Source organism: [Enterobacter] lignolyticus SCF1, assembly GCF_000164865.1.
Lineage (GTDB): Bacteria > Pseudomonadota > Gammaproteobacteria > Enterobacterales > Enterobacteriaceae > Enterobacter_B > Enterobacter_B lignolyticus.
The window spans coordinates 4,229,963-4,343,713 of the sequence record NC_014618.1 but is presented as its reverse complement, the minus strand read 5'-3'; the positions used below and the strand labels follow the sequence as shown (position 1 = coordinate 4,343,713).

At 57.0% G+C, this 113,751-nt stretch carries 108 protein-coding genes, 3 tRNA genes and 1 pseudogene (2 of these 112 only partly in view); 68 read left to right on the top strand and 44 right to left on the bottom strand.

The features are described from left to right. The 6 genes from ENTCL_RS20165 to ENTCL_RS20140 all read right to left on the bottom strand — a co-directional run. Positions 1-436, bottom strand: the 5' portion of a protein-coding gene (locus ENTCL_RS20165) for a PTS system mannose/fructose/sorbose family transporter subunit IID (RefSeq protein ID WP_013367986.1). The gene continues 395 nt to the left of window position 1, outside the view; the window shows 436 of its 831 coding nt (coding positions 1-436); it begins with the start codon at positions 434-436; the stop codon falls past the left edge of the window. Then, entirely contained in the window at positions 423-1,232 is an 810-nt protein-coding gene (locus ENTCL_RS20160; protein ID WP_013367985.1) for a PTS mannose/fructose/sorbose/N-acetylgalactosamine transporter subunit IIC, read from the bottom strand. Before ENTCL_RS20160 ends, ENTCL_RS20165 begins: the two co-directional genes overlap by 14 nt. A 14-nt stretch (positions 1,233-1,246) precedes the next feature. Next, a complete protein-coding gene (locus tag ENTCL_RS20155) occupies positions 1,247-1,732 on the bottom strand; it encodes a PTS sugar transporter subunit IIB (RefSeq protein WP_013367984.1) in 486 nt (161 codons plus the stop codon). Between the two features lie 118 nt (positions 1,733-1,850). Then, entirely contained in the window at positions 1,851-2,297 is a 447-nt protein-coding gene (locus tag ENTCL_RS22460; protein WP_013367983.1) for a PTS sugar transporter subunit IIB, read from the bottom strand. Then, positions 2,291-2,755, bottom strand: a complete 465-nt coding sequence (locus ENTCL_RS20145; RefSeq protein ID WP_013367982.1) for a PTS sugar transporter subunit IIA — start codon at positions 2,753-2,755, stop codon at positions 2,291-2,293. Before ENTCL_RS20145 ends, ENTCL_RS22460 begins: the two co-directional genes overlap by 7 nt. Positions 2,756-2,850: 95 nt before the next feature. After that, complete coding sequence (locus tag ENTCL_RS20140; protein ID WP_013367981.1) at positions 2,851-5,415, bottom strand: sigma 54-interacting transcriptional regulator; 2,565 nt, start codon at positions 5,413-5,415, stop codon at positions 2,851-2,853. Positions 5,416-5,661: 246 nt separating this feature from the next. Between ENTCL_RS20140 and ENTCL_RS20135 the strand changes: the two genes are divergently transcribed. The 16 genes and pseudogenes from ENTCL_RS20135 (at position 5,662) to ENTCL_RS23275 (ending at position 25,237) form a co-directional block, all read left to right on the top strand. Further along, positions 5,662-6,306 carry an ECs1377 family protein gene (locus tag ENTCL_RS20135; RefSeq protein ID WP_013367980.1) on the top strand — a complete coding sequence of 215 codons (645 nt, stop codon included), beginning with the start codon at positions 5,662-5,664 and terminating at the stop codon, positions 6,304-6,306. Between the two features lie 373 nt (positions 6,307-6,679). Next, the gene (locus ENTCL_RS20130; protein ID WP_013367979.1) at positions 6,680-8,359 is read left to right on the top strand and encodes a ShlB/FhaC/HecB family hemolysin secretion/activation protein; all 1,680 of its coding nucleotides are present in this window, start codon (positions 6,680-6,682) and stop codon (positions 8,357-8,359) included. Then, positions 8,359-8,886, top strand: coding sequence for a toxin-activating lysine-acyltransferase (locus ENTCL_RS20125; RefSeq protein ID WP_013367978.1), 528 nt, complete (start codon positions 8,359-8,361; stop codon positions 8,884-8,886). The genes ENTCL_RS20130 and ENTCL_RS20125 overlap by 1 nt, the downstream gene beginning before the upstream one ends. Positions 8,887-8,937: 51 nt before the next feature. Further along, the gene (locus ENTCL_RS20120; protein WP_125451890.1) at positions 8,938-9,480 is read left to right on the top strand and encodes an Ail/Lom family outer membrane beta-barrel protein; all 543 of its coding nucleotides are present in this window, start codon (positions 8,938-8,940) and stop codon (positions 9,478-9,480) included. Between the two features lie 98 nt (positions 9,481-9,578). Continuing rightward, positions 9,579-18,233, top strand: coding sequence for a two-partner secretion domain-containing protein (locus ENTCL_RS20115; protein WP_013367976.1), 8,655 nt, complete (start codon positions 9,579-9,581; stop codon positions 18,231-18,233). Positions 18,234-18,494: 261 nt separating this feature from the next. Then, positions 18,495-19,418: a hypothetical protein gene (locus ENTCL_RS20105; protein ID WP_013367974.1), complete on the top strand. Its 924-nt coding sequence runs from the start codon at positions 18,495-18,497 to the stop codon at positions 19,416-19,418. A 298-nt stretch (positions 19,419-19,716) separates the two neighbouring features. Then, positions 19,717-20,073, top strand: coding sequence for a hypothetical protein (locus tag ENTCL_RS23900; RefSeq protein ID WP_049940956.1), 357 nt, complete (start codon positions 19,717-19,719; stop codon positions 20,071-20,073). 56 nt (positions 20,074-20,129) lie between these two features. Further along, complete coding sequence (locus ENTCL_RS23515; RefSeq protein WP_237325097.1) at positions 20,130-20,309, top strand: hypothetical protein; 180 nt, start codon at positions 20,130-20,132, stop codon at positions 20,307-20,309. Between the two features lie 2 nt (positions 20,310-20,311). Next, a complete protein-coding gene (locus ENTCL_RS20095) occupies positions 20,312-20,686 on the top strand; it encodes a hypothetical protein (RefSeq protein WP_013367973.1) in 375 nt (124 codons plus the stop codon). Between the two features lie 15 nt (positions 20,687-20,701). Further along, positions 20,702-20,932 carry a hypothetical protein gene (locus tag ENTCL_RS24000; protein ID WP_238981772.1) on the top strand — a complete coding sequence of 77 codons (231 nt, stop codon included), beginning with the start codon at positions 20,702-20,704 and terminating at the stop codon, positions 20,930-20,932. Between the two features lie 127 nt (positions 20,933-21,059). Next, entirely contained in the window at positions 21,060-21,308 is a 249-nt protein-coding gene (locus ENTCL_RS23505; RefSeq protein ID WP_157865565.1) for a hypothetical protein, read from the top strand. Then, positions 21,305-21,574, top strand: coding sequence for a hypothetical protein (locus ENTCL_RS20085; protein ID WP_044612025.1), 270 nt, complete (start codon positions 21,305-21,307; stop codon positions 21,572-21,574). The genes ENTCL_RS23505 and ENTCL_RS20085 overlap by 4 nt, the downstream gene beginning before the upstream one ends. A 244-nt stretch (positions 21,575-21,818) precedes the next feature. Next, on the top strand, positions 21,819-23,012 hold the full coding sequence (locus ENTCL_RS20080; RefSeq protein ID WP_420805076.1) for a VENN motif pre-toxin domain-containing protein: 1,194 nt from the start codon (positions 21,819-21,821) through the stop codon (positions 23,010-23,012). A 393-nt stretch (positions 23,013-23,405) separates the two neighbouring features. Further along, a complete protein-coding gene (locus ENTCL_RS23820) occupies positions 23,406-23,894 on the top strand; it encodes an adhesin (protein ID WP_157865564.1) in 489 nt (162 codons plus the stop codon). A gap of 235 nt (positions 23,895-24,129) precedes the next feature. After that, a pseudogene (locus ENTCL_RS24200) lies at positions 24,130-24,351 on the top strand (hypothetical protein); the annotation flags it as partial. Positions 24,352-24,661: 310 nt separating this feature from the next. Further along, a complete protein-coding gene (locus ENTCL_RS23275; RefSeq protein WP_013367972.1) occupies positions 24,662-25,237 on the top strand; it encodes a hypothetical protein in 576 nt (191 codons plus the stop codon). Between the two features lie 344 nt (positions 25,238-25,581). Here ENTCL_RS23275 and ENTCL_RS20060 read toward each other — a convergent pair. The 6 genes from ENTCL_RS20060 to aspA form a co-directional block, all read right to left on the bottom strand. After that, positions 25,582-25,657: transfer RNA gene (locus ENTCL_RS20060), tRNA-Phe, on the bottom strand. Between the two features lie 126 nt (positions 25,658-25,783). Further along, the gene (locus ENTCL_RS20055) at positions 25,784-26,359 is read right to left on the bottom strand and encodes a transcriptional regulator (protein WP_044612186.1); all 576 of its coding nucleotides are present in this window, start codon (positions 26,357-26,359) and stop codon (positions 25,784-25,786) included. 36 nt (positions 26,360-26,395) lie between these two features. Beyond that, positions 26,396-28,114 (bottom strand): protein-disulfide reductase DsbD, encoded by a 1,719-nt coding sequence (locus ENTCL_RS20050; protein ID WP_013367970.1) that lies wholly within the window; start codon positions 28,112-28,114, stop codon positions 26,396-26,398. After that, positions 28,090-28,437, bottom strand: coding sequence for a divalent cation tolerance protein CutA (cutA, locus tag ENTCL_RS20045; protein ID WP_013367969.1), 348 nt, complete (start codon positions 28,435-28,437; stop codon positions 28,090-28,092). Before cutA ends, ENTCL_RS20050 begins: the two co-directional genes overlap by 25 nt. A 128-nt stretch (positions 28,438-28,565) precedes the next feature. Beyond that, positions 28,566-29,867 carry an anaerobic C4-dicarboxylate transporter gene (locus ENTCL_RS20040; RefSeq protein WP_013367968.1) on the bottom strand — a complete coding sequence of 434 codons (1,302 nt, stop codon included), beginning with the start codon at positions 29,865-29,867 and terminating at the stop codon, positions 28,566-28,568. Between the two features lie 115 nt (positions 29,868-29,982). Beyond that, positions 29,983-31,419, bottom strand: coding sequence for an aspartate ammonia-lyase (gene aspA / locus ENTCL_RS20035; RefSeq protein WP_013367967.1), 1,437 nt, complete (start codon positions 31,417-31,419; stop codon positions 29,983-29,985). 333 nt (positions 31,420-31,752) lie between these two features. Between aspA and ENTCL_RS20030 the strand changes: the two genes are divergently transcribed. Further along, positions 31,753-32,229, top strand: a complete 477-nt coding sequence (locus tag ENTCL_RS20030; protein WP_013367966.1) for an FxsA family protein — start codon at positions 31,753-31,755, stop codon at positions 32,227-32,229. A 37-nt stretch (positions 32,230-32,266) separates the two neighbouring features. Here ENTCL_RS20030 and yjeH read toward each other — a convergent pair whose 3' ends face one another. Beyond that, a complete protein-coding gene (gene yjeH, locus ENTCL_RS20025) occupies positions 32,267-33,526 on the bottom strand; it encodes an L-methionine/branched-chain amino acid transporter (protein ID WP_013367965.1) in 1,260 nt (419 codons plus the stop codon). Between the two features lie 217 nt (positions 33,527-33,743). On the opposite strand from yjeH, the gene ENTCL_RS20020 reads away from it, so the two are divergent. From ENTCL_RS20020 to ENTCL_RS20010, 3 genes are all read left to right on the top strand, one after another. Beyond that, the gene (locus ENTCL_RS20020; protein WP_013367964.1) at positions 33,744-34,037 is read left to right on the top strand and encodes a co-chaperone GroES; all 294 of its coding nucleotides are present in this window, start codon (positions 33,744-33,746) and stop codon (positions 34,035-34,037) included. A gap of 43 nt (positions 34,038-34,080) precedes the next feature. Then, on the top strand, positions 34,081-35,724 hold the full coding sequence (groL, locus tag ENTCL_RS20015; protein WP_013367963.1) for a chaperonin GroEL: 1,644 nt from the start codon (positions 34,081-34,083) through the stop codon (positions 35,722-35,724). 131 nt (positions 35,725-35,855) lie between these two features. Continuing rightward, complete coding sequence (locus ENTCL_RS20010) at positions 35,856-36,209, top strand: DUF4156 domain-containing protein (protein WP_013367962.1); 354 nt, start codon at positions 35,856-35,858, stop codon at positions 36,207-36,209. Between the two features lie 44 nt (positions 36,210-36,253). Here the strand turns inward: ENTCL_RS20010 and epmB are convergent, their stop codons facing one another. Continuing rightward, on the bottom strand, positions 36,254-37,282 hold the full coding sequence (gene epmB, locus ENTCL_RS20005; protein WP_013367961.1) for an EF-P beta-lysylation protein EpmB: 1,029 nt from the start codon (positions 37,280-37,282) through the stop codon (positions 36,254-36,256). Positions 37,283-37,322: 40 nt separating this feature from the next. Here epmB and efp point away from each other — a divergent pair, with 40 nt between their 5' ends. The 3 genes from efp (at position 37,323) to ecnB (ending at position 38,336) form a co-directional block, all read left to right on the top strand. Then, a complete protein-coding gene (gene efp / locus ENTCL_RS20000; RefSeq protein ID WP_006816771.1) occupies positions 37,323-37,889 on the top strand; it encodes an elongation factor P in 567 nt (188 codons plus the stop codon). A 63-nt stretch (positions 37,890-37,952) separates the two neighbouring features. Next, the gene (locus tag ENTCL_RS23265; RefSeq protein WP_013367960.1) at positions 37,953-38,084 is read left to right on the top strand and encodes an entericidin A/B family lipoprotein; all 132 of its coding nucleotides are present in this window, start codon (positions 37,953-37,955) and stop codon (positions 38,082-38,084) included. Positions 38,085-38,189: 105 nt separating this feature from the next. Further along, positions 38,190-38,336, top strand: a complete 147-nt coding sequence (ecnB, locus tag ENTCL_RS19995; RefSeq protein ID WP_013367959.1) for a lipoprotein toxin entericidin B — start codon at positions 38,190-38,192, stop codon at positions 38,334-38,336. A gap of 34 nt (positions 38,337-38,370) precedes the next feature. On the opposite strand, the gene ENTCL_RS19990 is transcribed toward ecnB, so the two are convergent. Beyond that, positions 38,371-38,946 carry a helix-turn-helix transcriptional regulator gene (locus ENTCL_RS19990; protein ID WP_013367958.1) on the bottom strand — a complete coding sequence of 192 codons (576 nt, stop codon included), beginning with the start codon at positions 38,944-38,946 and terminating at the stop codon, positions 38,371-38,373. Positions 38,947-39,201: 255 nt separating this feature from the next. Here ENTCL_RS19990 and sugE point away from each other — a divergent pair, with 255 nt between their 5' ends. After that, entirely contained in the window at positions 39,202-39,519 is a 318-nt protein-coding gene (sugE, locus tag ENTCL_RS19985) for a quaternary ammonium compound efflux SMR transporter SugE (protein WP_044612021.1), read from the top strand. A 31-nt stretch (positions 39,520-39,550) separates the two neighbouring features. On the opposite strand, the gene ENTCL_RS19980 is transcribed toward sugE, so the two are convergent. The 5 genes from ENTCL_RS19980 to frdA all read right to left on the bottom strand — a co-directional run bounded on the left by ENTCL_RS19980 (position 39,551) and on the right by frdA (position 44,288). After that, entirely contained in the window at positions 39,551-40,885 is a 1,335-nt protein-coding gene (locus tag ENTCL_RS19980; protein WP_013364229.1) for an IS4 family transposase, read from the bottom strand. A gap of 109 nt (positions 40,886-40,994) precedes the next feature. Next, on the bottom strand, positions 40,995-41,354 hold the full coding sequence (gene frdD / locus ENTCL_RS19975; protein ID WP_013367956.1) for a fumarate reductase subunit FrdD: 360 nt from the start codon (positions 41,352-41,354) through the stop codon (positions 40,995-40,997). A gap of 10 nt (positions 41,355-41,364) precedes the next feature. Beyond that, a complete protein-coding gene (frdC, locus tag ENTCL_RS19970) occupies positions 41,365-41,760 on the bottom strand; it encodes a fumarate reductase subunit FrdC (protein WP_013367955.1) in 396 nt (131 codons plus the stop codon). A 10-nt stretch (positions 41,761-41,770) separates the two neighbouring features. Continuing rightward, on the bottom strand, positions 41,771-42,505 hold the full coding sequence (locus ENTCL_RS19965) for a succinate dehydrogenase/fumarate reductase iron-sulfur subunit (RefSeq protein ID WP_013367954.1): 735 nt from the start codon (positions 42,503-42,505) through the stop codon (positions 41,771-41,773). Continuing rightward, on the bottom strand, positions 42,498-44,288 hold the full coding sequence (gene frdA / locus ENTCL_RS19960; protein WP_013367953.1) for a fumarate reductase (quinol) flavoprotein subunit: 1,791 nt from the start codon (positions 44,286-44,288) through the stop codon (positions 42,498-42,500). The genes ENTCL_RS19965 and frdA overlap by 8 nt, the downstream gene beginning before the upstream one ends. Before the next feature lie 328 nt (positions 44,289-44,616). On the opposite strand from frdA, the gene epmA reads away from it, so the two are divergent. Beyond that, entirely contained in the window at positions 44,617-45,594 is a 978-nt protein-coding gene (epmA, locus tag ENTCL_RS19955) for an elongation factor P--(R)-beta-lysine ligase (protein WP_013367952.1), read from the top strand. Between the two features lie 44 nt (positions 45,595-45,638). Here epmA and mscM read toward each other — a convergent pair whose 3' ends face one another. The 3 genes from mscM to rsgA all read right to left on the bottom strand — a co-directional run bounded on the left by mscM (position 45,639) and on the right by rsgA (position 51,056). Beyond that, a complete protein-coding gene (mscM, locus tag ENTCL_RS19950) occupies positions 45,639-48,962 on the bottom strand; it encodes a miniconductance mechanosensitive channel MscM (protein WP_013367951.1) in 3,324 nt (1,107 codons plus the stop codon). 18 nt (positions 48,963-48,980) lie between these two features. After that, on the bottom strand, positions 48,981-49,910 hold the full coding sequence (asd, locus tag ENTCL_RS19945) for an archaetidylserine decarboxylase (protein WP_013367950.1): 930 nt from the start codon (positions 49,908-49,910) through the stop codon (positions 48,981-48,983). A 90-nt stretch (positions 49,911-50,000) separates the two neighbouring features. Continuing rightward, entirely contained in the window at positions 50,001-51,056 is a 1,056-nt protein-coding gene (gene rsgA / locus ENTCL_RS19940; protein WP_013367949.1) for a small ribosomal subunit biogenesis GTPase RsgA, read from the bottom strand. A 107-nt stretch (positions 51,057-51,163) separates the two neighbouring features. Between rsgA and orn the strand changes: the two genes are divergently transcribed. The 3 genes from orn (at position 51,164) to ENTCL_RS19925 (ending at position 52,083) form a co-directional block, all read left to right on the top strand. Further along, the gene (orn, locus tag ENTCL_RS19935) at positions 51,164-51,709 is read left to right on the top strand and encodes an oligoribonuclease (RefSeq protein WP_013367948.1); all 546 of its coding nucleotides are present in this window, start codon (positions 51,164-51,166) and stop codon (positions 51,707-51,709) included. 186 nt (positions 51,710-51,895) lie between these two features. Further along, positions 51,896-51,971, top strand: a tRNA-Gly gene (locus ENTCL_RS19930). Positions 51,972-52,007: 36 nt separating this feature from the next. Continuing rightward, a tRNA-Gly gene (locus ENTCL_RS19925) sits at positions 52,008-52,083 on the top strand. A 270-nt stretch (positions 52,084-52,353) separates the two neighbouring features. Here the strand turns inward: ENTCL_RS19925 and queG are convergent. Beyond that, positions 52,354-53,493, bottom strand: a complete 1,140-nt coding sequence (gene queG / locus ENTCL_RS19920) for a tRNA epoxyqueuosine(34) reductase QueG (RefSeq protein WP_013367947.1) — start codon at positions 53,491-53,493, stop codon at positions 52,354-52,356. Here queG and nnr point away from each other — a divergent pair. From nnr to ENTCL_RS19845, 15 genes are all read left to right on the top strand, one after another. After that, a complete protein-coding gene (nnr, locus tag ENTCL_RS19915; protein WP_044612020.1) occupies positions 53,492-55,018 on the top strand; it encodes a bifunctional ADP-dependent NAD(P)H-hydrate dehydratase/NAD(P)H-hydrate epimerase in 1,527 nt (508 codons plus the stop codon). The genes queG and nnr overlap by 2 nt on opposite strands. Further along, a complete protein-coding gene (gene tsaE, locus ENTCL_RS19910) occupies positions 55,011-55,472 on the top strand; it encodes a tRNA (adenosine(37)-N6)-threonylcarbamoyltransferase complex ATPase subunit type 1 TsaE (protein ID WP_013367945.1) in 462 nt (153 codons plus the stop codon). Before nnr ends, tsaE begins: the two co-directional genes overlap by 8 nt. Before the next feature lie 16 nt (positions 55,473-55,488). Beyond that, entirely contained in the window at positions 55,489-56,823 is a 1,335-nt protein-coding gene (gene amiB, locus ENTCL_RS19905) for an N-acetylmuramoyl-L-alanine amidase AmiB (protein ID WP_013367944.1), read from the top strand. Between the two features lie 9 nt (positions 56,824-56,832). Then, positions 56,833-58,704: a DNA mismatch repair endonuclease MutL gene (mutL, locus tag ENTCL_RS19900; RefSeq protein WP_013367943.1), complete on the top strand. Its 1,872-nt coding sequence runs from the start codon at positions 56,833-56,835 to the stop codon at positions 58,702-58,704. Next, the gene (gene miaA, locus ENTCL_RS19895; RefSeq protein ID WP_013367942.1) at positions 58,697-59,647 is read left to right on the top strand and encodes a tRNA (adenosine(37)-N6)-dimethylallyltransferase MiaA; all 951 of its coding nucleotides are present in this window, start codon (positions 58,697-58,699) and stop codon (positions 59,645-59,647) included. The genes mutL and miaA overlap by 8 nt, the downstream gene beginning before the upstream one ends. Before the next feature lie 109 nt (positions 59,648-59,756). Then, on the top strand, positions 59,757-60,065 hold the full coding sequence (gene hfq / locus ENTCL_RS19890) for an RNA chaperone Hfq (RefSeq protein WP_013367941.1): 309 nt from the start codon (positions 59,757-59,759) through the stop codon (positions 60,063-60,065). Between the two features lie 75 nt (positions 60,066-60,140). Next, complete coding sequence (hflX, locus tag ENTCL_RS19885; protein WP_013367940.1) at positions 60,141-61,421, top strand: ribosome rescue GTPase HflX; 1,281 nt, start codon at positions 60,141-60,143, stop codon at positions 61,419-61,421. Positions 61,422-61,501: 80 nt separating this feature from the next. Next, positions 61,502-62,767 (top strand): FtsH protease activity modulator HflK, encoded by a 1,266-nt coding sequence (gene hflK / locus ENTCL_RS19880; RefSeq protein WP_013367939.1) that lies wholly within the window; start codon positions 61,502-61,504, stop codon positions 62,765-62,767. A gap of 2 nt (positions 62,768-62,769) precedes the next feature. After that, positions 62,770-63,774: a protease modulator HflC gene (gene hflC / locus ENTCL_RS19875; RefSeq protein ID WP_013367938.1), complete on the top strand. Its 1,005-nt coding sequence runs from the start codon at positions 62,770-62,772 to the stop codon at positions 63,772-63,774. 64 nt (positions 63,775-63,838) lie between these two features. Next, a complete protein-coding gene (locus tag ENTCL_RS19870) occupies positions 63,839-64,036 on the top strand; it encodes a DUF2065 domain-containing protein (RefSeq protein ID WP_013367937.1) in 198 nt (65 codons plus the stop codon). 102 nt (positions 64,037-64,138) lie between these two features. Beyond that, positions 64,139-65,437 (top strand): adenylosuccinate synthase, encoded by a 1,299-nt coding sequence (gene purA / locus ENTCL_RS19865; protein WP_013367936.1) that lies wholly within the window; start codon positions 64,139-64,141, stop codon positions 65,435-65,437. A 149-nt stretch (positions 65,438-65,586) separates the two neighbouring features. Beyond that, a complete protein-coding gene (gene nsrR / locus ENTCL_RS19860) occupies positions 65,587-66,012 on the top strand; it encodes a nitric oxide-sensing transcriptional repressor NsrR (protein ID WP_013367935.1) in 426 nt (141 codons plus the stop codon). 38 nt (positions 66,013-66,050) lie between these two features. Next, positions 66,051-68,486 (top strand): ribonuclease R, encoded by a 2,436-nt coding sequence (rnr, locus tag ENTCL_RS19855; protein WP_013367934.1) that lies wholly within the window; start codon positions 66,051-66,053, stop codon positions 68,484-68,486. An 87-nt stretch (positions 68,487-68,573) separates the two neighbouring features. Next, a complete protein-coding gene (rlmB, locus tag ENTCL_RS19850) occupies positions 68,574-69,305 on the top strand; it encodes a 23S rRNA (guanosine(2251)-2'-O)-methyltransferase RlmB (RefSeq protein WP_013367933.1) in 732 nt (243 codons plus the stop codon). Positions 69,306-69,441: 136 nt separating this feature from the next. After that, on the top strand, positions 69,442-71,064 hold the full coding sequence (locus ENTCL_RS19845) for an isovaleryl-CoA dehydrogenase (protein WP_013367932.1): 1,623 nt from the start codon (positions 69,442-69,444) through the stop codon (positions 71,062-71,064). 38 nt (positions 71,065-71,102) lie between these two features. Here the strand turns inward: ENTCL_RS19845 and yjfN are convergent, their stop codons facing one another. Beyond that, on the bottom strand, positions 71,103-71,363 hold the full coding sequence (yjfN, locus tag ENTCL_RS19840) for a DUF1471 family protease activator YjfN (protein WP_013367931.1): 261 nt from the start codon (positions 71,361-71,363) through the stop codon (positions 71,103-71,105). A 147-nt stretch (positions 71,364-71,510) separates the two neighbouring features. Further along, positions 71,511-71,822: a biofilm peroxide resistance protein BsmA gene (gene bsmA / locus ENTCL_RS19835; protein ID WP_013367930.1), complete on the bottom strand. Its 312-nt coding sequence runs from the start codon at positions 71,820-71,822 to the stop codon at positions 71,511-71,513. 207 nt (positions 71,823-72,029) lie between these two features. Between bsmA and yjfP the strand changes: the two genes are divergently transcribed. Beyond that, on the top strand, positions 72,030-72,746 hold the full coding sequence (yjfP, locus tag ENTCL_RS19830) for an esterase (protein ID WP_013367929.1): 717 nt from the start codon (positions 72,030-72,032) through the stop codon (positions 72,744-72,746). Here the strand turns inward: yjfP and ulaR are convergent. Next, the gene (ulaR, locus tag ENTCL_RS19825) at positions 72,743-73,498 is read right to left on the bottom strand and encodes an HTH-type transcriptional regulator UlaR (RefSeq protein WP_013367928.1); all 756 of its coding nucleotides are present in this window, start codon (positions 73,496-73,498) and stop codon (positions 72,743-72,745) included. The genes yjfP and ulaR overlap by 4 nt on opposite strands. 122 nt (positions 73,499-73,620) lie before the next feature. Next, positions 73,621-74,685 carry an L-ascorbate 6-phosphate lactonase gene (ulaG, locus tag ENTCL_RS19820; RefSeq protein WP_013367927.1) on the bottom strand — a complete coding sequence of 355 codons (1,065 nt, stop codon included), beginning with the start codon at positions 74,683-74,685 and terminating at the stop codon, positions 73,621-73,623. Between the two features lie 361 nt (positions 74,686-75,046). Here ulaG and ulaA point away from each other — a divergent pair, with 361 nt between their 5' ends. Genes ulaA through ENTCL_RS19790 form a run of 6 tightly spaced genes read left to right on the top strand, consistent with a single transcriptional unit; the run spans position 75,047 to position 79,455 of the window. Further along, the gene (ulaA, locus tag ENTCL_RS19815) at positions 75,047-76,444 is read left to right on the top strand and encodes a PTS ascorbate transporter subunit IIC (RefSeq protein WP_013367926.1); all 1,398 of its coding nucleotides are present in this window, start codon (positions 75,047-75,049) and stop codon (positions 76,442-76,444) included. A 15-nt stretch (positions 76,445-76,459) separates the two neighbouring features. Beyond that, positions 76,460-76,765: a PTS ascorbate transporter subunit IIB gene (ulaB, locus tag ENTCL_RS19810; RefSeq protein ID WP_013367925.1), complete on the top strand. Its 306-nt coding sequence runs from the start codon at positions 76,460-76,462 to the stop codon at positions 76,763-76,765. A 9-nt stretch (positions 76,766-76,774) separates the two neighbouring features. Next, complete coding sequence (ulaC, locus tag ENTCL_RS19805; RefSeq protein ID WP_013367924.1) at positions 76,775-77,242, top strand: PTS ascorbate transporter subunit IIA; 468 nt, start codon at positions 76,775-76,777, stop codon at positions 77,240-77,242. A gap of 12 nt (positions 77,243-77,254) precedes the next feature. Beyond that, positions 77,255-77,905 (top strand): 3-keto-L-gulonate-6-phosphate decarboxylase UlaD, encoded by a 651-nt coding sequence (ulaD, locus tag ENTCL_RS19800; RefSeq protein ID WP_008502901.1) that lies wholly within the window; start codon positions 77,255-77,257, stop codon positions 77,903-77,905. A 9-nt stretch (positions 77,906-77,914) separates the two neighbouring features. Further along, complete coding sequence (locus ENTCL_RS19795) at positions 77,915-78,769, top strand: L-ribulose-5-phosphate 3-epimerase (protein WP_013367923.1); 855 nt, start codon at positions 77,915-77,917, stop codon at positions 78,767-78,769. Further along, positions 78,769-79,455, top strand: coding sequence for an L-ribulose-5-phosphate 4-epimerase (locus ENTCL_RS19790; RefSeq protein ID WP_013367922.1), 687 nt, complete (start codon positions 78,769-78,771; stop codon positions 79,453-79,455). The genes ENTCL_RS19795 and ENTCL_RS19790 overlap by 1 nt, the downstream gene beginning before the upstream one ends. A 139-nt stretch (positions 79,456-79,594) precedes the next feature. On the opposite strand, the gene yjfY is transcribed toward ENTCL_RS19790, so the two are convergent. Then, positions 79,595-79,846 (bottom strand): DUF1471 family protein YjfY, encoded by a 252-nt coding sequence (gene yjfY, locus ENTCL_RS19785; protein WP_418112720.1) that lies wholly within the window; start codon positions 79,844-79,846, stop codon positions 79,595-79,597. Between the two features lie 362 nt (positions 79,847-80,208). Here yjfY and rpsF point away from each other — a divergent pair, with 362 nt between their 5' ends. The 5 genes from rpsF to ENTCL_RS19760 all read left to right on the top strand — a co-directional run bounded on the left by rpsF (position 80,209) and on the right by ENTCL_RS19760 (position 82,739). Continuing rightward, positions 80,209-80,604, top strand: a complete 396-nt coding sequence (gene rpsF, locus ENTCL_RS19780) for a 30S ribosomal protein S6 (protein WP_013367920.1) — start codon at positions 80,209-80,211, stop codon at positions 80,602-80,604. Between the two features lie 6 nt (positions 80,605-80,610). Next, positions 80,611-80,925 carry a primosomal replication protein N gene (gene priB, locus ENTCL_RS19775; protein ID WP_013367919.1) on the top strand — a complete coding sequence of 105 codons (315 nt, stop codon included), beginning with the start codon at positions 80,611-80,613 and terminating at the stop codon, positions 80,923-80,925. 4 nt (positions 80,926-80,929) lie between these two features. Beyond that, positions 80,930-81,157, top strand: a complete 228-nt coding sequence (gene rpsR, locus ENTCL_RS19770) for a 30S ribosomal protein S18 (protein ID WP_002210155.1) — start codon at positions 80,930-80,932, stop codon at positions 81,155-81,157. 39 nt (positions 81,158-81,196) lie between these two features. Continuing rightward, entirely contained in the window at positions 81,197-81,646 is a 450-nt protein-coding gene (gene rplI / locus ENTCL_RS19765) for a 50S ribosomal protein L9 (RefSeq protein WP_013367918.1), read from the top strand. A gap of 154 nt (positions 81,647-81,800) precedes the next feature. Further along, positions 81,801-82,739 carry a DMT family transporter gene (locus ENTCL_RS19760; RefSeq protein WP_013367917.1) on the top strand — a complete coding sequence of 313 codons (939 nt, stop codon included), beginning with the start codon at positions 81,801-81,803 and terminating at the stop codon, positions 82,737-82,739. Between the two features lie 39 nt (positions 82,740-82,778). Here ENTCL_RS19760 and ENTCL_RS19755 read toward each other — a convergent pair whose 3' ends face one another. After that, positions 82,779-83,444, bottom strand: a complete 666-nt coding sequence (locus tag ENTCL_RS19755; RefSeq protein ID WP_013367916.1) for a LysM-like peptidoglycan-binding domain-containing protein — start codon at positions 83,442-83,444, stop codon at positions 82,779-82,781. A 218-nt stretch (positions 83,445-83,662) separates the two neighbouring features. Between ENTCL_RS19755 and fklB the strand changes: the two genes are divergently transcribed. Together fklB and cycA are read left to right on the top strand one after the other, a co-directional pair. Further along, positions 83,663-84,283 carry a BamJ family beta-barrel-assembly machinery protein gene (gene fklB / locus ENTCL_RS19750; RefSeq protein ID WP_013367915.1) on the top strand — a complete coding sequence of 207 codons (621 nt, stop codon included), beginning with the start codon at positions 83,663-83,665 and terminating at the stop codon, positions 84,281-84,283. Between the two features lie 304 nt (positions 84,284-84,587). Next, positions 84,588-85,997 carry a D-serine/D-alanine/glycine transporter gene (gene cycA, locus ENTCL_RS19745; RefSeq protein ID WP_013367914.1) on the top strand — a complete coding sequence of 470 codons (1,410 nt, stop codon included), beginning with the start codon at positions 84,588-84,590 and terminating at the stop codon, positions 85,995-85,997. Between the two features lie 77 nt (positions 85,998-86,074). Here the strand turns inward: cycA and ytfE are convergent, their stop codons facing one another. The 4 genes from ytfE to ENTCL_RS19725 form a co-directional block, all read right to left on the bottom strand. Beyond that, positions 86,075-86,737: an iron-sulfur cluster repair protein YtfE gene (gene ytfE / locus ENTCL_RS19740; RefSeq protein WP_013367913.1), complete on the bottom strand. Its 663-nt coding sequence runs from the start codon at positions 86,735-86,737 to the stop codon at positions 86,075-86,077. Between the two features lie 86 nt (positions 86,738-86,823). Further along, on the bottom strand, positions 86,824-87,798 hold the full coding sequence (locus tag ENTCL_RS19735; protein WP_013367912.1) for a DMT family transporter: 975 nt from the start codon (positions 87,796-87,798) through the stop codon (positions 86,824-86,826). A 73-nt stretch (positions 87,799-87,871) separates the two neighbouring features. Continuing rightward, on the bottom strand, positions 87,872-88,696 hold the full coding sequence (locus ENTCL_RS19730; RefSeq protein WP_013367911.1) for an AraC family transcriptional regulator: 825 nt from the start codon (positions 88,694-88,696) through the stop codon (positions 87,872-87,874). Positions 88,697-88,764: 68 nt separating this feature from the next. Then, positions 88,765-89,613 carry an SDR family oxidoreductase gene (locus tag ENTCL_RS19725; RefSeq protein WP_013367910.1) on the bottom strand — a complete coding sequence of 283 codons (849 nt, stop codon included), beginning with the start codon at positions 89,611-89,613 and terminating at the stop codon, positions 88,765-88,767. A gap of 84 nt (positions 89,614-89,697) precedes the next feature. Here ENTCL_RS19725 and ENTCL_RS19720 point away from each other — a divergent pair, with 84 nt between their 5' ends. Beyond that, on the top strand, positions 89,698-90,093 hold the full coding sequence (locus tag ENTCL_RS19720) for a winged helix-turn-helix transcriptional regulator (RefSeq protein ID WP_013367909.1): 396 nt from the start codon (positions 89,698-89,700) through the stop codon (positions 90,091-90,093). Between the two features lie 39 nt (positions 90,094-90,132). Here ENTCL_RS19720 and ENTCL_RS19715 read toward each other — a convergent pair whose 3' ends face one another. Beyond that, positions 90,133-92,076 (bottom strand): bifunctional 2',3'-cyclic-nucleotide 2'-phosphodiesterase/3'-nucleotidase, encoded by a 1,944-nt coding sequence (locus ENTCL_RS19715; RefSeq protein WP_013367908.1) that lies wholly within the window; start codon positions 92,074-92,076, stop codon positions 90,133-90,135. Between the two features lie 192 nt (positions 92,077-92,268). Between ENTCL_RS19715 and cysQ the strand changes: the two genes are divergently transcribed. After that, positions 92,269-93,009, top strand: a complete 741-nt coding sequence (gene cysQ / locus ENTCL_RS19710) for a 3'(2'),5'-bisphosphate nucleotidase CysQ (RefSeq protein ID WP_013367907.1) — start codon at positions 92,269-92,271, stop codon at positions 93,007-93,009. Between the two features lie 15 nt (positions 93,010-93,024). Here cysQ and ENTCL_RS19705 read toward each other — a convergent pair whose 3' ends face one another. The 4 genes from ENTCL_RS19705 to ENTCL_RS19695 all read right to left on the bottom strand — a co-directional run bounded on the left by ENTCL_RS19705 (position 93,025) and on the right by ENTCL_RS19695 (position 96,456). Then, positions 93,025-94,194, bottom strand: a complete 1,170-nt coding sequence (locus tag ENTCL_RS19705) for a sodium:solute symporter family protein (RefSeq protein WP_238981830.1) — start codon at positions 94,192-94,194, stop codon at positions 93,025-93,027. Next, a complete protein-coding gene (locus ENTCL_RS23990) occupies positions 94,089-94,469 on the bottom strand; it encodes a hypothetical protein (RefSeq protein ID WP_238981834.1) in 381 nt (126 codons plus the stop codon). The genes ENTCL_RS19705 and ENTCL_RS23990 overlap by 106 nt, the downstream gene beginning before the upstream one ends. 147 nt (positions 94,470-94,616) lie before the next feature. Beyond that, complete coding sequence (locus ENTCL_RS19700) at positions 94,617-95,801, bottom strand: M20 metallopeptidase family protein (protein WP_013367906.1); 1,185 nt, start codon at positions 95,799-95,801, stop codon at positions 94,617-94,619. Between the two features lie 97 nt (positions 95,802-95,898). After that, positions 95,899-96,456, bottom strand: a complete 558-nt coding sequence (locus tag ENTCL_RS19695; protein WP_013367905.1) for a YtfJ family protein — start codon at positions 96,454-96,456, stop codon at positions 95,899-95,901. A 321-nt stretch (positions 96,457-96,777) separates the two neighbouring features. Here ENTCL_RS19695 and ENTCL_RS19690 point away from each other — a divergent pair, with 321 nt between their 5' ends. Next, positions 96,778-96,984: a DUF1107 domain-containing protein gene (locus ENTCL_RS19690; RefSeq protein ID WP_003856054.1), complete on the top strand. Its 207-nt coding sequence runs from the start codon at positions 96,778-96,780 to the stop codon at positions 96,982-96,984. Positions 96,985-97,061: 77 nt separating this feature from the next. Here ENTCL_RS19690 and paeA read toward each other — a convergent pair whose 3' ends face one another. Further along, a complete protein-coding gene (gene paeA, locus ENTCL_RS19685; protein WP_013367904.1) occupies positions 97,062-98,402 on the bottom strand; it encodes a polyamine export protein PaeA in 1,341 nt (446 codons plus the stop codon). A 157-nt stretch (positions 98,403-98,559) separates the two neighbouring features. Then, entirely contained in the window at positions 98,560-99,201 is a 642-nt protein-coding gene (msrA, locus tag ENTCL_RS19680; protein ID WP_013367903.1) for a peptide-methionine (S)-S-oxide reductase MsrA, read from the bottom strand. A 218-nt stretch (positions 99,202-99,419) separates the two neighbouring features. Between msrA and tamA the strand changes: the two genes are divergently transcribed. From tamA to ENTCL_RS19665, 3 genes are read left to right on the top strand one after another with little or no spacing between them, the layout of a single operon-like run. Further along, positions 99,420-101,153, top strand: a complete 1,734-nt coding sequence (gene tamA, locus ENTCL_RS19675; RefSeq protein WP_013367902.1) for an autotransporter assembly complex protein TamA — start codon at positions 99,420-99,422, stop codon at positions 101,151-101,153. Further along, positions 101,150-104,926 carry an autotransporter assembly complex protein TamB gene (gene tamB / locus ENTCL_RS19670; RefSeq protein WP_013367901.1) on the top strand — a complete coding sequence of 1,259 codons (3,777 nt, stop codon included), beginning with the start codon at positions 101,150-101,152 and terminating at the stop codon, positions 104,924-104,926. Before tamA ends, tamB begins: the two co-directional genes overlap by 4 nt. A 2-nt stretch (positions 104,927-104,928) precedes the next feature. Beyond that, on the top strand, positions 104,929-105,273 hold the full coding sequence (locus tag ENTCL_RS19665; RefSeq protein ID WP_013367900.1) for a gamma-glutamylcyclotransferase family protein: 345 nt from the start codon (positions 104,929-104,931) through the stop codon (positions 105,271-105,273). A gap of 39 nt (positions 105,274-105,312) precedes the next feature. Here the strand turns inward: ENTCL_RS19665 and ENTCL_RS19660 are convergent, their stop codons facing one another. Together ENTCL_RS19660 and ppa are read right to left on the bottom strand one after the other, a co-directional pair. Further along, positions 105,313-106,893: a methyl-accepting chemotaxis protein gene (locus ENTCL_RS19660; RefSeq protein WP_013367899.1), complete on the bottom strand. Its 1,581-nt coding sequence runs from the start codon at positions 106,891-106,893 to the stop codon at positions 105,313-105,315. 217 nt (positions 106,894-107,110) lie between these two features. Beyond that, entirely contained in the window at positions 107,111-107,641 is a 531-nt protein-coding gene (gene ppa, locus ENTCL_RS19655; RefSeq protein WP_013367898.1) for an inorganic diphosphatase, read from the bottom strand. Between the two features lie 294 nt (positions 107,642-107,935). Between ppa and ytfQ the strand changes: the two genes are divergently transcribed. From ytfQ to ENTCL_RS19630, 5 genes are all read left to right on the top strand, one after another. Further along, a complete protein-coding gene (gene ytfQ / locus ENTCL_RS19650) occupies positions 107,936-108,892 on the top strand; it encodes a galactofuranose ABC transporter substrate-binding protein YtfQ (protein WP_013367897.1) in 957 nt (318 codons plus the stop codon). Between the two features lie 55 nt (positions 108,893-108,947). Beyond that, on the top strand, positions 108,948-110,450 hold the full coding sequence (gene ytfR / locus ENTCL_RS19645; RefSeq protein ID WP_013367896.1) for a galactofuranose ABC transporter, ATP-binding protein YtfR: 1,503 nt from the start codon (positions 108,948-108,950) through the stop codon (positions 110,448-110,450). A gap of 10 nt (positions 110,451-110,460) precedes the next feature. Next, entirely contained in the window at positions 110,461-111,486 is a 1,026-nt protein-coding gene (gene ytfT, locus ENTCL_RS19640) for a galactofuranose ABC transporter, ATP-binding protein YtfT (protein ID WP_157865563.1), read from the top strand. Then, positions 111,473-112,474 (top strand): galactofuranose ABC transporter, permease protein YjfF, encoded by a 1,002-nt coding sequence (yjfF, locus tag ENTCL_RS19635; RefSeq protein ID WP_013367894.1) that lies wholly within the window; start codon positions 111,473-111,475, stop codon positions 112,472-112,474. The genes ytfT and yjfF overlap by 14 nt, the downstream gene beginning before the upstream one ends. A 94-nt stretch (positions 112,475-112,568) precedes the next feature. Then, on the top strand, positions 112,569-113,681 hold the full coding sequence (locus tag ENTCL_RS19630) for a methyl-accepting chemotaxis protein (RefSeq protein WP_013367893.1): 1,113 nt from the start codon (positions 112,569-112,571) through the stop codon (positions 113,679-113,681). Between the two features lie 43 nt (positions 113,682-113,724). Here the strand turns inward: ENTCL_RS19630 and fbp are convergent, their stop codons facing one another. After that, positions 113,725-113,751, bottom strand: the 3' portion of a protein-coding gene (gene fbp / locus ENTCL_RS19625) for a class 1 fructose-bisphosphatase (RefSeq protein ID WP_013367892.1). Its footprint extends 972 nt past the window's final position; only the last 27 of its 999 coding nucleotides appear in the window; its start codon lies beyond the right edge, outside the window; its stop codon occupies positions 113,725-113,727.

Genomic DNA, 113,751 nt, shown 5'->3' with positions numbered 1-113,751 from the left:
CCATCGGGTTACCGTTCAGCGCCATCCAGGAGCCCACGGAGCCGAAAATGGTGGGCACCAGAGCGCCAAATAGCGCATCGCCTATCGCAGCGAAGGGGCCCATCAGGCCGGTTTTCAGGCCGGATACCGCCTCCATGGCGTCGCGGCCTTTTTCCTCTTCCAGCGCCAGATCGACGCCGAGGATCAGCGCACCGGTGTGGGGGCTGGTGTTAAAGAACTGCGCATGCATCTCCAGGTTCTTTTTCAGCGCCACCGGATCGTCGCCATATAGCTTTTGCGAAGCAGGGAGCATGGCGTACAGGTAGCCGGTGCTCATCATGCGTTCGTAGTTCCAGCAAATCGCGGAGGTGAACAGCCAGCGCAGGTTCACCTGACGCAGGGTACGACGATCGAGCCTGGCGTGAGGCGCTGCGGCAGGGGTATCAGATTTCATCATCAGTGATTTCTCCGGAAGTGGTCAGTACGGCAGGGCGAGGCGTATCTTGGGGCTGGCGTTTCTCCGTACTGGAAACGTTGCGGTAGTGGATAATGGCGCCAGCGATACCGAGGACGGCGACGCCCAGCATCGGCGTTTTCAGCCAGGCGGCGGCGAAGAAACCGATCAACAGCCAGGGGAAGAACTGCCGGGTCGGCAGGTAGCGCAGCAGAATACCGATACCGACGACAGGCAAGACCCCACCCGCGACCTTCAGTCCGCCCATCAGCCAGCCCGGCGCGTAGTACAGCACCAACTGGACGAAATGCTCGCCGAACAGCAGCATCAGCAGCACGGGCAGCATCCGCGACAGCCCCCACGGAAGAGCGCCTGCGAGCACATTGCGTTCAATCGCGCCGATATCCAGCCTGTCAATGGCTTTAATTATGCGGTGCAGGAAGAAGGTGTTAAGAAAACGCGCCAGAATATCCAACTGGATCAGCAGCAGGCCAACCGGCACGGCGAGCCCGATCGCAAATTCAATGCCCTTGCCGCTGATGACCGCGAAAATCGTGCCTATGATAGCGCCAGTGGTGAAATCGGGTATTGAGGCGCCGCCGTAGGTGCCGACGCCCAGCACCATCAGCTGCAGCGTTGCCCCGACCGCGAGACCGGTGGTGACATCGCCCATAATAAGCCCGGTGATCATTCCGGCGTTCAGCGGATATCCCAGGCCGACGTTGACGGTAATGACGTCCAGAATCTGGATAAACGCAAACAGACAAATAACCAGAATCTGCCATCCTTCTATTGTCATGGTGGCTCCTCGTTTTATATCAGGTTATTAAGGATATCGGCGACATTCAGCTTGTCGTCGTTCGGAACGCGCTGGCTGATAATTTTTGTGCCATGCGCGGCAAGCTGCTGCAGCTGGGTAATATCTACTGCGGAAAGGCTAACGCTTTTCGTGACCGGGAGGCCGCCCTGAAGCTGCGTAACGTTGGCAACATTAATTTCAGGCATCGGTAGATGGTACTCGTGCAGAGCCATTAAGGCCGGAACCGACTTAATAAGCAGCAGCACGCGCTGCGAATCGTATTTGCCTGCAATAATATTTTCCGCCGCCGTCCTGAACGGCAGGACGCTCAGCTTAACCCCTGCCGGAACGGCCATCTTGAGGGTCATTTTGTCAATATCGCTTTCTGCTATTTGGTCGTCTGCTACCATGATACGGGTGATATTCAGGCGCGACGTCCACATATTGGCGACCTGCCCATGAATAAGCCGTTCATCGACGCGGATATTGATTATAGCCATAGGTATTCCTCTTATAATCTATTTCTATGTGGACTCCAGTTACAGTAAGGCGAAAATATTCAGTAGACGACTGAAATAACGCATTAACTGCATATGAGTACATCAGAAAATAATGTTTTTATTTTTTATCAACGGGCGGCGAAGGGTAATTCACAACGCTGATACCGTGTTGTTTAAGATCCTGTAGCAGGGTCAGATCGTCGTTCGTCAGCCAGACGCTGGCGGCAAATTGCTGACACTCCGCTTTACGGCGATATTGCGAACAGTTTGCCAGATTAATTTCTGTTATCGCAGGGATACGCGACACAACGCGGCTGGCGCAGGCAAGGGAGGCGACAATCACCATCTGGCGCGCGCCTGGCTGTATCTGGTCGGCGACATCGTCTGGCGTACAGATGCGGCATGACACACCCGGCGGTAGCGCCATTTCCAGTGCCAACGCCTGCATCGGGTCGCCCGCGGCCTCATCGTTGCCGACGATGATGCTATCGAGCGCCAGCGCCTGTATCCAGCCAGCAACCACCTGGGTATGGATGAGGCGGTCGTCGACGCGCAGCGTCAGCATGACGCCCCCGAACCGGCGTTGGCGCATTTGGCCATGGTTTCGCGCAGGGCGATGAAGTCCGGCTGCTTGTTCTGGTAACGGCTGGCGCCCTGGGCGGCCTGCAGGGCGATAGCTATCCGCTGCTCAAGCGGCGCGCCTTCGCTCATGTAAAACTCCAGCAGCATCACTACACTGGCGCCGGAGATCAGGTGGACATGGGGGCTGCTGGCGGCAATCTTCAGCGCCGTATTGTTCACGCTGCCGCCGGGGATATCGGTAAACAGCACCATATCGTTACCTCTGGAATGCACCCCGGCAGCAGCCTGGGTCAGATGCGTTTCCAGTTGGTGAATGGAGGTGATATCGCCGCAGTAGGCGCAGACCGGCGTGACGCCATGGCTATCGCCCAGCAGCATATCCAGCGCTGAAACAATGCCCATGGCGTATTCGCCGTGCCCCGCCATATAGATTTCAATCATGTGTTCTTCTCCCGTCATTGTCTGATGATATAAAGCAAACAGGATGCCAACTTTTAATTTATTGATATTTATGGGTTAAAATTTGATTTTGGACACTAAGCGTCATTTTCGACACCGTGGGCGGTATGTGTCGAACGCGAACGGACACCCGCGAGGATTTCATCAATCATCAGCAGTTCGGTAAGCGGGATAGTGATGCGGTATTTCTGCACCAGTGGCTGAAAATAGCGGGTGTGCTGCGAAATGAACCGCTGCTGGCACGCATCCAGCGTTTCGTCGTCGCGATGGGTGTGGCCGCTGTTCAGCATCAGCCGCTCCGTCATCAGCGCGATGTGCATCACCAGGTTGATATGCAGGTAATTTTCGAACCGGCAGTGATAGTCCTGCTCGTAGCGGCGGATAAGGGTTTCAATATCCTCCAGCACCACCCGGGGGTTGAGAAAGGTCAGGCGGCTGCTGATGCCTTCGAGGGTAAACAGCTCGACCATTTGCTGGATCATGTCGACGAACTCCGCGTCATCTAACCACTCGGCGAAATAGTTCTGCAGCAGGCTGTCGGTGTTGCCCTGAATAATGTTGCGGATTGTCAGGGAAGGGATGCCGCCGGTGTCCAGATCGGTGGTGGTGATAATCAAACGCGTATCCGCCAGCGCGCCTTTCTCTTTCAGCGCCCGGCGCAATGCGTCGTACTCCATGGTGATGACGTCAATGTTCACGGCGGCGAGCGCGTGGGCAAGGATATCCTGCAGCTTGCGGGCAATGCCTTCGCCGGAAATACAGGCGACAATCAGCGTATTGCGGGCTGGTACGCCCGCATAGTAGCGAATTTCATTTTCATAGCGGCCGGGGATGGCGCTGATAATATCCGGCATCGGCAGCCCCTGCTGCAGCTTTTCCGCGATATCCAGCGCCAACAGCGTCGTCACGTTGTTAATAACGACCAGATCGCCATGCACGTGCTGGTGAATACCGTGCCAGATCTCCTTCAATGAGCCCATATCGACCAGAATCAGGATCCCGCTGTCGTTACGAAGCAGCGTGAGATGGTTTATCAGCATCTCGATAATGGTTTGCGTGCTGGTCAGCCAGGGCATGTCGAACGCGGTAAAGTAGTAGCCGCCAGTGAGCTGGTTCACTAACGACGCGATACTGGAGGCCGTAGACTGCCCGTGGGTGACGATGATGCCCTGCAGTTTGGCCTGCGGGTTGTCGTGCAGCGCGAAGAGTGCGGCGCTGAGCGTGAACATCATGTCCGGCGAGGCCAGCTCGCCGCAGACCGCGACGGCGTCGATAAACTCCTGCGCCATCAGGCGTGCGCGGGGCGGGTAAGAACACAGGGCTGGGGTGGGGTAATGGGACCTGGGGTCCGCCTGCCCGCCTGTTGCTTCGCGCAGAATAACGCAGAGTGCCAGCTGCAGCGCTGGCGGGAGCGGGATCCCCCAGCGCTGGCTCAAATTCTCAAGCGCCGCTCCGACTATCTGCTGCAGCAGGGAGTGGGGAGGATGCTTGTTTTCAGGCTCATGCTCCGCAAGCCAGGCCTGAGTCTCGTCGAGAAAGCGGGTCGCATCCAGGCTGACGACATAGTCGGCGAAAGCGGCACTAAGCGCGTCATCGCGAGGCAGCTCGTTATGGCGTGCATCCTGGTGAATGAGCCAGCCGTGATACTGCGCGTCGCGTTGTGCGGTGACACCGCCGAGGTGGAGCGGGGTATTCTCCTGGCGCGCTATCCAGGCGGTCGCACACATTACTTTGATCTGGTTTCTGATCTCGCCGATATTGCCGGCAAACCGTCCATTGAGCCAGCCGTAGAAGTGCGTGCTGTCGAGCCGGATATCGCAGTGAAGCTGCTTGGCCTCCTGGCGTAAAAAGGTTTCCAGCAGCGCAATACGCTCCCGGCGGGTTCTTTCATGCCACGCAGGAAGATGTACCGTGATGGGAATGCGGCGGCGTAGGGTGCGCAGCAACACGTTACCCACCTCTTCCGTGGTGGCGAACACAAACCGTACCTGCGCGGAGCGCGGGTGTTTATTGTCGCCCAGCCGGTAGAAATAACCTTTATCCATGAACAGAAACAGCTTTTCTTGGTTCTCTGCGGATAAACGGTGGACTTCGTCGAGAAACAGCATCCCGCCGTTGGCGTTATCCAGCAGTCCCGCTTTTTCGCCTGCCGCGCCGGTGAATGCGCCTTTGCTGTGGCCGAAAAGGGTGCTGGAGAGCAGTTCGGGGTTATTGGCGTAATCCGCGCAGTTAAGTTCGACAAGCGGACGCCCGACGGCGATCAGCCCCTGCTGGCAGGCGTAGTCGTAAAGCCGGGAGGCGAGATAGCTTTTCCCTGTTCCGCTTTCACCGGTTAGCAGCAGCGCGAGCCCGTCCGGCGGGTAATCCACCGCAGCGCGGCACAGCGCCATCTGGCGATACAGACTCTCGTTTTCCGCCTGAGGGAGCACGGCAGCGGGTGTTTGGACGCCAGAGAGGTAAAACCGCACCGGGCGGCTGCTGTCTTTGGTCAGCATGCCGTCTTCGCAGAGTCGGTTCAGGTAATGGCTGATGACGTTGCGCTTAACTGACAGCAGCGAGAGGCACTGGGCGGCCGTAAATCCATTGGGCTCTGAGGCAAATGTCGATATCAGCTGCTGATAGAATTTATCTTTAACGCTCAAGGGCGGAGCTCCCTTTTGTCCAGATGGTTATCCCGGCAGGGTTTCAGGGCTCTATCAGAACAGGAATAGCGCAAAATGAATACCGCACTGCCCGCATTAATCCACCGCGCTAAGAATTTTGCGAGATTCATTGCAGAGTTGTACTGCGGCGCGTCTGATAACTCACGCACATGTTCTGTACAGCGCTTTTTGCTTGTCTTTCATTGTTGATATAGTGGCTTACGGGCAATCAGACGAGATATCAGCATGACCGGCAATATCGACTACCAGATTGAGAAGTATCATTTTGCGGCGGTAGATGAATCCTCCCGCGTCGCGCATCAGTGGGCGGAAGTGCTGGAGGAATGCCGCCAGCTACGCGCCGGGGCGGAGGCGCGTTTACGCCTTGCGCTGCTGAATGTGGACTATGTGACCAGCTTTGAGCTCCCCTTTCGCCTGCTGTTGATTCGCACTCCGCAGCTGATTGCCGGGCTGCGTGAAGAGATGCAGCTTAACCAGAAAGACGCCATCTTCAACGGCAAGCGGTTTGGCTGCGTCTGGAGCCTTAAGGCGGATTTAGGCGACGTTCCCGATACCTTTCAGTACCGTTTAGCGACCCGCATCCGGCGGGTGGATTCGGCAGGGGCAGCGGCGGCGCCCTATCAGCAGATCGCGAAAGAGGCGAAAGCGCCGCGCGAACGTCTCAGGCTGGCGCTGGAAAGCGGGCTGCAGGTGACGGCGCTTGACGCTCTTTTCTGGTTTGGGATTCAGCGTATTGCGGCAGAAGTGTCCCGGCTGCGCAAGTCAGGGATGCGCATTGTGACGGCAGAGATTGACGCTACCGATAATCTCACGGGAACAACCCGGCGGGTGCCGGTTTATTTTTTGAGTGCGGCGGCGGGGGCGGTGTGAAGCGATAAAAAGCAAAAAACCGCCCTGTGAGCTAACGCAGTTTGCTTAACATGCCATGAGACAAACTTGTCTTCCCATTTTACCTGCGCGCACCCGATACGCTCATCTTTTATCCGCTTTTCTCCCCTCCCCGTTGTGTGCGGATCTGATATTGCATCAGCGTCCGATATCTCACCCGGTAAATTATCCCGCAGCAGCGAACGCCGCGAATTTTACTTAAAGCCAGGAATGGAATGAGAAAATTCTGAAAATGAATCGTTGTAAGCGTCCTGTGTTTACACTTTTTTACTTACTGTGTTCTAATGTTCTGGAAATGTAAGTAAATGTCATTTTTATAAACAAAGATTATCACAAGTAACCTGCCGGATCACGGATGAAAAGTTTAATCCCGGTGCTAACATCTCTGGCCCTGAGCCCGACTGTTTTTGCAGCGCCTTTGCCTCAACACGATACCAATCAGCAATTTCTGAACCAGCAGCAGCGGCAGAAAGCACAGGAACAGCAGGTCACGCCTGTTGCCCCTGATGTCCGCCTTTCTCCGGAACCTCGTTCCGCGTTATCTGCGTCTGGTTTTCCGGATGAAAAGCCCTGTTTTACGCTTTCTCAGGTTGTGCTGAGCGGTACGAAGGCGTTACCCCATTGGCTGCCGTTGCAGCGCCAGGCGGACACAGCCCGCGGCCACTGTCTCGGCGCAAAAGGGATTAACCTCCTGATGGGACGGCTGCAGAACACGCTGATTGGCCATGGCTATGTCACCACCCGCGTGCTGGCGCCTCAGCAGGACTTAAACAGCGGCGTGCTGCGTCTGGTGGTGATGCCGGGCTATGTGCGTCAGGTTCGTCTGACGGATGAGAGTGATAAGTACGCCACCCTGTATAGCGCGTTTCCGGCGCACGGCGGCGATGTGCTGGATCTGCGGGATATCGAGCAGGGACTGGAAAACTTGCAACGCCTGCCCACCGTGCAGACGAGCATGGAGGTTGTTCCGGGTGAGCAGCCCGGCGAGAGCGATATCGTGATTTCCCGCCATCAGGAACGCATCTGGCGCGTGGATGCCTCACTGGACGACTCTGGCTCGCAGTCCACCGGCGAGTATCAGGGCAATCTTACGCTGTCGCTGGATAACCCACTGTCACTGAGCGACCTGTTTTATCTTTCCGGCTCGCATAACCTTGACGGCAACGGTGGCAAAAAATCACAAAGCCTGACCGGGCACTACTCGGTACCGTTTGGTTACTGGCAGGCGGGGATCACCGCCAGTCATTATGACTACGTTCAGACCGTCGCCGGGCTTAACGGCGACTACCAGTACAGCGGCAGCAGCAAGAACATTGATTTTCAGCTGAGCCGCATTCTGCACCGCAGCGGCAGTCAGAAAACGACCCTCAGCGCCGACGTTATCACCCGCGAACAGCGTAACTACATTAACGATACCGAAGTCGAAGTGCAGCGACGCCAGACCGCCGCCTGGAAGCTTGGCCTGAAACACCGCCACTACATCGGCAGCGCCACGCTGGATGCGGGTGTCAGCTATCAGCGCGGCACCCGCTGGTTTGGCGCGCAACCGGCGCCGGAAGAGTATTTCGGCTACGCCACCGCACTCAGCAAAATTTTGCAGCTGAATGCGAACCTGAACCTCCCGTTCACATTGGGCCATCAGAACTTTCGCTTTAACACTCAGTACCAGCGTCAGGTCAGCAATACCCCACTGACTCCGCCGGAGATGTTTTCTATCGGCAACCGCTGGACGGTGCGCGGTTTTGACGGCGAGCGCACCCTGACCGCCAGCCACGGTTGGTATGTGCGTAACGATATTGCCTGGGCTACCCCTGTACCCGCGCAGGAACTGTACCTCGGCGCGGATTACGGCGAAGTCGGCGGCAGCGGCAGTGAAACGCTGGTCGGTAAACACCTGGCTGGTGGAGTAATGGGGCTGCGCGGCCAGTTCCTCCGGGCCAGCTATGACCTGTTTGCCGGTATTCCGCTGTCAAAACCCGATGGCTTCAAAACGGACCCTGTGACGACCGGATTCAGCCTTAGCTGGAGTTATTAATGAAATGGAACGGATTCACCGTACAGTGCCCGCTGGTGCTGGGCGGTAGCGTGAATGAAGCCGAAGTGCTGGGGGCCAGCGTCTGGCTGTGGATGCACTCCGCGCGCCATAAAGGCGCACCGCTGGAGACGCTGCCAACGTCACTGCTGCCGGTGATTAAAGCGCGCCAGTATGCGCTGGCGTTTAGGGACGATAAACCTGCGTTCTTTATGAGCTGGGCCTGGTTCAATGAAGAGGCTGAACGACGCTATCTGATGGCGCATCGCCTGCTGTTACCTGAATCAGACTGGCGCAGTGGTAACCGAATGTGGGTCATTGACTGGATTGCGCCCTTTGGGGATACCCGGCAGATGGCGCAACTGGTTCTGAACGAATTGTTTCCGGATAGCTGCTTCCGCGCATTATGGCATCACGGCGCGGACAGAGGGATGCGCGTCAAACGGTTTCAGGGACGGAACATCTCACGACCGGACATGGCGGTCTGGCGTAACGCACATCCGCTTCCGGCAGACCTTCAGGAATGCTGAGTTTACTCACGGGTAGCAACAGGCTGCCCATTAACGTGTAAGGGAATGAAAATGAAAAAAACCGCAGCGGCAGCACTTATTCTGGCCGGAAGTTTTCTGGGTGGACAGAGCGCAATGGCAGAAAGCCAGACCGTTAGCATCGGATGGGCGCATAGCAGCATTGAAGACGCAAATGACCTGAACGGGGTCAATCTCCAGTATCGCTATGAGTTTAATTCATCCTGGGGGCTGATGGGGTCATTCACCTGGATGGAAGGGGATGAAACGGTGCGTGGCGGATTCTACAAATCTGACGTCAAAGAAAAATATTATTCACTCATGGCAGGACCGACCTGGCGTATTAATGACTGGGCCAGCCTGTACGGCGCACTGGGCTTCGCGAACACGGATGTGAAAGAACACATTCGTTATGACGGCGGCTACAGCGGCGAACATTCTGAGAATGTCACCTCCCTGGCCTGGGGCGCAGGCGTGATGTTTAACCCGGTAGAGAACCTGTCTTTGAATGTCGGTTACGAAGGCACCAACGCAGATTACTGGGGTAAAACACACGCCATTAATGGCTTCAGCGTGGGCGTTGGCTATCGCTTCTGATCCCTCCGATTTTACACGCCCTTGCAGGGCGTGTTTTGTTTTCTCTGGATAATTCACCGCACGCAGCGGCGGTCAACGGATGACAGTGAGTCACGGCAATGAATAAACTTTTCTATCGTATCGTGTTTAACAAAGCGCGCGGCATGTTGATGGTTGTTGCGGACATCACCCGTTCCCACCGCGCTGGCGTTTCTCCCTCATCGGGGGCAGACAGCAAACCAGGTGCCGCCCTCACGGCAACGCTGACACCACTGACGTTTGGTATTTTGCTCTGTCTGGCGGCAATCACGCCGGCCATGGCGGGAATAGTGGCGGACAAGAGCGCCCCCGGTAACCAGCAACCGCAGATACTCAACACGGCCAGCGGGCTCCCGCAGGTCAACATTCAGACGCCGAGCGCCGCAGGCGTTTCCCGTAACACCTACAGTCAGTTTGATGTGGACAGTAAAGGCGCGGTTCTTAACAACAGTCACGCCAATACGAACACGCAGCTTGCCGGGATGGTGGCGGGTAACCCGAATCTGGTGAAAGGTGAAGCCAAAGTTATCCTTAACGAAGTCAATTCACGTGATCCGAGCCGACTCAATGGTTACCTTGAAGTGGCCGGACAAAAAGCGCAGGTGGTCATTGCTAACCCCTCCGGCATCAGCTGTGATGGTTGTGGGTTTATTAATGCCAATCGCGCGACGCTGACCACCGGGAGACCGCAGTTCAGCGACGGCAATCTGACCGGTTACCAGGTGAATGGTGGCAACATCACCATTACCGGCGGCGGCCTTGACAGCAAAGAATCTGATTACACCGATATCATTGCCCGCAGCGTGAAGGTTAATGCGGGCATCCGGGCGAACGACCTGAAGGTCACCACCGGCCGCAACCAGGTGGATGCCGCCCATGCCACCATCACAAAACTTGCCGATGATGGCAGCCAGAAGCCGGAAATGGCGCTGGACGTTTCCGCCCTCGGCGGCATGTATGCCGGGAAAATCCGTCTGACGGGCACCGAACAGGGGGTGGGGGTCCATAACGCCGGGAAAATTGGCGCCACGGCAGGTAATGTCGTGCTAACCGCCGACGGACGCATTGAGAACAGCGGGCTGGTCAGTAGTGCAGCTGACACCCAAATCACCAGCCGCAGCGATATCGTCAACAGCGGCAAATTGCACAGTAACGGACAACTGACGCTCAGCAGCGACGGCAACCTCAGTCACAGTGGCACCCTGGTGAGCGGCGGTTCGCTGACAGCCACGGCGAAAACGCTTACCAGCACGAAGGACAGCCTGATTGCCGCTGGTGTGGATGACGGTGGCAGGTTAACAAAACCAGGCGATATCACGCTGACCACCACCGGCCCGCTTGAGGCCCACGGGCAGACGCTGGCGGGCGGAAATATTCAGGCGGCAGGCGATGGCATCGACATCAGCGGCAGCCAGACGGCGGCGCAATCCGTAGTACTGGAAGCCCGGAGCGGCCCGCTCTCGACAGCCGGAGCCACCGTTGATGCCCAAAAAGGGCTGACGGCGCACACCACATCGGCCTTTAACAACGATGGCGGCGCGTTGACGGCGGACAAACTGACGCTGTCATCACGCGACCTCAGCAACCGCAGCGGTACGATAACGCAGCTCGGTGAAGACGATCTGACGCTGAATCCGGCCGGAAATCTCGATAATCAGGGCGGTAAAATTCGCAGTAACAGCAACAACCTGACCCTGAGCGCCAATACCCTTAACAACACCAGCGGTGAAATCACCCATGCGGGTAAGGGCAAACTGAGCCTGGCGGCACAGCAGGCCGTGGATAACCGTTCAGGGACCATTCAAACCGCCGGTGATATGGCTGCCACCTCTGAGACGTTCAATAATGCGGGCGGCACGCTGGCGGGTACAGGGACGTTCTCCCTGCAGACCGCCTCACTCAATAACACGCTCGGCAACATAGGCACTGGCGGCGATATGCAGCTGCTGCTGAATGAGGGGCTGGATAACCGCCAGGGTAAAATTGCCAGCAGCGGCCGCCTGGGTATCAAGACTACGGATGTCCTGAATCAGTCCGGCATTCTTGGCGCGGGCGGTCTTTTTACCCTGAATGCCAACAACCTGATTAACCAGGCGGGTGTCATCAAAGCCGGTGATAACCTGCAGTTTTCGCTGAGCGACACGCTGGATAACAGCGCAAGCGGCGTCATGGGTGCTGATGGCGATATGCAGCTGAAGGCGCAAACGCTGCTCAACGACCAGGGTAAACTGCTGACGAACGGCAGCGCGCGTATCGTGGCCCTCGCTGTGGGAAACCGCGCCGGGCAAATTGCGGTGCAGTCAGTGTTGGATTTGCAGGCGGATACGCTGAAAAATGATACCGGAGGTCAGCTTCAGAGCGGCGACGATATGATGCTCGCCGTGAAGAGTCTCAGCAACACCGGCACCGTCGACCAGGGCGGTATCAGCGCCCGTGGGAGTCTGACGATAACATCGTCCTCGGTTGATAACACCTCAGGCCTGCTGCTCGCCGGAAAAAGTCTCTCGCTGCTGAATACCCTGCTTGCCAACCAGCACGGACAAATTGTGGCGCAGGGCGCTGCCGATATCTCTACGGTGAGCGATTTGGACAACCAGAACGGGATCGTGCAGGGCAACGGGATCACGCTCAACACCCAGGGCCATGCGCTCAATAATCAGCACGGCACGCTTTACAGTCTGGCTGCACTGACCGTGAACAGCGCCGACCTGAATAACCAGGGCGGCACGCTGGGGGCAGGTACAGATGCCACCGTCACCGCAAATGCGCTGGATAACCGCAACGGCGGGCGCATTGTCGCGCAGGGGAATGCGCGCCTCAGCGCGCAGTCGCTGCAGAATCAGCAGGGGCAAATTCAGAGCGCAGGCGATTTATGGCTGAACATTGTCTCGCGGCTCAATAATCAGAATGGTCTGCTGCGCAGCGGGGCCACCACCACGCTTGCGGCGCAGCAACTGGATAACAGCGCGACGCAGGGGAATAACCAGGGTATTGAAGGTCAGACAGTAAACATCACCAGCGGTACCTTTAACAACCAGAGCGGCAGCCTGCTGGCGAATGACGGTATGACGTTGAACGTAGCAGGCCAGCTCGATAACCGCAGTGGGCTGATGTCAGCCGGTAACACGTTTACCATGGACGGCCGCGCCCTGCAGTTGACTAACACTGGTGGTACTGCCAGCGCGGGGAGCCTGCTCGCTCTCAACGCCCTCAGTCTGACCGGCGACGGTCAACTGCTTTCCTCTGGTGATATGGCCATCACCAGCCAGCAGGGGATGAGTAACTGGGGAAAACTCATTGCCAACAACAACCTGTCGCTAACAACCGGCGGCAATATCACCAACAGCGGGCAACTACTGGCAGGGAATATCCTGAATATTCACGGAAACAGCCTGACCAATTTGCAGGCCGGGGAAATCAACGGCGGCACAGACCGGCTGTATTTTTCCGGTAGCATCACCAATTACGGCCTGATTGACGGCGGTCTGACCTGGCTTGAAACCGGAACGCTGGCTAACACGGGTACCGGGCGTATCTACGGCGACAGCATTGGCGTGAACGTCGCCACGTTCAACAATCTGGCGGCCGGTGGTGTGGCGCCAGTGCTGGCCGGACGTCAGCAGGTCAATATTGGCGCGCAGACCCTCAATAATGACGGTCACGCGCTGATATACAGTGACGGCACGCTGGCGGTTGGCGGCGCGCTGGCAGCGGATGGAACCGTGATCGGACGTGCCGGCGTCATCAACAATCACAGCGCGACCATGGAGTCCGCAGGCGACATGGTGCTGAACGTCAGTCAGCTCAATAACATCAACGACCATTTTTCCACTGAACTGGTGACCGTCTCGGTTATCGACAAACTGGTATACCAGTGGAGAGGCACGATGTATGACACCGCTGACTACAACATTCATCTCGATAAGGACGAAACCTGGATTATCTGTATCGAAGGTGTGACCTGCCACAGTACCAACAAGGGTGATAATTTCAACGAGTATCGCTACACCGAGACGACGCAGGAAACACAGGTCAAGGAGAGCGACCCGGCGAAGCTTCTTGCCGGAGGCCATCTGACCATTAACGGCAACACGGTGACTAACGACAACAGCGAAATCGTTGCCGGAGGCACCCTTGCCGTTAACGCGACGACGGTCAATAACGTTCAGGCCGAAGGTCAGCGCATCATCACCGATAAAGGCACCCTCAAGCACTACTGGCGCGACAGCCAAAAGGGCGGGGACAAACCCGGTATCGATACCTCGAAATACACACCACCGACCATTATTCAGACTATCTCCCTGAGTCCGGGGCGGATGGGCGAAAACAGCAGCTTCAGCGGTAGCGGTGAGAATATCGATGCTCAGGGTAACCGTAATACCGATGTCAAAACCGGCGGCGCAGGCAGCACGGATACCGGCGTGAATGGCAGCGGCAGGGCGCCGGTTGCGCCACGTCCTGGCGCCCGGTTTGACGTGGTGCCGGTGAATGGTGATGACGGCACGGTTATCCGCACCGTGATGCCGGATACCCGCCTGCCGGATAACAGTCTGTTTAACGTTATTACCGACAACAACAGCAGCTACCTGATTCAGACCGACCCGCGTTTTACCAATAACCGGCGATGGCTCGCCAGCGATTATATGCAGGATAAGCTCGGCCTCGACCAGACCATGAAACGCCTCGGCGATGGTTACTACGAACAGCGTCTGGTGCGTGAACAGATTATTGCCCTGTCAGGCATGCGCTATCTTGACGGCTTCAGCAGCGATGAAGACGAATACCAAGCGCTGATGGACAATGGCCTGGCGTTCAATGACCAGTATCATCTCACCCCGGGCGTGGCCCTGACCGCCGAACAGATGGCGAAACTGACGAAGCCGATTGTCTGGCTGGTGAATACCACTATCGCGATGCCGGATGGCTCCCGTCAGACCGTGCTCGTGCCGCAGGTGTATGCCCCTGTCAAACCGGGTGATCTCAACGCCAGCGGCGCACTGATGTCGGGCGGCAATATCGCCATGCACCTGGCGGGGGATTTGAACAACAGCGGCGTGATTGGCGGACGTAAGGCCACGGTCATCACCGCTGAGAATATCCTCAACAACGCAGGTACCCTTCAGGGCGCGGATGTTAGCCTGAATGCGCGTAACGACATCACCAGTATTGGCGGCTCCCTGTTGGGGCTGGATTCGCTGGTGGCAAATGCCGGGCGGGATATCAACCTCACCACCACCACCCGAAGCAGCACCAGCAGCAACGCAACCAGCCAGTTCAGCCGTACCTCGCTGGACAAAGTCGCCAGCATCACCGTGCTTAACGATAACAGCACGCTGGTGATTAATGCGGGTCGGGATGCGAATCTGACGGCAGCGCAGGTGGTGAACGCAGGCAACGACAGCCAGACGCTGATTGCCGCGGGAAGAAACGTCAACCTGAACACCGTCACGACCGCCAGCCAGGATGATGTGGCGTGGGATAAAGACAATACCCTGCACCAGGCGAACAGCCATGAGACCGGTACCCGGATTGCCGGTAGCGGCAGCGTGTCAGTGGCGGCGGGTCAGGATATCAACGCCCGCGCAGTCAGCGTGAATGCCGGTGACGCGCTGAACCTGGCGGCAGGCCACGACATCAGCATCGTCAGCGGTACTGACCACAATGACGTGGATGAGCGCCATAAGAAAACCGGCACCAGCGGTATGCTCTCCAGCACCACCACTACCACCCGCGATGCGTTCAGCCGGGATACGGCGCAGGCCAGCCAGCTCAGCGGCAATACGGTCAGCATTAACGGCGGGCATGATGTGCTGATAAAGGGCAGCGATGTGGCCGGTACACAGGATGTAACGCTGCATGGCGGACACGATGTGACCATCACGGCGGCGGATGAGCGCAATCAGGAAACGCATGTTAAACAACAGACCACATCGGGTTTAACCGGCACCGGGGGTATTGGTGTGAGCTACGGTACGCAGGACCTGAAGGTCACGGACACGCTCAGTGAAAACACCCACCGGGGCAGTACCGTGGGCAGCAGTGACGGTAATCTCAGTGTCAGCGCGGGTAACAATCTGGCGGCGATCAATTCAGACCTGATTGCCGGTCGCGATGTGCTGCTGAAAGGCAAGAATGTCTCGATTCTGGCGGCGCAGGATGAGAGTACCGCCACCCACAAGGTGGAGCAGAAGACCTCCGGCCTGACCCTGGCGCTGTCCGGGGCCGCGGGCAGCGCGCTCAATACCGCCGTGACGACCGCGAAACAGTCACAGGATGAGAGCAACAGTCGCATTGCCGCACTGCAGGCGACGAAGGCGGCCCTGTCCGGGGTGCAGGCCGGTCAGGCGGTGGCGCTGGACCAGGCGCAGGGCGCTGACCCGAAAAACGATAATGCCATCGGGGTGACGCTCTCGTACGGCAGCCAGTCGTCAAAATCAGAACAAACGCAGACCAGCACCACCTCCCGGGGCAGCAGCGTGACGGCCGGGCATAATCTGAACATCCAGGCCAGCGATGGCGATATCAGTGTTCAGGGCAGCCAGTTGCAGGCGGGGAATAATGCCGTGCTTGACGCCAGCCGCGACATCATCCTGAAATCCGGTGAAAACACCTCGGCCCTGACCGGCAAAAATGAAAGTAAGGGCGGTACGGCAGGCATCGGCATTGGTGCAGGCTCCGGCGGCTGGGGGATTCAGATTTCCGCCAGCGTCAACAGCGCCAGCGGAAAAGAGAGCGGCAGCGGCCTGACCCATACCGAAAGCACGCTTACAGCAGGCAACACCGTCACGATGAAAAGCGGGCGCGACACCCTCATGACCGGGGCGCAGGTCAGTGGTGATTCGGTGAAGGTGAAGGTGGGCCGGGACCTCATCATGACCAGCGAGCAGGACAGCGACAACTACGACAGTAAGCAGCAGAGCGCCAGCGCGGGCGGCAGCTTTAATATTGGCTCGATGACCGGGTCGGCGAACATCAGCCTGAGCCAGGACAAAATGCACTCGAACTGGAAGTCGGTACAGGAGCAGACGGGTATCCAGGCCGGCCAGGGCGGATTTGATATAACGGTGGGCAACCACACCCAGCTGAACGGGGCGACGATAGCGTCCACCGCGCCGGGCGACAAAAACAGCCTCGACACCGGCACGCTGGGCTGGCGCGATATCCACAATCAGGCCGACTATAAGGTTGAACATGCAGGTGTGGGCTTAAGCACCGGGGGCAGTATCGGCAGCCAGTTTGCGGGGAATGCGGCGAACGGTCTGCTGAGCGGGCTGAACGGTTCCGGTCATGATGAAGGCACCACCCATGCTGCCATCGGCGAGGGCACCGTCACCCTGCGCAATAAGGACAGCCAGACACAGAACATCGCAGACCTGAGCCGGGATACGGCGGGAGCCAACGGCAGTATCGGGCAGATTTTTGATAAAGAGAAAGAGCAGGACAGGATCCGCGAGACGCAGCTTATCAGCGAGATTGGCACTCAGGCAGGCGATATTGCGACGACACAGGGGGCACTCCAGGGGCTGAAGGCGCAGAAGGACCCGCAGAAACTGGCGGAGGCCCGGGCACAGCTGGAGCGTGAGGGTAAACCTTTCACCGATGCGGATGTGGCACAACAGGCTTACAACAACGCCATGGCGCAGTGGGGAACAGGCAGCGCCGTCCAGATGGGGATACAGGGGGCGACAGCGGCGCTGAGCGGGCTGGCGAATGGAAACCTGGCGGGTGCAATAGCCGGGGCGTCTGCACCGGTGCTGGCGGATATCATTGGACACCATGCCGGTATTGACAATAATACGGAAGCGAAAGCCATTGCCCATGCAGTACTGGGCGGCGTGGTGGCGGAGCTGAACGGCGGCAGCGCGCTGGCGGGTGCCGCAGGCGCGGCGTCCGGAGAGCTGGCAGCGGGCGCCATTGCGAAGGTGCTGTACCCGGATATCGACACTAAGAACCTGTCACAGTCGCAGAAGGACACGGTGACGGCGCTGGCGACGGTGGCGGCCGGAATGGTGGGAGGGATTATGGGTGGTGATACGTCAGGGGCAATGAGCGGGGCGCAGGCCGGGAAGAATGCGGTTGAGAATAATCTTCTCGGAACGGAAATCGATCAGGCTAAAGCTGCTCAGGCGCATGGCGCAGATGTACTTTCCTGTAATGATGCCCCTGGTGGTGAAGCCTGTAAGCGAGGCGAGGCAGTTAATAAAGCTTATGCTGGGGCATTAGCAACAGGTAGTGTAGCTCTCTTACCAGGTGGTGCTCAGGCAATGTGGGGACTGGGCGCAGGGGCTAATGCTGGTATCAACTATCTGACTGAAGGAACTATAGATCCAACGACAGCAATTATCGGGGGCTGGGTTAATGTGATCAGCGCAGGAAATGGAGTTGTAGGTACTGTTGGCTGGAATGCGGCTGGAGGTGCCTTAGGAAACTGGCTCGAAGGGAAAGACCCAACATCTGGTGCGTTGATAAATGGTGCGGGTTCTTTTGTGGGTTATGGCATTGGTAACGGCATTAAATGGGGCGTTAACACTGGTGCGAACTGGTGGAAAGGTGGCTGGGATCCGAAGTTTAATGCTGACCTGAGACAGTTTACTGAAGTGAAAGGAGAATATGGCCTTTCAAAAGAAATGATACCGAGCAAACTACCTAGCAGTTTTGGTGATATCAGCTCTTCTTTCTCATCAGAGTATGGCGGAAAAAAATTTGAACCTTTCATTGAGGATAAATTGAAATGAAACTCCCCAATGAAAAAATGCTCAGTTTACTTATTATCTTTATTGTCTGCGTGCTGGGGATTATTATTAGTTTCCTGTCCATTGCCCTAGCTATAGATGTTATAATCTGGTTGCTGACAGGATCGTTCGATCTTACGAAACTAGATATATTAAAAACCATTAAAATTGGTTGCATAATTGGCAGTTTCACTGGTTTTGTGTTTGTCATAGCGAGACTGTTGAGACTGAAAGGGTTTTAGACAGTCTTGCAATCCCGGCTTTGTGGCTAAAATTGTTGTTGAGAACAATTACTTAAGCTGGGATGAGGCACAGGCTTTTGACAAAGAAATGACCGCCTGCCATCAGGCTGGCGGGGACTGCGGCGATATCCAGAACAAATACGCAGTTATCAGCGGTGAGAACCGACAGAAACTGAGCATCGATATTGCAGCAGATCCCCTCACTGCGCTGTCCGGGGAGGACAAATGGAATATTGAGGGCGGACTCAGCGCTGCGAGCCGACCTGGCTGGCTGTATGGTTCTCTGGAAAATCAGGATGTGAAGGATTACGTTATTGAAGGTAACAGCTATGACCTGGCTTATCTGAATAGCAATACGTCACAGGGTGATAGGGCCTTGGCCTACTTCGGCGAGCCCGAAAATTACTGGGGCACTGTTGCCGGAGCAGGTTCGCTGCTAATGTCATCCGCAACGCTGACTGAAAAATTTGTCAGGGCCGGGCTGAGCTATGGTGCTAACGGTGCTGTGCAGATAGTGACAGGTAATACGGGGGATAAGTTTGATTATCTCAGTTTTATAATGTCAGGATTAACCGGGGTCGGTACTGCCGGGAAAGGATATTACGCTAACCAGCTGTTGGGTGCCGGCAGTGCTTACATGAGCAGCCAGATTGAAGGCCAGGATAGCACCTCTGCAGTGCTGGGCAGTATGGCGGGTACCGGTCTTGGTTATAATATTGGTGCTTCGCTCACCAGTAAATTTGAATCTCAGTACATCAAAAATCAGCTTGGCATGGATGCCAGCAAGTATTCACTGCAGTATTCGGAAAAATCTATCGGATACGGTATGTATCAAGGCGGCCAAATGAGCTCCATACCAGGAACATTTGGTGGATTTATTGGTTCATTCGTATCAGAAGGTGCAAGCAGCGCAACTCAAAAAGAAGCTGATGGGGATAGAAAATGAAAAACCATCTACTACTTTTTATTAAGTTGTTACTTATATCTGTAGCTACCTGCTCGATTGGAATAGTGGTTAGTATATGGCTTATCGCTCGGGAGCCAATACCTTCTGAGGTATATGTAAAATATGGAATAATTGGTGCAGTTGTTGGCCTATGGGGAGGCGCTGGAATTTGGTTACAACTCTATCTACAAGTACGAAAGTACAATCGTAAATAGTTGTTGTTGAGAATAACTCGCTGGCGGTTCCAGCCCCAACCCCTGTTCCTGTACCGGGTGTGCCAGTTGGCCCCGGCGATAAAGTGAAGCAGGATGCGGACAGGAAGATAGCCTCCGGGCTTCAGGGTGTGATAGAGGATGCCACTGACTGGCTGGATAAAGTCACGCAGTGTTCATTCGGGCGTGCCTGTTCGTCAGACGACCCGGGTCAGGAATCGAAGCCAAATGTCGCAGGGAGCATGACGGACAAAGAAAAGGCGGAGATTGGTGGCGCTGGCTCAGGAACGCCCGGTGGATGGGGGCCGGAGGATGAGGATAAAGGGCGAAATAGCTCTACTTCAATCGATCCTAAAAACCGTGCTCAACATGAAGAGTATGCTGATACATTGCGCGCATCTATGGAAAACCCAATATCAAAGATGAAAATCTCAAGAACATAGTAGATGATTTATATCGACCCAATGCAAAAATCGGCAGCGGGAGTACCGCTGATGCTGTGCGTTACGAACTTGCAACAGGTGAGACGGTTGGTGGGAGAGGGCATATCGAAAAAGCTCAGACCTACTCAAAAGCTCTACAGGATTGGATTAACAAAAATCCTCAGGCCTCTGCTAGCGATAGGGCTGCGGCAGAAAATGTTCTGAAAGATATGCAAAATGCCTTAAAAGGAAAATGATGATGAATGAATGCATTAATTATTATTTGAGTTTTTTTTCTGAAAAATCAGATTTCATAAAGGGAGAGATTCATAAGTGTTACGAATATTGGATGCCTGAATATCCACCGACACTGTTGTTATTTGCATTGGTTGGTAAAAGCCTAGTAAAACAATTGGATGTTTTTAATGCACTTGACGCAAAACTAATTTTTCAACATATAGAAGAAGGTATGAACTCTCCTTGCGATGAGCTAGCAACTGCGGTTGCTACTGGATTGATAGAGTCAATGGTCACAGCTAGTGATAATGACGAGACTATCTGGAATAAGCTTGAAAATAGTATGCATGTTGAGACTAAAAAACATGCATTGGCATGGAAAAATTTCGGGCAATAAAAGTCACCAGGCTTTGTGGTTGAGAATAATGCGCTGGGCGATGGATTTCAGTTACCGAAGGGCCTGATGGATAATGGTCAGACCGCCACCTCGTGGAACCAGTACGACCAGGACAATAATTTATCACCAGAACAAACTCAGGCAGGGCTGGATAAGATCGCAAAAGGTGATATGCCGGACAGCACCAATATCACGAAAGTGATTGTGGACGGCTACCAGGATGGTGTGATGATCGCCGAAGCCTAGTATCTGGGGCCTGCTGCATCAGCAGGTAAAGTTCTTGGTGGTGGGCTTCTTGGACTGGCGGCCAATAGTGGCTATCAGGTCTACGATTTAAACCAGCCTCAGAACGCCGATAAATCGTGGGGCTATCTTGGAAGTGCCAACCGGCATGCTGGCACCCGGTCGTGGTGTCCTTGCTAACACAGGCATCACAATGGGAGGGGCATTCTTTAGTGATGGTCCAAATACAGCTTCACTGGCTGGAGCGGGTATTGGTGCGGGCTTGGGGGGCACTTTTGGGAAATTTGGTCCGTTCTCAGGTGAAGTGAACGATATATTCGGCTCATTTGGTGGAGAGTTTATCAGTAATGAAGTGAAAAATGCAGGGACGAAAAAATGACGATTAATAAAATAAAAAAGCCATCATTTTTGATGTTTTTGGGAAGTGTTATTTATTATTTTATTATATTTTTCATATTCATATTACTTGCCAGATGTGCGATTCGACTTTGGCACGAAGGTAATATTGTTTTAACTAAAAAAGATGTAACTGATTTGCTGGTTATTAGCGGAATTGTAGGCCTTGCAGCTGGTTTACGAACATGGCTATTTGCTTGGATGGATGACCGTAAAGCCAAGAAATCACCACCATCCGATCCTAAGTAATTTTAAAATAACACAGGCAGCGCCTTTGCAGGTCTCCGTAGGGCGCCAGACATAACGCTGATTATGCGTGGTTAGTGGTTAAGAACTGCGCATAATTACTGGCGTTATGTTGAATAGCTAGGGACTATTTATCCGCAGGAGAGAATAAAAACCACACAGGGCCTGCTGCAGGCTGCAACAGCGCCCGCGGTAAGGAGGCTGGAAACGGCACCCCGCATAGCGACAGCACGCTGACGGCGGGCAATTGCTCACGATGAGCAGCGGGCGCGACACAACGCTCACCGGGGCGCAGGTCAGCGGGGATACGGTGAAGATGGATGTGGGCCGCAACCTGATCCTGAGCAGCGAGCAGGACACGAACACCTACAGCAGTAAACAGCAGAGTGCCAGCACGGGCGGCAGCATCCACCGCGCCGGGCGACAAAAACAGCCTCGACACCGGCACGCTGGGCTGGCGGATATCATTGGACACCATGCCGGTATTGACAATAATACGGAGGCGAAAGCCATCGCCCATGCAGTACTGGGCGGCGTGGTGGCGGAGCTGAACGGCGGCAGCGCGCTGGCGGGTGCCGCAGGCGCGGCGTCCGGAGAGCTGGCAGCGGGCGCCATTGCGAAGGCGCTGTACCCGGATATCGACACTAAGAACCTGTCACAGTCGCAGAAGGACACGGTGACGGCGCTGGCGACGGTGGCGGCCGGAATGGCGGGAGGGATTATGGGTGGTGATACGTCAGGGGCAATGAGCGGGGCGCAGGCCGGGAAGAATGCGGTTGAGAATAATCTTCTCGGAACGGAAATCGATCAGGCTAAAGCTGCGCAGGCGCATGGCGCAGATGTACTTTCCTGTAATGATGCCCCTGGTGGTGAAGCCTGTAAGCGAGGCGAGGCAGTTAATAAAGCTTATGCTGGGGCATTAGCAACAGGTAGTGTAGCTCTCTTACCAGGTGGTGCTCAGGCAATGTGGGGACTGGGCGCAGGGGCTAATGCTGGTATCAACTATCTGACTGAAGGAACTATAGATCCAACGACAGCAATTATCGGGGGCTGGGTTAATGTGATCAGCGCAGGAAATGGAGTTGTAGGTACTGTTGGCTGGAATGCGGCTGGAGGTGCCTTAGGAAACTGGCTCGAAGGGAAAGACCCAACATCTGGCGCGTTAATCAATGGTGCAGGTTCTTTTGCGGGTTATGGCATTGGAAAAGGACTCTCCAAGGGAGTTAATGCCGGAGTAAACTGGTGGAAAGGAGGCTGGGATCCGAAGTTTAATGCCGACCTGAGACAGTTTACTGAAGTAAAAGGGGATTATGGCCTTTCAAAAGAAATGAAACCAAGCAATATCCCCAGCTCAATTGGTGACATTGGCGGTAGTATCACTTCAGAAGCTGGAGGTAAATATACTGAGTACAAAATGAAGCAGGAAGGTGGTGGCAAATGAAATCTCTAAAATTCATTCTTCCTCTGTTTTTTTTTATTGTATTCAGCATGGTTTCAACTTTTCTAACAGGGGTGGTTTTATATGTATGCGGAGAGTTTTTTTTCCTCCTTTATAAAGGAATACCTGTGTCTTTTTCATCGAGCATTTTTTTATTTTTAGGTAAGATAGGCGTATATATAGGTAGCTTTGCAGGTTTAATGTTATGGATTGCCAACTTGCTAAAGAAATAATCAATTGTAACATAACCTTGCCAGCGTTCTGGCCGCTGCAAATGCGGTAAAACCGGGAACAACAGAAAAATGGCAGGCGGAGCAGCAGGCCGCGATTAAAGAAGCCTGTAGCGGAAATACACCAGTATCGTGCCAGATGGCTGTAGCTGCGATGGGTACTGTGATGTCTGGAGGTGTTCTTCCTGAAGCAATGGTAGTTTCCGGTGCTATAAGCGCAGGAGCCGTAGGAGGTGTAGATTTATGGATGAATGGTTCTGTTGATCTTAAAAACATCATTGCAGCATACTGGACTGGGGTTTTAACTCGCTATACTGGATTTAAGTCAACGGTTCTTATCAATGCGGGAAGCAGTGCTATCACAAGTTCTATCGATGGGAAAAATCCATTCTTGTACGGGACTATCGGTGGTCTTGGCGGCGCAATCGGTTATGGTATTGGTAATAAATTTATAGAACCGGTGTTAGGTGATGTTGTTTATCCGACATGGAAATCACTACGCTGGGATGATATTGGCATGGCAATTTCTCAGCCATCTAGGTTAAGCCCTATACCTGGTATAGCAGGTGCATTTTCTGGCGGGACAGCAGGTGAGGGGTTCAATATTTTAGTTGATCCCAGCAATAATGAAAGTAATGAGGTAAAATCAAAATGATCTTCAAAAAATGGTTGTGGTCACTGGTTTTCCTTGTGCTTGCCTTTGTGTTAATGGCCAACGTTATTATTTCTTTAGTGTATGTTGCTGCAAAATTATATCTGTATATTGTACGTGATATTCCACTCGGAACATATCTCCCGGGTTTTTTTAGAGTTATTAAAGGGGCTTCTTTTGGTGGAATGATAGCTGGTATTGGGTGTTGGTATGTTTCTTTTAAAAATAGGAAGTATTAGTTGTTGAGAATAATCTTCTCGGAACGGAAATCGATCAGGCTAAAGCTGCTCAGGCGCATGGCGCAGATGTACTTTCCTGTAACGATGCCCCTGGTGGTGAAGCCTGTAAGCGAGGCGAGGCAGTTAATAAAGCTTATGCTGGGGCATTAGCAACAGGTAGTGTAGCTTTCTTACCAGATGGTGCTCAGGCAATGTGGGGACTGGGCGCAGGGGCTAATGCGGAAGGGGGATGGTCTTGGTACCATTATTGCCGGGATGTTCGGGGAAGATGATTCGAAATCACCAACCGATAAAGGGAAAAATCGTAACGATAGATACTATGGGATGCCAGAAAGATATCATTGTAAATATATGATCGCAGAAAATAGGGTTCAAAGCCGGAGTGTGCAGAAAGATGCGCGGGGCCGCGATGGACAGAAAACACTTCGCACCAGTCCTTGAGGGCTGTGAGGTTTCGTTATCTTCCCTGTACCTCTTCACATCTCAGGGAAAACACTTTAATAAATTAACCTGTCTTATAGGATGAGTTTTATGTCTAAATTAATTAAATGCATTTCCTCTATAGTCTTATCACTCCCATTAACTGGCTGTGTGATAGCCATCTCCCCAATGTCTGATTATTCTGGAAATGATGCAGCTAAGATTCGTGTGGTAAATAACGCTTCACCACTCTCAATTAAATTTTACAGAATGTCTGGAGGTTGCCTTCAGGAAGTGGACTCTAAATCATTAGTACAAGGTGTTAACATTCTTGGTATGAAATCTACAAAATCAAAATACATTGAAGGTATTAAACAGCCTCCGGAAGACTCCCCATTACGCGGAGTTGACGTTATGGAGTACAATATACAGCCTGGACAGTATCTCGAGATTGGCTACAGAACTACAAGTCAGACAACCTATACTCAAACAGTACATTCTTCGTATCGTTCATTCATACCTAAAGCGAACCACTCTTATGAAGCTTACACTTTAACTGGGGGCTATTATATTCAACCAGTAATGATTACTGATATTACTGAAGGCAAAAGTACTCCAGCAGAAGTGTGGAATGTCAAAGAATGCAATTACACAATTAGTTTGTTGGGGAAAAAAGAGTATAAATAATGCCAAAAGTTGAGAAAACTAGCGGCAAAGAGACCGTCAGTGGCCTTGTAAGCACACCCGCTTTAGTCCCACGCACTTTTCGAGGTTGCCGGGATGTTCGGGGGAGATGATTCGAGATCACCAACCGATAAAGGGTAAAATCGTAACGACAGATACCCGGACAGAAAGCTGAGTGATTTGCTAGCGAGCGAGAAGGACACGGTAACGCTGCCACGGTACACGAAGAAACCGCGCTGGATACGTACGAGTGACGGTGTGGTGTCGATTGAGGCGTTACTGGAGTCGTGCAGAGATGCCTGCGCTTAAAAGCAAAAACCCGCCTTGTGGGCGGGTTCTTTAAAGAGTGGTGCCCGGACTCGGAATCGAACCAAGGACACGGGGATTTTCAATCCCCTGCTCTACCGACTGAGCTATCCGGGCAACGGGGCGCATTAAACCTTAATCGGCCACCTCCGTCAACCAAATTTCCTGAAAAGCGGCGCGTTTGCTTATCTTTGCGGCAGCTTGCGCGCTTTTGCAGCGAATCGGGTCGATGCTCCGGGATACTCAGCTCAGGGCTCCGCCCAGACGGCACTGCGCCAGGCGCAGAATATCTTCCGCCAGCCGCTGTGCGGTGTCGACGTCGCTCTGGCTGCGGTTAACCAGCATCCGGCTCAGACACCCTTCCAGCACCAGCTCCATCTGGCTGGCCACCATCGCCGGGTCATCGACCTCAAGCCTGGTCAGCAGCTCGTGGGTAAAATCATGGGCGGCGCGTTTTTGCAGCTCGGCGAGCTGGTGGGTCGGATGTTCCGGATCGGGATAAAACGTACAGGCGGCGACAAACAGGCAGCCGGGATAGCGCTGATTGCTGACGCATTCGGTCAGCGCGGTATAGCGCGCCAGCAGTTTTTGCTCGATGCTCAGCTCTTCATCGAGCATCAGCTGTCGGCGCCAGGTATCGACCTGCTGGCTCAGGTGGCGCAATACGTCATACACCAGCGCGTCTTTATCGGGCCAGAAGCGCGTTAAATCGGCGAGCGGATAGCGGACGCGTTCAGCCACCATGTCGAGTGTGGTACCAGCAATCCCTTTTAATTCCAGCAATTGCAGGGCTTCCCCTAGTACGTCTTCACGTTGCACGGCGTTCTCCTTCATTTACTCCCTTAAGAGTGTCGTTTACTGGGGCAGATTCTGCAAATGCCGGTGAAAGGCATCGGCATCCAGGTACCCGGTCACTCTCTGCGCGGGGAGTTCCTCTCCCGCTGCATTGAAAAACAGAATGGTCGGCAGACCCATGACGTTCAGCTCCTTCATTAACGCCAGCTCCTGGGCCGCATTTTTCGTTACATTCGCCTGCAGCAGGACGGTATTACTGAGCGCCTGTTGCACCAGTGGGTCGCTGAACGTGTTCTTCTCGAACTCTTTACAGGCGACGCACCAGTCTGCATACAGATCCAGCATTACCGGCTTGCCTTTAGCCTGCGCCAGCGCCTGCTGGAGTTCGTCCGTATTGGCGACGCGGGTGAAGTTAAGGTGGGCCTGCTGTTGCTGAATCGGGATGTTAAATATCCAGTCCTGCAGCGGACGAACGCTGATAAGCGCGCCTGCCAGCAGCAGAATTTGCACCATCCGTCCCCACGATCTTGCCAGGTTCAGGCTGGTGAGAAATGCCCAGGCGAAAAAGCTGACGCTGAGCGCGGCCCACATCCTCGCTCCCCAGACTTCGCCAAAAACGCGTTCCAGCAGGAAAATGGGAAGGATAAGAATAACAAATCCGAACGCGGTTTTGACGCGCGCCATCCAGGGGCCGTGTTTCGGCAGCAGGTGGTTGCCGAAGGTGGTGACGATAATGAGCGGTATCCCCATGCCCAGCGCGTACAGATACAGCGTCCCGCCGCCGAGCCACAGGTTACCGCTTTGCGCGATGTACAGCAGAATGGCGCTGAGCGGCGCGGTGGTGCAGGGGGAGCAGATGAGACCTGCGATAGCGCCCATCACAAACACGCCGCCCGCTGAGCCGCCCTGTTGACGGTTGCTGAGCAGCGCTAAATGGGTTTGAACCGAGGAGGGCAGCTGCAGGCTGAAAAGGCCGAACATCGACAGCGCCAGCAGGGTAAATACGGCGGAAAGCCCGATGAGCACATAGGGGTTCTGCAGCGCCGCCTGAAGCTTCAGCCCGGCGGCCGCGACCACTATCCCCAGCAGCGTGTAGGTCACGACCATTCCCTGGACGTAGGAGAACGACAGGAACAGCGCCCGCGAGGTCGAGAGACGGCGCTGGCCGCCGAGCACGATACCGGAAATCAGCGGATACATCGGCAGTACGCAGGGGGTGAAGGAGATGCCGATGCCGACAATCAGCGCCCAAAGCGCAGAAAACGGCAGCTTATCGGGCTGCTTATCGGTGTCGCTTTCGCCTGACGTCGCGCCTGTCGCGCTGGCGGAGGGCGTCGCCGGTGTCGCCAGGGCGCTCACTTCGCTTAACGGTACGACTTTGGTCTCCGGCGGATAGCAAAGCCCGGCCTCCGCGCAGCCCTGGTAGGTGACCGTCAGCGTCGCGCCTTTACCGGCCTGCTCAATATTGAGCGGCAGCGTCAGCTGTTTACGGTAGACCTCGCTTTTGCCAAAGAACTCGTCCTCATGCGTCTGGCCGTCGGGCAGCTGTAGCGCAGAGAGCGTCGCCTGCGCCGGGGTGATTTTTATCTGTTTACGATAGAGATAGTACCCGTCCTGGATCTGCCAGTTCAGGTTGATGCTGTGATCGTTCTGCTTGAAATCAAACGCAAAAGCGCGATCGGCAGGAACGAAATTCGAACGGCCGGGGGCGTCAAACAGCCCGGCAAAGGCTGATGTGCTACACAGCAGCAGGATCAGCGTAATGATGCGTTGAGCCATGAGAGGTATTTATTGTCTCCGTGGGATACGGGTAAAACCAACAGTTCCGGCGTTTGATACGGATGATGAGATTTCAGGCAGTCCAGTAATGCTTGCTGATGCTCGGCATCAGACTTAAGCAGCATCTGCACCTCGTACTCCTGTTCCAGTTTCCCCTCCCAATAGTATAGCGAGGTGGCGCCAGGAAGGATCGTCACGCATGCAGCTAATTTTTCCGCCAGTACTTTTGCCGCCAGATCCTGCGCGGTCGCCTCATCCGGCGCGGTGCAAAGGACAACAACAACGTTTGTAGCGGCGACAATGCGATTGCTTTCGTCAGACATAGACACCTCATCAGAGCGGGTTGGCCTAAAAGAACAAGGGGATACTATAGCAGCGAGGGGCGTAAACGGGTTAGCGCGGAGAGGTCGAACAGTAGAAAACGGGGCGCAGCCGCGCCCCGTGGATGCGGTTACAGCATGAAGCTGCCCAGCAGGAAACCAAAGCATACGGCGAATACAACGCCCATTGTGCCTGGGATAAAGAACGGGTGGTTAAAGACAAAACGTCCAATGCGGGTAGTACCGGTATCGTCCATCTGCACCGCCGCGACGAGCGTCGGGTAGGTAGGCAGAATGAACAGACCAGATACCGCAGCAAAAGACGCGACGGCGGTCAGCGGGGTGACGTTCAGCGCCAGCGCCATCGGCATCAGCGCCTTGGCGGTTGCCGCCTGGGAGTAAAGCAGGGCGGAGGCGAAGAAGAAAATCACCGCCAGCAGCCACGGGTGGCCCTGAATGACGCTGCCTGCTGTCTCTTTGATCCAGTCGATGTTGGCGGAGACGAAGGTATCGCCAAGCCAGGCGACGCCGAGGATACAGATACAGGCGCTCATCCCGGCCTTAAAGGTGCTGGAGTTCAGGATAGAGTCGGTTTCCACGCGGCACAGGATAGTGGTTAACGTCGCCACGCTCAGCATGATGATAAGGATTGCGTTGGTGGTGTTCATCAGCGGTTTCGCGACCAGGCCGAGGCTCGGGCTGTTCACAATCGCGTAGACGACCACGCACACCACGCCCAGCAGGAACATCAGTACGGAGAGCTTCGCATGCGGCTTGATTTCAACCTGCTTCTCACCGCGCAGCTCAATCAGCCCTTCTTCCAGACGCTTGAGGTATACCGGGTCATCGGACAGCTTGGAGTTGAACAGCATTGTCACCAGGAATGACATCAGCAGCACCGCCAGCAGCGTGGACGGGATAACCACGGACAGCAGGTGAATGTAGCTAACGCCATGACCTTCCATCACCGAGGACATGTACACCACCGCGGCGGAAATCGGGGAAGCAGTAATCGCGATTTGCGCGGAGACGACGGCGGTAGACAGCGGGCGGCATGGCTTAACGCCTTGCTCTTTCGCCACCTCGGCAATCACCGGCAGCGTTGCCAGAGAGATGTTGCCGGTACCAGCGAAAATCGTCAGGAAGTAGGTCACGATCGGCGCCAGAATGGTGATGTATTTCGGGTTTTTGCGCAGCAGTTTTTCCGTCTGGTGAACCAGGTAGTCCAGGCCGCCGGCGATCTGCATGGCAGAGATTGCCGCAATGACGGCCATGATGATGGAGATTACGTCAAATGGAATATTACCCGGTTTCACGCCGATGGCCGCCAGGACTAACACCCCGAGACCCCCCGCGTAACCTATGCCAATACCCCCCAGTCTGGCGCCAATAAAGATCGCCACTAATACGATGATAAGCTCGATGATTATCATAACTGCTTCCTTGATTGTTGATTTTTGGATAATTAAATGTTGTGTTTCGGTATCCAATAAAAGTAAAAAAGGCACGCCACTGCTGACGTGCCTTTTACAACTTTAACCCGAACTATTATTGTTCGCTTTCATCGGTGTAACGCTTAGCTTTATACGCCGGGTGCATCAGGTTCTGCGGCGAAAAGATGTCGTCCAGCTCCGCTTCGGTCAGCAGGCCGCGTTCCAGCACGACTTCACGTACGCTCTTACCGGTTTCCGCACAAATCTTGCCCACGATATCGCCATTGTGGTGGCCGATGAACGGGTTGAGATAGGTGACGATACCGATGGAGTTGTAGACATAGCCTTCGCACACCGCTTTGTTGGCGGTAATACCGTTGATGCATTTCTCCAGCAGGTTATAGCAGGCGTTGGTCAGGATGTGAATAGATTCAAACATCGCCTGGCCGATGACCGGCTCCATCACGTTCAGCTGCAGCTGGCCTGCTTCAGACGCCATGGTGACGGTAGTGTCGTTGCCGATAACTTTAAAGCATACCTGGTTGACGACTTCCGGTACGACCGGGTTCACTTTAGCCGGCATGATGGACGAACCGGCCTGCAGTTCCGGCAGGTTGATTTCGTTCAGGCCAGCGCGCGGGCCGGAGGAGAGCAGACGCAGGTCGTTACAGATTTTGGACAGTTTCACCGCCAGGCGCTTGAGGGCGCTGTGCACCATCACGTAGGCGCCGCAGTCGGAGGTCGCTTCAATCAGGTCTTCCGCCGGGATAACCGGCAGGGAGCTGACTTCCGCCAGTTTCTGTACCGCCAGGTGCTGATAGCCGTCAGGCGTGTTCAGGCGAGTACCGATGGCGGTCGCGCCCAGGTTCACTTCCAGCAGCAGCTCGGAAGTGCGCAGCAGGTTGCGGGTCTCTTCGTTGAGCAGGACGTTGAACGCGTGGAATTCCTGGCCGAGGGTCATCGGCACCGCATCCTGCAGCTGGGTACGGCCCATTTTCAGGATGTCCTGGAATTCAACCGCTTTACGCTGGAAGCCGTCGCCCAGCTGGTTAATAGCATCCACCAGTTTGACCACAGAGGCGTATACCGCGATACGGAAACCGGTCGGGTAGGCGTCGTTAGTGGACTGGCATTTGTTGACGTGGTCGTTCGGGTTCAGATACTGATATTCACCTTTCTGGTGACCCATCAGCTCCAGACCAATGTTGGCCAACACTTCGTTGGTATTCATGTTTACGGAGGTACCGGCGCCGCCCTGGTAGACGTCTACCGGGAACTGGTCCATGCATTTGCCGTTGTTAAGCACTTCGTCACAGGCGGCGATAATAGCGTTAGCCACGTTCTTTGGAATGGTCTGCAGTTCCCTGTTCGCCAGCGCCGCGGCCTTTTTCACCATCACCATGCCACGGACAAACTCAGGAATGTCGCTGATTTTGCTGTTGCTGATGTAGAAGTTTTCAATCGCTCTCAGAGTGTGGACACCGTAGTACGCGTCCGCTGGAACTTCCCTGGTGCCCAACAAGTCTTCTTCGATACGAATGTTGTTTAACATGTGAACCTTCTTTTTCAAGCTGCCAATGAATTCACCAAACACACAGAATGAGTACGGTTTTGTGCGTTTTCTGACCGACGATTATCTCCTTAATCGGCCCGGTACCAATGATCATATGCTGATAATAGCGAATTGCAGTAATCTGGATCACTTAAAGGGCGAGGATTTGTATCAGAATTATTAATCTGTGAAATGTGTCACCGCATAAATAATTCTCTGGGAAAAAGTGTCGAATGGATTGAAAAGCGAGATTTCATCTCCATTTCTTGACCATGCGATTCGCAACATCATGACCACAGACGCCCCTGGCGGCTGTTTTTACAGGAGAAGCCAGTGCGCTGGATACCTTTTATTGTCATCTTTTTGTATGTCTACATTGAGATCTCTATCTTCATTCAGGTTGCGCATGTGCTGGGCGTCCTGCTGACCCTGATTTTGGTTATCCTGAGCTCGGTCATCGGCATGTCACTGGTGCGCAATCAGGGATTCAAAAACTTTGTGCTGATGCAGCAAAAAATGCAGGCGGGCGAAAGCCCGGCGGCGGAGATGATCAAAAGCGTGTCGCTGATTATTGCCGGTTTGCTGCTGGTGGTGCCCGGCTTTTTCACCGACTTCCTCGGCCTGCTGCTGCTGTTGCCGCCGGTGCAGAAACACCTGACGCTGAAGCTGATGCCGCACCTGCGCTTTTCCCGGACGCCGGGCGGCGGTTTTAGCGCCGGAACCGGCGGCGGAGACACCTTTGACGGTGAGTTTCAACGTAAAGACGAGGAGCGCGATCGCCTGGACCATAAAGACGATCGCCGCGATTAATGGTTTTGTCGATTTGCAGGCCGGATGGCGCTAACGCTTATCCGGCCTGGCGGTGATTTTCAGCTATTTTTCGTTTTGGCAAAAACAGCCACAGCGCCGCCAGCATGATAATGGCATACAGACTTTTCCAACCCACCATCGCCAGCAGCATCAGGCACAGCGCGCCGCCGATAACGGCCAGCGCCCTGTAGCGCCCCTTCAGCAGCCGACAGCCCGCCAGCATGCACAGCAGATAAATCATGATGAAAATGCCGTTGGCGTACACGATCAGCGCCTCAAGGTTGATTTTGAGCGTATAGATGCACAGGGTGCTGAGCACGCAGCAGACGAGCACCGCGTTCAGCGCATTGCGGGGAATTAAACGCGGTGAGAGCTGCGCCAGGTAGCTGCGCGGGCGGTACTGCGCCTGCGACCACACCAGGCGGGCAAAGCTTTGAATATAGATATTCAGGCTGGCGAAGCAGGCCAGAAAACCGACGACGCTCGCCATCCAGAGCGCTTTAACGCCAAACAGCGTGACCACGATCGACGGCAGCGAGGTTGCGGCGGCAACGTTCTCGCCGAAGGCGTGAAAGTGCAGCACCAGCACCGTGCAGGCCCAGTATACGGCGCCCGCCAGCAGCAGGCCGATCATCAGCGCCCGCGGGAAGTCGCGCTCGGGGTGTTTGAATTCCGACGCCATATGGGCGAACGCTTCCAGGCCGACGAAGCACCAGAACATGACCGACAGCGCGGCGAAAAGCTGCGACGTGTCGACGGCGGCGACGGGTGGGAAGGGGATGCGGGCAAGCGTAATATCGCCCGCCCACCAGAGCGCGACGATAAGCGCCATCACCAGAATCGCCACCAGGGTTTGCAGGTTCGCGCTGGTGCTGGCGCCGCGAGAGCCGACCCACCACACCATCGCCAGCGTGCCGAGCTCCGCCAGCAGCAGCTGCTCGTCATGCCAGCCGAACAGCGCCTGGCTAAAGCCGGTGGCGATATGCAGCGCGGCGGGTAACCCGACCGGGATCACCGACAAAAACAGCCAGCCGGTCACCCGCGCCAGCCGGGGGCCGAACGCCATACCGACAAAATGCGCCACGCCGCCGGCGCTGGGGAAATGGCGGCCCAGCAGCGCAAAAACGATGGCGATGGGAAATACGAGAACGATCAGCACCGGCCACGCCCACAGGCTGTTATCGCCTGCCACTAACGCGCCGAGGGCGGGAACGGCGAAAACGCCGGTGCCCAGCAGCGACGTCGACAGCAGCCCGATACCCTGCGTCAGCCCCAGCTCTTGTTTTAAACCACTCATCACAGCCACCCGATAGGGAAAAAACCATGGTAGCACATTGCTTTTCCCCCGTACGGCCGCCGCGTTTTGTGACGCGTGATGGATTCTAAATTTTTTTTTAGTCTCCCCCTTGAAGGCGAAAATACCCATCCCCATCTCTCAGGTCACTAGCCGGAAAACCGTATGCGGACCGGCGTCACCCATAACTGATAAAGACTTTCTCAAAGGAGAGCTATCAATGAGTATTCGTCCGTTACATGATCGTGTGATCGTCAAACGCAAAGAAGTTGAATCCAAATCCGCAGGCGGCATCGTGCTGACCGGTTCTGCAGCAGGTAAATCAACTCGTGGCGAAATCATCGCTGTCGGTAAGGGCCGCATCCTGGAAAACGGTACTGTGCAGCCGCTGGACGTGAAAGTGGGCGATATCGTCATTTTCAACGACGGCTACGGCGTGAAATCTGAAAAGATCGACAATGAAGAAGTGTTGATCATGTCCGAAAGCGACATTCTGGCAATTGTTGAAGCGTAATTCACGCGCGACACTGAACATACGAATTTAAGGGAAAGAGAAAATGGCAGCTAAAGACGTAAAATTCGGTAACGACGCTCGTGTAAAAATGCTGCGCGGCGTGAACGTACTGGCAGATGCAGTGAAAGTTACCCTCGGTCCGAAAGGCCGTAACGTGGTTCTGGATAAATCTTTCGGTGCACCGACCATCACCAAAGATGGTGTTTCCGTAGCGCGTGAAATCGAGCTGGAAGACAAGTTCGAAAACATGGGCGCGCAGATGGTGAAAGAAGTTGCCTCTAAAGCGAACGACGCGGCAGGCGACGGCACCACCACCGCAACCGTACTGGCTCAGTCCATCATCACCGAAGGCCTGAAGGCCGTTGCGGCGGGCATGAACCCGATGGACCTGAAACGCGGTATCGACAAAGCGGTTCAGGCTGCTGTTGAAGAGCTGAAAGCGCTGTCCGTACCGTGCTCTGACTCCAAAGCTATCGCTCAGGTAGGCACCATCTCCGCTAACTCCGACGAAACCGTCGGTAAACTGATCGCTGAAGCGATGGATAAAGTTGGTAAAGAAGGCGTGATCACCGTTGAAGACGGTACCGGCCTGCAGGACGAGCTGGACGTGGTTGAAGGTATGCAGTTCGACCGCGGCTACCTGTCTCCTTACTTCATCAACAAGCCGGAAACTGGCGCCGTAGAGCTGGAAAGCCCGTTCATCCTGCTGGCTGATAAGAAAATCTCCAACATCCGCGAAATGCTGCCGGTGCTGGAAGCTGTAGCGAAAGCCGGCAAGCCGCTGGTTATCATCGCTGAAGACGTTGAAGGCGAAGCGCTGGCGACGCTGGTGGTTAACACCATGCGCGGCATCGTGAAAGTGGCTGCGGTGAAAGCGCCGGGCTTCGGCGACCGTCGTAAAGCCATGCTGCAGGATATCGCGACTCTGACCGGCGGTACCGTTATCTCTGAAGAGATCGGTATGGAGCTGGAAAAAGCGACCCTGGAAGACCTGGGCCAGGCAAAACGCGTGGTGATCAACAAAGACACCACCACCATCATCGATGGCGTGGGCGACGAAGCGGCAATTCAGGGCCGTGTGGCTCAGATTCGCCAGCAGATCGAAGAAGCAACTTCCGATTACGACCGTGAAAAACTGCAGGAGCGCGTAGCGAAACTGGCAGGCGGCGTTGCGGTTATCAAAGTCGGTGCGGCTACCGAAGTTGAAATGAAAGAGAAGAAAGCGCGCGTTGAAGATGCCCTGCACGCAACACGTGCTGCGGTAGAAGAAGGCGTGGTCGCGGGCGGCGGCGTTGCGCTGATCCGCGTAGCGGCGAAAATCGCTGGCCTGAAAGGTCAGAACGAAGACCAGAACGTGGGTATCAAAGTTGCGCTGCGCGCAATGGAGTCTCCGCTGCGTCAGATCGTTCTGAACTGCGGCGAAGAGCCGTCTGTGGTTGCGAACAACGTCCGTGCGGGCGAAGGTAACTACGGTTACAACGCGACGACCGAAGAATACGGCAACATGATCGACATGGGTATCCTGGATCCGACCAAAGTGACCCGTTCTGCGCTGCAGTACGCGGCCTCTGTTGCCGGTCTGATGATCACCACCGAGTGCATGGTGACCGACCTGCCGAAAGGCGACGCGCCTGACTTAGGTGCTGCCGGTATGGGCGGCATGGGCGGCATGGGCGGCATGATGTAATTCACGCCCCCGTGAAGCGATAAAGAAACCCCTGTGGCAGATAATGTCATGGGGGTTTTTCTTTTGGTCATCTTTCTAGTATAACGTTCAACAGAATAATGATATCCATCCTGGTGATAACGAGGAATAACATGCGCGTAAAAGTCTGTGCAGGGATCGTCGGTGCCGTATTACTTCTGGCGGGTTGCAGCTCCAGCAATGAATTAACCGCAGGCGGACAGAGCGTTCGCTTTGTAGAAGATAAGCCAGGTAGCGAATGCCAGCTGTTAGGCACGGCGACCGGTAAGCAGAGCAACTGGCTTTCTGGTCAGCACGGTGAAGAGGGCGGTTCTATGCGTGGCGCGGCGAATGCGCTGCGTAACCAGGCCGCTGAAATGGGCGGTAACGTGATTTATGGCGTAAGCAGCCCGACTCAGGGAATGCTCTCCAGCTTTGTCCCGACCGACAGCGAAATGATCGGCCAGGTTTATAAGTGCAAAAACTGATTTGCGCTGGCTGAAGCCCTCTCCCGTGGGAGAGGGTCGCTTTCTCAGCTCTGCCGCAGCTGCAAGTCCAGCGGCGTTTTACTCGGCTCACCGCCAATCTCTCTCGCCAGTTTCGGCACCATATACCCGGATATCAACGTCAGCAGCTCACGTACGATCGTGCGGGCTTCGTCATCGCTCACCATAAAATGCGCCGCGCCCTGGACCTTATCCAGCACGTGCAGGTAGTAGGGCATGACGCCCGCGTCAAACAGCGCGTTGCTGAGATTCGCCAGCGTCTGCGCGTTATCGTTGACGCCGCGCAGCAGCACGCTCTGGTTCAATAACGTCACCCCCGCCTGGCGCAGCGTTTTCATCGCCGCCCGGAAGTCGTCGTCAATCTCCTGCGCGTGGTTGATATGGTTGACCAGCAGAATTTGCAGCGACGAGCGGGCGAAACGTTCCGCCAGCGCCCCGGTAATACGCGCCGGGATAACGACAGGCAGACGGCTGTGGATGCGCAGACGCTTAATATGCGGGATAGCCTCCAGCTCGCTGATGAGCCAGTCGAGCTCATGGTCTTTGGCCATCAGCGGGTCGCCGCCGGAAAAAATGATTTCATCCAGCTCCGGATGGGCGGCGATATACGCCAGCGCCACCTGCCAGTTGCGCTTGTTGCCCTGATTTTCGGCATACGGGAAGTGGCGGCGGAAGCAATAACGACAATTTACCGCGCAGCCGCCTTTGACCAGCAGCAGCGCGCGATTGAGGTATTTGTGCAGCAAACCCGGCACCACGCTGTGCTGTTCCTCCAGCGGATCGGTACTGAACCCGGGGGCGGCAACAAACTCATCTTGCGATGTAATTACTTGTTTTAGCAGCGGATCGTTGGGATTGCCTTTTTCCATCCGCGCCACGAACGCGCGGGGAACGCGCAGGGCGAAGAGGCGTTTTGCCTCCCGTCCTGCGAGCAAATCTTCATTCGCTTCAAGGTCTAACAGACGAAGCAGTTCATCAGGACTGGTGATTACATCGGCAAGTTGCGATAACCAATCTTCTCTGGACGGGGTATTTAGGGTTACAATATGCGCCATTTTGTGGCTTAGCTACCAGTTAACAATTTCAGAGGGCCTTATGGCGACTTACTATAGCAACGATTTTCGTGCCGGTCTTAAAATCATGATGGACGGCGAACCGTACGCGGTTGAAGCCAGCGAATTCGTTAAACCAGGTAAAGGCCAGGCATTTGCGCGCGTTAAGCTGCGCCGCCTGCTGACCGGCACCCGCGTAGAGAAAACCTTTAAATCTACCGACTCTGCTGAAGGCGCAGATGTTGTGGATATGAACCTGACCTTCCTGTACAACGACGGCGAGTTCTACCACTTCATGAACAACGAAACGTTCGAACAGCTGGCTGCTGATGAGAAAGCCGTTGGCGATAACGCGAAATGGCTGCTGGATCAGGCCGAGTGCATCGTGACCCTGTGGAACGGCCAGCCGATTTCCGTGACCCCGCCGAACTTCGTTGAGCTGGAAATCGTGGAAACCGATCCAGGCCTGAAAGGCGATACCGCAGGTACTGGCGGCAAGCCGGCTACCCTGAGCACCGGCGCCGTGGTTAAGGTTCCGCTGTTCGTACAGATCGGCGAAGTTATCAAAGTTGACACCCGCTCTGGTGAATATGTTTCTCGCGTGAAGTAATTCATGCTATAAGGATTTCCAGCGCAGCGTTGGCTGTGCTGGTATCTTTTCAGGGCAGAAACAATGAATCGCTTACTGAAACTTTTGGTTGTTTTTTTTATCGCAAGTCTCGCACTTTCTGGCTGTAACACCTTCCGTGGTTTTGGCGAGGACGTCAAGCATCTGGGCAACTCCATCTCGCACGCCGCCGGCTGATTTTTCGCTTCGTCTTAAAATTATCTCCTTCCCCTTCAGAGACAGGGAGATTGTCTATGCTTATGTTGCTACACAACAAAAACGGGCAATTAAAGGATGACAACTATGTTTAAGAAAACACTTGCAGCGTTCTTTTCTCTCCTGGTGCTCTCCTCTGTACTGACGGCGTGCAACACCGCGCGCGGCGTGGGCGAAGATATTTCAGAAGGCGGTAGCGTAATTTCCGGCGCAGCGACGAAAGCGCAGCAGTAGGCACCATCGCCGGTACGGCGACTTTGCCGTACCGCTATTGCGTGCAGTCCGCGAGCGGAATGAACGGAGAGAAGCGGTTCTCCATGTTGAGCTTCAGACGAATATTCCGCTTGTAGGTATACACCGTTTTACTGTTGATATTCATCTCGCGGGCAATCATCAGATTGCTGGCCCCCTCCATCCACAGCGAAAGCACCTTCTCTTCCTGGCGGGTTAACAGCGGCGTGGCGATGCGCGCTGGGGGAATGCTGGGGCCGGAATGCAGGGTCGTGTGGATAATGTGATTGATGACATCAAGCGAGACCTGTTTGCTGGCGACCGCCGTTGCGCTGTAGTCCGGCGCGTCCGGGTGGAGCAGCAGCAGGCGCGAACGCTGGTTGCACAGATTCAGCAGCGGGGGGATCACGTGCGCCTGCTGCGGGTCCCTCTCAAATCCTGACAGGTCGGCAATAACCAAATGAGGCTGCCAGCTTTCAATATGCGCGCGCGCCAACAGTAAACTGTTCAGGCTGGTAACAAGGAAAATGTGACTGCCATTGACCTGCTGCAACCACGTTTCCAGCCCGAAGCGGCTGAAGTAGCAGCGATCAATTATCAGGATTTTATACATGCTGTTATGAGAGCGAAGGTTAATTTTCGCGGCCGCTAATAAACCGAATTGTCATCATAAAGAAGGCCTTGCCATGTAAACCCCCGATCTGCGAGGGAAAATACGCCTATTTCACTGAATCGCATAGAAAAGTTTCCCTAACGCAAATTTCTTGAAACAACGGAAAAGGGCGCTAGAATGACTATTCTCACTGACCTTACGGGACGACCCGTAAGCGTATCTTTTAATAACGGGGACGACCCCATCTGGAGTCATATGTCCTGGTTAATTTTGCTGATTGCCGGTCTTCTGGAAGTTGTGTGGGCCGTTGGCCTGAAATATACCCACGGATTTAGTCGACTGGTGCCGAGCGTGATTACGGTCGTGGCGATGGTCGCCAGCGTTGCGCTGCTGTCATGGGCGATGAAAAGCCTGCCGGTAGGGACGGCGTATGCGGTCTGGACGGGAATTGGCGCGGTCGGCGCGGCGATAACGGGGATCCTGCTGCTGGGCGAGTCGGCAAGCCTGGCGCGTATCCTGAGCCTTGCGCTTATCGTGTGCGGGATTATCGGCCTGAAGCTCAGTACGCACTAAAAAAATGCCCGGCTCAGGCCGGTAATGCCAGTCAGTTAAGCGACTGACTGGCTGTTTTTCTCCAGGTTTTACTGTATTTCTGGGGCCTTTCTTTTACTGTTCGCGGGAAGGCTCTTTCCCTTCTTATCGGTAATTTCACCAACTGTCCCATGCTTTCAAGATCACGCATCAGCTCCGGGATACGACCTGGCGAAGCGCCCTGCAGAGTCATCAGCATTCGCATCACCATTCCACATGATTCTGAGAAGCTTAGCTGATTCGGCCAGTATCCCTTCAGGCTTCCCGCCATTTTAATCATCTGATATCTCACAAGATTATAGGCCAGTAACACTCCCCAGAGCTCCTGTTCTACAAGCTCTGGCTTTTTACTTCTCAGCGTCAGTCTGCTCAGTTGCATCGTCTGTTTTATCTCCCTGTAACCCAGTTCGATTTCCCACCGATGGCCGTACAGGTCTGCCATCTCACCGCCCGGGAAGCGCATTGCATCCGTCATTGACGTCAGCAGATGGCAGACTTTTCCTTTACGAGTGAACGTCAGCAGTCGCGCTGTTATTTCTTCACCCAGCTCCGGCCATTTTTTCCGTGCCTGCGGGCTGGTTTTCAGCGTGACCAGGTGATCGCCTTTACCCAGCTTTCTCTCCTCTTCATACTGTGCTCCCTTTTTCAGCGGGATCATCCAGTGCCGGTGTTCTCCCGCCAGGCTCCAGGCGTTCAGCAGACCCAGCGAGTAATAACCTTTATCCATCAAAGTCAGTGTGTTATCACCTGTCTGAGATATCAGCTGCTCTGCGAGTGCATTTTCGCTCTCTTTCATTGTGCCAAAGGCTGCAGCCGTGAGCAGATGGCTGGTCAGCTCCATCTGGCAGACCATTTTTACCTGCGGATAGAGTCCCGGTTTTCCGCCGTGTGTCTGACGCGGGAAGGCTGTATCATTTTCCGGCGTATCCTGTGTTCGCCAGACCACGCCATCCACGGCCAGCAGCGTCAGGCCGCACCAGTGTGGATGTGCCGTGGCTCCATGCCAGAGTTGTGCGGTTTGGGTGAATACACGGCGAACGGCCTCACTCCCCAGACGCTGGCGGGCCTGAATAACGGCACTGGGGGCGACGAAAGGACGGTCGCCCGGCAGCATGATATCCAGGCGATTAACAATCTGGTGAAGAGGCTCCTTACGCTCAAGCGCCATACCGACAATACACCAGACCATCATTTCCAGCGGCAGGCGGCGCTTGCGCAGGGTGACTGTGCCGGACTCAGCAAGGCAACGTGAGATAAGTTCAGGGTCGAGATAATCCCCTAAAGAAGTCAGTGGGTTACGCAAAGAATCGTAACGGGAAACAAGATCAAGAGCCTGTCCAATGTGCATAAAAAAATCCGGAAACGGGTGAGCATTTCCGGATTCTTACACAGCCACTGGATCGGTCAACCGATCCTTAACTGATCGGCATTACCGGCTCAGGCCGGGCATTTTGCGTTTAGATGAAGAGCACGCCAACCAGCGCGACAACGCTCAGGATGGCTGCCAGCCCGTAGAATACCCACTTACCGTTCGGTACGTGAATTTTCAGGTCGTGCATCGCATGGTGAATACGGTGCAGGCCGCACCACAGCGGCAGGACAATCATCAGGAAGATGAACGCGCGGCCGATGAAGCTCTGCGCGAACGCCATTACGCGCTCGTAGCTGAACGCGCCTTCCGGCGCCAGGCCCAACGGCAGCAGCAGGCCGACAATCAGCACGATAACCGGTGCGATAATTGCGCCCCACATACCGCCTGCGCCAAACAGGCCCCAGAATACCGGTTCGTCAGAACGTTTTGGATTTGGATTGATCATCAGGGTCTCCTTACCAGAACAGCGCCACAAACAGGACAACCACGGTCACGACCGCAGTCACCGCCCACAGCCCCTTAATCACCGGCTCAGGCCCCATTTTCTCGCCTTTAACAATGATATTGGCGGCTTTCGGCGCCAGCTCAAACCAGGTTTTGGTGTGCAATACCGCAGCAGCCAGGGTGATGAGGTTTAAGATCACCACAATCGGGTTTTGCAGGAAACCGACAAAACCTGCCCAGCTTTCCGGACCGTGCTTGAGCGCGAACAAGCCGTAAATCAGTACGATACTGAACCATACCGTCGGCACTGCCGTCCCTTCACGAATCATGTAGAAGCGATAAAAGGGCAGTTTTTTCCACCATGTGGACGTCATTGGCCGCACATAGGGTTTGCGTTTCGTCGTCATGTTGCACTCCTTAGCGTGGTTTCAGGGTAGCGATAAGAAAGTCTTTCGAACTTTCCACTTTCCCCTGCTGAATGGCAGCAGCCGGATCGACGTGCTTCGGACACACTTCCGAGCAGAAGCCGACGAACGTACAGCTCCATACGCCATTCTTGCCGTTCAGCTGTGGCATACGCTCTTTCTTGCCGTGGTCACGGCTGTCTTCGTTATAGCGGTGCGCCAGCGTAATCGCCGCCGGGCCGATAAACTCAGGGTTCAGACCAAACTGCGGGCACGCGGCATAGCACAGGCCGCAGTTGATGCACCCGGAGAACTGATGGTATTTCTCCATCTGCGCCGGGGTCTGCGTGTTCGGCCCCTGGTCCGGTGTGCGCGGGTTGCCGATAATGTAAGGCTTAATCGCTTCCAGGCTTTCGATAAAGTGGGTCATGTCGACCACCAGATCGCGTTCGATCGGGAAGTTGGCCAGCGCCTCAACCCTGATGCCCTTCGTGTAGTCGCGCAGGAAGGTTTTACAGGCCAGCTTCGGCACGTTGTTGACCATCATGCCGCAGGAGCCGCAGATAGCCATACGGCAGGACCAGCGGTAGCTCAGGTCAGGCGCGAGGTTATCTTTGATGTAACCCAGCGCATCCAGCAGCGACGTTTGCTCGTCATACGGTACTTCGTAAAACGCGCTATGAGGGGTGGTGTCCACTTCCGGGTTGTAACGCACCACCTCAATTTTCAGATTATTCATCTCAGCCATTCGCCGTCTCCTTCTTCTCGGCTGCTTCTGCTTCGGCACCGTACACGCGTTTTGCCGGCGGCAGCGTGGTGATCTTCACGTCGCTGTAGTCGAGGCGTGTTGTACCATCGGCATCGCGGAACGCGAGCGTGTGCTTGAGGAAATTGACGTCGTCGCGCTCGGTGCAACCTTCGTCCAGGCGCTGGTGCGCGCCGCGGGATTCTTTACGCGCCAGGGCGGAGTGCGCCATACACTCGGCGACGTTCAGACCGTGGCCCAGCTCAATAGTGTAGAGCAGGTCGGTGTTGAACACGCTGGAGGTGTCGGTAATGCGCACGCGCTTGAAGCGCTCCTGCAGTTCGGCCAGCTTATCGACGGTTTTTTGCATCAGCTCAGGCGTACGGTAGATACCGCAACCCTCTTCCATCGACAGACCCATTTCGTCGCGGATCTTCGCCCAGTTTTCGTTGCCTTCCTGGTTGACCAGCGCCTTCAGGCGTTTTTCAACGTCGGCAACCTGTGCGTCCAGCGCCGCGCCGTTGGCCTCGCCGGCCGTTGCGGCGCGTTCCATCGCGGATTCGCCCGCCAGGCGGCCAAACACCACCAGTTCTGCCAGCGAGTTGGAGCCAAGGCGGTTAGCGCCGTGCAGGCCGACGGAGGAGCATTCGCCAACGGCAAACAGGCCCGTAATCCGGCTTTCGCACTGCTGGTTGGTTTCAATGCCGCCCATGGTGTAGTGCGCGGTCGGACGTACCGGAATCGGCTCTTTGACCGGATCGACGCCGACGTAGGCTTTCGCCAGCTCGCAGATGAACGGCAGGCGTTCCAGCAGCTTTTTCTCGCCTAAATGGCGCAGGTCAAGGTGGACGACATCGCCGCGCGGCGTGGAGATAGTGTTGCCTTTACGCCACTCGTGCCAGAAGGCCTGAGAAACTTTGTCGCGCGGACCCAGTTCCATGTACTTGTTCTTCGGCTCGCCAAGCGGGGTTTCCGGGCCCATGCCGTAATCCTGCAGGTAGCGGTAGCCGTTTTTGTTCACCAGAATACCGCCTTCGCCGCGGCAGCCTTCGGTCATCAGGATACCGGAGCCCGGCAGACCGGTCGGGTGATACTGGACGAACTCCATGTCGCGCAGCGGAACGCCGTGGCTGAGCGCCATGCCCATACCGTCGCCGGTTACGATGCCGCCGTTGGTGTTATAGCGATAGACGCGGCCTGCGCCGCCGGTCGCCAGCACCACCGCGTTAGCGCGGATCTGCACCAGCGTGCCTTCCATCATGTTCATGGCGACAAGACCGCGTGCCTGGCCGTCATCCACCAGGATGTCCAGCACGAAGTGCTCGTCAAAACGCTGAATTTGTGGGAACTGCAGAGAAGTCTGGAAGAGGGTGTGGAGCATGTGGAAGCCGGTTTTATCTGCGGCAAACCAGGTGCGCTCGATTTTCATCCCCCCAAAGCGGCGGACGTTGACGCTACCGTCAGGTCGGCGGCTCCATGGGCATCCCCATTGTTCCAGCTGCGTCATCTCCGTTGGGCAGTGATGTACGAAGTAATCGACGACATCCTGCTCGCAAAGCCAGTCGCCGCCGGCGACGGTATCGTGGAAATGATATTCAAAGCTGTCATGGTCCTGAGCAACCGCCGCAGAGCCGCCTTCAGCGGCGACGGTGTGGCTGCGCATAGGATAGACCTTTGAAATCAATGCGATTTTAGCGTTGGGATTGGCCTGTGCTGCTGCAATAGCAGTACGTAATCCCGCGCCGCCAGCGCCTATAATGGCAAGATCGGCTTGAAAGGTTTGCACGACATTCCTCCAGATTGTTGTTATTTCGCAATGCGCATTACCAAAGGTAGTTCACTTACCAGCGGCAGCAATTGCGAAAGCGATTCCACTGCTCCTTTATGGGTAAAACAGTATATCCATAAGACTACGAGGGAAATTTGACGTGTTCGATTTTTTTAGCGTCCCGTCCGCCCGATTTATCACTGATTCTGATTAATTTAGTTACTAAACCAGGTCATTGTCGTTTATTAAGTGTCCAGGACGTGGTGATTATCTCTGTGCAAAATTTGTCTCACCGGACGCTTACGGGTAGACTTCGTGCCCTTGTCAGAAATCGGAGAGAATCACCATGAGCGAAACGGCAACCTGGCAGCCGAGCGCATCCATCCCAAACCTGTTGAAACGTGCGGCCATTATGGCGGAAATCCGCCGCTTCTTTGCTGACCGCGGCGTATTGGAGGTGGAGACGCCTTGCATGAGTCAGGCAACGGTAACCGATATTCATCTGGTGCCGTTTGAAACCCGTTTTGTCGGCCCCGGTCACTCGCAGGGGATGAATCTGTATCTGATGACCAGCCCGGAATACCACATGAAACGCCTGCTGGCGGCCGGATGCGGTCCGGTATTTCAGCTGTGCCGCAGCTTTCGCAATGAAGAGATGGGGCGCCACCACAATCCGGAATTCACCATGCTGGAGTGGTACCGCCCGCATTACGACATGTACCGGCTGATTAACGAAGTCGACGATCTGCTGCAGCAGGTGCTTGAGTGCCAGCCAGCGGAAAGCCTCTCCTATCAGCAGGCGTTTCAGCGTCACCTGGAGATAGACCCGCTGTCGGCGGACAAACCGCAGCTGCGCGAAGCGGCGGCAAAACTGGACCTGAGCAACGTGGCGGAGACGGAAGAGGACCGCGATACGCTGCTGCAGCTGCTGTTTGCGTTCGGCGTTGAGCCGCACATCGGCAAGGACCGGCCGACGTTTGTCTACCATTTCCCGGCAAGCCAGGCGTCGCTTGCGCAGATCAGCACCGAAGATCACCGGGTGGCGGAGCGTTTTGAGGTGTATTACAAAGGCATTGAGCTGGCGAATGGTTTCCACGAGCTGACCGACGCCCGCGAGCAGCAGCAGCGCTTTGAGCAGGACAACCGTAAGCGCGCCGCGCGCGGTCTGGTGCAGCAGCCCATCGACGTGAATCTGCTGGGCGCGCTGCAGGCGGGCCTGCCGGACTGCTCCGGCGTGGCGCTGGGCGTCGACCGTCTGGTGATGCTGGCGCTGGGCGCCGAGCAGCTTGCCGATGTGATTGCGTTTACCGTCGACAGGGCGTAACGGTTTCCCCTCTCCGGTGAGGAAGAGGGGATGCCGGGCGAGCGTTACAAACTTCCCGCCGGGCGGCTTCGCGCCGCCGATGCCAGCGTTCTCCCGCTCTTTCTGCCGTCCAGCGTTTCCAGACGCATCTGGAACGGCGGGAACGGCATATCAATACCGTGTTCGCGGAAGCCCGCCAGAATCAGCTGGTGGATCTCATGACGCAGCGGCATACGGTGCCCCATTTCGGCGGCGTAAATACGCAGCTCGAAAATCTGGATCCCCTGCTGCAGATCGACCAGGAATACCTCCGGCGCCGGGTTATCAATCACCAGCGAGCAGCGCTCCGCGGCCGTGTAGAGGATTTGCGTGACCTCTTCGCTGTTGGCGTCGGCAGGCGCCGGCACCGTCAGCACCACGCGGGTTACGGAGTCCGACAGCGACCAGTTAATGAACTGCTCGGTGATAAACGCCTTGTTGGGGACGATGATCTCTTTACGGTCCCAGTCGCTGATGGTCGTGGCGCGAGTATTGATTTTGGTGATGCTTCCCGTCAGATCGCGGATCGTCACGGTATCGCCGATACGAATCGGTTTTTCGAACAAGATGATCAGGCCCGAGATAAAGTTGGCGAAGATCTCCTGCAGGCCAAAACCTAACCCCACGCCGAGCGCCGCCACCAGCCACTGCAGTTTCGACCACTCAATGCCGATCATCGAGAAGCCGACCAGCCCGCCAATCAGCATCAGCAAATACTTGGTGATGGTGGTGATGGCATAGCCGGTGCCCGGCGTCAGACTCAGGTGCTGCAGCACGGCGAGCTCCAGCAGCGCCGGCAGGTTGCGCACCAGCTGGGTGGTGATGATAAACACCAGAATGGCGATCAGCACGGCGCCGAGGGTGATAGGTTCAATGCTCTCTACCCCCTGCACCGTGGAGGTAACGTCCCACAGGGAGATGTTTTCCAGGAAACCGAAGGCGGAATGAATTTCCGACCACAGCACAATGACCGAAACCAGCGCAATCAGCATCAGGATTGAGCGTACCAGCCGCAGCGACTGGGCGCTGATGGTGTCGAGGTCAACTTCGCCGATGTCCGTTTCCGCTGAGCCTTCAGGGCTGCTGCTATGATGCGGTTCGTCCTCGCCACGGGCGCGCTGCGCCAGCATTTCGGCGCGGCGGTGCTTGGCGCGATCGAAGGCCAGACGTCGGCGCTGAATCAGCATCCAGCGGCGGATAACGTGGTAAATCACCAGCAGCAGGAACCAGATGGCGACGGAGGTCTCAAGGCGCGTCAGCAGCGCCTGGGCCGTGGCGAGATAGCCTACGGCCGCCGCGAGCATGGCCGCCAGCGGCGCGCCCAGCAGCAGATTCCACAGCAGCCGGTTAATCATGTTCTCGCTATTTCCCTCTTTGTCATGGAATAGAGGAATACCGGCGTGCTTCAGGCTGAGCGTGACCACCGTAAGGGCGCCGCAGATCAGCATAAAGCACAGGCGGCCCAGCGAGGCGGAGAACTCCCGATCGTTGAGTTTATCGAACGTAATCAGCGCCATAATGAGCGGCACGATAAGGCCGATGCTCATCAGGTAGTAGCGCATGGCGCGGCCAACGCGATTGCGCGGCCAGCCGAAATGGGCGATGAACAGCCCGTTGGGGCGGGCGAACGTCGCGCAGATCATCACCACCCACAGCAGCGGCACCGTGGCCGTGACGCTGTCGCCAATCGCGACCGCCAGCGGGTACGGCCAGGCTTCTTGTAAACCGTAGCCCAGCGTCATCCACAGTACCGGCAGCGGCGACGCGACCAGTATCGACCAGAACACGGTACGCAGCGTCAGCCAGAAGTGATCCTGCGTCACTTTACCGACGCGGGCGCTGGAGCGCTCAAGGAAGCGGGTAAAGTGCTTGCGCGAGCTGATGCTAAAGCCGACCAGAATCAGCGCGGCGAAAAATGGCAGCAGCGTCTCCTTGCTGGTCAGCATCATGACCGACGCTTTACCCAGCTGGCTGAAGGTATCCAGCGAGATAAGGCGGCGCAGATCCTGGACAATTTGCAGCGGCCAGGCAAACGAGATAGGGCTGACGTCCGAAGTCCAGAACAGATAGCGGTGGGTCGCCTCATTGATTTCCCGTAGCGCGTCTTCCAGCTGGCCGTTGGCGACCTTCAGCTTGGTCAGCTCAAGGAGCAGCGTGTCGCCGCCCTGCAGCAGCGAATTGAGCAGTTCGCGCTGGGTGTTGAGTTGGGCGTCAAGAATGCGCGTCTCTTCGGCGGTCAGCGGCTGGCCGTCGGTCTGGTTCGCCTGGCGCAGCTGGGCCTGTTTGTTCAGCAAATCCTCATAGCGCAGGCGGTGAACGCGCAGCTGCGCCATTTCGGTATCCAGCTGCTGCGGTTTGGGGATTTCCGGCAGGCGCGCCACCTGGGCGCGCAGCGCTTCGCCGAGCAGGTTTGACGATCCCAGCCACTGCGACTGCTCGCGCAGCGTGTTGAGCGCCTGGCGAACCTGCAGGGTCTGATTGGTGGCCTGACGCTGCTGGGAGGCGACGAGATCCATGCGCTGGGCCTGCTGGTTCAGCGCCTGGGAGAGCTCGCGGTTTACCCGGAACTGGGCGACGATGCCGGCGGGTAGGTTAGCGCTGTTTTCCGCCAGCAGCTCCGTGCTTTCCAGCGCTTTTTCAGCTTCGCGCTGGCGCAGGCTGTTGAGCTGGTTGCGCAGCGCCTGCAGGTAGGCGTCCAGCTGTTCGCTCTGCTTTTGCGCCAGCTCCGAGCGCATCCGCGCCAGCTCCTGGCGGTTGTTGGCGGAAAGCTGGGCCAGCTCCAGTTCGTTGACCTGCGCTTTCAGCTTTGCGGATTCGGCCTGCAGACTGAAGTTCTGCGCCTGGGCGAGCGCTGAGCTGCCGGTCTGCGCGCCGCTGCGGCGTTCGACGTCGTTAAGCTGGCGGCGGGTATCGGTTTGCTGCTGCGGCAGCTGGCTTAAGGAGTCGGCGATTTCGCGGGCGCGCTCCTGCTCCTGCTGGGCCAGACGGCTTGTTTCCAGCAGCTGGCTGCTGACCTGCAGGATCTCCTGATTCAGCGCGTCGGTGCTCATCCCGGCAGGAACCTGCCGCGGCTCTTCGCGCAGATTGTTGAGCTGGGTGCGAAGCGTCTGGGAGAGTTTGGGGAAGTTATCGATAACCTGCTGATATTGCGCCGTGCGCTCGAGAGAACCTTTGCGTTCTTCGAGCGCATTGAGCGCGGACTGAAGCGCCTCGACGGCTTCCGGCTGTGCGGGCTTGGCCGCCTTCGCCTGTTCCAGTTCCTGGGTTATCTGTTTGGCATCGGGGGCGGTCGCTGCGTACGCCCCCAGGCTGAGGCACCAGGCCATCAGGAAAGTGATAATCAGGCGCACGTCAGTCGACCCTTATGGTTAGCCTTCGTCTTTGTCTGCGTCTTCCGCCTGTGGTGCAGGCTCAGCGTCCGGTGTTGCTACGGCTTCGCTGGCGATAGCCAGCGGCTGCCCGATGCGGGTCACCGACATATCCTTCGCGGAATCCACCAGCTGTACTTTACCCGGCGCAAACAGGTTGATAACCGTTGAGCCCAGCTTAAAGCGGCCCATTTCCTGGCCTTTCAGCAGCGCCACAGAGCCTTCGCTTTCGCCAGCAGGCCACGTCCAGCGTTTGATAACGCCTTCGCGCGGCGGCGTGATGGTGCCTGCCCAGACGGTTTCGATGCTGCCAACGATAGTCGCACCGACCAGAATCTGCGCCATCGGGCCAAACTCAGTATCGAACAGGCAAATGACGCGCTCGTTACGCGCAAACAGATTGGGAACGTTCTGCGCCGTCAGGATGTTAACGGAGAACAGATCGCCCGGCACGTAGATCATTTCACGCAGGATGCCGTTGCACGGCATGTGAACGCGATGATAGTCGCGCGGCGACAGGTAGGTGGTGGCGAAAGTACCGTTGCGGAACAGGTCCGCCATCAGATAGTTGCCTGCCAGCAGCGCTTCCAGGGAGTAGTTATGTCCTTTGGCCTGCAGAATCTTGTCGTCTTCGATGCGGCCCAGCTGGTTCAGGGTGCCGTCGGCCGGCATGACCAGCACGTTCGGGTCGGTATTCACCGGACGAACGTCTTCACGCAGCGGGCGTACGAAAAAGTCGTTAAAGGTGCGATAGCTGGCGGTATCCGGCTTCTGCGCCTCTTTCATATCGACCTTATAGCATTTGACGAACAGGTCGATCGCCAGCTTTGTCAGCCAGCCCGCCCGCTTGCTCGCGCCCCAGCCAGCGAGACGCGTCAGCCACAGCTTCGGCAGAATGTATTGCAGCGAAAGTTTGAATGAATTTAACAAAGTAGCCTCCAGGCCATTGTTGTGTCACTACAGGTTCTTATCCGAACCTTTTAAAAAAGGGGCCGATTCTATCGACGTTCAGCTTAAATGTCAGTCGTCGGTTTCAGAAAAGCTTTTACGCGTTTTTACCTGCGCCATGCTTTCCAGAATACGGTGATAGTTTTCAAAACGGCTCTCGGCGATAGCGCCATTTTCCACCGCTTCGCGAATCGCGCAACCGGGATCGTTGTCGTGTTTGCAGTCGCGATATTTGCAGGTGCCTAAATAGTCATGGAATTCGACAAAACCGTGGGTGATTTGTTCCGGCTCAAGGTGCCAGAGTCCGAACTCGCGCACGCCGGGGGAGTCAATCACGTCGCCGCCGTGCGGGAAGTGGTACAGGCGCGCCGCCGTGGTGGTGTGCTGACCCAGACCGGAGACGCCGGAGACGTCGTTAGTCAGGATCTGGTCGTCCTGCAGGCCCAACAACGCATTCAGCAGGCTGGATTTTCCGACGCCAGACTGGCCGGCAAAAATGCTGATGCGGTCGGTCAGCGCGTCTTCCAGCGGCTTTAGCCCGTCCTGGGTCTGGCTGGACACCATCAGCACGCGATAGCCGATATCGCGGTAGATATCCATTTGCTCATTCACGAAGTCCATGCCGTCGTCATCCAGCAGATCGATTTTATTTAGCACGATCAGCGGCTCGACGCTGAGGGTTTCGCAGGCGACAAGATAGCGATCGATAATATTCAGCGACAGCTCCGGCAGAATAGCGGAGACGATGACAATCTGATCGATGTTGGCGGCGATCGGCTTGACGCCGTCATAGAAGTCCGGGCGCGTCAGTACCGACGTGCGCTCATGCACGGCTTCGACGATGCCCTTAACGTTTACGCCTTCTGCGGCCGCTTTGCCGGGACGCCAGACCACGCGATCGCCGGTAACCAGCGAGCGAATGGTGCGGCGAATGTTGCAGCGGTGCACGTCGCCGTCGGTGGACTCCACATCGGCGTGCATGCCAAAGCGGCTGATGACGATACCTTCGGACGCTTCGCCGAACAGGTTGTCATCGAAATCGGCCTTCTCCGAAGTCGTTTTAAGACGGCGCTGGTGGTTCGCTTTCACCCGGCGCTGCTGACCTTTGGAGAGTTTATTTTTACTCAATCGTGATGGCTCCTGGTCGCCCTGAATGGGCAAAACCTCTATGATACACGCAATTTTATACTAATTAACCAGATGTGCCTGGTTAAGCGAGAAGGGTGGAAAATAGCATGAGTGCAGATGAAAACAACCTGATTTGGATCGATCTTGAAATGACCGGTCTCGATCCCGAGCGCGATCGCATTATTGAGATCGCGACGCTGGTGACTGACGCTAACCTGAACATCCTGGCCGAAGGGCCGACTATCGCTGTGCATCAGTCTGATGAACAACTGGCGCTGATGGACGACTGGAACGTGCGCACGCATACCGGCAGCGGCCTGGTCGAGCGCGTCAAAGCCAGCGCCATAGACGACCGCGCGGCCGAGCTTGCGACCATTGAGTTCCTGAAGCAGTGGGTACCGGCCGGAAAATCGCCTATCTGCGGCAACAGCATCGGCCAGGACCGTCGGTTCCTGTTTAAGTACATGCCGGAGCTGGAGGCGTACTTCCATTACCGCTATCTGGATGTCAGCACGCTAAAAGAGCTGGCGCGTCGCTGGAAGCCGGAAATCCTCGACGGCTTTAAAAAGCAGGGCACTCACCAGGCGATGGACGATATCCGCGAATCGGTGGCGGAATTAGCGTACTACCGCGAGAATTTCATCAAGCTGTAATTTTTGCGCCCGGCGAGCTTGCGCAGCCGGGTTTTTGCCGCTAAATTGTGCTCTTTGCTGATTAATTCAGCACTCAAACGAAAAACATAAAAAATTGCGTTTGAGGGGGTTGCAGCTAAAAGGATTTCTCGTATAATGCGCCTCCCGTAACGACACAGAATTACACGTTACGACAGCAACAAATTTGCGGGAATAGCTCAGTTGGTAGAGCACGACCTTGCCAAGGTCGGGGTCGCGAGTTCGAGTCTCGTTTCCCGCTCCAAAATTTGAAAAGTGTCGCAAGACACGGACCACCCAAGCGGGAATAGCTCAGTTGGTAGAGCACGACCTTGCCAAGGTCGGGGTCGCGAGTTCGAGTCTCGTTTCCCGCTCCAAATTTCTACACTCTCTCCTGATATCCACAGCGTAATACTGCGCCGGGGACGTTTCCTTTTGCGACTGACACACTCTTGTGAACAGAGTTATCCACAGGCTGTAATACCATTCCGAAAAACGAAATTGCTTCAAGTTGTTAATAGTATTTTCATAACAAATTGAAATTTAACAATAAATTTTGATTTCAAATTGTTAATCCGATCACTTGACGAATTTCTGCGCCTTGAATCTCAATGTGTTTTTATTTTTACTCACAGGCTGTGAATGATTCAGGCGTCTCTCGGCAGTCCCTTTTCGATGACCCTGACCAGACGCTGTTTCTGCGGCAGCTGTACCTCCACCACGCAGGCATTGCGCTTCTCAATTTGCTGCGCAAGCGCCCAGTCTATGTGCTCGTCGAGAAGTGGGTGCTCACCTTTGCGGCTCTCCAGCGCCTGAATGTTGGCGTCATCCCACGGCGCATTGCCCAGCGCCACGGCGATATTGCGCAGCCAGCGCAGATGGCCGATGCGGCGGATGGCGGACCCTTCCGTAACCTTGAGAAACCAGGCTTCGCTCCAGCTAAACAGCTCGATGAGCGCTGGCGCGTGCAGGGCCTTGCGGGGCGCGAAATCGTCTTCGTCGGTGAGCTGCGAATAGCGGTTCCACGGACAAATCAGCTGGCAGTCGTCGCAGCCGTAGATGCGGTTGCCGATAAGCGGACGAAACTCCTCCGGGATAGCGCCTTCCAGTTCGATAGTCAGGTAAGAGATACAGCGGCGGGCGTCGACGGTGTAGGGCTCGACGATAGCGCCGGTCGGGCAGATGGTCATACAGGCCACGCAGCGGCCGCAGCCTTCCTCCACGGGGCTATCAACGGGCAGAGGCAGGTCGATAAGCAGTTCGCCGAGAAAAAAGAACGATCCGGCGTCGCGGCTGAGGATAAGTGAGTGCTTACCTGTCCAGCCAAGCCCGGCTTTTTCCGCCAGTGGGCGCTCAAGTACAGGCGCAGAATCAACAAAAGGTCTAAAATTCAGCGAGGCATACTGTTCCTGGATCATCTCGCCGAGTTTTTTAAGGCGGTTACGCAACAGCTTATGATAATCACGGCCGAGGGCATAACGGCTGACGTAGCCGAGCGCGGGGTTTTTCAGGGTACGGGCAAACGCGGCGTTGGCGGGCAGATAGTTCATGCGCACGCTGATGACGCGAAGCGTACCTGGCAGCAGTTCATGAGGGCGCGCGCGCATCATCCCGTGTCGCGCCATCCACTCCATCTCGCCATGGTACTGTTTGTCCAGCCACGCCTGGAGCTTAGGCTCGCTGGCGCTCAGATCGGTATCGGCGATGCCGACCTGCTGAAAGCCCAGTTCAGTACCCCATTGTTTGATTTGTTGCGCTAACTGATTGAGATCGAGGGGCTGTGACATGACGGACCATACATTGACGAGAAACCCCATCAGTATACCACATACCATCTGGCCTGCGGACGACCTGCGTCGCGCTGAAAAAGAGGCGGCAGATGCGCTGGGGCTAACGCTGTATGAACTGATGCTGCGCGCCGGCGAGGCGGCCTTCGGGGTCGCGCGCGCCGCGTGGCCTGACGCTACGCGCTGGCTTATCCTCTGCGGCCACGGCAACAACGGCGGCGACGGCTACGTGGCGGCGCGTCTGGCGCAGGCGGCGGGCGTCGACGTCACGCTGCTGGCGCTGGAGAGCGATAAACCGCTGCCGGAAGAAGCGGCCCATGCGCGCGAGGCGTGGCTGAACGCCGGCGGCGTGATTCATTCGGACGATATTGAATGGCCAGACGCTGTCGACCTGATTATCGACGCGCTGCTCGGTACCGGGCTGCAAAGCGCCCCGCGCCCGCAGGTCGCGGCGCTTATCGCCCGCGCCAATGCGCATCCCGCGCCGGTGCTGGCTCTTGATATTCCCTCCGGGCTGATGGCCCAGACCGGCGCGACGCCTGGCGCGGTTATTGAAGCGACGCATACCGTCACCTTTATCGCCCTGAAGCCGGGGCTGCTGACCGGCAAAGCCCGGGACGTCACCGGCACGCTGCACTGCCACGCGCTGGGCCTGGAGCGCTGGCTGGACGCGCAGTCGCCCGATATTATCCGCCTTGACGCCAGCCAGCTTGGCCGCTGGCTGACGCCCCGGCGTCCGACATCGCATAAAGGCGATCACGGGCGTCTGGTGATTATCGGCGGCGATAGCGGCACCGCAGGGGCGATTCGTATGGCGGGAGAGGCGGCGCTGCGCACGGGCGCCGGGCTGGTCAGGGTGCTCACGCGGCTGGAAAACGTCGGGCCGCTTGTGACCGCGCGCCCTGAGCTGATGGTGGACGAGCTGACGCCGCAGAGCCTTGATGCGGCGCTGGCGTGGGCGGACGTCGTGGTGATTGGCCCCGGGCTTGGGCAGCAGGCGTGGGGAAAACAGGCGCTGCGAAAAGTGGAATCCTGCCGTAAACCCATGCTCTGGGACGCCGACGCGCTGAACCTTCTGGCATTCAATCCCGATAAACGTCACAATCGCGTGCTGACGCCGCATCCCGGCGAAGCCGCCCGTTTGCTGAACTGCAGCGTGGCAGAAATTGAAAGCGATCGCTTACTTTCTGCACACCGTCTGGTAAAACGGTACGGCGGGGTGGTGGTGCTGAAAGGCGCGGGCACGGTGGTGGCCGCAAAAGCGCAGCCGACCGCCATTATCGATGCGGGAAATGCCGGTATGGCGAGCGGCGGGATGGGGGATGTGCTGTCCGGCATCATTGGCGCATTGCTTGGGCAGAAGTTCTCCCCGTATGATGCAGCGTGCGCCGGCTGTGTGGCGCACGGCGCGGCGGCCGACAGGCTGGCGGCCCGTTTCGGCACCCGCGGTATGCTGGCGACCGATCTTTTTTCCACGCTCAGGCGTGTTGTTAACCCGGATGTGATTGACGTAAACCATGATTAATCGAGTGATTCCTTTACCCGACGAGCAGGCAACTTTAGATCTTGGCAACCGCCTGGCGAAGGCCTGCGACGGCGCGACCGTTATTTATCTGTATGGTGATTTGGGTGCGGGAAAAACCACCTTCAGCCGCGGCTTCCTGCAGGCGCTGGGACATAAAGGCAACGTCAAGAGCCCTACCTACACGTTGGTCGAACCCTATACCCTGGAAAATCTGATGGTGTATCACTTCGACCTGTATCGTCTTGCGGATCCAGAGGAGCTCGAATTTATGGGGATCCGCGACTATTTTGCCAACGATGCCATTTGCCTGGTGGAATGGCCGCAACAGGGCGCGGGTGTGCTGCCTGAACCGGATGTCGAAATTCACTTAGCTTACCAGGCGCAAGGGCGAGAGGCGCGCGTAACGGCGGTCTCCTCACTGGGTGAGTCTTTACTGGCGCGTATGGCCAGATAACCTGAGGGATGGCGGGATGATGTATCGCGTTAAAAGCTGGTTGGCCGCAGGTCTTATGCTGCTCTGCCTACAGGCAACAGCAGCAAGTTTATCCGACATTCAGGTTTCAAACGGAGAGAAACAGGCCCGTATCACCTTTAGCTTCACCGGCGATCCGGAATATGCCTTTTCCCAGAGCGACAAACGCAGCGTCGCGCTGGATATTAAACAAACCGGCGTGATTCAGGGGCTGCCGCTGCGCTTTAGCGGGGATAACCTGGTGAAAAGCATCCGCTCCGGCACGCCGAAGGACGATCAGTCCCTGCGGCTGGTGGTGGACCTGACCGAAAACGGTAAAACCCGCGCGGTGAAGCAGCAAAACGGCAGCAACTACATGGTGGTGTTTACCATTAATGCCGATGCCCCGCCGCCTCCTCCTCCTCCGCCGCCGGTGGTAGCGAAACGCGTGGAAGAGCCGGTCGTCGCGCCGCGTCCGGTCGAACCGGCGCGCAACCCGTTTAAATCGCCCGATGAGCGCATCACCAGCGTGACCAGCAGCAGTCCGGCGACGCGCCCGGCCGCCCGTACCCGAGCCGTCAGCGGCGATAAGGTGATTATCGCGATTGACGCCGGACACGGTGGTCAGGACCCCGGGGCTATTGGTCCTGGCGGTACGAAAGAGAAAAACGTCACCATCGCCATTGCCCGCAAGCTGCGCGCCATGCTCAACGACGACCCGATGTTCAAGGGCGTCATGACCCGCGACGGCGACTATTTTATCTCGGTAATGGGGCGCTCCGACGTGGCGCGTAAGCAAAACGCCAACTTCCTCGTCTCCATTCACGCTGATGCCGCGCCGAACCGCGATGCGACCGGCGCTTCCGTCTGGGTATTGTCCAACCGCCGCGCCAACAGCGAGATGGCCGGCTGGCTGGAGCAGCACGAGAAGCAGTCCGAGCTGCTGGGCGGGGCGGGCGACGTGCTGGCCAACAGCCAGGCGGACCCTTACCTGAGCCAGGCGGTACTGGATTTGCAGTTCGGCCATTCGCAGCGCGTCGGGTATGATGTGGCGGTTGATGTGCTGGGCCAGCTGGAGCGGGTCGGGAGTTTGCATAAACGTCGCCCTGAGCATGCCAGCCTGGGTGTTTTACGTTCGCCGGATATTCCGTCCATCCTCGTCGAGACCGGATTTATCAGCAATAACAGCGAAGAGCGCCTGCTGGCGAGCGATGAGTACCAGCAGCAGGTGGCCCAGGCGATTTACAGCGGCCTGCAGAAATACTTTGAGACGCATCCGCTGCAGTCCGGGCCGCGCGGCGAAGGCGCGCAAACGGCCAGCGCCGCCGGGCCGGGCGGGTCGATAATTAACTAAGGAGTTCGTATGCCGATTCAGGTCTTACCGCCACAGCTCGCGAACCAGATTGCCGCTGGCGAAGTGGTAGAGCGGCCTGCGTCGGTAGTGAAGGAGCTGGTGGAAAACAGCCTGGATGCCGGCGCCACGCGGATTGATATTGATATCGAACGCGGCGGCGCTAAGCTGATTCGCATTCGTGACAACGGCTGCGGCATCCGCCAGGAAGAGCTGGCGCTGGCGCTGGCCCGCCATGCGACCAGTAAGATTGCCTCGCTCGACGATCTGGAAGCGATTATCAGCCTCGGTTTTCGCGGCGAAGCGCTGGCCAGCATCAGCTCCGTCTCCCGTTTGACCCTGACATCGCGTACGGCGGAACAGCCGGAGGCCTGGCAGGCCTATGCGGAAGGGCGCGACATGGACGTGACGGTCAGGCCGGCCGCGCATCCGGTCGGGACGACGCTGGAAGTGCTGGATCTGTTTTACAACACGCCGGCGCGACGCAAGTTTATGCGCACCGAGAAGACCGAATTTACCCATATTGATGAAGTGGTGCGCCGCATCGCGCTGGCGCGCTTCGATGTTACTATCAACCTCAACCATAACGGCAAGGCGGTGCGTCAGTATCGCGCCGTGCCCGAAGGCGGGCAGAAGGAGCGTCGGCTGGGGGCCATCTGCGGCGTGCCGTTTGTCGAGCACGCGCTGGCGATTGAGTGGCAGCACGGCGATTTAGCGCTGCGCGGCTGGGTTGCCGATCCTCAGTACACCACCGCGCAGCTGGCTGAAATCCAGTACTGTTACGTTAACGGGCGGATGATGCGCGACCGCCTGATTAACCACGCAATCCGCCAGGCCTGCGAGGATAAGCTGGGCGCTGGCGAGCAGCCCGCGTTCGTTCTGTATCTGGAGATCGATCCGCATCAGGTGGACGTCAACGTGCATCCGGCGAAGCATGAGGTGCGTTTCCACCAGTCACGCCTGGTGCATGATTTTATCTATCAGGGCGTGCTGAGCGTTCTGCAGCAGCAGGTTGATGCGCCGCTGCCGCTGGCGCGCGAATCTGATGATGCGCAAAGCCCCGCGCGCTATGTGCCGGAGAACCGCGTCGCCGCCGGACGCAACCAGTTTGCCGAGCCCGTCGCGGCTCGCGAGGCGGCCGCGCCGCGCTATACGGCGCCCGCTCCGGCCGGGGGAAGCGCCCGCAGCGGCGGCGCGTCCGCCTGGCCGCACGCCCAGCCGGGCTACCAAAAGCAGCAGGGGACGCTGTACCGCCAGCTGCTGGAAACGCCGGAGGCCGGACGTAAAGCGCCGGAAGCCGCGCCCGCTGAAGAGCGTTTGTCCGGGCACAGCAGCAGCTTTGGCCGGGTACTGACTATCGTCGGCGGCGACTGCGCGCTGCTGGAGCGCGACGGCCGGCTCAGCGTGCTGGCGCTGCCGGTGGCGGAGCGCTGGCTGCGTCAGGCGCAGCTCTCCCCGGAGCGTACGGATATCTGCGCGCAGCCGTTGCTGATTCCGCTGCGGCTTAAGGTTAGCCCCGGGGAGCAGGCCGCCCTGCAGCAGGCGCAGGCGGTGCTGGCGCAAATTGGCGTTGAAATACAATCTGATGTGCAGCATGTGACGGTAAGGGCGGTGCCTTTACCCTTAAGACAACAAAATTTACAAATCTTGATTCCTGAACTGATAGGCTACCTGGCGCAGCAACCCGCCTGCGATGCCGGAACGCTGGCGCAGTGGCTGGCGCGCAATCTGGCAAGCGATCATGCGCAGTGGAATATGGCGCAGGCTATCGCCATGCTGACCGACGTCGAACGTTTGTGTCCGCAGCTGGTGAAGGCGCCGCCGGGCGGTCTGTTGCAACCTGTTGATTTACATTCGGCGATGAACGCCCTGAAAGATGAGTGATGTAACAGAGGCGAGCCTGCCTAAGGCAATATTTTTAATGGGGCCAACGGCCTCCGGGAAGACGGCGCTGGCGATTGCGCTGCGTAAAGTTTTGCCCGTAGAGTTGATTAGCGTCGATTCCGCCCTCATCTATCGGGGAATGGATATCGGAACGGCCAAGCCGGACGCGGAGGAGCTTAACGCCGCTCCGCACCGGTTGCTGGACATTCTCGATCCGGCGCGGTCGTATTCGGCGGCGGATTTTCGCCGCGATGCCCTGGCGGAAATGGCCGAGATAACGGCGGCGGGGCGTATCCCGCTGCTGGTCGGCGGAACAATGTTATATTTCAAAGCGTTGCTTGAGGGACTGTCGCCATTGCCGTCGGCAGATCCCGATGTCAGAGCACGCATTGAAAGAGAGGCGGCAGAGCGTGGGTGGAATGCGCTTCACCAGCAGCTCCAGGAGATAGACCCTGTTGCGGCTGCGCGTATTCATCCAAATGATCCGCAAAGGCTTTCCCGGGCACTGGAAGTTTTTTTCATTTCGGGTAAAACTTTAACGGAACTGACGCAAACGTCAGGAGACGCTCTACCGTACCAGGTGCATCAGTTCGCCATCGCCCCGGCGAGCCGTGAACTGCTCCATCAACGCATTGAGCAGCGTTTTCATCAGATGTTGGCTTCAGGTTTTGAAGCAGAAGTGCGGGCGCTTTTTGCCCGCGGAGATTTGCATACGGATATGCCTTCCGTTCGTTGTGTGGGATACCGCCAGATGTGGTCATACCTTGAAGGTGAAATCTCATATGATGAAATGGTTTATAGAGGTATTTGCGCCACGAGACAGTTGGCCAAGCGCCAGGTAACCTGGTTGCGCGGCTGGGAAGGCGTTCACTGGTTAGACAGTGAAAAACCTGAACAGGCGTTCAACGAAGTGCTAAAGGTTGTTGGTGCGGGTCAGGACTGAATGTGTAAAATTAAGTCGTATCGTGCGTAATTTTCAGAATCGCAAGGTTCTAAGTACAAGCCCGGCCCGTAAAACGGTGGGTAAAACAAGCATATAAGGAAAAGAGAGAATGGCTAAGGGGCAATCTTTACAAGATCCGTTTCTGAACGCTTTGCGTCGGGAACGTGTTCCAGTTTCTATTTATTTGGTGAATGGTATTAAGCTGCAAGGGCAAATTGAGTCTTTCGATCAGTTCGTGATCCTGTTGAAAAACACGGTCAGCCAGATGGTCTACAAGCACGCAATTTCTACGGTGGTTCCGTCTCGTCCGGTTTCTCATCACAGCAACAATGCGGGCGGTACTTCCAGCAACTACCACCACGGTAGCAGCGCGCAAGGCTCTTCTGCGCCGCAACAAGACAGCGAAGAAACCGAATAAGGTTAATGGCTGTTTTTCCACGTCGGGGAGCCAGGGTTTCTGCGTTCCCCGCTGGTATTTTATGAGGGTTTACGCTTGTTTGACCGTTATGACGCCGGTGAGCAGGCGGTACTGGTACACATCTATTTTTCGCAAGACAAAGATATGGAAGACCTCCAGGAGTTTGAATCTCTGGTTTCTTCCGCCGGTGTCGAAGCAATGCAGGTGATTACCGGTAGCCGTAAAGCACCGCACCCGAAGTATTTTGTTGGTGAAGGTAAGGCTGTTGAAATTGCGGAAGCCGTTAAAGCGACGGGAGCCTCCGTTGTTTTGTTCGACCATGCATTAAGCCCGGCCCAGGAACGTAACCTGGAGCGTTTGTGCGAATGCCGGGTTATCGATCGTACGGGTCTTATTTTAGATATTTTCGCCCAGCGTGCGCGTACCCACGAGGGTAAGCTGCAGGTTGAGCTGGCGCAGCTGCGCCATCTGGCGACGCGTCTGGTGCGCGGCTGGACCCACCTTGAGCGGCAAAAGGGCGGGATTGGCCTGCGCGGCCCGGGGGAAACCCAGCTTGAAACAGACCGTCGTTTATTGCGTAACCGCATCTCCCAGATCCTCTCCCGACTGGAGAAGGTGGAGAAGCAGCGCGAGCAGGGACGACGTTCCCGAACCAAAGCGGATATCCCGACCGTATCGCTGGTGGGCTACACCAACGCCGGGAAATCGACGCTGTTCAACCAGATTACTGAAGCGCAGGTGTATGCAGCGGATCAGCTGTTCGCCACCCTGGACCCGACCCTGCGCCGCATTGACGTCGCGGACGTCGGCGAGACCGTGCTGGCGGATACCGTAGGGTTTATTCGCCACCTGCCGCATGACCTGGTTGCGGCGTTTAAAGCGACGCTGCAGGAGACCCGTCAGGCGACGCTGCTGCTGCATGTGATTGATGCCGCCGACGTACGCCTGCAGGAAAACATTGATGCGGTGAATGTTGTTCTCGACGAGATCGAGGCCAATGAGATCCCGACCCTGCTGGTTATGAACAAAATCGATATGCTGGACGACTTTGAGCCGCGTATCGACCGTGATGATGAAAATAAACCCGTCCGGGTCTGGCTGTCTGCCCAGACCGGGGTGGGCGTACCACTGCTTTTCCAGGCTTTAACGGAGCGCCTTTCCGGCGAGGTGGCGCAGCACACGCTACGTCTGCCGCCGCAGGAAGGACGTCTGCGAAGCCGGTTTTATCAGCTTCAGGCGATAGAAAAAGAGTGGATGGAGGATGACGGCAGCGTCGGCCTGGAGGTGCGCATGCCGATAGTCGACTGGCGTCGCCTCTGTAAGCAAGAACCTGCGCTGACGGACTATGTGGTCTGACAGACAGCTGACCTGAAGATTATTCGCCTTTATACCCGGTCAGACGGGTATACACCGCATAACAAATATGGAGCATATACATGGCGTGGAACCAGCCCGGTAATAACGGACAAGACCGCGACCCGTGGGGAAGCAGCAAACCTGGCGGCAACTCTGAGGGGAATGGAAACAAAGGTGGTCGCGATCAGGGGCCTCCCGATCTGGATGATATCTTCCGCAAGCTGAGCAAAAAGCTCGGCGGTTTAGGCGGCGGCGGTAAAGGCGGCCTCGGCGGTGGTAGTTCGTCCCAGGGCCCGCGCGGCCCGATGGGCGGACGCGTTGTCGGCATCGTGGCGGCTGCCGTGGTCATCATCTGGGCCGCGAGCGGATTCTACACCATCAAGGAAGCGGAACGCGGCGTAGTGACGCGCTTTGGCAAGTTCAGCCATCTGGTTGAGCCAGGCCTGAACTGGAAGCCGACGTTTATCGACGAAGTGACGCCGGTGAACGTCGAGGCCGTGCGCGAGCTGGCGGCGTCCGGCGTAATGCTGACCTCCGATGAAAACGTGGTGCGCGTTGAAATGAACGTGCAGTACCGCGTGACCGATCCGCAGCGCTACCTGTTTAGCGTCACCAGCGCCGACGACAGCCTGCGCCAGGCGACCGACAGCGCGCTGCGCGGCGTTATCGGCAAATACACCATGGACCGCATTCTGACCGAAGGTCGTACCGTTATTCGTAGCGATACCCAGCGCGAGCTGGAAGAGACCATTCGTCCGTACAACATGGGTATCACCCTGCTTGACGTCAACTTCCAGGCCGCCCGTCCGCCGGAAGAGGTGAAAGCCGCGTTTGACGATGCGATTGCCGCCCGTGAGAACGAGCAGCAGTATATCCGTGAGGCGGAAGCCTATACCAACGAAGTGCAGCCGCGTGCGAACGGTCAGGCGCAGCGTATTCTGGAAGAAGCGCGCGCGTATAAGACCCAGACCATCCTGGAAGCGCAGGGTGAGGTGGCCCGCTTCGCGAAGATCCTGCCGGAATATAAAGCCGCGCCGGAGATTACCCGTGAGCGTCTCTATATCGAGACCATGGAGAAAGTGCTGAGCCATACCCGTAAGGTGCTGGTAAACGACAACAAAGGTGGCAACCTGATGGTTCTGCCGCTCGACCAGATGCTCAAGGGCGGCAGCGCGCCTGCGGCGAAGAGTAGCACCAGCGGGGCGAATAACCTGCTGCGCCTGCCGCCTTCGTCAACGAGCAGCAGCGCCAGCGCCACGACCACGTCTTCTTCAAGCGATGGTGACATCATGGACCAACGCCGCGCGAACGCGCAGCGTAACGACTACCAGCGTCAGGGGGAATAACGATGCGTAAGTCAGTTATTGCGATAATCATCATCGTTCTGGTTGGGCTCTATACCTCTGTCTTTGTGGTAAAAGAGGGCGAGCGCGGCATTACCCTGCGTTTTGGCAAAGTTGTCCGTGATAGCGATAACAAACCGCTGGTTTACGAGCCGGGCCTGCACTTTAAGCTGCCGTTTATCGAATCGGTTAAAACGCTGGATGCGCGCATCCAGACCATGGATAACCAGGCTGACCGTTTCGTGACCAAAGAGAAGAAAGACCTGATCGTCGACTCGTACATCAAGTGGCGCATCAGCGACTTCAGCCGTTACTACCTGGCCACCGGCGGCGGCGACGTCTCCCAGGCGGAAGTGCTGCTGAAGCGTAAATTCTCTGACCGTCTGCGTTCAGAAATTGGTCGTCTGGATGTGAAAGACATCGTTACCGACTCCCGCGGTCGTCTGACGATTGAGGTGCGCGATGCGCTGAACTCGGGTTCTGCGGGTACGGATGACGAAGTCGCCACACCGGCGGCGGATCAGGAGATCGCCAAAGCCGCCGAGCGCGTGCAGACGGAAACCAACGGCAAAGCGGCCGCCATCAACCCGAACAGTATGGCGGCGCTGGGTATCGAAGTGGTCGACGTGCGCATCAAGCAGATTAACCTGCCAGCGGAAGTGTCTGACGCTATCTACAACCGTATGCGCGCCGAGCGTGAAGCGGTAGCCCGTCGCCACCGCTCTCAGGGTCAGGAAGAGGCGGAGAAGCTGCGTGCGGCCGCGGACTATGAAGTGACCAAAACGCTGGCGGAAGCCGAGCGCCAGGGCCGCATCATGCGCGGTGAAGGCGATGCGGAGGCCGCGAAGCTGTTTGCTGACGCCTTCAGTCAGGATCCGGACTTCTATGCCTTTATCCGTAGCCTGCGCGCTTACGAAAACAGCTTCGACAGCAACCAGGACGTTATGGTCCTCAGTCCGGACAGCGACTTCTTCCGGTATATGAAGACGCCGGGCAACACGTTAAAATAACCCACGCGTGTATTTGCAAAAACCACCGCACCTTCGCGGTGGTTTTCTTTTATCAGGGGTGCATATGAATTCAACTATCTGGCTGGCGCTTGCGCTGGTTTTGGTTCTGGAAGGCCTGGGGCCCATGCTGTACCCCCGCGCGTGGCGTCGCATGGTCGCCTCGCTCTCCCAACTGCCGGATAATCTTTTACGCCGCTTTGGCGGCGGTCTTGTGGTTGCAGGTATCGTCATCTACTACATGTTGAGGAAAACGATTGGCTGATCAAAAAGTGGTCTGATTTGCTGATTTTTGCGTGCAAAAAGTGCTGTAACTCTGAAAAAGCGATGGTAGAATCCATTTTTAAGCAAACGGTGATTTTGAAAAATGGGTAACAACGTCGTCGTACTGGGCACCCAATGGGGTGACGAAGGTAAAGGGAAGATCGTCGATCTCCTGACTGAACGGGCTAAATATGTTGTACGCTACCAGGGCGGTCACAACGCAGGCCATACTCTCGTAATCAACGGTGAAAAAACCGTCCTCCATCTTATTCCATCAGGCATTCTTCGCGATAACGTAACCAGCATCATCGGTAACGGCGTTGTGCTGTCTCCGGCAGCGCTGATGAAAGAGATGAAAGAACTGGAAGACCGTGGTATCCCGGTTCGCGAACGTCTGCTGCTCTCTGAAGCTTGTCCGCTGATCCTCGACTATCATGTCGCTCTGGATAACGCGCGTGAAAAAGCGCGCGGCGCGAAGGCTATCGGCACCACCGGTCGTGGTATCGGGCCTGCTTATGAAGATAAAGTAGCGCGTCGCGGTCTGCGCGTCGGCGATCTGTTCGACAAAGCGACCTTCGCTGACAAACTGAAAGAAGTGATGGAATATCACAACTTCCAGCTGGTGAATTTCTACAAGGCCGATGCGGTTGACTACCAGAAAGTGCTGGACGATGTCATGGCGGTTGCCGACGTTCTGACCGCGATGGTGGTTGACGTTTCCGACCTGCTGGATAGCGCGCGTAAACGCGGCGACTTCGTGATGTTCGAAGGCGCGCAGGGTACGCTGCTGGATATCGACCACGGCACCTATCCGTACGTGACCTCTTCCAACACCACCGCTGGCGGCGTTGCAACCGGTTCTGGCCTCGGCCCGCGCTACGTTGATTATGTGCTTGGCATCATTAAGGCTTACTCCACCCGCGTGGGCGCAGGTCCGTTCCCGACCGAACTGTTCGACGAAACCGGCGAGTTCCTGTGCAAGCAGGGTAACGAATATGGCGCGACCACCGGTCGTCGTCGTCGTACCGGCTGGCTGGACTCCGTTGCGGTGCGCCGTGCGGTGCAGATCAACTCCCTGTCCGGCTTCTGTCTGACCAAGCTGGACGTGCTGGACGGTCTGAAAGAAGTGAAAATCTGCGTTGCCTACCGCATGCCGGATGGCCGCGAAGTGACGACCACTCCGCTGGCTGCCGACGACTGGGAAGGTATTGAAGCGATTTACGAAACCATGCCGGGCTGGTCTGAATCCACCTTCGGCGTGAAGGATCGTAGCGGCCTGCCGCAGGCGGCGCTGAACTACATCAAGCGTATTGAAGAACTGACGGGCGTACCGATTGATATTATCTCTACCGGTCCGGACCGTACTGAAACGATGATCCTGCGCGACCCGTTTGACGCATAATCATCCGAGGGGCGCCGCCAGGCGCCCTTTATTCCTGTTTTTTCCTGCCCCCGCTTAAATAAATTAGCCGCTAACTATCTGGCTGGTTTATCATCAATAGTAATTACGTCTGTCGACATACCCTGTTTTTTCTTTTCCCTGAGGTTGATGTGCAGTTAACAAGTTTTACCGATTACGGATTGCGCGCGCTGATCTACATGGCGTCGTTACCGGAGGGTCGTATGACCAGCATCTCTGAAGTGACGGAGGTCTATGGCGTTTCTCGTAATCACATGGTCAAAATAATCAATCAATTAAGCCGGGTTGGCTATGTGACTGCGGTGAGGGGAAAAAACGGCGGCATTCGTCTGGGCAAACCGGCGGAGACCATCCGCATTGGCGATGTCGTCCGCGAGCTTGAGCCTCTGTCGCTGGTTAACTGCAGCAGCGAGTTTTGCCATATTACGCCCGCCTGTCGTCTGAAACAGGCGCTTTCTAACGCCGTGCAAAGTTTTCTCAAGGAACTGGATAACTACACACTGGCCGATTTGGTTGAAAAGAATCAACCGCTTTATAAATTATTGCTGGTGGAGTGAGCCATCACGCCGCCGGAGCTGACAACGGAGGAACCGACATGTCACAAGATCCTTTCCTGGAACGCGAAGCAGAAAAATACGCGAATCCTATCCCGAGCCGGGAATTTATCCTCGATTACATTGCGAAACGCGAAAAACCGGTCAGCCGCGACGAGCTGGCCGTTGAGCTGAAGATTGAAGGCGAAGAGCAGCAGGAAGCGCTGCGCCGTCGCCTGCGCGCCATGGAGCGCGATGGGCAGCTGGTCTTCACCCGCCGCCAGTGCTATGCGCTGCCGGAGCGTCTCGATCTGCTGAAGGGGACCGTCATCGGCCATCGCGACGGCTATGGTTTTCTGCGCGTAGAAGGCCGAAAAGACGACCTGTATCTGTCGTCAGAACAGATGAAAATGTGTATTCATGGCGATCAGATCCTGGCGCAGCCGCTGGGCGCCGATCGTAAAGGCCGCCGCGAAGCGCGCGTGGTGCGCATTCTGGTACCAAAAACCAGCCAGATTGTCGGCCGCTACTTCACCGACGCTGGCGTCGGCTTTGTGGTGCCGGACGACAGCCGCCTGAGCTTCGATATCCTGATCCCGCCGGATGAAATCATGGGCGCGCGGATGGGCTATGTGGTGGTGGTCGAGCTGACCCAGCGTCCGACCCGCCGCACCAAGGCTGTCGGTAAAATCGTCGAAGTGCTCGGCGATAATATGGGTACCGGCATGGCCGTGGATATGGCGTTGCGCACCCACGAGATCCCGTATACCTGGCCGCCGGCGGTGGAAAAACAGATCGCCGGTCTGAAAGAAGAGGTGCCGGAAGCGGCGAAAGCCGGGCGCGTGGATCTGCGCGATCTGCCTCTGGTGACCATCGACGGTGAAGACGCGCGCGACTTCGATGACGCGGTCTACTGCGAGAAAAAACGCGGCGGCGGCTGGCGCCTGTGGGTCGCCATTGCCGACGTCAGCTATTACGTTCGTCCGCCGACCCCGCTGGACGCAGAGGCCCGCAACCGCGGCACCTCGGTGTACTTCCCGTCCCAGGTCGTGCCGATGCTGCCGGAAGTGCTCTCTAACGGCCTGTGTTCGCTGAACCCGCAGGTCGACAGGCTGTGCATGGTCTGCGAGATGACCGTCTCCTCTAAAGGGCGCCTGACCGGTTACAAATTCTATGAAGCGGTGATGAGCTCCCATGCGCGTCTGACCTACACCAAAGTGTGGCACATGCTGCAGGGCGATCAGGAGCTGCGCGAGCAGTATGCGCCGCTGGTAAAACACATCGAAGAGCTGCACAACCTCTACAAAGTGCTGGATGCCGCACGCGCTGAACGCGGCGGTATCTCCTTTGAAAGCGAAGAAGCGAAGTTTATCTTCAACGCCGAGCGCCGCATTGAGCGCATTGAGCAGACGCAGCGTAACGATGCGCATAAGCTGATTGAAGAGTGCATGATCCTCGCCAATATCTCGGCGGCGCGCTTCATGGAGAAGGCGCAGGAGCCTGCGCTGTTCCGTATCCACGACAAACCGAGCACCGAAGCGATTACCGCGTTCCGCTCGGTGCTGTCCGAGCTGGGGCTGGAGCTGCCGGGCGGCAACAGGCCGGAGCCGCGTGATTATGCCGAGCTGCTCGACTCCATCGCCGATCGTCCGGACCACGAGATGCTGCAAACCATGCTGCTGCGCTCCATGAAGCAGGCGGTGTACGACCCGGAAAACCGCGGCCACTTCGGCTTGGCGCTGCAGTCATACGCTCACTTTACCTCGCCGATCCGCCGCTATCCGGACCTGTCGCTGCACCGTGGCATCAAATATCTGCTGGCGAAAGAGCAGGGACATAAAGGCAATTCGACCGAAACCGGCGGCTGGCACTACAGCATGGAAGAGATGCTGCAGCTCGGCGAGCACTGTTCGATGACCGAGCGCCGCGCCGATGAGGCGACCCGCGAAGTGGCGGACTGGCTGAAGTGCGACTTCATGCAGGATCAGGTCGGGAACGTGTTCCCGGGCGTCATCGCAAGCGTCACCGGCTTTGGTTTCTTCGTGCGCCTCGACGACCTGTTTATCGACGGTCTGGTGCATGTCTCCACCCTGGATAACGACTACTACCGCTTTGACCAGGTCGGCCAGCGGCTGATCGGCGAATCGGGCGGCCAGACCTATCGTCTGGGCGACCGCGTCGAGGTTCGTGTGGAGGCGGTGAGCATGGACGAGCGTAAAATCGATTTCACGCTCATCTCCAGCGAGCGCGGCCCGCGCAACGTGGGTAAAACCACGCGCGAGAAAGCGAAGAAGCCCGGCGGCGGTAAGCCGGCAGGCAAAGCGCGCCGCCAGACGGGTAAAAAGGTGAATTTCGAGCCGGACAGCGCCTTTCGCAGCGAAAAGGGCAAAGGCAAGGTGAAGAAAGAGAAAAAAGCCAAAAAGCCGTCGGCGAAAACGCTTAAAATCGCCGCGGCGACCAAAGCGAAACGCGCAGCGAAGAAAAACGTCGCCGGGTAATTTTACCCCTCGTCCCGACCCTCTCCCTTTCCGGGAGGGGGTTAGCGCGAGGGTGAATACATCACAGAGTTAACAACGAGTACACCCATGAGTGAAATGATTTACGGCATCCACGCGGTGCAGGCGCTGCTGGAGCGCGCCCCTGAGCGCTTTCAGGAAGTTTTTATTCTGAAAGGTCGCGAAGACAAGCGCCTGCTGCCGCTAATCCATGCGTTAGAAGCGCAGGGCGTGGTTATCCAGGTGGCGAGCCGTCAGTATCTCGATGAGAAAAGCGAAGGCGCGGTGCATCAGGGGATCATTGCGCGCGTGAAGCCGGGTCGTCAGTATCAGGAGAACGATCTGCCCGATCTTCTCGCACAGTTCGATAATCCGTTCCTGCTGATCCTCGACGGCGTCACCGATCCTCATAATCTGGGAGCCTGCCTGCGCAGCGCCGATGCGGCCGGCGTGCACGCGGTGATCGTCCCGAAAGATCGTTCCGCTCAGCTCAACGCCACCGCGAAGAAAGTGGCCTGCGGCGCCGCCGAGAACGTACCGCTGATCCGCGTGACCAATCTGGCGCGCACCATGCGCCTGCTGCAGGAAGAAAACGTCTGGATCGTCGGCACCGCCGGTGAGGCCGACCATACTCTGTATCAGAGCAAAATGACGGGGCGTCTGGCGCTGGTGATGGGCGCAGAAGGCGAAGGTATGCGCCGTCTGACCCGCGAGCACTGCGATGAGCTTATCAGCATTCCGATGGCGGGCAGCGTGTCGTCGCTGAACGTTTCGGTCGCAACCGGCATCTGCCTGTTTGAGGCCGTACGCCAGCGCGGCTAACCGCGCATCCGGCGGCGTTCTGCCGCCGGATATTTCCCCTTCCGTTCTGCTTTGCATGTTTTTGTGACCCTTTCGCGGGCGGTATTCTGCCCGGGTGACCATACTTAGTGGCAACGCCATTGAAGGAGGGACACCCATGCACTGGCAAACGCACACCGTCTTCAACCAGCCGCTTCCGCTTAATAACAGCAACCTTTTCCTTTCCGACTGCGCCCTGCGCGAGGCCGTGGCGCGCGAAGGCGCCGGGTGGGATATCGACCTGTTGGCCAGCATCGGCCAGCAGCTGGGCACCGCCGAGTCGCTTGAGCTCGGGCGTCTGGCGAACGCCAATCCTCCTGAGCTGTTACGTTTCGATCCGTCCGGAGAGCGGGTGGACGACGTGCGTTTTCACCCGGCCTGGCATCTGCTGATGCAGGGGCTGTGCGCCAACCGGGTGCACAATCTTGCCTGGAAGGAGGCGGCCCGCGACGGATCGTTCGTCGCGCGGGCGGCGCGCTTTGTGCTGCATGCCCAGGTCGAGGCGGGAACGCTGTGCCCGATAACCATGACCTTCGCCGCCACGCCGCTGCTCCTGACCCACCTTCCCGCCGCGTTTGCCGACTGGCGCGCGCCGCTGCAAAGCGATCGCTACGACACCCATCTGGCGCCAGGAGGTCAGAAGCGGGGGCTCCTGATCGGCATGGGGATGACCGAGAAGCAGGGCGGCTCGGACGTGCTCAGCAACACCACCCGCGCGGAAAAGCAGAGCGACGGCACGTATCGCCTGCTCGGGCATAAGTGGTTTTTCTCGGTGCCGCAGAGCGATGCGCACCTGGTGCTGGCGCAGGCCAAAGGCGGTCTCTCCTGCTTCTTTCTCCCCCGTTTTCTGCCGGACGGGCAGCGCAATGCGGTGCGTCTGGAGCGGCTTAAGGACAAGCTGGGCAACCGTTCCAATGCCAGCAGCGAGGTGGAATTTTTCGACGCGACGGGCTGGCTTATCGGCGAAGAGGGCGAAGGCGTACGGCAGATCCTCAAAATGGGCGGATTAACCCGTTTTGACTGCGCGCTGGGCAGCCACGGCCTGATGCGCCGCGCCCTGTCCGTGGCGCTGTACCACGCCCATCAGCGGCAGGCGTTCGGCAAAAATCTGGTCGATCAGCCGCTGATGCGCCAGGTGTTAAGCCGTATGGCGCTCCAGCTGGAAGGACAGACCGCGTTTCTGTTCCGCCTCGCCCGGGCGTGGGATCGTAGCACTGCGGCAGAAGAGGCGCTGTGGGCGCGCTTGTTTACCCCTGCCGCCAAGTTTGCATTGTGCAAAGCCGGTATTCCGTTTGTCGCCGAAGCCATGGAGGTGCTGGGGGGCATCGGCTACTGCGAAGATAACGAGCTGCCGCGGCTGTATCGTGAAATGCCGGTGAACAGCATCTGGGAGGGCTCCGGGAACATTATGTGCCTCGATGTGCTGCGCGTTCTGGCAAAGCAGCCAGGCGTGCAAGAGTTGCTGAGCATGATGTGCAGCGAGGTTAAGGGGCAGGACCGGCATTTCGACAGGGCCTGGCGCCAGCTGCAGCAGCGCCTGCGTAAGCCGCTGGAGACCGAAGGCCGGGAGATTACCCGCCAGATTTACCTGCTTGGCTGCGGCGCGCAGATGCTCAAACAGGCGTCGCCGCCGGTGGCGCAGGCGTGGTGTCGGATGATGCTGGATACGCGCGGCGGCTCGCTGATAAGCCCGCAGGTGCAGGAGGATGTGCTGATTCGCGCCACGGGCGGCGCCGGGTAAAGATGCGACGGGCAGAGCAGGGACGGTCTGCCCGTGGGTCAGGCGTACAGAATAGCCTGTACGCGCCAGTTGTCAGGGCGCTGGTCTTCGTACATCTGGATAATACGGTACCAGGAGGCGCCCTGCTCATCCGCCTTCTGGGCGATCGCCTGCTCTACGTCCTGCTGGCTACCGGCAATATTGTTCACGGAAATTTGACCGATTTCGTTGAGCCCGGTGACGCAATCGGCGCTGGCAAATTCCGCAGACTGTGCCGAGGTGTTGGCCACCAGAGGAGATAAGGCAAAGGTATGTTTCATCGTCGTCAGCTCCATTTCACGTAACCCGAGGCATCACCTGGGCAATCCATTGCAGACGTTCATCCTTTCAGGCAGTAGAACGTCATTGTGCACCAGGAAACGTGAATGACTGAAAAGCAATGTAAAACTGTCGAATAAACGATCGCGTTAAGGTTTACGATACATTATCGCTTGTGAATACCATTGCCCGGGAACGACGGTGTCATCAATCATGATGATCACGTAGTAGTCGGCTTTCGCGGCGACCACTTTCTCTTTAATAGCGCTTTCCGCATCCATCGGCGAGCCATAAACCATCACGCTGACGGTACCGATACGCTGCAGTCCTTCCGTCTGGTTACGGCGGATTTCCTGCGGGTGGTTGGTCACCGGCGGCGGTGCCTCGGGTTTACCTTCAAGCACGCTGCACCCGCTCAGAAATACCACCAGTAATAAAGACGCTAACCGTCGCATAGCCATATCCCGTTTCCTGATACTCATTAGTGTAGTGACTAATTAATGTGCCTTTAGGGGAATGTTCCCAATCTGTTAGCTCTGACGCGATTTTCGAATGAAAATCTCCAGAAAGCGTAATCCACCTCTCAACATTAGCAGGTGCCTTCGCGCAGATAAACTTGCATGCCCCGTAGCCGCATGGCATATCAGCATAAAAGAAGGAGAGCGTAAATGATTGAACTTGAAGTGCGAAACCTCGCCGGCGGCGAAATTCTTCATGCCTGCCCGCGCGGTGCGGCCGCTGCGCCGCTGCCGTGCGTGGTGTTTTATCATGGCTTTACGTCGTCGAAATGGGTGTACAGCTATTTCGCCGTTGCGCTGGCCGACGCCGGGTTTCGCGTCATTATGCCTGACGCCGACAGCCACGGCGCGCGCTATGACGGCGATGAAAAACGGCGCCTGCAGCGTTTCTGGCCGATCCTGCTCAATAGCTTTGCGGAATTTCCCGCGCTGCGGGAGGCGATAGCCCGGCAGGGCTGGCTGGCGGAAGGGCGTCTGGCGGTCGCGGGGGCGTCAATGGGGGGGATGACGGCGCTGGGGATTGCGGCGCGCCATCCGGAGGTGGTCTGCGCCGCCAGCCTGATGGGGTCGGGCTACTTCACCACGCTGTCGCAAACGCTGTTTCCGTCTCCGGAGGTTCCGACCGCACGTCTTGCCGAGTGGGACGTTGCGCCGCGGCTGTCCGATCTCGCCCGCCGCCCGCTGATGCTCTGGCACGGCGAAGATGACGATATCGTTCCTGCGGGAGAGACGCTGCGTCTGCAGCAGGCGCTACAGCAGGCGGGGCTGGATAACAACCTGACCTGCCGCTGGCAGGCGGGCGTACGTCACCGCATCACCCCGGAGGCGCTGGACAGCACCGTGGCGTTTTTTAACGCGCACCTTTAAACCAGCAGAATTTCAACGCCCTGGGCCTGCAGCTGCTTGAGGATCTCGGGGTTCGCTTCTTTGCCGGTGATCACCATGTCTATCTCATCGGCGCGGCTGAACAGCATACCGGCGCGCTCGCCGACTTTGCTGCTGTCGACCAGCGCGACCAGCTTGCCGACGCCGTTCAGCATTTTCTGCTCCGCCATTGCGGTAAGCATGTCGGTTTTGTACAGCCCGTCGGCGGTCAGCCCTTTGCCGCTGGTGAACATCCAGTGCCCGGCGTACAGGCTGTTTTCGCTGCCCTGCGGACTGAGCGTGATCGCCTGGCTCTTGTTGTACTGCCCGCCCATGATGATCACGCTGTCGTGCTCCTGATCGATCAGGTAGTTCGCCAGCGGCAGGTAGTTAGTGATTATCTGCACCGGTTTGCCGCACATTTCTCGGCCCAGCAGAAAAGCGGTAGAGCCGCAGTTAATGACCACGCTTTCGCCGGGGCTGACCAGCTGCGAGGCGGCTCTGGCGATACGAACTTTCTCATCATGATTCAGCGCCTGATGAATGTTCATCGGCGTCCAGCGCGGGCGCTGCTGGCTGACGGCCTCTGCGCCGTTACGCACTTTTTTCAGCTTGCCGATGGTGTCGAGCTTGTTGATATCCCGCCGCGCGGTGGCCGGTGAAATCCCCAGCCTGTCGATGACCTGTTCCACCGTGACAAAGCCAGACTGGGTCAACTGTTCGAGGATAATTTGGTGTCTTTGTGCTTCCGTCATGAGCTATTCCGGTGACTCGTGATTTTTGTTGATGATATTTGAAATAGCCTGAAATTACTAAGCTAAAGTCGCATTTCTCCCCCGACACGCCGCGCTCCAGAAGCGTGTCGGGAGGAAGGCGATCACAGGAAAGATTTGAACGGCAGATCGGGCTCAATGGTAAAGCAATCGTCAAAGCCGCGCGGATAGTGGTACTCGAAGCTGTCTTTATCTACCGGCCATGTGAACTTGCCGCCAACCTGCCAGATAAACGGCTTAAAGCCGTACTTCAGGCGGTCTTTTTTCATCTCCCACAGGACGCGAATTTCCTGCGGGTCGGCCTGGAAGTTTGACCAGATGTCGTGATGGAAAGGAATCACCACTTTCGCATTCAGCGACTCCGCCATTCGCAGGATATCGGCGCTGGTCATTTTGTCGGTGATACCGCGCGGGTTTTCGCCGTAGGAGCCCAGCGCCACGTCTATCTGATGCTCGTTGCCGTGCTTCGCGTAGTAGTTGGAGTAGTGGGAATCGCCGCTGTGATACAGCGTACCGCCCGGGGTTTTGAACAGGTAGTTGACGGCGCGCTCGTCCATGCCGTCCGGCAGCACGCCAGCGGCTTTCTGGTCAGCAGGAAGGGTGATCAGCGCGGTGCGGTCGAAGGCGTCCAGCGCGTGGATCTCGATATCCTTAATTTTGACGACATCGCCCGGCTTCACCACGATGCAGCGCTCTTTCGGCACGCCCCAGCCAATCCACAGGTCAACGCAGGTCTGCGGCCCGATAAACGGCACATCGTCGGCGCAATTTTGCATTACCGCCGCCGCAACGTTGACGTCGATGTGATCGTTATGATCGTGGGTGGACAGCACCGCGTCGATCTGGCGGATTGAGAACGGATCGAGGACGAACGGCGTAGTGCGCAGGTTCGGCTGTAGTTTTTCAACCCCGGCCATGCGCTGCATCTGATGGCCTTTTTTCATCAGCGGGTTGCCGTGGCTTTGCTTGCCGGTGCCGCACCAGAAATCAACGCACAGGTTGGCATTCCCTTCTGATTTCAGCCAAATCCCCGTGCAGCCCAGCCACCACATGGCGAAGGTGCCAGGCGCCACGCGCTCCTGCTCGATCTCTTCGTTCAGCCAGCTGCCCCATTCCGGGAATGTGCTGAGGATCCATGACTCACGGGTGATGCTGTTCACTTTACTCATTGCGGCGACCTCTTTTGTCATAAATAATCATTTGGTGATTTATTGTGATTAATCCTGACACCGTTGCGCGGCTAATGCAACCACTAGTTTTGCGCCTGCGTGCGGATAAGTCATGCAGATTGTATGTTCTTGTAACGAGGTGATTTTTTGTTTAATCAATTAAATTTCAATGTGTTAGGTAAGTCAATGTAGTTAATCTACAAAGATTATTAATTCCATATGAAAACAAGGGGGATAATTTGCGGGCGGGTTCACATTTAATCAAATTCAATCTTGTTGTGATTGTTTGTGATTATTAGAGTGGGCGACACAACATGTGCTGAGCATTCAGGTTCAGCGCCGCCAACCGACGGAGCGCATTATGGAGATCCTCTACAACATCTTTACCGTGTTCTTTAACCAGGTCATGACCAACGCCCCGCTGTTGTTGGGGATCGTGACCTGCCTTGGCTATATCCTGCTGCGAAAAAGCATCAGCGTAATCATCAAAGGTACAATCAAAACCATTATCGGTTTTATGCTGCTGCAGGCAGGTTCCGGCATTCTCACCAGCACCTTTAAACCGGTGGTGGCGAAAATGTCGGAAGTGTACGGCATCAACGGCGCAATCTCGGATACCTACGCGTCGATGATGGCGACCATTGAACGGATGGGAGATGCCTACAGCTGGGTGGGATATGCGGTGCTGTTGGCGCTGGCGCTGAACATCTGTTACGTCCTGCTGCGGCGGATCACCGGCATTCGCACCATCATGCTGACCGGCCACATCATGTTCCAGCAGGCGGGGCTGATTGCGGTCTCCCTCTATATCTTCGGCTACCCGATGTGGACCACCATTATCTGTACGGCGATTCTGGTCTCCCTGTACTGGGGCATCACCTCCAATATGATGTACAAGCCGACCCAGGAAGTGACCGACGGCTGCGGTTTTTCCATCGGCCACCAGCAGCAGTTCGCCTCATGGATTGCGTATAAAATCGCCCCGTATCTGGGGAAAAAAGAGGAGAGCGTTGAGGATCTTAAGCTGCCGGGCTGGTTGAACATCTTCCATGACAACATCGTCTCCACCGCCATTGTGATGACGATTTTCTTCGGCGCCATTCTGCTCTCCTTCGGCATCAACACCGTGCAAGCGATGGCCGGTAAAACCCACTGGACGGTCTATATCCTGCAGACCGGTTTCTCGTTCGCCGTCGCGATTTTCATCATTACCCAGGGCGTGCGCATGTTCGTCGCCGAACTCTCCGAAGCCTTTAACGGTATCTCCCAGCGCCTGATCCCCGGTGCCGTGCTGGCGATCGACTGCGCGGCAATTTACAGCTTCGCGCCAAACGCGGTGGTCTGGGGCTTTATGTGGGGCACTATCGGCCAGCTGATCGCCGTTGGCATTCTGGTCGGTTGCGGCTCTTCTATTCTCATCATCCCGGGCTTTATCCCGATGTTCTTCTCCAACGCCACCATCGGCGTTTTTGCCAACCACTTCGGCGGCTGGCGCGCAGCGCTCAAGATTTGCCTGGTGATGGGCATGATTGAAATCTTCGGCTGCGTCTGGGCGGTAAAACTCACCGGAATGAGCGCCTGGATGGGCATGGCCGACTGGTCAATTCTGGCGCCGCCGATGATGCAGGGCTTCGCCTCCGTCGGCATCGCGTTTATGGCCGTTATTCTGATTATCGCACTGGCTTATATGTTCTTCGCCGGACGCTCGCTGCGTGCTGAAGAAGACACAGAAAAACAACTGGCAGAACACTCTGCTTAATAAGGAGTTTTGATTATGACCGTACGTATCCTGGCTGTATGTGGCAATGGGCAAGGCAGCTCCATGATTATGAAGATGAAAGTGGACCAGTTTTTAACCCAGTCAAATATCGACCACACGGTGAACAGCTGTGCGGTAGGTGAATACAAAAGTGAACTGAGCGGCGCGGACATCATCATCGCCTCCACCCATATCGCCGGCGAGATCAGCGTGTCCGGCAATAAATATGTGGTGGGCGTGCGCAACATGCTGTCGCCCGCAGATTTTGGGCCAAAGCTGCTGGAAGTGATCAAAGAGCATTTCCCACAAGACGTGAAGTAAGGACGCCATATGAAACTTCGTGATTCGCTGGCGGACAACCACTCCATCCTTTTACAGGCCGAGGCCAGCAGCTGGCAGGAAGCGGTAAAGCTGAGCGTGGATCTGCTGGTTAAGGCTGACGTTGTCGAGCCGCGTTACTACCAGGCCATTCTTGACGGCGTTGCGCAGCATGGCCCCTATTTCGTGATCGCGCCGGGGCTGGCGATGCCGCACGGCCGCCCGGAGGAGGGGGTGAAAAAAACCGGGTTTGCGCTGGTGACGCTGAAAACGCCGCTGGTGTTTAACCACGAGGATAACGACCCGGTCGACATCCTCATCACCATGGCGGCGGTTGATGCCAATACCCACCAGGAGGTGGGCATTATGCAGATCGTCAATCTGTTTGATGATGAAGCCAATTTTGACCGTTTACGCGCCTGCCGCACCGAGCAGGAAGTGCTGGATTTAATTGATAACGCCACTGCGGCGGCAGTGTAAGGGAGAGTTGAAATGTCATTACCAATGTTGCAGGTCGCGCTGGATAACCAGACGCTGTCTCACGCTTACGAAACCACCCGTCTGATTGCCGAAGAGGTCGACATCATCGAAGTGGGCACTATCCTGTGCGTGGGCGAAGGCGTACGCGCGGTGCGCGACCTGAAAGCGCTGTATCCGCACAAAATCGTGCTGGCGGACGCCAAAATCGCCGATGCGGGCAAGATCCTTTCCCGTATGTGTTTTGAAGCCAACGCCGACTGGGTCACGGTCATCTGCTGTGCCGATATCAACACCGCCAAAGGCGCGCTGGACGTGGCGAAAGAGTTTAACGGCGACGTGCAGATCGAACTGACCGGCTTCTGGACCTGGGAGCAGGCGCAGGAGTGGCGCGATGCCGGCATTCAGCAGGTGGTATATCACCGCAGCCGCGACGCGCAGGCCGCAGGCGTCGCCTGGGGCGAGGCGGATATAAGTGCTATCAAGCGTCTGGCGGATATGGGCTTTAAGGTCACCGTCACCGGCGGGCTGGCGCTGGAGGACCTGCCGCTGTTCAAAGGCATTCCGATTCACGTCTTCATCGCGGGCCGCAGCATTCGCGACGCGGCCTCTCCGGTTGAAGCGGCGCGTCAGTTCAAGCGCTCCATCGCCCAGCTCTGGGGTTAAGGAGCGGTTATGCTGTCAAAACAGTTCCCGCTCGGCATCTACGAAAAAGCGCTCCCCGCCGGGGAGTGCTGGCTGGAGCGCCTGCGGCTGGCGCAATCGCTGGGCTTTGACTTCGTTGAGATGTCTGTTGATGAAACCGACGAGCGCCTCTCGCGTCTCGACTGGGATACCGAACAGCGGCTTTCGCTGGTCAGGGCGATGGCGGAAACCGGGGTGCGCGTCTCGTCCATGTGCCTTTCCGCCCACCGCCGCTTCCCGTTGGGCAGCGAAGATGACGCCGTGCGCGCTCAGGGGCTGGCTATCATGCGCAAAGCTATCCAGTTTGCCCAGGATACCGGTATTCGCGTTATCCAGCTTGCCGGCTACGACGTTTACTATCAGCAGGCCAATGACGAAACGCGCCGCCGTTTTCGCGACGGACTGAAGGCGAGCGTCAACATGGCCAGCCGCGCGCAGGTGACGCTGGCGATGGAGATCATGGACTACCCGTTAATGAACTCGATCAGCAAAGCGTTGGGCTACGCGCATTACCTGAATAACCCCTGGTTTCAGCTCTACCCGGATATCGGCAACCTGTCGGCCTGGGACAACGACGTGCAGATGGAGCTGCAGGCGGGCATCGGGCATATCGTGGCGGTGCATGTGAAGGACACTCGTCCGGGCGTCTTTAAAAACGTACCGTTCGGCGCCGGGGTGGTGGATTTTGAGCAGTGCTTCCGCACCCTTAAACAGAGCGGCTATTGCGGGCCTTATCTGATTGAGATGTGGAGCGAAACGGCGGACGACCCGGCGCAGGAAGTCGCCAACGCGCGCGACTGGGTGCTTGCCCGGATGGCAAAAGCGGGCTTAGTGGAGGCGGCATAATGCGTGAGCTTAAACAGCAGGTGTTTGAAGCCAATATGGATTTACCGCGCTACGGGCTGGTGACCTTCACCTGGGGCAACGTCAGCGCTGTCGATCGCGCGCGCGGGCTGGTGGTCATCAAGCCCAGCGGCGTGGCGTATGACGCCATGCAGGCGGAAGACATGGTGGTGGTGGATCTGGAAGGTCGGGTGGTGGACGGGAAGTGGCGTCCCTCCTCGGATACCGCTACGCATCTGGCGCTTTACCGGCGTTATCCGACGCTCGGCGGAGTGGTGCATACCCACTCCACGCACGCTACCGCGTGGGCGCAGGCGGGTCTGGCGATTCCGGCGCTCGGCACGACGCATGCGGACTACTTCTTTGGCGATATCCCCTGTACGCGGGCGCTGAGCGAAGCGGAGGTGCAGGGCGAGTACGAGCTCAATACCGGTAAGGTCATCATTGAAACGCTGGGCGACCGTGAGCCGCTGCACACGCCGGGAATCGTGGTATATCAGCACGGGCCGTTCGCCTGGGGGAAAGATGCCCATGACGCGGTGCATAATGCCGTCGTTATGGAGGAAGTCGCGCGCATGGCGTGGATCGCCCGCGGGATTAACCCACAGCTTCATGCTATCGACAGCTATTTGATGCATAAGCACTTCATGCGTAAGCACGGGCCTGACGCCTACTACGGGCAAAAATGATAAGCGCTCCGGAGCCGCGTTCATCGTGGGGATGTACCGGTCCGGCTCCGGAGCCTTACTTTTCTTGCGGGCGAAAAAAAGCCCCCATGAAGGGGGCAAAATATAATGATGGTAATGTTTTAATGGGTGTTTCCTGGTGCTAGCGGTAAACGTCAGCGCTGGCGTGGATAACGCCGTTACTGCCGGGTTCGTGTATCAATATTGGGTGATAGAATCTGGCGCCTCGGGCGTCGCTCTCTTCACTCAGGGCCTGAATGGCTTCGCTTTCAGTGGCGATGTTATGATTGATGTAAATAACGCCTAAGCTACGCACATCGTCCATGTTTTGGGCCTGACGACCGTCTATTTTGATGGCTGCCATCGCGTTTGCACTAAGCAAAATCGCGGCCATTACGGCAATTGCGATGTTTTTCATGATGATCACTCCACTACAGCCTGCTACGTTGAGGGGGCTCCTTCTGTGGTCAGATAAGGTCTGATTTAAGTGTAATCGCTCCTGTCCTGGCGATTCGCGACCATTTCTGATGCAGTTGTTCAAAAAAATCGCGATTCCCTTGTTAATTAATTTTAAGTCAGCGATTTCATACGGCTTTGCGCTTTGTGCGAATTTTTTGCGCAATGGCCTTGAGTTTCCTGGGGGGCGCAAGTAGAATGACGCGTCAATTTTTCAGCCGCCTTTTAACCACGTTCCTTGCCTCCCCGGGCCGCGGCTGACCCAGACAGGAGGCTGAATAATCCGTAAGGAGCAATTCGATGCGTCATTACGAAATCGTTTTTATGGTCCATCCTGACCAGAGCGAACAGGTTCCGGGTATGATCGAGCGCTACACTGGTGCAATCACTGCAGCAGAAGGCAAGATCCACCGTCTGGAAGACTGGGGCCGCCGTCAGCTGGCTTACCCGATCAACAAACTGCACAAAGCGCACTACGTTCTGCTGAACGTTGAAGCTTCGCAGGAAGTTATCGATGAGCTGGAAACTAACTTCCGCTTCAACGATGCCGTTATCCGTAGCATGGTAATGCGTACTAAGCACGCTGTTACCGAAGCATCTCCGATGGTTAAAGCGAAAGACGAGCGCCGTGAGCGTCGCGATGATTTCGCAAACGAAACCGCAGATGATGCTGATGCTGGGGATTCTGAAGAGTAATCCTTGATGGCCAACCGTCTGGCGTTATCCGGCACCGTGTGCAGGATGCCCCTTCGAAAGGTCAGCCCATCAGGAATTCCTCACTGCCAGTTCGTGCTTGAGCACCGTTCGATGCAGGAGGAAGCCGGTTTTCACCGGCAGGCGTGGTGCCAAATGCCCGTCATAATCAGCGGACATGAGAACCAGGCCATTACTCACAGTATAACGGTCGGCTCGCAGGTTACCGTTCATGGCTTTATCAGCTGCCACAAGGCGCGAAATGGCCTGAGCAAAATGGTACTGCATGCCGAGCAGATTGAATTGATAGATTCTGGAGACTAGCCAAATGGCACGTTATTTCCGTCGTCGCAAGTTCTGCCGTTTCACCGCGGAAGGCGTTGTTGAGATTGATTACAAAGATATCGCAACGTTGAAAAACTACATTACCGAAAGCGGTAAAATTGTCCCGAGCCGTATCACCGGTACTCGTGCAAAATACCAGCGTCAGCTGGCTCGCTGCATCAAGCGCGCTCGCTACCTGTCCCTGCTGCCGTATACCGATCGTCATCAGTAATCGGCCGCTGTCTATTAACGACTTTAAGAGGATAAGGTAATGCAAGTTATTCTGCTTGATAAAGTAGCAAACCTGGGCAGCCTGGGTGATCAGGTTAACGTTAAAGCGGGCTACGCTCGTAACTTCCTGGTTCCGCAGGGCAAAGCTGTTCCGGCAACCAAGAAAAACGTTGAATATTTCGAAGCACGTCGCGCTGAACTGGAAGCCAAACTGGCTGACGTTCTGGCCGCTGCTAACGCTCGCGCTGAGTCAATCAACGCACTGGGCACCGTTACCATCGCGTCCAAATCTGGCGACGAAGGTAAACTGTTCGGTTCCATCGGTACTCGCGACATCGCTGATGCAGTTACTGCTGCTGGCGTTGCTGTTGCCAAGAGCGAAGTTCGCCTGCCGAACGGCGTTCTGCGTACCACCGGTGAGCACGAAGTGGACTTCCAGGTTCACAGCGAAGTATTCGCGAAACTGGTTGTAAACGTTGTTGCTGAGTAAGTAATTACTCGTCATCACGTCGAAGCGCCGGCCCTGTGCCGGCGTTTTGCTTTTCAGCGCTGCTCTTCCCCGGCTTTTCTTCTGGTATGGTAGATATTCGCCGTCCATTTCCGGATAATGAAATAAAACATGATTTTATTTTCTGGTGAACACAATGGAGATGGTGACCTCAGCGCCGCTTTTTACCCGCAGGAAAGTCGTCTATGCGGGGGCTACGCTGTGCTGCCTGCTGTGGGGCAGTTCGTATCCGGCCATTAAAAATGGCTATGAGCTCTTCCATATCGCAACTGACGATATTGCCTCAAAGATCATTTTTGCCGGCTACCGCTTTCTGTTTGCCGGGCTTCTGCTGCTGTTTTTTGCGCTCGCGCAGCGTAAACCCATTGCGCGGTTAAACCGCCATCAGTTTGGCCAGCTGGCGCTGCTGGGCTTCACCCAGACGACAATCCAGTACATCTTTTTCTATATCGGTCTTGCCTTTACCACCGGCGTGAAGGGATCGATCATGAACGCCACCGGCACCTTCTTCAGCGTGCTGCTGGCGCACTTTATCTATCAGAATGACCGGTTGAGCTACAACAAAACGCTGGGCTGTATTCTCGGCTTTACCGGCGTCATGCTGGTGAACTTCAACCATTCGTTGATGGATTTCTCCTTTGTCTGGCTGGGGGATGGGTTTGTGGTGCTGGCGGCGTTTATTCTCTCTGCCGCGACCCTGTACGGTAAGCGTATTTCCCAGACCGTCGACCCGACGGTGATGACCGGCTGGCAGCTGGGTATCGGCGGAGCGGTGCTGGTGGCGGGCGGCTACCTCAGCGGTGGGACCCTTGCGTTTGACAGCATGACGGCGGTGGCGGTGCTGGGCTATCTGACCCTGCTGTCGTCGGTGGCGTTCGCCCTCTGGAGCACGCTGCTCAAATACAACCGCGTCAGCATGATTGCGCCGTTTAACTTTGTGATCCCGGTGGCCGGTACCGTGCTCTCCAGCATCTTTCTTGGGGAGAACATTCTCGAATGGAAGTACGTCATCGCGCTGGTGCTGGTGTGTTCGGGGATCTGGTGGGTCAATAAGTCGGGGCAAAAGGCCCGCTGAGGCGAACAACCCCGGCAGCGCTTGCGGCCGGGGCGAGGGTTATCGCGCGCGGATAAAGCTGCCGTCGGTCTGGCGGGTGAACAGCACCTGCTGACCGTTTCCGGCGTCAATCGTCAGTCCGGTGACGACGCCATTGGCGTTCTGGCGAATCTGCACCATCTGTCCCGCCTGCAGGTTGCTGAGCGGCTTGCCCGCACCTTCTACCTGCGACATCGAATAGACGTCGGTCGGCGGCAGGTTGTGGTCGCGAAACAGCTGCGCCAGCGTTTTGCCCGGCTCAACGCGATACGAACGCCACTGCTGCCCTATGCCGGGCGCCGACTGCTGGCGCTGCGGCTGCTGAGCCACCGGCTGGCTTTGCTCCTGATCGGCGGGCTGCTCATCCTGCAGCGGCTCTGGCGCGACAGGGGCGACCTGATCGGGATCGTTAACCGGCGGGGTGGAGGCGTGAGGCGGCAGCGGGACGGCCTGCGGCGCCGAAGATTGCAGCTGAGACTGGGACTGCAGATCGAGCTGCGCGTCGCGGCCGATCGGCGGTGCGGAGCTGTTATCCGCAGCGGGAAGCAGGAAGCCGAGAATCACCAGTACGGCGCCGGCAATGATACCGCGGCGGTGCATCGGCGGCAGCGGGTCCATGATGCGAAAATTGTCCGGTGCGTGCCAGATTTTCACCAGGGTAGGTTTTAGTTCAAAGCGCCCGGGCATGGCTCTCCTCCTGCTCCGCGTCTCGTTCCTCAGTCATAGAGTATAGATGTCTAACGCTATGATGTTCGTCATAATACCCGCTTTCGTGACGTCAGTGCAGGTTATTCCTATTGTTTCTGTTTCCCTGCGATTTGTCATCCTCCCTGCGACAAAGTTTTACCCGACGCGGTCGGACTGCTATGCTGCCCGCTGATTTACATCCGATGAAAGGAAAGAGCATGGCAACCCCGACTTTTGACACCATTGAAGCTCAGGCCAGTTACGGTATCGGCCTCCAGGTAGGACAACAACTCAGCGAATCCGGTCTGGAAGGCCTGCTGCCAGAAGCACTGGTTGCCGGTATTGCCGACGCGCTGGCAGGCAAACAGCCGCAGGTGCCGGTTGACGTCGTACACCGCGCGCTGCGCGAGATCCACGAACGCGCTGATGCGGTACGTCGCGAACGTTTCCAGGCGATGGCCGCGGACGGCGTGAAGTACCTCGAAGAAAACCGTGAGAAAGAGGGTGTCAACAGCACGGAGTCCGGTCTGCAGTTCCGCGTTATCACTCAGGGCGACGGCGCTATCCCGGCCCGTACCGACCATGTCCGCGTACACTACACCGGTAAGCTGATTGACGGCACCGTGTTCGACAGCTCCGTTGCGCGCGGCGAACCGGCTGAATTCCCGGTTAACGGCGTTATCCCGGGCTGGATCGAAGCGCTGACCCTGATGCCGGTTGGTTCCAAATGGGAGCTGACCATTCCGCATAGCCTCGCCTACGGCGAGCGCGGCGCTGGCGCGTCCATCCCGCCGTTCAGCACGCTGGTTTTCGACGTTGAGCTGCTCGAAATTCTGTAATTTGGCTGATTCCTCTCCCGGAGACGGGAGAGGATGAAAAAAAACAGCGTAAAACCCTTACTTTTTACAACAATTGCTATTTTATCTTGCAAAAGTGCGCGGTCAGTGTATTTTTGTGAACTGATTCGCGTTATCAGAGTGATATAACACTCACTTTAAACAATAAATTAACATTATATTCATTTCATAGTATTCATCCCGCCGATTCTTACCTAATATCGATGCATCCTTGTACAAGGATCATGACAAAAAGGCCGTAGAGCCTGCACAACACAACGCAACAGGAACAACAGGAAGAAATCACATGGTAGATCAGGTCAAAGTCGCTGCCGCAGAAGAGGTAACGACCGAACATTCGCTACGGCGAAACCTCACTAACCGCCATATTCAGCTTATTGCCATTGGGGGCGCGATCGGTACCGGGCTGTTTATGGGCTCGGGCAAAACCATCAGCCTTGCCGGGCCGTCGATCATTTTCGTCTATATGATCATCGGCTTTATGCTCTTTTTCGTGATGCGCGCAATGGGCGAATTGCTGCTCTCAAACCTCGAATATAAGTCATTTAGCGACTTCGCCTCCGATCTGTTAGGCCCGTGGGCGGGCTATTTTACCGGCTGGACCTACTGGTTCTGCTGGGTGGTGACCGGCATGGCCGACGTGGTCGCCATTACCGCCTATGCGCAGTTCTGGTTCCCCGGCCTGTCCGACTGGGTCGCCTCGCTGACGGTGGTCGTTCTGCTGCTGAGCCTGAACCTCGCCACCGTGAAAATGTTTGGTGAGATGGAGTTCTGGTTTGCGATGATCAAAATCGTCGCCATCGTTGGCCTGATCGTCGTCGGCCTGGTGATGGTGCTGATGCACTTTAAATCGCCAACCGGCGTTGAAGCCTCGTTCACCCATCTGTGGAACGACGGCGGCTGGTTCCCGAAAGGCCTCAGCGGCTTCTTTGCCGGCTTCCAGATAGCGGTCTTCGCCTTTGTGGGCATTGAGCTGGTCGGCACCACGGCGGCGGAAACCAAAGATCCGGAGAAGTCGCTGCCGCGCGCTATCAACTCGATCCCGATTCGTATCATCATGTTCTACGTTTTCGCGCTGATCGTGATTATGTCCGTAACGCCGTGGAACTCGGTCGTACCGACGAAGAGCCCGTTCGTTGAGCTGTTCGTTCTGGTCGGCCTGCCGGCGGCCGCCAGCCTGATTAACTTCGTGGTGCTGACGTCGGCGGCCTCTTCGGCCAACAGCGGCGTGTTCTCCACCAGCCGTATGCTGTTCGGTCTGGCGCAGGAAGGCGTAGCGCCGAGGGCGTTCGCGAAGCTGTCTAAGCGCGCGGTACCGGCGAAAGGGCTGACCTTCTCCTGTATCTGCCTGCTCGGCGGCGTGGTGATGCTCTACGTGAACCCGAGCGTTATCGGCGCGTTCACCATGATCACCACCGTATCGGCAATCCTGTTCATGTTCGTCTGGACGATTATTCTGTGCTCCTACCTGGCGTATCGCAAAAACCGTCCGCACCTGCATGAGAAATCCGTCTATAAGATGCCGTGGGGCAAGCTGATGTGCTGGGTCTGCATGGCGTTCTTTGTGTTCGTGCTGGTGCTGCTGACGCTGGAGGACGATACCCGCCAGGCGCTGATCGTTACGCCGCTGTGGTTCGTCGCGTTGGGGCTGGGCTGGCTGTTTATCGGTAAGAAACGCATGGCCGGTATGCGCTAACCGGCTTGCCGGATGGCGCTGCGCTTATCCGGCCTACGGACTGTAGGCCCGGTAAGCGTAGCGCCACCGGGCGTTCGTTATTCCCCGGCTAATGCACGCGGGAACAGAACGTTGTTCTCCAGGCTGATGTGTTCCATCAGGTCGTCAATCAGCTCGTTAATGCCGTTATACATCGCTTTCCAGGTGGTACAGGCCTCCGGCGGCGGCGTTACGCCGTTAGTGATGTGCTTAATGACCTCCAGCAGCTCGCCCGCCTCGTCATGCTCGCTTTCCATCACGCTGATAGGCCCCATGGCCTGGCTGCCCATCCCCTGCTTGATCATTGGAAAGAGGATCTGCTCTTCTTTCATCATGTGGCTGGAGAGCTCCTGGTTCAGCATCGTCAGATACTTGGTCAGCCCTTTCGGCACGTTCGGTTTATCCGCGTGAACGCGTTCGACCTTCGTTGCCTGCAGCACGAGCTCCGGCAGCTGCTCGCGGTGGCGGTCATGGTAGCGCACCACGATGTGGTCGATAATTTCCGCCAGCGGCGTTGTGCGCCACTCTTTCTCTACCGGCTGCTCAGCAAGCTGCGCTAGCTCAGCTTCAATCACCGCGACGTCCAGCTCTTTACGCGCCGCCGCGCGCTCCAGCGTCTGCTTACCGCCGCAGCAGTAGTCCATATCGTATTTACGAAACAGCGCAGAGGCGCGGGGGATAGAGAGCGCCAGTTCGCCCAGGGGTTGATCACGGTAGGCCATCGCAGTTACCTCATCAGTAAGAATATAAGATGCATTTTAAATGCATCTTTAAGGTAAAGGAATACCCCTTTCGGATATCAGGCGTTTTATTTTGCCGTATCGCGCTCCAGCGCCTGCAGGCGAGTCGGCTGCGGTTTGGCGCGAACCGCCATGACGACGCCCGCGACCAGCAGCGCAATCCCGCTGAGGGTCAGCAGCGGCGGCAGGTTCTGGCGCAGCAGGAAGGTGTAAAGCAGCCCCGCCAGCGTTTCGAAAACGATAAGCGGACCGACAATGACCGTCGGCAGGCGCTGGCTGGCGATGTTCCAGCACAGCGTGCCGACCCATGAGCAGCACACGGCGATCGTGAGCATCAGCGTGATAAACACCTCAGGGCGCGGGCCGAAGGGCAAAGGAAATACGACGTCGCGGGCGCCGATCCACAGGCAGGCGGCGATATAGCCGAGCAGAGAAACCGGTAGCGTCACCAGCGCCTGGGCGGTCGCCCATACCATTGGATGTTTGTCCGGGTTTTCCCGCAGCCAGCGCGCATTGCGCAGCGCATACCAGGCCCAGCAGGCCACCGAAACCAGCGCCAGCCCGATGCCGCTGCCGTAGCGCCACCCGCTGAATCCCGGCAGCCCGTGACGCAGTTCGGCGATATTGACGCACAGCAGTCCAGCCGCGATACATGCCAGCGCGGGCGCCATGCGCGACCACGGCAGCTTGCCGTCGCGCTGGCTGTAGAGCAGGTTGGCGAAAACGGGGATCACCACCGGCAGCGTGCCGATGATCATCGTCGATACCGGCGCTCCCGACCGCTGGATAGCGCTGGCGAGGCACACGTAGTAGATAAGGTTGCCCGCCAGGGTCAGCGACAGCGCCGTGCGCCAGTCGCGTCCGCGCAGCTGTTTAAGGCGCGCGCGGCCAAACCATGCCAGCGGCAGCGCAATCAGACCCAGCGCCAGGTAGCGCCCCATCGACTGCAATACGGCCGGGTATTCCGGCACGATCAGCGGCCCGACAAAAATTAACCCCCACATCAACCCCGCCATCAGGGCATACAGCACGCCGCTCATCATTTTCCGCCCCTCGTTGTTAAACGGACGCAGTGTAGAAAGCGGGTCCACGCGGCGTATTGTACGAGATTGCGCATTAGCGCCGGACAACCTGTTTTTGATAGCGTACCGGGGTAATGCCGTAGCGGCGGGTGAAGGCGCGGGTCAGGTGGGACTGATCGACCAGGCCGGTAGCCGCAGCGACTTCGGCGGCGGGCATACCGCGGGTGAGGAACGCTTTGGCGCGCCACAGACGAATCGCCATCAGCATCTGGTGCGGCGTGGCGTGGTACTGGGCCTTAAACTGGCGCTGAAAATGCCAGGGGCTGAGCGACGCCACGCCCGCCAGCTCGTCGAGGGTTAGCGCGCGCATATAGTTATCGTGCAGATAGTCCCGCACGCGCGCAAAGCGGTGTGCGGCTTCAGCGCGCTGCTGAGCATGGCGGGCGAACGGACGAAAGGTGTCGATAAGATCCAGCAGCAGCCCTTTCTGCGCCAGCGGGTCGTCGGTATTCCATAGCCCGTAGATCAGCTGGCAAAGCTGCCCGCTGCGCGCCGCGTCCCGGCGCATGACGTCGCTGAACCACCAGTGGCGGGTGCCCGTCACCTCTTCGAGGAGGTCAGGCTCCAGATAAACCATGCGGTAGCGCCAGCCGTCAGCGGTCTCCGCCTCGCCGGTATGAAGTTCGTCGGGGTTCATGGTGATGACCGAGCAGGCCGGGGCGACGTACTGCGTGCCGCGATAGCGAAAGCGCTCGGCGCCAAGCTCAATCGCGCCGATGCCGAACGCCTCGTGGGTGTGCGGTTCAAAGGCGTAACGGGAAATATGGGCGTGATAAAGCTCCACCCCCGGCAGATGCTCCAGATGGCGGAAGCTTGCGCAATCTCTTTCGTCAATAAACTGCTCTGGAACGCCCTGCACCGGTCACCTCCCGCGGGTAGCCTTCACATTATCGAAGATGACCCGCGGGTCCGCCACAAAAATAACCGTTACAGAATGGTGCGGACGCTGTCGGCAAGCGCGGTGGTTGGGCGGCCAATCAGGGCGCTCAGGGTATGGCTGTCGTCGAACAGCCCGCCTTTGGCGGCGCCGGTATCGGAATCCGCCAGCATATCGGCAAGCCCGGCGGGCAGGCCCACGCCCTTCAGGGCGGCGGCAAAATCCGCTTCGCTCAGGTTCTGATAGACCACCGGCTTACCGCTTTGTTTGCTGAGCTCCGCCGCCAGCTCGCTGAGCGTCCAGCCGCGATCGCCCGCCAGCTCATACACCTTACCGGCGTGACCCTCTTCGCCCACCACCCGCGCCGCGGCTTGCGCATAGTCATCGCGGGTCGCCGAGGCGATTTTCCCGTCCTTCGCCGCGCCGATAAACACGCCGTGTTCAATGGCCGACGGCGCGCTGGCGAGGTAGTTTTCGGTGTACCAGCCGTTGCGCAGCAGCGCATGGGCGATACCGGATGCCGCCAGCATTTTTTCCGTTTCCACGTGCTCGACGTGCAGACCAAGCGGGGAGGTATCCGCATGCAGCAGGCTGGTATAGGCGATGAATTTGACGCCTGCCGCTTTCGCCGCATTGATGACGTTGCGGTGCTGCGCCGCGCGCTGCCCGACCTCGCTTGAAGAGATGAGCAGGAGTTTATCCACGCCGCCGAGCGCCGCGGTCAGCGCCGCCTCATCGCGATAGTCGGCCTGGCGAACCTGAACGCCCTGTTCGCTAAGCGCCTGGGCTTTCGCCGGATTGCGGACAATGGCGACGATAGTCTTCGCCGGATGGGTTTTCAGCAGGTGGTGAATGACGAGCTGGCCAAGCTGGCCGGTAGCGCCGGTAATCGCGATCATGGGATGACTCCTTCGTGTTTGTCTGATGTTGTGCTACGCTATCACCTTAACTAACTTTTAGTAAGTACGTACAAAAAGGTAAGTATGAGTATGGCCAATCCGACCCTGAGCGAACAGATGCGCGACGGCAACCTGTTCGCCGAACAGTGCCCCTCGCGGGACGTGCTGAAGCATGTGACCAGCCGCTGGGGCGTGCTGATCCTCGTGGCGCTCCGCGACGGTACGCACCGCTTTAGCGATCTGCGGCGTAAAATGGGCGGCGTCAGTGAAAAGATGCTGGCGCAGTCGCTGCAGGCGCTGGAGCAGGATGGCTTTATCGACCGGGTCTCTTACCCGGTGGTGCCGCCGCATGTGGAGTATAGCCTGACGCCGCTTGGCGAGCAGGTGAGTGAGAAGGTGACCGCGCTGGCCGACTGGATTGAGCTGAACCTGCCGCAGGTGCTGGCGAATCGCGAGCAGCGCGAAGGCAGTATGGCCTGAGAAAACGGGCCGGGCAGGCGATAGCCCCCCGGCCTGCATTTATTTGCTTAAATCCACCTGATATACCGCAAAGCCAATCTCGTCCTGACCGACATTTTTCATCGGATACTGCGCTTTTTCTTTAATAAACGCGGCGGCCTTTGCCGACGGCGAGGTTTCAAAGCGCACGTCCAGCGGCTGGGCGCTGTGGATTGGTGCCAGGCGCCAGTTATTGTCCGCCGCCGGGTGGATAGCGCCCGCTTTCTTCGACTGTTCGGCAATCCACGCCGCCAGCACCGCACGGTTTTCATCCGGCGAGGCAAAGGCGATATGGCTGTCGCCGGTGCCGGCAAACTTGCCGCCGTAGGCGCGGTAGTTGTTGGTCGCCACGAGGAACGTGGCCTGAGGATCGACAGGTTTGCCGTTAAAGGTCAGCTGTTTAATACGCTCCGCCTGCGGGTTCACCATCTGGCATTCGCCGTCGTAGCGGGCAGGCTGGCTGACGTCTATCTGGTAATTGACCCCGTCGATAATATCGAAGTTATAGGTCCGGAAACCGTCCCAGTTGATCAGCGACTGCGGCTTACCGCTGTTCGGGTCTATCTGGTTAAACTGCCCGGCCGAGCATTCGAGCCACTCCTTCACCTCTTTACCGCTGGCCTTCACGACCACCAGGGTGTTCGGATACAGGTAGAGATCGGCGGCATTGCGGAAGGTGAGCTGGCCTTTTTCCACTTCCACGTAGCTTGCCGGGTCGTTCTTACGTCCGCCGACCTTAAACGGCGCCGCTGCGGAGAGCACCGGCAGGTTTGCAAGGTCCGGATCGCCCTGAATAAAATGCTCCACATAGGCTTTCTGCGCCATATTCACCACCTGGACCGTCGGGTCGTCCTGCACCAGCGCCAGGTAGCTGTACATATTATCCGACGATCTGCCGACAGGCTTGCTGACGAAGGCGCGGGTAGCGTCATGGCTGGTTTTAAGGATCTTCACCAGCTTCTCATCTTCCGCCGCCAGCGATTTCTTCGCCGCGGTATCGTAGATCGGGCGCGCCTCGGCTTTTGACTGCGCCACCTGCCATTTGCCGCCGTCATCGTTCAGCACCAGGTCGACCACGCCAAGGTGATCGCCCCACATGCCCGGCATCACCGAGGGTACGCCGTTGAGGGTGCCTTTTTCGATATCAGCCCCCTTGATGCTGGCGAAGTCTTTGCCCGGGAAGACCGCGTGCGCATGGCCGAACAGGATGGCGTCCACGCCCGGCACCTGGCTCAGGTAATAAACGGAGTTTTCCGCCATCGTCTGATAAGGGTCGGCGGAAAGCCCGGAGTGGGCGACTACCACCACCAGGTCAGCGCCTTTTTCGCGCATCTGCGGGACGTACTTACGGACGGTTTCGGTGATGTCGTTAACCGTCGCTTTGCCGCTCAGATTGGCTTTATCCCAGGTCATTATCTGCGGCGGCACCACGCCGATATAGCCTATCTTCAGCGTTTGCGTTTGACCCTGCCGATCGACGACCCGGGTCTCCTTAATCAGGTAAGGCGTGAACATCGGCTGGCCGGTTCTGGCGTCAATGATGTTGGCGTTGACGTACGGGAACTTCGCGCCGGACAGCGCCTTGCGCAGGAAGTCGAGGCCGTAGTTGAACTCGTGGTTGCCGAGGTTGCCCACCGCGTAGTCGAGGGTGTTCATGGCCTGGTAAACCGGATGGATTTCACCTTTTTTTAGTCCCTTGTGCGCCATATAATCGCCGAGCGGGCTGCCCTGAATCAGGTCACCGTTATCCACCAGCACGCTGTTTTTCACCTCCTGGCGAGCGGCGTTGATCAGGCTGGCGGTACGCACCAGACCGAATTTTTCCGTAGCGCTGTCTTTGTAATAGTCAAAATCCATCATGTTGCTATGCAGGTCGGTGGTTTCCATGATGCGGAGATCTACCGTCGCGGCCTGCACGCTGGCGGCGATCAGCGTGGCCAGGAGCGTTGCGCTAAACTTAATCATCAGAGGCGTCCTTTTATCGATCGGGTGCACAAAAGAAAAAAGTGTATACATCCTGTTGCTTACAGAAGTGTGAAGCATGACAGAAATTGATGGCGGGAAATCGCTAATGCTTCACAGATAGCGGAATTGACCGCGATAGGATATAAATAAAACAACGAGTTAACGCCACTGCCATCAACAGCGAGGTGGAGAATGCTAGAACATGTATGTCAGCTTGCACGGAGCGCGGGCGATGCCATTATGCAGGTCTACGATGGAGCAACGCCAATGGATGTCGCCAGCAAGGCTGACGATTCTCCGGTAACCGCCGCAGATATCGCCGCGCATAAGGTGATTGTGGCCGGGTTAAAGGCGCTGACGCCGGATATTCCGGTGCTTTCCGAAGAGGATCCTCCTGGCTGGGAGGTGCGTCAGCACTGGCAGCAGTACTGGCTGGTGGACCCCCTGGACGGGACAAAAGAGTTTATCAAGCGCAATGGCGAATTTACCGTCAATATCGCCCTGATTGATAAGGGAAAACCGGTGCTCGGCGTTGTGTATGCGCCGGTGATGAAGATGATGTACAGCGCCCATGAGGGCAAAGCGTGGAAAGAAGAGTGCGGCATACGTAAGCAGATTCGGGTGCGCGACGCCCGCCCGCCGCTGGTGGTGATAAGCCGCTCCCACGCCGATAACGAGCTTAAAGAGTACCTCCAGCAGCTGGGAGACCACCAGACGACGTCGATAGGCTCATCGCTGAAGTTCTGCCTGGTGGCGGAAGGGCAGGCCCAGCTGTACCCGCGTTTTGGGCCGACCAACGTCTGGGACACCGCGGCGGGGCATGCCGTGGCGGTAGCGGCCGGGGCGCATGTTCACGACTGGCAGGGAAGAACCCTTGACTATACGCCGCGTGAATCCTTCCTGAACCCCGGTTTTCGGGTGTCGATTTACTGAGTCGCGAGCAGTGGGCTATCGCTCTTCAGCCTCGTGCTGGGGAGCGGGAGGCGTTTCTGCATCCAGATAAGCCGAGGGCGCAGCTGGCACCCCCATCCGGCGTTCGCTCCACGCCACCAGTAGGAATGTTATGACGCTAACCAGTGAACCGGCAATGATGGCCATAATGCCATATGGCTCGCCGGCCAGCTGCCATCCCAGCCCCGCCAGAGCGCCAAAGATAATCGACCACAGACCCGCTTTTGGGGTTGCGCCTTCCCACAGCAGGCCGAAGAGATAGGCGGCAAAAGGTCCGGTGGCGCGTAATGTAAAGGCGAATATTAGCAGACCGATGATCTCTCCGCTCCATAACGAGATAAGGATGGAGAGAACGCCAACCACCAATACGACCCAGCGGCTCATTTCCAGGGAGCGTGTTGCTTCTGTTGTCTGAAAATATTGTTCATGAATATCTTTTACATAGATGCTGGCTGCCCCTAGCAGGTCGCCAGATGCGCTGGACAGCGTTGCGGAAATGACCGCAGAGAGTAATAAGCCGGAGACTAACGGTGGCAATAAATTCACTGAAACGGTCGCTAGCGCATTATTGGGTTCAATATCAGGAAACGCCGCCAGCGCGATCAGCCCAAGCATGGCGGGTATAAAGGCGTATATCGCCATAAATAAGCTGCATAGCAGAGAGCCGCCGATCGCGACCCGTTCATTACGTGCTGAGTAGTAGCGTTGTACGGCTTCTTGTCCGGTGGAAAAGGTCATAAAGTACATGACGGTCAAACCAATAATTGTTTTCCAGCCCAGGCGGGTAATATCAAACTGGGTGTCAGGGATATGAGTGACGACAAAATTCCAGCCTCCGTCCAGTACGGAAAGCGAAACCGGAATTGCGATAGCGAAGCCAAAAATAATCAAAAAGAACTGTACGAAATCCGTCAGCGTTACGCTCCACATGCCGCCAATCCAGGTGTAAAACACGACAACGACACCAGAAATAATAATAGCGTAACGGGTATCAAATCCGGTGAGTACGTGGACAATGGTAGCGGTTGCGGTAATTTGCGCTGCACCTAGCGCCACTAATGCTAATAAAGAGAGACAGGTTGTGATGAGGTAACTACTTCGACCATATCGCCGGCCAATAATTTCCGGAACGGTTGTCGCCATTGTGCGGCGCATATAGGGTGCAATAAACGATACCAGGAAAATACCCAAACCTGTCGCGACCACATACCAGCCGGCGGATAGCCCCAGGCGCCATAGGCTTTAGCCGCGACGCCTACTGAGCTACCGCCGCCGATCTCTGTTGCCGCCAGCGTCCCTGCCAGCATGACTGGACCAAGTCGTCGTCCGGCGAGATGATAATCTTCAGCATTTTTTATTTTTGTTTTCGCATATAATCCAATACCAATCATCGCTAACATATATAATACGATAATGATATATATAATTGTCCTGTGTTCCATTGTTTTCTCCTTTTACGATGAAAACAATGTTTGTTCAATTCTCATGCCAGTAAATTAAGATGACATGAAAAAATAAACGAGAAATTAGTCACGCTTTTTAGCTCATAATGATAAAAAATCACTCATATTGATAATGATATTCTCAAGTTAATGGTGATGGGGCGGGGTACGGGTTGCCGTCATTTTTTCTATAATTGCAAGGTAATAGCGTACGCCGAAAATAAATGCTTGTTCATCGGGGTCAAAGCAGGCGTGGTGTAATGGATAATTATGACGGTCGGGGTAGCCAACGCCGAGCCAGGCAAAACAGATCGGCGCAATCGCCCGGTATTCGGAAAAATCCTCCCCAACGCACATTGCTTGCGTCGCCTGAATTGTATTATCCTGGCCGAAAATCGTCGCTGCAGCGTCTAATGCTTGTCGGCTCAACGTTTCATCATTGATGATTGCGCTGTAATCCCAGGCATCAAAGTGAATGTCTCCCTGGCAATGCCAGGATTGCGCGGTCATTTGACAGACGCGCCGCAGGGCCGCTTTCACCGTTTCACGGACTTCTGTTGTATAAGAACGAACGGTACCACATAACGTTGCGCTATCAGGCAGGCGTGCTGTAGTGCCGTCGCCGCTTTTCAGGCTGCATACAGAGATAACCGCCATTTCGCGCGGGTCCACTTCCCTGGACACAATAGACTGAATCTGACTCACTATCGCGGCGCTTGCGACCAGCGGATCGTGACACTGGTGCGGCATGGCGCTGTGGCCCCCCTGTCCTTGTATGGTCATGTGAAACGTATCGCGATTGGCGGTAGCAATGCCGGGTTTTATCGTGATTTTCCCACAAGGCAAATCGGGCTGAACATGCAGGGCAAAAAAGCAGGATACGTTATCTAACAGGCCGGACTCCACAAGCGCTTTTGCCCCACCCGGCGACATCTCTTCTCCGCACTGAAAAATAAACCACACCTCGCCTGCCAGCGACTCCTGGCGTTCACATAGTGCTTTTATCGTACCCATCAGCATGGCGCTGTGGGCATCATGTCCACAGGCGTGCATCGTATTGTACTGATACGCCTTAAAAAGGCTGTCACTTTGTTCTTGTAAGGGAAGCGCGTCAATATCTGCCCGCAAACCGATGACCGGACCCGGTAAGGAACCCTGAAGACGCGCAATCACCCCTGTCGGCGACGGCTGGTACAGCGTTAGTGCGGGAAAAGCCTGAAGCTCGGTAATAAGATACGCCGTCGTTTGATATTCCTGGTGAGAAAGCTCAGCACGCTGATGCAATGCCCTGCGCCACTGAATTACCTGTTGAGCTATTAGATGGTCTTGCATTTATCTGTTGTTATCCACACGAGTGAAAAACAATGGAGTCTGCAAAAGATGATCCAGGATTCACGCTATTACACAGAACCCTGGTTTTTAATCTGTTCTATGGCATCAGCAGCTTATGCAGCAGGGCGATCACCTGCTGCACCTCGGCCTTGGTCAGGGCGCCGTCTTTGACCCACTCGACTTTCCCGTCTTTATCCAGCACCACAATCGCTGAGCTTCCCTCATCAAGCTGCCACGCTTTACGCGCCAGCCCGTCGCTGTCGACGATAAACTGCGACCAGGGGAAGAGCTTTTTATTGCTCTCGATGCTGTTGCGGACAAACATGCTGGTGCCGGGAATGGCGTCGTCGGTGTTGACTATCGTGGTGGTCTGATAGCGGTCATGCGGGAATTTGGCCGCTTTGATCGCCTCAATCAGGTTGGCGTTTTTCTCTTTTGCTGACGTTCGCCCGGCAATATGTTGCACAACTCGCACTTTGCCAGGCAACTGCGCGCTGTTCCAGTTTTTGTAGCTAAACTTATCGTTATCCAGATTGAGCTCGCCGCGATCGGCAATACCGACAGGCGGCACGCGCTGGCCGGTTTCAAGGTTATGAGCGGAGGCCATCAGCGGCATTAGCAGGCATGAGATCGCCATCAGCTTACGTAGGGTCATGGTGTTTCCTTATTTTATGCAGGTGATCCGACCACTTGGTCCGTTTTAATCATAAGTGCGAATTATCGTCTTTACCCGCAATCGCGATGCCACTTTGCGGGCGAACGCACATATCCACGGAAAAATGAAGACTTATACTGCCTTTAGCGTATGTCTGAAACGAAAATTCTGAATTACTGTCATCAAAAGGTAAATAAACTTATACATACTGGGTAACTCAGTAGTTCTGGACTATAGTTTTAGTGCGTTAATTTTTGCGCCCCGGAACGTTGGACCGAATGTGGTACCGCAAGGGCGTAAGATGTTAAGCAGGAGACAACAATGAAAATTTTCCAACGCTACAACCCGCTTCAGGTGGCGAAGTACGTGAAGATCCTGTTCCGTGGACGGTTATACATCAAGGACGTGGGCGCTTTTGAGTTTGATAAGGGGAAAATCCTTATCCCGAAAGTGAAGGATAAGCAGCATCTGTCTGTGATGTCCGAGGTCAACCGTCAGGTTATGCGTCTGCAGACTGAGATGGCATAACCAACAACGTGCTATGCAGTAACCGTAAAAAAAAACGGCTCCCCATCGGGAGCCGTTAACGTTTTCAGAACGCGGGATTATGCCGCGCCCTTTTTCTCTTCTGCATCAGGCAGTTTCGGCGTCAGCAGCGTCGGTTTGCTGTCAATGCGCGTCACCAGCAGCTGGTCGATGCGGTAGTTGTCGATATCCACCACTTCGAACTTGTAGCCCGAAAACTTCACCGAGTCGGTGCGTTTAGGGATCTTGCGCAGCATAAACATCATAAAGCCGCCGATGGTCTCGTAGTTGCCGGACTGCGGGAACTCGTCGATATCCAGCACGCGCATCACGTCGTCGATGGGGGTACCGCCATCGATAAGCCATGAGTTTTCATCGCGCGCGACGATCTGCTCTTCCAGCCCTTGGCCGACCAGGTCGCCCATCAGGGTGGTCATTACGTCGTTCAGCGTGATGATACCGACGACCAGCGCGTATTCGTTCATGATAACTGCGAAGTCTTCCCCGGCGGTTTTAAAGCTTTCCAGCGCTTCGGAGAGCGTCAGGGTGTCCGGCACGATAAGCGTATTGCGGATCTGCACGCCGCCGGTCAGCGCCATGCTCTGATTCGCCAGCACTCGGTTGAGCAGATCTTTTGAGTCGACGTAGCCGATGATGTGGTCAATATCTTCGTTGCACACCAGGAACTTCGAGTGCGGATGTTCCGCCACTTTGTTCTTCAGGCTCTGCTCGTCTTCGTGCAGGTCGAACCAGACGATATTTTCACGCGGCGTCATTGACGACGGCACGGTGCGCGATTCCAGCTCGAACACGTTTTCAATCAGCTCATGCTCCTGCTTACGCAGCACGCCCGCCAGCGCGCCCGCTTCCACCACGGCGTAGATATCGTCGGAGGTGATGTCGTCCTTACGCACCATCGGCAGCTTGAAGGCACGGAAAATCAGGTTCGCCATGCCGTTGAAAAACCAGACCAGCGGGCGGAACACGAACAGGCAGAAGCGCATCGGGTTGATGATACGCAAAGCCACGGCTTCTGGCGCAATCATACCGATGCGTTTCGGGGTGAGGTCGGCAATCAGAATGAACAGACCGGTGACCAGCGCAAAGGAGAAAATAAAGCTCAGCTGCTCCGCCAGTTCGGCAGACATGTAGTTGATGAGAACGCCGTGGAACGCCGGCGAAAACGCCGCATCGCCGACGATACCGCCGAGAATAGCGACCGCGTTGAGGCCAATCTGCACCACGGTGAAGAACATGCCCGGGTTTTCCTGCATTTTCAGCACGCGCTGCGCATTCTCATTGCCTTCATCGGCAAGCAGTTTCAGTTTGATCTTACGTGAGGCGGCAAGCGAGATTTCTGATATTGAGAAAAATGCGCTGACGCCGATGAGACAGAGTATTACTAAAATACTGTTTAACATATCTTCTCTGGCTGTTGTGGCCAGATCCTCGGAAGGGATAATTGATTAATTGTGTGAGAACACTAAAAAACCGGTCCGAGGCGCTGGACCGGCGATTTCGGGGATTATTATAGCGTAAGGAACTGTAAACCTGCCAGCAGGTTAACTTTTTAGCGTTTCAGCCCTGTTCCGGCGGCAGGCACACGCCAATACCGCCAATTCCGCAGTATCCGTACGGGTTTTTGTGCAGATACTGCTGGTGATCGTCCTCGGCGTAATAGAACGGCTTCGCGGGCGCAATTTCGGTGGTGATGGCGCGCGCGTCGCCGCTGGCGCGCATCGCATTCTGAAAGCGTGCAAGGCTTTCTCTGGCGGCGAGGTCCTGTTCCGGCGTCAGCGGATAAATCGCTGAGCGGTACTGCGTACCGCGATCGTTGCCCTGACGCATACCCTGCGCCGGATCGTGGTTTTCCCAGAACAGATGCAGCAATTTTTCGTAGCCGATCACGTTTGGATCATATACCACGCGCACCGCTTCGGCATGACCGGTTTCTCCGGTACATACTTCACGGTAGGTGGGGTTTGGCGTATAGCCGCCGGTATAGCCTGCGGCGGTGCTGTACACGCCCGGCTGTTGCCAGAACAAACGTTCCACGCCCCAGAAGCAGCCCATCGCGAACAGCGCCACTTCCATCCCCTCCGGGATGTGGGTCATGGAGTGTTCGTTCACGGCATGTAGCGTGGCGACGGGCATTGGCGTGTTGCGCCCTGGCAGCGCATCAGACGCTGAAATCGTCTGTTTTTTATCAAATAAGCCCACGATGTGGCCTCCGGTCTGCGGAAATTGTGGTTAAGGTTGTCATGTTGCGCGTCTTTTAACACAATAAATACGACGAATATGTATTGAGTTATATATAAAACATAAGAAATATTTGAACAGAAGTTGCTTTTTCAACCACAGCTGTTGAGTTTATGTTAAGCCAAGGTTCGGCATTTGTGTTTCCGGTGGGGTGGAAACAAGGATATTTGGGAGAAAACGTGCCACAAATTCGCCAGTTATGTTGGGCCAGTTTACTGTTGGTCAGCGGGGTTGCCGGAGCGGCAGACATCCGTTTACAGGTCGAGGGGCTCTCGGGCGAGCTGGAAAAAAACGTCCGCGCTCAGCTGTCGACCATTCAAAGCGACGAAGTGACACCCGATCGCCGTTTCCGTGCGCGTGTCGATGACGCCATTCGGGAAGGGCTAAAAGCGCTGGGTTATTATGAGCCCACCATTGATTTTGATCTGAAGCCGCCGCCGGCTAAAGGGCGCCAGGTGCTGGTCGTGCATGTCACGCCGGGGATACCCATAAAAATTGGCGGCACCGATGTCATTTTACGCGGCGGCGCGCGCGACGATCGTGACTATCTTGCCCTCCTGAAGCAGCGTCCGGCCATCGGCACCGTGCTAAACCAGGGCGATTACGACCATTTCAAAAGCGAACTGTCCGGCATCTCGCTGCGCAAAGGGTATTTCGACAGTGAGTTCAAAAAGAGCCAGCTCGGCATCTCGCTCGACCGGCACCAGGCGTTCTGGGATATCGACTACGACAGCGGCCAGCGCTATCGCTTTGGCGACGTCACCTTCGAAGGCTCGCAGATTCAGGATCAGTACCTGCAAAATCTTGTGCCCTTTAAAACGGGCGACTATTACACGTCCGCCGATCTGGCGGAGCTGAACCGCCGCCTGTCGGCAACCGGCTGGTTTAACTCGGTAGTGGTGGCGCCGGAATTCGATAAAGCGCATGACACCAAGGTGCTGCCGCTGCACGGCGTGATGTCTCCGCGCACCGAAAACACCATTGAGACCGGGGTGGGGTATTCCACCGATGTGGGGCCGCGGGTTAAAGCCTCGTGGAAAAAGCCGTGGATGAACTCTTACGGCCACAGCCTGAGTACCGACATCAGCCTGTCGGGGCCGGAGCAGCAGTTCGATTTCACCTATAAAATGCCGCTGCTGAAAAACCCGCTGGAGCAGTATTACCTGGTGCAGGGCGGCTTTAAGCGCACCGATTTAAACGACACCAAGTCAGACTCCACCACGCTTGGCGCATCCCGCTACTGGGATCTTTCCAGCGGCTGGCAGCGCGCCATTAACCTGCGCTGGAGCCTCGACCACTTTACCCAGGCTAACGTCACCAACACCACCATGCTGCTGTATCCCGGGGTGATGGTCAGCCGCACCCGCTCGCGCGGCGGCCTGATGCCGACCTGGGGCGACTCCCAGCGCTATTCGGTGGACTACTCGAACACCGCCTGGGGTTCCGATGTGGACTTTATTGTCGCTCAGGCGCAGAACACCTGGATTCGCACCCTCTACGATAAGCACCGCTTCGTTATTCGCGGCAACCTGGGCTGGATTGAGACCGGGGATTTCGACAAAGTGCCGCCGGACCTGCGCTTCTTCGCCGGTGGTGACCGCAGTATCCGCGGCTATAAGTACAAATCCATTTCGCCAAAAGACAGCAGCGGCAAGCTGACCGGCGCCTCGAAGCTGGCGACCGGCTCGCTGGAATACCAGTACAACGTGAGCGGCAAGTGGTGGGGCGCGGTATTTGTCGACAGCGGCGAAGCGGTGGACGATTTCCGCAACAGCGATTTCAAGACCGGCGCGGGCGTTGGCGTGCGCTGGGCGTCGCCCATCGGGCCGGTGAAATTCGATATCGCGGCGCCGGTTGGCGATAAAGAGGTGCACGGTTTGCAGTTTTACATCGGTCTGGGGCCTGAATTATGAGTTTATGGAAGAAGATAAGCCTCGGCGTACTGGCGTTTATCGTCCTGCTGTTGGGCATCGTCGCCTTTTTGATCGGCACCTCCTCGGGCCTGCATCTGCTGTTTAAGGCCGCCGACCGCTGGGTGCCGGGGCTGTCCATCGGCCAGGTGAGCGGCGGCTGGAAAGATTTAACCCTCAAGGATCTGCGCTATACGCAGCCGGGCGTCGCGGTCAATACCGGGCAGTTTCATCTGGCGGTAAAAACGCAGTGCCTGTGGAAAAGCAGCCTGTGCGTTGACGACATTTCGCTCAAGGATGTGAACGTCGTCATCGACAGCAAAAAGATGCCGCCGTCGGCGCCGGTTGCCGAGACCAACAGCGGGCCGCTGAATTTGTCTACGCCGTATCCGATTGTCCTGAGCCGGGTGGCGCTTGATAACGTCAACGTCAGGATTGATAGCACCACGGTGTCGGTGATGGATTTCTCCACCGGCCTGCGCTGGCAGGAGAAGAACCTGACGCTGACGCCCACCGCGCTGCAGGGGCTGCTGATTGCGCTGCCGAAGGCGGCGAGCGTGGCGCAGGAGCAGGTCGTTGAGCCGAAGATTGCGCATCCGCAGCCGCAGGAAAAAACGCTCGGCGAGACGATGAAAGATCTGTTCTCAAAGCCGGTGCTGCCGGAAATGGCCGATGTCCATCTGCCGCTAAACCTGAATATCGAGGCGTTTCGCGGCGAGCAGCTGCGCCTGACCGGCGATAGCGACCTGACGGTGTACAAGATGCTGCTGAAGGTGAGCAGCATTGATGGCGACATGAAGCTCGACGCGCTGGATATCGACTCAAGCCAGGGGAGCGTGAACGCCAGCGGCACGGCGACGCTGAAGGACAGCTGGCCGGTAAACCTGACGCTGAACAGCACCCTGAATATCGATCCGCTGAAGGGCGAAAAGATCGGCATGAAGGTCGGCGGCGAGGTGCGCAATCGGCTGGATGTCGGCATTAATCTGTCCGGGCCGGTGGATGTCGCTCTGCGGGCGCAGGCCGAACTGGCGCAGGCGGGGCTGCCGCTCAGCCTCGAGGTCACCAGCAAGCAGCTGTACTGGCCGTTTACCGGCGAAAAACAGTTTCAGGCCGATAATCTGGCGCTCAAGCTGAGCGGCAAAATGACCGACTACACCCTGGCGTTTGCGGCCGCGGTGAAGGGGCAGGGCGTTCCGCCCGCGACCATCACGCTGGATGCGAAAGGCAATGAGCAGCAACTGAACCTCGATAAGCTCACCGTCGCGGCGTTGGAAGGGAAAACCGAGCTGAAGGCGCTGCTCGACTGGCAGCAGGCCATCAGCTGGCGCGGCGAGCTGACGCTGAACGGCATCAATACCGGCAAAGAGATTCCGGACTGGCCGTCGAAGCTCAATGGCCTGATCAAAACCCGCGGCAGCCTCTACGGCGGCAGCTGGCAGGTCGACGTTCCGGAAATCAAGCTGACCGGCAACGTGAAGCAGAACAAGGTCAACGTCGAGGGGGCGCTGAAGGGCAACAGCTACCTGCAGTGGACGATCCCCGGGCTGCACCTGGAGCTTGGGCGCAACAGCGCCGACGTGAAAGGGGAGCTTGGCGCTAAAGATCTTAACCTCGACGCCGCCATTGACGCGCCAAACCTCGACAACGCCCTGCCGGGGCTGGGCGGTACGGCGAAGGGGCTTATTAAGGTCCGCGGCACCGTGGACGCCCCGCAGCTGCTGGCGGATATCACCGCGCGCGGGCTGCGCTGGCAAGAGCTCTCGGTCGCCCAGGTACGGGTTAACGGCGATATCAAATCCACCGACCAGATCGCCGGGAACCTCGACGTTCGCGTCGAGCGCATCGCGCAGCCGGGCGTCAACATCGGCCTGGTGACCCTCAACGCCAAAGGCAGCGAGGCGCAGCATCAGCTGCAGCTGCGCATTCAGGGCGAGCCGGTATCCGGCCAGCTCGATCTTGCCGGTAGCTTCTCGCGTAAGGAGGAGCGCTGGAAGGGGGCGCTCAGCAATACCCGATTCCAGACGCCGGTCGGGCCGTGGTCGCTCAACCGTCCTATCGCCCTGGACTACCGCAACCTTGAGAAGAAAATCAGCATTGGGCCGCACTGCTGGAACAACCCGAACGCGGAGCTGTGCGTGCCGCAGACCATTGACGCGGGCGCCGAAGGTCGCGCGGTGGTGAACCTCAACCGTTTCGACCTGGCGATGGTGAAACCGTTCCTGCCGGAAGCGACCCAGGCCAGCGGCGTCTTCAGCGGCAACGCGGATGTGAGCTGGGATACCCGCAAACCGGGCCTGCCGCAGGGGAAAGTGACGCTCTCCGGGCACAACGTGAAGGTGACGCAGACGGTGAACGATGCGCCGCTGCCGGTGGCTTTCGACACGCTCAACCTCAGCGCAGACCTGCATAACAACCGCGCGGAGCTCGGCTGGCTTATCCGCCTGAGCAACAACGGCCAGCTCGATGGCCAGCTGCAGGTGACCGACCCGCAGGGCCGCCGCAGCCTGGGCGGCAACGTCAATATCCGCAACTTCTCGCTGGCGATGATAAACCCTGTCTTCTCCCGCGGTGAAAAGGCGGCCGGTACGCTGAGCGCTAACCTGCGCTTGGGCGGCGACGTTCAGAGCCCGCAGATGTTCGGCCAGATGCAGCTCAACGGCATCGATGTGGACGGCAACTTTATGCCGTTCGACATGCAGCCAAGCCAGATTGCCATGACCTTTAACGGGACGCGCTCGACGCTGCAGGGCGTGGTGCGAACCAAACAGGGGCAAATTAACCTCAGCGGCGACGCCGACTGGAGCCAGCTCAACAACTGGCGGGCGCGGGTGGCGGCCAAAGGCAGCCGGGTGCGGATCACCGTTCCGCCGATGGTGCGCCTGGACGTGTCGCCGGACGTGGTCTTTACCGCCACGCCGAGCCTGTTCACGCTGGATGGCAACGTGGATATTCCCTGGGCGCGAATTGTGGTGCATGATGTGCCGGAAAGCGCGGTCGGCGTCTCCAGCGACGTGGTGATGCTGGATAAAAATCTCAAGCCCATCCATACGCAGAGCGCGCCGATTCCGATCAACAGCAACCTGACGATTCACGTCGGCAACAACGTGCGTCTGGAGGCCTTTGGGCTGAAGGCGCGCCTGACGGGCGACCTGAAGGTGGCGCAGGATAAGCAGGGTCTGGGGCTGAACGGACAAATCAATATTCCGGAAGGGCGTTTCCACGCCTATGGTCAGGATCTGATTGTGCGTAAAGGGATCCTGCTGTTCTCCGGCCCGCCGGATCAGCCGCTGTTGAATATCGAAGCGATCCGCAACCCGGACGCGACGGAAAACGACGTGATCGCCGGCGTACGCGTCACCGGCACCGCCGATCAGCCGAAAGCGGAGATCTTCTCTGACCCGGCGATGTCGCAGCAGGAAGCGCTTTCCTACCTGCTTCGCGGCCAGGGGCTCGACAGCCAGCAGGGCGATGGCGCCGCGATGACCTCAATGCTTGTTGGCCTGGGGGTTGCACAAAGTGGGCAGGTTGTGGGTAAAATCGGCGAGACGTTTGGCGTAAGCAATCTGGCGCTGGACACCCAGGGGGTCGGTGACTCCTCGCAGGTGGTGGTCAGCGGCTATGTACTGCCGGGTCTGCAGGTGAAGTATGGCGTGGGTATTTTTGACTCACTGGCAACGCTCACGCTACGCTACCGCCTGATGCCTAAGCTATATCTGGAAGCGGTGTCTGGTATCGACCAGGCACTCGATTTGCTCTATCAGTTTGAGTTTTAGCAATGCGAATATTTGTTTACGGCAGTTTGCGACGCAAGCAAGGCAACAGCCACTGGATGACGAACGCCCAGCTCCTGGGCGCGCACAGCGTTGACGATTATCAGCTGTACAGCCTGGGCCACTATCCAGGCGCGGTGCCGGGAAACGGCACGGTACAGGGTGAAGTTTATCGCGTCGACGCCTCCACGCTTGCCGAGCTTGATGCGCTACGTACCAAAGGCGGGGAGTATGCTCGCCATTTGATTCAGACACCGTATGGAAGTGCATGGATGTATGTGTACCAACGCCCGGTCGACGGGTTAACGCTGATTGAAAGCGGGAACTGGTTAGACAGGGACGAGTACTGATAAACAACGCCACCTTCGGGTGGCGTTGTTTTTTATGATTCAGAGCGCCTGACGCAGCTTAAAGACGCTGACCGTTTCCAGCAGCGTTTCCGCCTGGCGGTGCATCGCCTGCGCCGCGGCTGACGACTCCTGCGACAGCGTCGCGTTCTGCTGTGTGGCGGTATCCATATGCGTGACGGCGATATTCACCTGATCGATCCCGGTGCTCTGCTCATGGCTGGTCATTGAGATGGCCTCCACCAGCTCATTTACCCGCTTAACGCTCTGCAGGATCTCCTCCATCGCCGACCCGGCGTTTTGCACCTGGGCGTTACCGTCGGCAATGCGGTTAACCGAATTATCAATAAGATGGCGAATATCCTGCGCTGCTGAGGCCGAGCGCTGCGCCAGCGCGCGGACTTCCGCGGCCACGACGGCGAATCCCCGGCCCTCGGCGCCTGCGCGCGCGGCTTCTACCGCGGCGTTAAGCGCGAGAATATTGGTCTGAAAGGCGATGCTGTCGATCACGCCGATGATATTGTTGATTTCGCTAGAAAGCTGGTGGATCTCGCTCATCGTTTGCACCACGCGCTCCACCGCCTGACCGCCCTGACCGGCAATTGCGCAGGCGTCGCGGGCGATTTCGCTGGCAAAGCGTGAGTTATCGGCATTGCTTTTCACGACCGACGTCAACTGCTCCATCGAGGCCGCCGTTTCCTCCAGCGCGCTGGCCTGCGCCTCATTGCGTGACGACAGTTCGCGGCTGCCGACGGCAATCTGCGCGGAGGCGGTGGCGATAGATTCCGTGCCGCGCCGCACCCCGGAAACGATCTGCGTCAGGTTGGCGTTCATGTCCTGCAGGGCCTGCATCAGCCCCGCCGTTTCGTCTTTACCGGCAACGGCGATAGTGGCCTGCAAATCGCCTGACGCTACGCGCCGGGCGATGGTGACCGCCTGCGCCAGCGGCTGGGTAATGCTGCGCACCAGCCACCAGGTAATGGCGATGCCGGCCAGCAGGGTGAGCGCCATCGCCAGCAGCAGCATCAGCCGGGTCTGCTGAAACTGCGCCAGATTGCGCGCGTCGGTTTGCTGATGAATCGCCTCGGCGTGTTGCAGCGTACGGGCAACAACCTCGTCTATCATACGGGTGGGTTCGCGATCGATGCCGGTTACCAGATGGTCAACGCGCTGCGGGCTGCCCGGGTCGGTAATTACGTATTGCTGCAGGGCGGCAAGGTAGCGTTGTTCAAGCCCGGCGTGCAGCTGGCGGGTTTGTTCCACTGCGCGGTTGTCGAGACCCAACTGCGGCAGCAGGTCGCTCAGCTGTTTGAGCAGCTGCTGGGTTTTCTGGCTCTGGCTGATAAACGCCGCTTTGTACTTCTCAAACGCCTCCTGGCCCTGGCCGCCGCGCAGCAGGGTGTTTTTCCACTCCTGGACCTGAATCTTGAATTGTACCTGGGCGTTGCGGGCGGTATCAATACTGTCGGCAAGCCGTTTCTCAGACGCCATCATCGCCTGGTTTTGGCTAAAGCTGTTGCTGTTGATAACCAGCCCGCGCAGGCCGATAAACAGCATTGCCAGTAATAGCAGCGTGGCCATCAGGCCCAGCCGTTGGCCGATGGTCAGTTGATTCAGTTTCATGCTTTTGCAGTTCTCACGGTGAATGACTGCCACAGATATCGTCACGGCGGGCGGGGACTTTACCGCATACGGAAGGGGATTTGCGTCGGTTTGCGTTATGTCGTTAAAAACGAGAGAGTTATTTAGTTATGACAATTTTATGACAGCGCTAAATTTCGCCAGCGGCTGCTGAAAACAAAAACACCGCCCGGAGGCGGTGTTTTCGGGACGAGCAGAATTATTTCTTCTGCGCGCGCTCGTAGGAGGCAATGATTTCCGCTTTTGCAGCTTCAGCATTGTCCCAACCGTCAACTTTCACCCACTTGCCTTTTTCGAGGTCTTTGTAGTGCTCGAAGAAGTGCGCGATCTGCGCTTTCAGCAGTTCCGGCAGGTCGTTCACATCTTTGATGTGATCGTACTCTTTGCTCAGCTTGGTGTGCGGCACCGCAACCAGCTTCGCATCTTCACCGGCTTCGTCGGTCATCTTCAGAACGCCGACCGGACGGCAGCGGATCACAGAGCCCGGCTGCAGCGGGTACGGCGTCGGGACCAGCACGTCTACCGGGTCACCGTCCAGAGACAGGGTGTGGTTGATGTAACCGTAATTGCACGGATAGAACATCGCGGTAGACATGAAGCGGTCAACAAACAGCGCGCCGGTGTCTTTATCAATTTCGTATTTGATAGGATCAGCGTTAGCCGGGATCTCGATAACAACGTAGATATCTTCTGGCAGTTCTTTGCCCGCCGGGACGTTCAGTAAGCTCATGTTTGTTTCCTTAGAAATGTGTGGCAAACAAGTGGCGGGTATTATAGCCAACTCAGGGTAAATGTCTTCGCTTCTTTTCGCGCCGCACGGCGCGCCGCTTCGTTTTTCCTCGCCTTTTTGCAGTCGAAAAATCCATAAACATAGCTACATCATGAATACGGTTGTGAAAGCGCTTACAAATCAAGTTTTCACTTTTATGAAGTGTGATGTAACGCATCTTGTTACATCGACCTTTGTCTATAGTTTTTCGGCAGGTGACGTTTTCATCAACAATAACCCTACGAGGATACCCTTATGTGGAAGCGCTTACTTCTTGTCTCCGCTGTTTCCGCAGCTATGTCGTCTATGGCGATGGCTGCGCCATTAACCGTAGGATTTTCCCAGGTCGGTTCTGAATCAGGCTGGCGCGCCGCCGAAACCAATGTGGCGAAAAGCGAGGCTGAAAAACGCGGCATCACGCTGAAAATTGCCGACGGTCAGCAAAAGCAGGAAAACCAGATCAAAGCCGTTCGCTCTTTTATCGCCCAGGGCGTTGACGCCATCTTTATTGCCCCGGTGGTGGCGACGGGCTGGGAGCCAGTGCTGAAAGAGGCCAAAGAGGCCAAAATTCCGGTGTTCCTGCTCGACCGCTCCATTGATGTGAAAGATAAATCGCTGTACATGACCACCGTGACCGCCAACAACGTGCTGGAAGGCCAGCTTATCGGCGACTGGCTTATCAAAACCCTCAACGGCAAGCCCTGCAACGTGGTTGAGCTGCAGGGGACGGTCGGCGCGAGCGTGGCCATTGACCGTAAGAAAGGCTTCGCTGAGGCTATCGCCAAAGACCCGAACATTAAGATTATCCGCTCCCAGTCCGGCGACTTTACCCGCAGCAAGGGTAAAGAGGTGATGGAGAGCTTTATCAAAGCGGAAAACAACGGCAAAAACATCTGCATGGTTTTCGCCCATAACGACGACATGGTGATCGGCGCGATTCAGGCCATCAAAGAGGCGGGGCTGAAGCCCGGCACAGATATCCTGACCGGCTCAATCGACGGCGTACCGGATATCTATAAGGCGATGATGGACGGTGAAGCCAACGCCAGCGTTGAGCTAACGCCGAACATGGCGGGCCCGGCGTTTGACGCGCTGGAAAAATACAAAAAAGACGGCACGATGCCGCCGAAGCTGACCCTGACCCAGTCGACGCTCTATCTGCCGGATACGGCGAAGGTGGAGTTAGAGAAGAAGAAAAATATGGGCTACTAAGCGTCTGCGTCTTCTCCCCTCGGCGGGGAGAGGGCTCGGGTGAGGGGAATCGACGATGACCGCTGACACGCACCAGGAAATCCTCCGCACCGAGGGGCTCTGCCAGTTCTTTCCCGGCGTAACGGCGCTGGATAATGTGGATTTCAGCCTGCGCCGCGGTGAAATTATGGCGCTGCTGGGGGAAAACGGCGCCGGAAAATCGACGCTTATCAAGGCATTAACCGGCGTTTATCACGCTGATCGCGGCACCATCTGGCTCGAAGGCCAGGCGATCTCCCCAAAAAACACCGCCCATGCGCAGCAGCTGGGGATCGGCACAGTCTATCAGGAGGTGAACCTGCTGCCCAATATGTCGGTAGCGGATAACCTGTTTATCGGCCGCGAACCGCGGCGCTTTGGCTTTCTGCGCCGTAAAGAGATGGAGAGGCGCGCCGCAGCGCTGATGGCCTCCTACGGATTTTCTCTTGATGTCCGCGAGCCCCTCAACCGCTTTTCCGTCGCCATGCAGCAGATTGTGGCTATCTGCCGCGCTATCGATCTTTCCGCCAAAGTGCTGATCCTCGACGAACCCACCGCCAGCCTCGATACCCAGGAGGTGGAGATGCTGTTTACCCTGATGCGCCAGCTGCGCGCCCAGGGCGTCAGCCTGATCTTCGTCACCCACTTTCTGGACCAGGTTTATCAGGTCAGCGACCGCATTACCGTGCTGCGCAACGGTAGCTTTGTCGGCTGCCGCGAAACCCGCGAGCTGTCGCAAATCGAGCTGGTAAAAATGATGCTGGGGCGCGAGCTGGAGAATAACGCCCTGCAGCGCGCCGGGCGTACGCTGCTGAGCGACAGGCCGGTAGCGGCGTTCAGCGGCTACGGCAGAAAAGGGGTGGTCGCGCCGTTCGATTTACAGGTCCGCCCAGGCGAAATCGTCGGGCTGGCGGGCCTGCTTGGCTCCGGGCGTACCGAAACCGCCGAGGTTATTTTCGGCATCCGGCCGGCCGACAGCGGCCGCGCGGAAATCAAGGGCAAGCCGCAGACGCTGCGCTCGCCGCGCCAGGCCTCCTGCCTGGGGATCGGTTTTTGTCCGGAGGATCGTAAAACCGACGGCATCATTGCCGCCGCCTCGGTGCGCGAGAACATTATTCTGGCGCTACAGGCGCAGCGCGGCTGGCTGCGGCCGATCCCGCGCCGCGAGCAGCAGGAGATAGCGGAACGCTTTATCCGCCAGCTGGGGATCCGCACGCCCGGCGCCGAGCAGCCGGTGGAATTTCTCTCCGGCGGCAACCAGCAAAAGGTGCTGCTTTCCCGCTGGCTGCTGACGCGCCCGCAGTTTCTGATCCTTGACGAGCCGACGCGCGGTATCGATGTCGGCGCGCACGCGGAGATTATCCGGCTTATCGAAACCCTGTGCGCCGACGGGCTGGCCCTGCTGGTGATTTCGTCGGAGCTGGAGGAGCTGGTGGGCTATGCCGATCGGGTGATCATCATGCGCGACCGTCGGCAGGTGGCGGAGATCCCGCTGACGGCGCTGTCCGTTCCGGCCATCATGAATGCTATTGCGGCATAAGGAGCGCGATGTGATGCCACACTCTCTACCACAAACCGGCAAACCTGAACGGCGGCTGCGTTTGCCTACGGGGATGCCGCAGCTGGCGGCGCTGGCCCTCGTGCTGCTGGTCGACAGCCTCGTGGCGCCGCATTTTTTCCAGGTGGTGCTGCAGGACGGGCGGCTGTTCGGCAGCCCTGTCGATATTCTTAACCGCGCCGCGCCCGTTGCGCTGCTGGCTATCGGTATGACGCTGGTGATCGCCACCGGCGGTATCGACCTGTCGGTAGGGGCGGTGATGGCTATCGCCGGGGCGACGGCGGCGTCGATGGTGGTGGCCGGACACAGCCTGCCGGTGGTGCTGCTGGCCGCGCTGGGGACCGGCGTGCTGGCGGGGCTGTGGAACGGTATCCTGGTCGCTATCCTCAGGATCCAGCCATTCGTCGCCACGCTCATCCTGATGGTGGCCGGGCGCGGCGTGGCGCAGCTGATCACCACCGGGCAAATCGTCACTTTCGACTCCGCTTCGCTGGGCTGGATAGGCAGCGGTTCTCTGCTGTTGTTTCCCACACCGGCGATCGTCGCGCTGGCGACGTTGGTTATCTTCTGGCTGTTCACCCGCAAAACCGCGCTCGGCATGTTCATCGAGGCGGTCGGCATTAATATTCGCGCCGCGAAAAACGCCGGGGTGAATACCCGCATTGTGGTGATGCTGACCTACGTGCTGAGCGGCGTATGCGCCGCCGTTGCCGGGGTGATTGTCGCGGCGGATATTCGCGGCGCTGATGCCAATAATGCCGGGCTGTGGCTGGAGCTGGACGCCATCCTGGCGGTGGTGATCGGCGGCGGTTCGCTGATGGGCGGGCGCTTTAACCTGCTGCTGTCGGTGGTGGGGGCGCTGATTATTCAGGGGATGAACACCGGGATCCTGCTGTCGGGTTTTCAGCCGGAGCTGAATCAGGTGGTGAAAGCGGTGGTGGTGCTCTGCGTGCTGATCGTGCAGTCGCCGCGCTTTATCCGCTTACTTAAAGGAGCGCGCGGTCATGATAAAACGTAACCTGCCGTTGATGATCACCCTCGGGGTGTTTATCCTCGGCTATCTCTACTGCCTGACCCAGTTTCCGGGGTTCGCTTCCACCCGGGTTATCTGCAACATTCTGACCGATAACGCGTTTCTCGGGATCATCGCCGTCGGCATGACCTTTGTGATCCTCTCCGGCGGGATCGATCTCTCGGTGGGTTCAGTGATCGCCTTTACCGGCGTGTTTCTGGCGAAAGCGATCGGCTTCTGGGGGCTATCGCCGCTGGCGGCCTTTCCGCTGGTGCTGGCGATGGGCTGCGCTTTTGGCGCGCTGATGGGATTTTTGATAGACGCGCTGAAGATCCCGGCGTTTATCATGACGCTTGCCGGGATGTTCTTCTTACGCGGCATAAGCTATCTGGTTTCTGAGGAATCTATCCCGATCAACCACCCGCTGTACGACCGATTGTCCGATCTGGCGTGGACCCTCCCCGGCGGCGGACGTCTGAGCGCGATGGGGCTGCTGATGCTGCTGGTGGTGGTGGTCGGGATAGTCCTGGCCCATCGCACGCGGTTTGGCAACCAGGTGTACGCCATCGGCGGCAGCGCCGCGTCGGCGAACCTGATGGGGATCTCCACCCGCAGCACCACCATCCGGATTTACATGCTGTCGACCGGGCTTGCTACGCTTGCCGGTATCGTCTTCTCCGTTTATACCCAGGCGGGATACGCGCTGGCGGGGGTTGGGGTTGAGCTCGACGCGATAGCCTCGGTGGTGATTGGCGGTACGCTGCTGAGCGGCGGCGTGGGGACGGTGCTGGGCACGCTGTTCGGCGTTGGCATTCAGGGGTTGATTCAGACCTACATTAACTTTGACGGCACCCTTAGCTCGTGGTGGACCAAAATCGCCATCGGTATTTTGTTGTTTATTTTCATTGCCCTACAGCGTGGTTTGACCGTGCTGTGGGAAAATCGCCAGAGTGCGCCGGTAACGAGGATAAACACAGCGGCAACACTGAAGTAACATCTTTAATTTACTGAAAGCGCTAAACTTTTTCCGGTTGTAGTCGATAGTTTCTGTAAAGATCGGATCAACCTCTACAACCGGAAAACTCACAATGCCCATATCCCTCTCTGTTCGAACAAGTCTGCTGGTTCTATTGTCTGCGCTTACTCTGCTCTTATTGCTGGCGGGCGGCATGGGGCTGTACGCCTCGACCCGCATCATTACCTCCTGGGTTTACTATGGAGTGATGACGGCGACAACGCTTGCGGCGATCGGTCTGCTGCTGGTGATTTGGTTACTGCTGAGCAATAAGCTGTTAAAACCGCTGGACAACGTTGTTGAGCAAATTGAGCGGCTTGCGACGGGCGATTTATCCCCGGTGGCCAGCCGTATGGTCAGCGCGGAATTTAATCGCCTTAATGCCGCGATGGGCGATATGCGCGCGGCGCTAAGCGAATCCGTCATGCGCGTGCGCGACGCCAGTTCGCAAATCGATATTGGCAGCCGCGAGCTGACGGCGGGCAACAACCACCTGGCGCAGCGTACGGAGTCTACCGCCACCTCGCTTGAGCAGACCGCCGCCAGCATGGAGCAGATTACCGCGACGGTGAAGCAGAATGCGGACAACGCCGGGCAGGCGCACCAGATGGCGAAAACGGTCTCCGATACCGCCGATCGCGGCAGCGAAATGGTCTGCTACGTCATCGAGAAGATGCGCGATATCTCCGGCAGTTCTAACCGTATCGCCGATATTCTTGGCGTTATCGACGGCATTGCCTTCCAGACGAATATTCTGGCGCTGAACGCCTCGGTTGAAGCGGCGCGGGCGGGCGAACAGGGGCGCGGTTTCGCGGTGGTTGCCGGTGAGGTGCGTAACCTGGCAAGCCGCAGCGCCGATGCGGCAAAAGAGATTCGCCAGCTCATCAGTGATTCCCAGACCCACGTCAGCGAAGGCAGCGATCTGGCGCAGCAGGCGGGGGAAACCATGGACGAAATCGCCTCTGAGGTGATGCGGATGACCAAACTGATGCGCGAAATTGCCAGCGCTTCTCAGGAGCAGAGCCGGGGTATTGAACAGGTGAACATTGCGGTGAGCCAGATGGATGAAACCGCGCAGCAGAATGCGGCGCTGGTGCAGCAGTCGTCGGCGGCGACCCGATCGCTGGAGGAACAATCCCGCGAGCTGCTGGAGGCGATGGCGTCGTTCCGTTTCCAGGCCTCCTGAGGAATTGCCCCTTTCCCCGGCGGGGAGAGGGGCAGGGGCGCTTTTACGCGTCCGGGTATTCGCGGATAAA

What these genes read in the sequence shown, in the direction of transcription:
- ENTCL_RS20160 (WP_013367985.1), bottom strand. Translation starts at nt 1,232, where the DNA reads ATGACAATAGAAGGATGGCAGATTCTGGTTATTTGTCTGTTTGCGTTT.
- ENTCL_RS20155 (WP_013367984.1), bottom strand. Translation starts at nt 1,732, where the DNA reads ATGGCTATAATCAATATCCGCGTCGATGAACGGCTTATTCATGGGCAG.
- ENTCL_RS22460 (WP_013367983.1), bottom strand. Translation starts at nt 2,297, where the DNA reads ATGCTGACGCTGCGCGTCGACGACCGCCTCATCCATACCCAGGTGGTT.
- ENTCL_RS20145 (WP_013367982.1), bottom strand. Translation starts at nt 2,755, where the DNA reads ATGATTGAAATCTATATGGCGGGGCACGGCGAATACGCCATGGGCATT.
- ENTCL_RS20135 (WP_013367980.1), top strand. Translation starts at nt 5,662, where the DNA reads ATGACCGGCAATATCGACTACCAGATTGAGAAGTATCATTTTGCGGCG.
- ENTCL_RS20130 (WP_013367979.1), top strand. Translation starts at nt 6,680, where the DNA reads ATGAAAAGTTTAATCCCGGTGCTAACATCTCTGGCCCTGAGCCCGACT.
- ENTCL_RS20125 (WP_013367978.1), top strand. Translation starts at nt 8,359, where the DNA reads ATGAAATGGAACGGATTCACCGTACAGTGCCCGCTGGTGCTGGGCGGT.
- ENTCL_RS20120 (WP_125451890.1), top strand. Translation starts at nt 8,938, where the DNA reads ATGAAAAAAACCGCAGCGGCAGCACTTATTCTGGCCGGAAGTTTTCTG.
- ENTCL_RS20115 (WP_013367976.1), top strand. Translation starts at nt 9,579, where the DNA reads ATGAATAAACTTTTCTATCGTATCGTGTTTAACAAAGCGCGCGGCATG.
- ENTCL_RS20095 (WP_013367973.1), top strand. Translation starts at nt 20,312, where the DNA reads ATGAATGAATGCATTAATTATTATTTGAGTTTTTTTTCTGAAAAATCA.
- ENTCL_RS20085 (WP_044612025.1), top strand. Translation starts at nt 21,305, where the DNA reads ATGACGATTAATAAAATAAAAAAGCCATCATTTTTGATGTTTTTGGGA.
- ENTCL_RS23820 (WP_157865564.1), top strand. Translation starts at nt 23,406, where the DNA reads ATGTCTGGAGGTGTTCTTCCTGAAGCAATGGTAGTTTCCGGTGCTATA.
- ENTCL_RS23275 (WP_013367972.1), top strand. Translation starts at nt 24,662, where the DNA reads ATGTCTAAATTAATTAAATGCATTTCCTCTATAGTCTTATCACTCCCA.
- ENTCL_RS20050 (WP_013367970.1), bottom strand. Translation starts at nt 28,114, where the DNA reads ATGGCTCAACGCATCATTACGCTGATCCTGCTGCTGTGTAGCACATCA.
- cutA (WP_013367969.1), bottom strand. Translation starts at nt 28,437, where the DNA reads ATGTCTGACGAAAGCAATCGCATTGTCGCCGCTACAAACGTTGTTGTT.
- ENTCL_RS20040 (WP_013367968.1), bottom strand. Translation starts at nt 29,867, where the DNA reads ATGATAATCATCGAGCTTATCATCGTATTAGTGGCGATCTTTATTGGC.
- aspA (WP_013367967.1), bottom strand. Translation starts at nt 31,419, where the DNA reads ATGTTAAACAACATTCGTATCGAAGAAGACTTGTTGGGCACCAGGGAA.
- yjeH (WP_013367965.1), bottom strand. Translation starts at nt 33,526, where the DNA reads ATGAGTGGTTTAAAACAAGAGCTGGGGCTGACGCAGGGTATCGGGCTG.
- ENTCL_RS20020 (WP_013367964.1), top strand. Translation starts at nt 33,744, where the DNA reads ATGAGTATTCGTCCGTTACATGATCGTGTGATCGTCAAACGCAAAGAA.
- groL (WP_013367963.1), top strand. Translation starts at nt 34,081, where the DNA reads ATGGCAGCTAAAGACGTAAAATTCGGTAACGACGCTCGTGTAAAAATG.
- ENTCL_RS20010 (WP_013367962.1), top strand. Translation starts at nt 35,856, where the DNA reads ATGCGCGTAAAAGTCTGTGCAGGGATCGTCGGTGCCGTATTACTTCTG.
- epmB (WP_013367961.1), bottom strand. Translation starts at nt 37,282, where the DNA reads ATGGCGCATATTGTAACCCTAAATACCCCGTCCAGAGAAGATTGGTTA.
- efp (WP_006816771.1), top strand. Translation starts at nt 37,323, where the DNA reads ATGGCGACTTACTATAGCAACGATTTTCGTGCCGGTCTTAAAATCATG.
- ENTCL_RS23265 (WP_013367960.1), top strand. Translation starts at nt 37,953, where the DNA reads ATGAATCGCTTACTGAAACTTTTGGTTGTTTTTTTTATCGCAAGTCTC.
- ecnB (WP_013367959.1), top strand. Translation starts at nt 38,190, where the DNA reads ATGTTTAAGAAAACACTTGCAGCGTTCTTTTCTCTCCTGGTGCTCTCC.
- ENTCL_RS19990 (WP_013367958.1), bottom strand. Translation starts at nt 38,946, where the DNA reads ATGTATAAAATCCTGATAATTGATCGCTGCTACTTCAGCCGCTTCGGG.
- sugE (WP_044612021.1), top strand. Translation starts at nt 39,202, where the DNA reads ATGTCCTGGTTAATTTTGCTGATTGCCGGTCTTCTGGAAGTTGTGTGG.
- ENTCL_RS19980 (WP_013364229.1), bottom strand. Translation starts at nt 40,885, where the DNA reads ATGCACATTGGACAGGCTCTTGATCTTGTTTCCCGTTACGATTCTTTG.
- frdD (WP_013367956.1), bottom strand. Translation starts at nt 41,354, where the DNA reads ATGATCAATCCAAATCCAAAACGTTCTGACGAACCGGTATTCTGGGGC.
- frdC (WP_013367955.1), bottom strand. Translation starts at nt 41,760, where the DNA reads ATGACGACGAAACGCAAACCCTATGTGCGGCCAATGACGTCCACATGG.
- ENTCL_RS19965 (WP_013367954.1), bottom strand. Translation starts at nt 42,505, where the DNA reads ATGGCTGAGATGAATAATCTGAAAATTGAGGTGGTGCGTTACAACCCG.
- epmA (WP_013367952.1), top strand. Translation starts at nt 44,617, where the DNA reads ATGAGCGAAACGGCAACCTGGCAGCCGAGCGCATCCATCCCAAACCTG.
- orn (WP_013367948.1), top strand. Translation starts at nt 51,164, where the DNA reads ATGAGTGCAGATGAAAACAACCTGATTTGGATCGATCTTGAAATGACC.
- nnr (WP_044612020.1), top strand. Translation starts at nt 53,492, where the DNA reads ATGACGGACCATACATTGACGAGAAACCCCATCAGTATACCACATACC.
- queG (WP_013367947.1), bottom strand. Translation starts at nt 53,493, where the DNA reads ATGTCACAGCCCCTCGATCTCAATCAGTTAGCGCAACAAATCAAACAA.
- tsaE (WP_013367945.1), top strand. Translation starts at nt 55,011, where the DNA reads ATGATTAATCGAGTGATTCCTTTACCCGACGAGCAGGCAACTTTAGAT.
- amiB (WP_013367944.1), top strand. Translation starts at nt 55,489, where the DNA reads ATGATGTATCGCGTTAAAAGCTGGTTGGCCGCAGGTCTTATGCTGCTC.
- mutL (WP_013367943.1), top strand. Translation starts at nt 56,833, where the DNA reads ATGCCGATTCAGGTCTTACCGCCACAGCTCGCGAACCAGATTGCCGCT.
- miaA (WP_013367942.1), top strand. Translation starts at nt 58,697, where the DNA reads ATGAGTGATGTAACAGAGGCGAGCCTGCCTAAGGCAATATTTTTAATG.
- hfq (WP_013367941.1), top strand. Translation starts at nt 59,757, where the DNA reads ATGGCTAAGGGGCAATCTTTACAAGATCCGTTTCTGAACGCTTTGCGT.
- hflK (WP_013367939.1), top strand. Translation starts at nt 61,502, where the DNA reads ATGGCGTGGAACCAGCCCGGTAATAACGGACAAGACCGCGACCCGTGG.
- hflC (WP_013367938.1), top strand. Translation starts at nt 62,770, where the DNA reads ATGCGTAAGTCAGTTATTGCGATAATCATCATCGTTCTGGTTGGGCTC.
- ENTCL_RS19870 (WP_013367937.1), top strand. Translation starts at nt 63,839, where the DNA reads ATGAATTCAACTATCTGGCTGGCGCTTGCGCTGGTTTTGGTTCTGGAA.
- purA (WP_013367936.1), top strand. Translation starts at nt 64,139, where the DNA reads ATGGGTAACAACGTCGTCGTACTGGGCACCCAATGGGGTGACGAAGGT.
- rnr (WP_013367934.1), top strand. Translation starts at nt 66,051, where the DNA reads ATGTCACAAGATCCTTTCCTGGAACGCGAAGCAGAAAAATACGCGAAT.
- rlmB (WP_013367933.1), top strand. Translation starts at nt 68,574, where the DNA reads ATGAGTGAAATGATTTACGGCATCCACGCGGTGCAGGCGCTGCTGGAG.
- ENTCL_RS19845 (WP_013367932.1), top strand. Translation starts at nt 69,442, where the DNA reads ATGCACTGGCAAACGCACACCGTCTTCAACCAGCCGCTTCCGCTTAAT.
- yjfN (WP_013367931.1), bottom strand. Translation starts at nt 71,363, where the DNA reads ATGAAACATACCTTTGCCTTATCTCCTCTGGTGGCCAACACCTCGGCA.
- bsmA (WP_013367930.1), bottom strand. Translation starts at nt 71,822, where the DNA reads ATGGCTATGCGACGGTTAGCGTCTTTATTACTGGTGGTATTTCTGAGC.
- yjfP (WP_013367929.1), top strand. Translation starts at nt 72,030, where the DNA reads ATGATTGAACTTGAAGTGCGAAACCTCGCCGGCGGCGAAATTCTTCAT.
- ulaR (WP_013367928.1), bottom strand. Translation starts at nt 73,498, where the DNA reads ATGACGGAAGCACAAAGACACCAAATTATCCTCGAACAGTTGACCCAG.
- ulaG (WP_013367927.1), bottom strand. Translation starts at nt 74,685, where the DNA reads ATGAGTAAAGTGAACAGCATCACCCGTGAGTCATGGATCCTCAGCACA.
- ulaA (WP_013367926.1), top strand. Translation starts at nt 75,047, where the DNA reads ATGGAGATCCTCTACAACATCTTTACCGTGTTCTTTAACCAGGTCATG.
- ulaB (WP_013367925.1), top strand. Translation starts at nt 76,460, where the DNA reads ATGACCGTACGTATCCTGGCTGTATGTGGCAATGGGCAAGGCAGCTCC.
- ulaC (WP_013367924.1), top strand. Translation starts at nt 76,775, where the DNA reads ATGAAACTTCGTGATTCGCTGGCGGACAACCACTCCATCCTTTTACAG.
- ulaD (WP_008502901.1), top strand. Translation starts at nt 77,255, where the DNA reads ATGTCATTACCAATGTTGCAGGTCGCGCTGGATAACCAGACGCTGTCT.
- ENTCL_RS19795 (WP_013367923.1), top strand. Translation starts at nt 77,915, where the DNA reads ATGCTGTCAAAACAGTTCCCGCTCGGCATCTACGAAAAAGCGCTCCCC.
- ENTCL_RS19790 (WP_013367922.1), top strand. Translation starts at nt 78,769, where the DNA reads ATGCGTGAGCTTAAACAGCAGGTGTTTGAAGCCAATATGGATTTACCG.
- yjfY (WP_418112720.1), bottom strand. Translation starts at nt 79,846, where the DNA reads ATGGCCGCGATTTTGCTTAGTGCAAACGCGATGGCAGCCATCAAAATA.
- rpsF (WP_013367920.1), top strand. Translation starts at nt 80,209, where the DNA reads ATGCGTCATTACGAAATCGTTTTTATGGTCCATCCTGACCAGAGCGAA.
- priB (WP_013367919.1), top strand. Translation starts at nt 80,611, where the DNA reads ATGGCCAACCGTCTGGCGTTATCCGGCACCGTGTGCAGGATGCCCCTT.
- rpsR (WP_002210155.1), top strand. Translation starts at nt 80,930, where the DNA reads ATGGCACGTTATTTCCGTCGTCGCAAGTTCTGCCGTTTCACCGCGGAA.
- rplI (WP_013367918.1), top strand. Translation starts at nt 81,197, where the DNA reads ATGCAAGTTATTCTGCTTGATAAAGTAGCAAACCTGGGCAGCCTGGGT.
- ENTCL_RS19760 (WP_013367917.1), top strand. Translation starts at nt 81,801, where the DNA reads ATGGAGATGGTGACCTCAGCGCCGCTTTTTACCCGCAGGAAAGTCGTC.
- ENTCL_RS19755 (WP_013367916.1), bottom strand. Translation starts at nt 83,444, where the DNA reads ATGCCCGGGCGCTTTGAACTAAAACCTACCCTGGTGAAAATCTGGCAC.
- fklB (WP_013367915.1), top strand. Translation starts at nt 83,663, where the DNA reads ATGGCAACCCCGACTTTTGACACCATTGAAGCTCAGGCCAGTTACGGT.
- cycA (WP_013367914.1), top strand. Translation starts at nt 84,588, where the DNA reads ATGGTAGATCAGGTCAAAGTCGCTGCCGCAGAAGAGGTAACGACCGAA.
- ytfE (WP_013367913.1), bottom strand. Translation starts at nt 86,737, where the DNA reads ATGGCCTACCGTGATCAACCCCTGGGCGAACTGGCGCTCTCTATCCCC.
- ENTCL_RS19735 (WP_013367912.1), bottom strand. Translation starts at nt 87,798, where the DNA reads ATGATGAGCGGCGTGCTGTATGCCCTGATGGCGGGGTTGATGTGGGGG.
- ENTCL_RS19725 (WP_013367910.1), bottom strand. Translation starts at nt 89,613, where the DNA reads ATGATCGCGATTACCGGCGCTACCGGCCAGCTTGGCCAGCTCGTCATT.
- ENTCL_RS19720 (WP_013367909.1), top strand. Translation starts at nt 89,698, where the DNA reads ATGAGTATGGCCAATCCGACCCTGAGCGAACAGATGCGCGACGGCAAC.
- ENTCL_RS19715 (WP_013367908.1), bottom strand. Translation starts at nt 92,076, where the DNA reads ATGATTAAGTTTAGCGCAACGCTCCTGGCCACGCTGATCGCCGCCAGC.
- cysQ (WP_013367907.1), top strand. Translation starts at nt 92,269, where the DNA reads ATGCTAGAACATGTATGTCAGCTTGCACGGAGCGCGGGCGATGCCATT.
- ENTCL_RS23990 (WP_238981834.1), bottom strand. Translation starts at nt 94,469, where the DNA reads ATGGAACACAGGACAATTATATATATCATTATCGTATTATATATGTTA.
- ENTCL_RS19700 (WP_013367906.1), bottom strand. Translation starts at nt 95,801, where the DNA reads ATGCAAGACCATCTAATAGCTCAACAGGTAATTCAGTGGCGCAGGGCA.
- ENTCL_RS19695 (WP_013367905.1), bottom strand. Translation starts at nt 96,456, where the DNA reads ATGACCCTACGTAAGCTGATGGCGATCTCATGCCTGCTAATGCCGCTG.
- ENTCL_RS19690 (WP_003856054.1), top strand. Translation starts at nt 96,778, where the DNA reads ATGAAAATTTTCCAACGCTACAACCCGCTTCAGGTGGCGAAGTACGTG.
- paeA (WP_013367904.1), bottom strand. Translation starts at nt 98,402, where the DNA reads ATGTTAAACAGTATTTTAGTAATACTCTGTCTCATCGGCGTCAGCGCA.
- tamB (WP_013367901.1), top strand. Translation starts at nt 101,150, where the DNA reads ATGAGTTTATGGAAGAAGATAAGCCTCGGCGTACTGGCGTTTATCGTC.
- ENTCL_RS19665 (WP_013367900.1), top strand. Translation starts at nt 104,929, where the DNA reads ATGCGAATATTTGTTTACGGCAGTTTGCGACGCAAGCAAGGCAACAGC.
- ENTCL_RS19660 (WP_013367899.1), bottom strand. Translation starts at nt 106,893, where the DNA reads ATGAAACTGAATCAACTGACCATCGGCCAACGGCTGGGCCTGATGGCC.
- ppa (WP_013367898.1), bottom strand. Translation starts at nt 107,641, where the DNA reads ATGAGCTTACTGAACGTCCCGGCGGGCAAAGAACTGCCAGAAGATATC.
- ytfQ (WP_013367897.1), top strand. Translation starts at nt 107,936, where the DNA reads ATGTGGAAGCGCTTACTTCTTGTCTCCGCTGTTTCCGCAGCTATGTCG.
- ytfR (WP_013367896.1), top strand. Translation starts at nt 108,948, where the DNA reads ATGACCGCTGACACGCACCAGGAAATCCTCCGCACCGAGGGGCTCTGC.
- yjfF (WP_013367894.1), top strand. Translation starts at nt 111,473, where the DNA reads ATGATAAAACGTAACCTGCCGTTGATGATCACCCTCGGGGTGTTTATC.
- ENTCL_RS19630 (WP_013367893.1), top strand. Translation starts at nt 112,569, where the DNA reads ATGCCCATATCCCTCTCTGTTCGAACAAGTCTGCTGGTTCTATTGTCT.